The organism is Campylobacter sp. RM5063, assembly GCF_024723655.1.
GTDB classification, from domain to species: domain Bacteria; phylum Campylobacterota; class Campylobacteria; order Campylobacterales; family Campylobacteraceae; genus Campylobacter_D; species Campylobacter_D lari_D.
This window is the reverse complement of sequence record NZ_JANQDA010000002.1, coordinates 1-114,411: the sequence shown is the minus strand read 5'-3', so window position 1 is coordinate 114,411 and position 114,411 is coordinate 1. Positions and strand designations below refer to the sequence as shown.

Sequence of the window (114,411 nt, the reverse complement as noted above, 5' to 3'; positions counted from 1 at the left end):
AGTTTTTTGGATAAAATTATTACCTTTTCAACGATGAGTTTTTTTGCATTGCCTGCTTTTTCTTTATCGCTAATGCTTATTTTAGTTTTTGCTGTATTTTTTAAGCTTTTTCCAAGTTCGGCTATTGCTGATATTGGCTTTGAAGATGATATATTTAATCGTTTATGGCATTTGTTTTTACCAGTATGTGCTTTAGTGCTTTCACATTTAGCTGTTTTTGTGCGTTTTATAAGGACAAGTTTGATTGATAGTTTAAATCAGGGCTTTATAGAAAGTGCTTTTGCAAGAGGGCTTAGTAAAAAAAGAATTTATTTGCATTTTGTATTAAAAGATGCTTTTGCTTCTATACTCGCGTATTTTGGTGCTTCCTTTGTGAGTTTTTTAATGGGAACTTATATAGTAGAAAGTGTGTTTTCTTATGAGGGTGTTGGAAATTTAGTGATTAAAAGTATATTGTTTAAAGACTATCCTGTGGTGTTAGCTGTGGTAATTTTTAGCATTTTAGTGGTAGTGCTTGTAAATTTGATCGTAGAGATAATTTGCAAGATGATTAATCCAAGGTTTGCTAATGCGTAAGTTTTATGTGATGATGATTTTACTAAGTTTTATTTTAGCGCTTTTTGTACCTTTAATAAGTTCTTATGATCCTAATTTAGTGGATTTAAGCAAGGCTAAAATAGCCCCAAATTTAAGTCATATTTTTGGCACAGATTTACTTGGTAGAGATATTTTTACGCGTATTTTATATGCCTTGCGTGTTTCTTTATTTGTAGGGGTAATGGCGGCATTTTTTAGCGTGCTTTTTGCTTGTGTTTATGTGTTTTTAACAAGATTTTTTGCTTATGCTTTTTTCGCTAGAGTGCTTGATATGCTTTTGGCTTTACCTTCTTTACTTGTGATTATGTTTTTTCAAAGTTTTTTGGCAGGATCTTTGTGGAGTATGATTTTTATCATCGCTTTGGGGCATTTTGCTTTTGTGGCAAAAGTACTTGATACTCAGCTTAATAAATTTCAAAAACTTGAGTTTTATCAAAATGCTATCATTCTAGGCTCTAGTAAGATGAAAGCTTTATTTAGTGAGCTTTTACCTGCTTGTTGGAATTTGCTTTTTGTGCTTTTTGTTTTAAATATTGCTCATGCTATTACAAGTGAAGCTACTTTAAGCTTTTTTGGCTTGGGTGTAGAGCTTTGGACTCCAAGTTTAGGAAATATGTTAAATGAAGCAAGTAAGGCTGTGTTTTTAGGATTTTGGTGGATGATAGTTTTTCCAGTAGCCTTTATACTTATGCTTATCCTACCTTTGCTTGCTTTGGGTAATGACTTACAAGAAGAGATTAAAGCATGATAGAAATTGCAAATTTAAATCTTAGCTTTAAAGATAAGATCTTATTAAAAGATATAAATCTTAATTTAGAAGATGGTAAAGCTTTGACTATCATGGGTAAAAGTGGAGCGGGAAAAAGCTTGCTTTTAAAAAGCATGATTAAGCTCTTTGATAAACACTATAAGCTTAATGCACAAAAATTTAGGATAGATCAAAAAGATATTTTAATTTTAAAAGAAAAAGAATTAAATATTTTAAGAACTAAGGTAAATTTACTTTTTCAAGATGTTTATGGGAGTTTTTATCCTCTTGTTGATATAGGGAGTTATTTTAATATAGTTTTAAAAACTCATACTAATTTAAGCACAAAAGAGATTAAAGAAAAGGCCTTTTATTATTTTGAGTGTTTAGGGCTTAAAAATCATGATCTTTTATGGCATTCTTTTATATATCAGCTAAGTGGTGGTATGGCAAGACGCATTCAAATAGCTCTAGCTTTACTAAGCGAGGCTAAGTATTTATTGTGTGATGAGATTACAAGCTCACTTGATAGAGCTAATGAAGAAAAAATCATCGCTATTTTAAAAGAGTTAAAAACACAATTTAAAAATCTCATTTTCATTACTCATGATATAAATTTAGCTAAAGAGCTTTGTGATGAGGTGGCTATCATAGAAGATAAAACTTTGATTTATCAAATGCCCGTGAAAGAGTTTTTAAGCAATCCAAAAGGTGTTTTTGCTAAAGAATTGTTAAATTATTTTGAGAATGAGAATGTTTTTAGAAGTTAAAAATTTAAGCAAATCTTATAAATTTAAAAAACATTGGTATTTAAAGGAAGAGGAAATTTTTGTTTTTAAAGATGTGAGTTTTTCTTTAAATCAAAATGAAAATTTATTGCTTTGTGGGGAAAGTGGTAGCGGTAAAAGCACTTTGGCTAAAATTCTTTGTATGCTTGAACGCGCAAATACTGGAGAAGTTTTGTTTGAAAATGAAAATATATTAAATTTAGATTTTAACGCTCAAAGAAAATTACGCCAAAAAATTCAATATGTTTTCCAAGATCAAAAGCTAGCCTTAAATCCTTACAAAAGAACTAAAAGACTTTTACTTGATGTATATGAAAATTTTAAACTTAAGCCTGATTTTGAAGAGCTTTTTAAGCTTTTTGATGTTTTTGAACTTGAAAAAGATATTTTAAATTTAAAACCTTCTAAATTAAGTGGCGGTCAAAGCCAAAGATTAGGTTTGATTAGAGCTTTGCTTTTAAAACCAAAATTGCTTATTTTAGATGAAATCACAGCAGCACTTGATATACCAACTACTTGTAAAATTCTAAATTATTTATATGCTTTTCAAAAAAAATACGATATTACTTATATTTTTATTTCTCATCAGGAAAAAATCTTACAAGATATTTGTCATAAAAAAATGTATTTATAAAAAGATAAAAACTGTTTCATTTTGAAATACATAAAAATTTATTTTTTTGATAATAAGTTTTTATATAGCTAAATTGAAGTAAAATAAATTTAATTATGCTTAAATAAAAGGTTTATTATGACGCACGCAACTATGGAGCATCAATACTTTGGCATCTTTGCAATGCTTGTTATTGCAAGTGTTATATTTTTTACTTTGGTGTATATTTCTTCTAAAATAGGCTCTAAGCTAGCCTCTCATAATAGAAAAAAACTTGGACTAGGAATTTATGAGTGCGGGCCTATGGCTTCTAAACAAGCAAATAAAATCAATTCTCAATTTTTTGTTTTTGCATTGATTTTTATTTTGCTTGATATTGAAGTGGTGTTTTTATTTCCTTGGGCGGTGATTTTTAAAGATTTAACCGCAGAACTTTCAAAATATGGCTTATCTTTATTCGCCTTAGTGGAAGTGTTTGTTTTTATTTTATTACTTGCAGTAGGCTTTTTATATGCTTATAAAAAAGGAGCATTTGCATGGCAGAGTATCAAAAAATGAGTAATGCGCCAGTTGTTTTAACTACGGTTGATAAGTTAGTGCAATGGGGTAGAAGTAATTCTTTATGGGCACTATCTTATGGACTTGCCTGTTGTGCTATTGAAATGATGGCAGCAGGTGGTGCAAGATATGATTTTGATAGATTTGGAACAATTTTTAGAGCAAGTCCAAGACAATCTGAAGTAATGATTATAGCGGGTACTTTAAGTAAAAAACATGCTGAATTTACAAGAAGACTTTATGATCAAATGCCTGATCCTAAATGGGTTATTTCTATGGGTTCTTGTGCAAATACCGGCGGTATGTTTAATACCTATTCTACTGTCCAAGGAGTGGATAGGATTATTCCTGTTGATATTTATGTACCAGGCTGTGCCCCGCGTCCTGAAACTTTTCAATTTGCTTTGATGATTTTGCAAAAAAGAATTCGTAAAGAAAAAGCAAGCAGAAAAATAGCTCCAAAAAGGCTTATATGATGAGAAAATATAGCGATAAGAAAAATGCTCAACTAAAAAATTATTATGAGGATAGATTTTACCATGCACCTATAACTAAAAAATTAAGCACAGAGGGTAGTGTTTTTGAGAGTGATCATCAAATTTTAAGTCAAGAATTTGAGTTAAAAAATTCTTTTATAGAGCTTGATTTTTGGGTGATTGAGATAAACAAAGATGATAATGTTGCTATTCTTGATAAGCTTAAGAATTTAGGTTATAGCTGTTTTACTGACGCAAGTGCGATTGATTTTGTCGCTCAAAAACAGGGTTTTGAAGTATATTATCAGCTTTTAAATATGGAGAAAAATTTAAGAGTGAGAATAAAAACTTTCGTTGGTTTAAAAGAAAGGCTTCAAAGTGTTATGAGCGTTTTTAAGGGTGCTAATTGGTGTGAGAGAGAAATATATGATATGTTTGGAATTTTCATCATCAATCATCCGAACTTAAAAAGACTTTTAATGCCTGATGATTGGTATGGACATCCTTTTTTAAAAAGCTATCCTTTGCATGGTGATGAATTTGCTAAGTGGTATGAGATAGATAAAATTTTTGGAAAAGAATACCGCGAGGTTGTAGGTGAAGAAAATAGAGATCCAGGTTTTGTAGATGAAAAAGACACGCTAAACTTTAGTAGAATTTATCATGAGGTTGGTAAAGGCGAAGCTCCAAGAGAGGATAAATACCTACAAGAATATCAAGAAGAAGGTGGCGTGCCTTTTGTGAAAAAAGCCAAAAGAACGCAAGTAAAAATTTTAGATAAGAGAAGATAAAATGCAAATTTCTACTAAATTAAAACCTTATTATGAAAATATAAGCTTTGAGCGTGAAGATGGCACCATGATAGTAAATCTTGGCCCTCAACATCCAAGTGCTCATGGAAATTTACGCCTTATTTTAGAGCTTGATGGAGAAGAAATCACCAAGGCTGCTCCTTGTATAGGTTATATGCATCGTGGTATGGAAAAAATGGCTGAAAATATGATCTATCAAGAGTTTATCCCAACTACTGATAGAATGGATTATATCGCAGCTAGTGCAAATAATTATGCCTATGTAGCTACTGTGGAAAAACTTTGTGGTTTGGAAATTCCACGCAGAGCAAGTGTGATAAGGATGATTTTACTTGAGTTAAACCGTATTACTTCGCATTTGTTATGGCTTGCTACACATGCGCTTGATATTGGTGCGATGACAGTATTTTTATACTGCTTTAGAGAGCGTGAGTATGTGCTTGATCTAATAGAAAAATATTGCGGGGCAAGACTTACGCATTCATCTATGAGAATAGGTGGGGTAATGCTTGATTTACCTGAAGGTTTTTTAGATGAACTTTTGGTATTTTGTAATAAATTTCCAAATGATATAAAAGATTATGAAGCTTTGCTTGATGATAATAGAATTTGGCGTGCAAGAACTGAAAATGTAGGAGTTGTAAGCAAAGAACAAGCACTAAGTTGGGGTTGTAGTGGGGTTATGCTAAGAGGAAGTGGTATTGCTTATGATGTTAGAAAAGAAGAGCCTTATTTGCTTTATGATGAGGTAGATTTTGGCGTGCCTGTGGCCAAAATGGGTGATTCTTATGCAAGATATAAGGTTTATATGCAAGAATTTAGAGAAAGTTTAAAAATTTTAGTTCAATGTGCTAAGCTTTATCAAGATACTCCGCCTGAAATTTTATGCAATCATCCTGAGTATGTAAGTGCTTCAAAAGAGCAAATCATGACGCAAAATTATTCTCTTATGCAACATTTTGTCCTAGTAACCCAAGGTTTAAAACCACCAAAAGGAGAGGCGTATGTGCCAACTGAAAGTCCAAAAGGCGAACTTGGATTTTTTATCCACTCAGATGGTAGCGGTAGGCCATATAGATTAAGAGCTAGAACCCCAAGCTTTTTTCATTGTGCATTTTTAGAAGAAATGCTTGTTGGATCATATTTGGCTGATGCAGTGGCAATTTTAGGAAGTATTAATATAGTTTTAGGCGAGATAGACCGATGAGACGCGTGGATTTAAGAAAAAGTCAAGATTTGTTTAAGGATTTAGAGCAAATCATTCAAAATGCTTATATGGGTGAAGTTTTAGTAGTTTTATTTGAAATAGGAGATTTTTCTAGTGTAGAAAAAAGTTTTGCTTTCATAAAAGAGCAAAATTGTGAACTTTTAAATTCTTTAAAATTTAATCAAGTAGATTGGACTATAGTTTTTAAAAAGGTAGGACAATGAAATTAGCAAAATATCAAGAAGGTTTAAATGCTTTGTGTTTTGTGGATTTGCTTTCTTTAAAAAATCCTTCACTTTGCGCTAAGCTTAACAAAAGTAAAAATTATAATATTTCTTGTTTAGAGGATAAAAATTTAAAAGCAAACTTTTATAAATGTGAGATTGCAAGTGCGCCTTTTGTGCTTGCTTTGCTTTGTAAGATGAGCTTGGAGACTGAATTTAACGAATTTGATGAGGGGTATTTAAGCGCTGAATCTTGCTTTGGTGAAGAAGAAGCTTTAGAGATTTTAGAGTTTTTAAAAGAAGCAAAATGTATTATTTTTGATGAAAATTTATATCAACATAAAGATTTTGAAAATATTAAGTATTTTTTAGAAAAACTTTGTCATAAATTTAATCTTTTGCTAATTTGCTCTAATGAAAATGAAGAAAATTTATCAATACAAAATTCTTTTAGTGAGCTTTTAGAACTTGATAATTTTGATGGAACTATCATCATGCAAGCACCTTTAGGGGATAAAAATTTGCATTGTTCTTCATCTTTTGCTTTAATTGCTAAGGTTAAGGATGGGGATAAAATTAATTTAAAAATAAACACTCAAGAATTTACAACTATAGTAAAAATCAATCATGATTTGAAAGGCACGGTGGCTTTGTTTGATTATGAAAGCGCTGATTTTGCTTTTTCAAAAGCTCAAGTTAAGGTTATAAAATGAAAGTTATCATTAATGGTATAGAATGTGAGGCAAATGAGGGTGAGTATATCTTAAATGTCGCAAGAAAAAATGATATTTTCATTCCCGCAATTTGTTATTTAAATGGCTGTTCTCCAACACTTGCTTGTCGTATGTGTATGGTAGAAGCTGATGGTAAAAAGGTTTATTCTTGTAATACTAAAGTTAAAGAAGGTATGGTAGTAGAAAGTGATTTGCCAAATTTATGGGATGAGCGTAATGCTATCATGCAAGCATATTGCATTAATCATCCTTTGCAATGTGGAGTATGTGATAAATCCGGTGAATGTGAGCTTCAAAACTTTACACATAAAGCAAGAGTAAATGTGCAAAATTATTGGATCAAAGATACCCATAAAGAGCATAAAAAATGGGGTGAGATTAATTATGATCCGGCTTTATGTATCGTGTGTGAAAGATGTATCACAGTTTGTAAAGATAAAATAGGAGAAAGCGCTTTAAAAACTACTCCAAGAGGAGCAAGCGCACCTGATACAAGCTTTAAAGAAAGTATGAGTAAAGATGCGCTAGCTATTTGGACTAAATTTCAAAAGAGTTTAATTGCACCAAGTGGTGGCGATATACTTGATTGTTCTTTTTGTGGAGAATGTACAAGTGTATGCCCAACGGGAGCTTTGGTAGGTTCGGCTTTTCAATATACATCTAATGCTTGGGAGTTAAAGAAAATTCCAGCTAGTAATCCACATTCAAGTGATTGTGAGTTGATGTATTATGATATTAAACAAACTAGTATTAATAATCAAAAAGAAAAAATTTATAGAGTGAGCAATGATTTTGCTTTTGCTACGCTAAATAAAGCTGCAAGATATGGTTTTAATACTCAAAATGAAGTTCAAGGTAAAGACGAAAAAGCTTTTGAAAAATTAGTAAATATGATAAAAAATGATGAAATAAAAAATATTTTATTTAATAGTTTTATTACTAACGAAGAAGCTTTAATCTTGCAAAATTTAAGTAAAAAATTTAATCTTAATCTTATAAATCATGAAGCTAAAAAATTCCAAGATTTCCTAGCTTGTTTTTATCAAAATGCAAATGCAATGTATAATGCAAATACAGACGATATCACTCAAAGTGATTTTTTAATCATCGTAGGTTCATTTTTACGCTATGATGCGCCAACGCTAGGATATAAAGTTAATAACGCTTTGGTAATGAATAAAGGTGCAGGGCTATATTTTCACCCTATAAAAGATAAAGGTGTGGATAAATATTCTAAAAATTTCTTGCAGATTAATCATGATATTAAAGATAATGAAAGTATTTTATTATTTATCTTGCAAAAATTTGCCAAAGAGCTTCCGCAGGATTTTAAAAACACATTAGAAAATGCGTATTATCAAGATACAAAAGAAATAGAAGAAACTATTAATGAAGAAGTTACTGAAAAGATAGAAAAGCAAAATGAAAACGGCGAAACTATTATAGAAGAAGTTAAAAAACTTGTGCCTAAAAAAATTAAAAAAAGCATAGAGGTACAAAGATCAAATTATGCGAAAAATCTTGGCATAGATGAGGATATTTTAGAGACTTTACTCGCAAAAAAGCAAAAATTTACACTTATTATAGGAAGTGATTTTTATTATGATGAGCAAAGTGCCAAGCTAGCAAAACTTTGTGCTTTGGTACAAAAATATACTGAATTTAAAGTCTTTTTAAATCCAACTTGCACTAATACCTTAGGTGTGAGTTTGATTTGTGATTTAAGTCAAGATTTTCAAGTAGGAAAAACATTAGGTTATAACGAAAAAGGCGATTTTGCTTTTTCTTATGATGGGCATTTTGATCTTGCAAGTTCTAGTTTAAATCAACAAGAAGGTAGCTTTGTAAATTATGATAAAAGATTAGTTCCTACAAATGCGGCTTTAGAATTTAAAGGTTATTTTTTAAATGATTTTGCAAATGCCTTAGGTTTTGATGAAGAATTTACGATCAACTATACTAAATTTTTACCACAAAATAAAGGCTTTAGGGTAATTGACTTTGATGAGTTAGAAAATCATTATGATAATGGTGGGGTAAATCATAGAGGTTATGAGCTTGATTTTTCCCATTTTGAGTTTGAAAAAACATTAAGCATTCAAGAAGTTAAAGAGCAAAATGAAGGAAATTTAACCTTATATTATGCAAATAGCATTCATCAGTTTTCAAAGCTTAGTAATAGAGCTTTTAATGAGGTTGGAGCTTTATTTTTATCGTCTGATTTAATGCAAAAATTTGATTTAAACCAAGATGATAGTGTTATTTTAAAAAATGAAAAAACTCAAATTGCTATAAGTGTAAAATGTGATGAATCTTTAGAAAATGGTGCGTATTTAGGGGATTATGATAGTAAGATTGATTATAAATCTTTATTTGATAATACTCGATATGTAAAAGTTTGGCTTGAAAAAGCAGGAGCTAAAATATGAGTGATATTACTTTTTTTATTGTAGAAACAATTATAAAATGCGTGCTTGTTATAGCTATTTTTGCTACTTTAGCAGGCTTGGCAACTTATCTTGAAAGAAAGGCTTTGGCTTTATTTCATCGTCGTTTAGGACCTGATATGGTAGGCCCTTTTGGCTTGCTTCAAGTAGTTGCTGATATGATTAAACTTTTTACTAAAGAGGATATAGTGCCAACTTATGCTCAAAAAGTGGTATTTTTAATTGCTCCATTGATTGCAGCAATTTGTGCTTTTGTAGCAATTGCAGCTATACCTATTTTTCCTGAATTTACTTTATTTGGTAGAGTGATTCGTCCTATTATCGCTGATATTAATGTGGCCTTGCTTTTTGTTGTAGGTATGGGTGGAGTTAGTTTTTATGCGATTTTTTTAGGAGGTTTAGCAAGTAATAATAAATGGTCGTTGCTAGGCGGGGCAAGAGGGCTTGTTTCTATTATTTCTTATGAGAGCGTTGCAGGGCTTTCTTTGGTGTGTGTTGTAATGCTTGTTGGATCTTTGTCTTTAGTAGATATTAATAACTATCAAAGTGATGGCATACTTTCTTGGCTTATTTTTAAACAACCTTTAGCTTTTATTTTATTTGTGATAGCTATTTTTATAGAAACTAATAGAACTCCACTTTGTTTAAGTGAAAACGAAACCGAACTTGTTTCAGGTTATGGCACTGAATATAGCGGACTTAGATGGGGTATGTTTTTTATCGGAGAATATACAGCCATGATTACCGGAGCGATTATGATATCGCTTTTATTTTTGGGTGGATTTAATGATTTTTGGATTATACCAGGGGCTATTATGATGCTTTTGAAAGTGTCTTTTGTGTTCTTTTGGTATTTTTGGGCTAGAGGTGCTTTTCCGCAACTGCGTCCTGATCAAGTAATGAGAATGTGTTATTTGATTTTAATACCTTTAGCGGTTTTAAATTTATTAATTAGTGCTTTAGTGCTTGTGATATAGGAAAAAACAATGAAAAAAGGTTATTTTAAAGTAGATTTTGAGCGTAAAAATCCTCAAAATACTTATGAAAAATTCATACAAGTAATCAAGCGTTCTTTAAATACGGAGCTTTTTGTAGGTTTATTTGTCGTATTAAGAGAAATGTTTAAAAAAAACAATAGCGCAACGATTAAATATCCTATGGAAAAAGTTGCTTTAGATGATAGATATCGTGCAGTTCATCGTTTGATGCGTTTTATTGAAAGTGAAAATGAATGTTGTATTGGTTGTGGCTTGTGTGAAAAAATTTGCATTAGTAATTGTATAAGAATGGAAACGAGTTTAAGCGAAGATGGACGCAAAAAGGTCGAAAATTATAGTATTAATTTAGGGCGTTGTATTTATTGTGGATTTTGCGCTGATGTTTGTCCTGAACTTGCCATTGTGCATGGTAAAGAATATGAAAATGCCGCAGAGCAAAGATCTTATTTTGGTCAAAAGGAAGATTTTTTAACCCCTATCGATGAGCTTAAAAATCAAGTGGTGTTTGAAGGAAGTGGTAGTTTAAGAAAAGATGCTGATGATTTAGTAAAGAAAACTCCAAATTATTATGAGATAGATTTGCAAAGACAGCAAGATGCTCCAAAGGAAGAAAATGTTTGAAACGATAGCTTTTTGTTTATTAAGTGTTTTGGTGTTGGGATTTTTTTTAATTAGTGTTTTAAGCACTAGCGTGCTTTATGCTATCAGTTCTTTGGCTGTGGCTATGGTTTTTTTAAGTGGATTTTATTTTTTACTTAATGCTGAATTTATTGGAGCAATTCAAATAATTGTTTACAGTGGAGCTATTTTAGGTCTTTATAGTTTTGCTATGATGTTTTTTGATGCTTCTACAAAAGTAAAAGAAAGTTTAAAAGGTAAAAGAATCTTCATTTTTGCTGTGATTTTTAGTGCTGTTTTATTAGTTAGTATTATTATGGGATATGAGTTTGGTTTAAATGAAACTAGTGAAGTTTATAGTCTCGATTCTACTCAGCAAATAGGCTTTGCTCTATTTACAAAATATATGCTTGCTTTTGAATTTATGGCAATTTTACTTTTAATAGCTTTAATTTGTGCTATAGCACTTACTCAAAAAAATGTAAAAAAGGACGAACAATGATGTTAGAAAAATACTACATTGTGGCTATTTTGATGTTTATCATTGGTCTAATAGGTATCATAAAACGCCAAAATTTAATTATGCTTTTTATTTCAAGTGAAATTTTATTAAATGCTGCTAATTTGGCTTTAGTTACAGCAGGAGCTTCTCATAAAGACATAGAAGGTCAAATTTTTGCTTTATTTGTAATGGGAGTTGCAGCTTGTGAAGTAGCTGTTGGGATAGCGCTTTGTGTTTTATGGTATAGAAAAACAGGAACACTAGAGCTTAGCTCTTTAGCTGAAAAAGGAGAGATAAAATGCAAAATTTAGCTTTAATTGCACTTTTTTCTCCTTTGGCCTCAGCTGTTATTTTAGGTATTTTTGCTTTTAGTACTAAGAAAATTATTTTAGGTTATTTAGCTTCTTTATTTATGGCTTTTTCAGCTCTTGCTTCAATTGTTTTATTAAATAATGGAGTACATTTTAATTTTGAACTTGGTACTTGGATATCTTTAGTAGATGTTAGTTTTGGTTTTAAAATAGACTCTATTACTTTGATTATGATGAATGTGGTAAGTATAGTAGCGACTTTTGTGCATTTATATAGTATATTTTATATGGAGCATGATGAAGGGTTTAATCGCTATTTTAGCTATTTGGGACTTTTTGTTTTTTCTATGATGTTTTTGATTATGAGTGATAATTTCTTAGGACTTTTCATAGGTTGGGAAGGTGTTGGACTTTGCTCATGGCTTTTGATAGGTTTTTGGTATCATAATAAAAAATACACTTTTGCTGCTAATGAAGCATTTATCATGAATAGAATTGCAGATTTGGCTTTGCTTTTAGGAATTTTCTTAATTTATATAGAATTTAACTCTTTAAAATATGATGAATTTTTTACCCTTTTATCTTTAGGGCATGAAAATGATGTGATTTTGATTTTAATAGCACTTTTACTTTTTGTAGGTGCTATGGGTAAATCAGCACAATTTCCTTTCCATACTTGGCTTGCTGATGCTATGGCAGGACCTACGCCAGTTTCAGCTCTAATCCATGCTGCTACTATGGTTACTGCGGGAGTTTATTTGGTAATTCGCGCAGGGGAGCTTTATTTACAAGTTCCTGAAGTAGGGTATTTTATCGCTATACTTGGAGCTTTTGTAGCGCTTTTTGCTGCTTCTATGGCTATGGTAGCTAAAGATTTAAAAAGAATTATTGCATATTCGACGCTTTCTCAACTTGGGTATATGTTTGTAGCAGCAGGTCTTGGAGCTTATACAATAGCTTTATTTCATCTTGCAACTCATGCATTTTTTAAATCTTTATTATTCTTAGGTGCGGGTAATGTTATGCATGCTATGAATGATAAGCTTGACATTAGTAAAATGGGTGGACTTTATAAAAGTATGCGTTTTAGTGCTATTTTAATGCTTATAGGTTCTTTAGCTTTAGCAGGAATTTATCCTTTTGCAGGATTTTTCTCTAAAGATTTAATTTTAGGATTTTCTTTTATAAGCCATCATCATGGAATTTTTTTAGTACTTTTAATAGCAGCTTTTATGACAGCTTTTTATAGCTTTAGACTTTTAATGCTTGTATTTTTTACTCCAAAAAGACATGAAGAACATCCCCATGAAGCTAGTAAAATAGCTTTGCTTGCGATGAGTCCTTTGGCTTTACTTGCTATTATAGCAGGATTTTTTGAGCATAGCTTTATGGATTTTGTAAGTAAAAATTTAGCTTTTATTGATGGTCAAAATTCTTTAGTTATGATACTTGCAAGTGTTTCTGCGGTACTTGGAGTGCTTTTAGCTATCATAGCTTATTGGAAAAATTGGTTTAAACCATCACTTTCTAAAACAAGTATTTACAAACTTTTGTTTAATGAATACTACATACCAAAATTTTATCATCAATTTATTGTTAGTAAGTATGCTTTATTTTGTGAATTTTTAAGAAAAGCTGATAAAGAAATTTTAGATGCTTTGGTAGATAGTATTGCATTTTTCCTTAAAACATTTGCTAGGGTTCTTAGTATGGGTAAGGATTATTCTTTGGCTTTAAGAATTGTAGTTTTGGCTTTTGTGTGTTTATTTTGTTTAGCTTTGGCGGTGTAATATGCTTGGTTTATTAATGTTATTTCCATTTTTTGCAGCTTTTATAGCTTTATTTTTACAAAAAGAAGATAGCAAGTCCTTTGCTGTTTTAGTTAGTTTTTTGATTTTAGTTTTTAATGTTTTTTTGTTATTTAACTACGATGGTGGCATGGCTTATGAATTTAGTTTAAATTCTTTGATAGTTAATTTTCACATAGGTGTAGATGCTATAGCGCTTTATTTAATATTACTTTGTTCTATTATGATTTTTTTATCTTTTATATGTTTGGATATTCAAGATAAAAGTGTTGTAATAAGTATATTTTTATTACATTTTTGCATTGTAGGACTTTTTGCTTCATTGGATGCTTTATTGTTTTATGTATTTTGGGAGTTTTCTCTTATACCGCTTATTTATTTAATAGGTAGATATTCAGATAATTATAAGGCAGGGATTAAATTTTTCATTTATGCATTTTGCGGTTCTATGCTTATGCTTTTAGCTATTATTTATGTGGGATTTTTGTATTATCAAAGTTTTGGATATTGGAGTTTTGATTTGTTAGCTTGGTATAAGAGTGAATTTTTTATACCTGAGAATGCACAAAATCTAATATTTGTAGGATTTTTTATTGCTTTTGCGATTAAAAGTCCTTTATTTCCTTTTCATACTTGGGCTCCAAAGGTTTATACCAAAAGTCCGACTTTAGTATCTGTAATGCTTGTAAGCTTTAAAATGGCGCCTTTTGGGTTTTTAAGATTTATTTTGCCTTTAGCGCCTGATACTTTGAATCATTATTATTCTTTACTTGCTATTTTATGTATAGTTGGAATTTTATATGCAGCCTTAATTGCTTTTAAAGCCAAGGATTTAAAAGAATTAATTGCTTATAGCTCAATTTCGCATTTGGGTGTGGTAATTTTAGGTATCGTAACTTTTACTTATAATGGGGTTAGTGGTTCTGTATTTTATATGTTTGCACATGGTATAGTAACAGGTGGCTTATTTTTAGCCGCTTATATGCTTTACAAAAGATATCATACTTTTGATTTAGACTTTTATAAAAATTTAGCTAAAACAGCCCCATTATTTAGCTTTTTCTTTGCAGTATTGTTGTTTTCATCTATTTCATTACCTTTGACTATTTCCTTTGTAGGTGAGTTTTTGATCTTGCAAGGTGTGGCAAGTGTAAATTTATGGTATGCATTATTTGCAGGCGGTGTAATCGTTTTAGGAGCTATTTATATGCTAAATATTTATAGAAATATGTTTTTTACTACTTGCGAAGAAGAAGTGTGCAGTAAATTTATGCTTAAAAAAGGTGAAATTTTTGTTTTAAGTATTTTAAGTGCATTAGTGATTTATTTAGGGGTAGCTCCAAGTGCTATGCTAGATCAAATTGCTTCTAATGTAAATAGTATTCTTGAAGTTATGCAAACAAGAAATATCGCCATAGAAAATCAAAAAATCATAGATAGTATAAGAGGTTTTTAATGAGTGGTTTTAGTTTAGAAAAATTAAATTTTGTATTATTATTTCCTGTGTTGTCATTGCTTTTTTGGGCTATTGCATTACTTTTATTGAGTGCGTTTAAAAAACTTTCTAGAAATTTTTATATAGGAGCAAGTGTTATAGCTTTGCTTAGCACTTTGTGTTTTTTATTGCTTTATAATGGTTTTGTTTTAGATGATTCTCATGCTTTTTTTGGTTTATTTGTAAGCGATAATTATGCAATTTTTGCACAAATAATTATTTTGTTTTTTTCTATGCTTTATTTGCTTATAGACAAAGATGAGCAAAGAGCAGAATTTTTTTCTTTATTTTTGTTTATGGTTGCTTCCTTAATATTAATGGTTTCAAGTACTAATTTGATTGTGATTTTCCTAGCTTTAGAAGGATCTTCTTTAGCTCTTTATACATTAATAGCATTAAGAGGAACTCATAATGCTATTAGTTCTAGCATAAAATATTTTGCCTTAGCTGCAGTAGGGGCTGGATTTTTTGTTTTTGCTTGTGCTTTTGTGTATTTAAAAACAAAGTCTTTGGATTTGGATAATTTATTGCATTCTGAATATATTTCAGATCCTGTATTATTATGTGCTGGAGTGATGTTTTTGGTTATTGTTGGAGTAAAACTTTCTATCGCTCCTTTTCATTTTTGGCTAAAAGATGTATATTGTGGAGTTCATACAAATTTTATAGCTTTCATATCTATTGTTCCAAAAATTGCTATGATAATAGTAGTTTTAAGAATTTTTTCTGCTTTAGGCGGTGGAGTAAAATTTGAATATATAGTCGCATCGTTAGCAATTTTTTCTATGCTTGCTGTAAGCATAGTAGCTTTAATTCAAAAAGATGCAAAAAAAATGCTTGCATATAGCTCTATTACTCATTCTTCTTTTATATTGGCTGTTATTGTTTCTAGTATGAGTGTGAGTTCTCAAGGAGATGGGACTTCTTACCTGCTTTCAATTTTTGCCTTGTTCGTTTATTGGGTTTCTTTTGCTTTTGCAAACTATGGAATTTTTTTAATCTTAAGTTTATTTCAAAAAAGCTCATTTGAAAGTTTTTCTGGCTTATTTGATCAAAGACCCGTATTATCTATAATATTAGCTATGTTTATTTTATGTATAGCAGGAATTCCACCTTTTGGGATTTTTTGGGGTAAAATTTTAATTTTAGCTTCTATTTTAAATTCAGGCTATTATGTGCTTATATTTGCTATAGCTTTAAGTTCCATGATCATGCTTTATGCTTATTTGAAAATTTTAATTTATATCTTTTTTAAAAAAAGTCAATCTATAAAGAGTATAAATTTAGATATTAAGCAAAAGATTATTTTAAGTTTATGTTTTATCGGAAGCTTATCATGTGCGTTTTTGCTTTTGTGAAATAATATTGCTATAATCACGCTCATGATAAGGATTTTATTTTTATTATTATTAAGCATAAATTATATATTTTCTTTTGAGGTTATTGTTAATAAAGGGGAAGAACAAAATCGTCCCTTTACACTTTTGCATTTAAAAGATAATAAAGATTTTACTTGCAAGAGTATTTTTGAATTTGAAAAAACTCATTTTGAGTGTAATGTTTTGGGCGTTAGTAATATGCAATTTCAAAATAAAGAATTTGATGATTTTACAATTTATTTTGAAAAACACCAAACTTTTTTGACAATTAAAATATATCCTAAAATTTTAGCTAAAATGTTTAATTATTCTCAAGATATTTTTAATGCTAAAGAAATTCAAAGTCAAAATGGAGATACTTCTAAACATTTTGTGTTTATTTTTACTAAGGATTTAAGGTATTATAAACCTAGCGATGGACTTGATTTTGATATTTATTTTGATGATGCATTAATGCCTTATATTGGAGCATTGGATTTAAATTCTAATCCTATGGAAACTTCAAAAAGTGCAGATTTTAATGCATATTTTAATATCAAACAAGAATATGAAGCCAAAAAATACGATCAAGTTTTACGAGATGCTGTTAATGCTATTAAGCGTTATCAAGGTAGTGTATTTATGAATGAATTTGAGCTTTATAAATTAAGAGCGCAAAATAAGCTTTATACCTATGAGCTTGATAAAGATCAACAAATTTTAGAGCAAATGCTAGATGATGCTAAAAGATGGGTGAGAACTTATATTAATGATAAAGATTATACGGAAGTAATGTATATCATGATGAGAGTTTATATGGGCTTATCTCAAAGGTCTAATGTTGATTATATTATTGATACTTTAAGTACTGAGCATAAAGACGATAAATATACTATAATAGCTTTACTTGATTATGCAGATTATTTATATCATTTGGGTAAAAAAAATATAGCAAATAATATTTATCAAGATGTATATTATTCTACTCCGAATGCAGATTTAGCTAGTAGAGCTGCTTTATTTTTGTCTAAAAATTATTTAGAAGCGCAAAATACAAAAGAAGCCAAGGAGTTAGCAAGTAAAATTTTAGAGTCAAATCCTGAATTTTTTATGAGTGATTTAGAAAATTCTTTATCCTTAGCTAAGGCTTTTAGTAATCATAGAATTTATGATTTAAGTTCTAAAATTTATGAGTATATTTTTACGCATTTGACTAAAGTCGATAAAGAATATGAAAGAGTATTAAAAGATCTTTCTTTGGCTTTGTTAAATGCAAATGAGCATACTAAAGCTCAAAAGTATTTAGATCTTTACACAGAAGATTTTCCTTTGGGTGAATATGTGAGTTTAATAAAAGAAGCTCAAGATAAAAATTTCTTATATTTAAAAGATAATAATGCAAGTTTTTTGCATCAAAGATATGAAGAGATCATGCAAAAGTATGCTGGAGAAATTTCTAGTATGGCTTTATTTGATAATGTGAGATTATATTTTCAAGAAAAAAATTATGAAAAAGTTGTAAGTTATCAAAAAGACATAGAAAAATATTCCAACAAAGAAATCAAAAATCTTTTAGAACAAGCTGCTATCTTAGTTTTAGAACAAAATTTAAAAAATGATGAGTGCTTAGCTGCTGTTAAAATATATGATGATTTTAAGGTATATGATGTGGGAAATAAAATACAAAATAAAAAACAAATGCTTGAATGCTTTAAGCGTACTACTCGTATAGAAGAAGCTAAAAAATATATAGTGGAAAATGAAAATGATGATATTATTTTTTATAAACTCCAAAGTGCAGATTTGGCGCTTAAAGATAAGCGTTATCGTTTTGTTGTAAAAACAATTAATGATATTTTAAATACAAGAACTATTATTAGCGATGATGAAAAATTTGAAGCAAATTATATTAAATTTTTTGCTGAACTTAAATTGCAAGATTATAATGCTATGATAAGAACTTTGCAAAAACTAGAGCAATTTCCTATGAATTATCGTATGGTGGAATTATATTATGAGTTTTTGCGTTATTGTGAAAAAAATAATTTTCTAACAAGTATTTTAACTTATGCTCCAAAGGCTATTGATTATCAAAATTTAAAAGGAGTAAATCTTTTTAGTCCGGATTTAGAATTTATCTATATCAAAGCCTTAAAACAAAACAATCAAGCTCAACAAGCCTTAACTTTGTTTAAAGATTTGCTTGCTAATCCTTTAAAAGACGATGAGCGCGCAAGAGCTTTTTATATGCAAAGTAATATTTATGAAGATTTAAAAGATGTACAAAATCAAAAGCAAAGTTTGCAAAATTGTATAGATATTAACACAACAAGCAATTGGCAAAATTTATGTAAAGATAAATTAAATGTCTTAAACACTCAGCCTTGATGTTTTTTTAAAATATAAGCTTTTAAATTTTCATAAGCGTTTTGAAAATCTAAAATTTCTTTGTTGAATTTTTTATTAAAAGTTCTTTGTCTTTTGGCAAGTTGTCTTGTGTGAATGATGATGAGTTCTTCAAGCTCGTTTAAATTTATTTTTTTATCTAAAAAATCTTTACATTCTTTTAAGCCTATGGAATTTAGTGCTTTTAAATGATGATCATAGTTACTATATAGCATTTTAGCTTCATCTATTAAACCCTCATCAAGCATATTTTTAGTGCGTTTAATAATGCGTTTTTCCAAAAGATCTTTTTGCCAAGAAATTTCAAAAATATCAAGTTTTTTAATTAAAGCTTCTTGTTTTGTTTCTTTTAAAACTTCGCTTGGGATTTTATTAGTTTGCTCATAAATTCCAAGCCATTTTTTTAAGCGATAGGTGTCGTTTTTTTCTATTTTGGCATGTGGATCAGTTTTTATCATTAAATGATAAATTTCATCATTACCTAGCGTGCTTTGACTTTCTTTGAAATTTTCACTCAAGCCATCCATTAAAGCTTTTAAATAAAAACTAGTTCCACCTGTAATAATTAACATTTGATTGTTTTTTTGAGCAAAGGCTTTTGCTTTTTTGTATTCTTCAAAAAATAAAGCAATGTTAAAATGCTCATTGACATTTAATAAATTTATGCCAAAATAATCAAGCTCATCTAAGGTTTTTTGCTCTGTTTTGGCTGAAGCGATGTTGATTTGTTTATACACGCAAAGACTATCAAGGCTTAAAATGCTTGCATTAAATTCATAAGCTAGTTTGTTAGCAAGTTCTGTTTTGCCACTTGCAGTAGTTCCAATAAGAGCAAATTCAAAAAACATCGTAAAAATATCCTAAATTTAAAATTATTTTAGTAAAATCATAACAAAAATATACTATAAAGAGAAAAAATGCCTTTATTAAAAGAAAAATTAAAAGATATTTTGGACTTGATTGTTTTTAAGCATTCTATTTTTGCTTTACCATTTTTGTTTGTTTCTATGATTGTAGCTTCTGTTATTTTAAATGATAGCACTTGGTTTGGTTTTAAAGCTTTGTTTTTGGGTGTTATTTGCGCGGTAAGTGCAAGAAATTTTGCAATGGCAATCAATCGTTTGATGGATGAAGACATTGATAAAAACAATCCAAGATGTGCAAATAGACCTAATATCGATGGTCGTATAGGTAAAACTAGCATTTTACTTTTTATTATTTTAAATGCTATTATTTTTGTTTTGGCAAGTTATTTTATCAACAAACTAGCCTTTGCTCTTTCTTTGCCGGTATTGTTTATTTTAGCTATTTATTCAGCCTTTAAAAGATTTTCATCCCTAGCGCATTTAGTATTAGGATTTTGCTTAGGACTTGCTCCTATTGCAGGCAGTATTGTGGTTTTGGGAAGTATTGAAATTTATAGTGTTATTTTGTGTTTGGGTGTTACTTTTTGGACAGCTGGTTTTGATTTACTTTATGCTTTGCAAGATATGGAGTATGATAAAAAGACAGGCTTGCACTCTATACCTGCTAAATTTGGGCTTGAAGCAACCTTGTTCATCTCAGCATTTTGTCATGTTTTAGCAGTGCTTTTTTGGTTTTTATTTGTTTGGGTAGCTCCAACAGGAAATATTGCATTTTTAGGTGTGATTGTTAGTGCTGTTATTTTATTTTTTGAGCACCGCATTGTTAGAAAGAATTTTGCAAAAATTGACAAAGCATTTTTTACTTTAAATGGGTATTTAAGTATAGTGTTTTTTATTTTTATATGGGTTGATCTTTTATGGAGATGAAATTTTTTAAAAGCTCTTTGGAATTAGAATTTGAAGAGAGCAAAGAAAGATATGAAGAGTTTTTGCAAGAATATGTTTCAAGTAATAATTATGTCAATTTAAGCAAATGGAAAAAGCTTGCTTCAAGGGTAGAATTTAGCGAGGGCGAGCAGTTGATTTTTGATTTGCTTATGGATTTAAAGCAAGAATTGTATTTGATAAAAAATGATATTAATAAAACAAAATTATTTGTTAATTTAAAATATAAATCTTTTGTGATTGGGGTAAATTTTACACATATTCAATTTAAAGATAGGTGTTTAATGCAAGATGAAGATTATTATGCTAGATTTAATTTAAATGGTCAAAAAATTAGTATTTTTTTTAAAGCATTAAATGAGAATGAAGCAAAAATCACGCAAATAAAAGCAGAAGATGAGCTCGTGTATGATAATTTTGTAGCAAATATGCAAAGAGCAATGATTAAAATTTTAAAGGAGCAAGAAAATGGATAGTGATTTATTATTGTGGCTAGTTGTAGCTTTATTAATTTTTGCTATGTTTGCTTATATGATGATTAAAGAAAAAGAAAGTATTGTTAAGATCAATGAGCTTGGTAAAATGATAGAAGATTTAAATAAACAATATCATTATTTAAAAAAAGAAAGTTTAGATGAGCAAGAGCAAGAAAAAGAAGAAATAGACACTGAAGCCATAAGAGAAGAATTAAAAGAAGAACTTTTGCAGGTGCTAGAACAAAAAATCAATCAAAATATTATTCCTATTTTAAGTGCTTTAAAAGAAGTAGAGGAAGTAATTGAAGAATTTCAAAGTGAGCAAAAAAATCGTTTATTAAATTTAGAACAAAAAACCCAAAGTATTACAAAATTAAGCCCAAGCTATGATAATGAAGAGCAAAAAGTTATCGAACTTTTTAATCAAAAAAAATCCATAGGGCAAATTGCCAAAGATTTGCGTATAGGTATGGGCAGGGTTGAGCTTATTTTAAAATTTAATAAATTATTATAAAGGCCTTTGATGTTAGTAGATAGCTATGGAAGAGTGATTGATTATTTAAGAATTTCAGTAACACAAAGATGTAATTTTCGTTGCCTTTATTGTATGCCAAAAACTCCATTTGAATGGAGTGCTAAGGAAAATCTTTTATCTTTTGAAGAACTTTTTATGTTTGTTAAAGTTTGCATTGATGAAGGAGTTAAGAAAATTCGTATTACAGGTGGTGAGCCTTTAGTAAGAAAAGATTTGCATAAATTTATTGCTATGATTAGTGAGTATAAGCAAGATATAGATCTAGCGCTTACTACTAATGCTTCTTTATTAAAACAACAAGCAAAGGATTTAAAACAAGCGGGCTTAAAAAGAATTAACATCTCTTTGGACACTTTAAAAGAAGAAGTGGCCTTTAAATTAGCTCAAAAAAACATACTCAAAGATGTGTTAAATGGTATTAATGAGGCTTTAGAATTAGGTTTTAATATTAAATTTAACACCGTAGCTCTTAAAGGGATTAATGATAGTGAGTTTATCGATCTTTTAGAATTTGCCAAAGCACGCAAAAGCCAAATTCGCTTTATAGAATTTATGGAAAATTATCATGCTTATGGAGATTTAAAAGGCTTAAAATCAACAGAAATTTTAAATATCATTGCTCAAAAGTATTCTTTTAAACAAGGACAAAAAAGTCCAAATGCACCTGCGACTATTTATGAACTTGAAGATGGGTATGAGTTTGGCATTATTGATCCACATAGCCATGATTTTTGTGATAGTTGTAACCGTATAAGGCTTTCAGCCGAAGGGCTTTTAATACCTTGTTTATATTATGATGAGGCTTTAAGCATTAAAAAAGCTATACGCAATAAAGACATAGCAGGTGCTTGTGAAGTTTTAAAAACCGTGATAAAAAATAAATCAGAAAAAAATAGATGGGCAGAAAATGATGCCAATCAAAGTTCTACAAGAGCCTTTTATCAAACAGGTGGATAATGGAAGTTGTTGAAACTTTTTTAAGCTTGCAAGGTGAGGGAAAATATAGTGGAAATTTGGCTATATTTGTAAGATTTGCCGGGTGTAATTTTAACTGCGCAGGCTTTGGAGTAAAAAAAGAAAAAGATTCTAAAATACTTTTGGGCTGTGATACTATAAGAGCTGTTTTTACTAAAGAATTTAAAACTTGTTATAAAACATATACTTCAACAAAGCTTTTTGATGAGGTTTTGAAGCTAGCAAATTCACGCAAAGTTATAGTTGTAATTACAGGTGGTGAGCCTTTGTTAAATTATCAAAATAAAGATTTTTTGTGTTTTATTAATTTACTTTTAGAAAATGATTTTATGGTGCATTTTGAAACGAATGCAAGTATTGAAATTGATTTTGAAAAATATCCTTTGTATAAAAAATGTTATTTTGCTTTAGGAGTAAAGCTTAGCAATAGTGGTGTAAAAAAAGAAAAAAGAATTAATGAAAAAGCTTTGAAAGCTTTTAAAAATTATGCTAAGGAAAGTTTTTATAAATTTGTTTTGGATAAGGATTTTTTACAAGAAAATAAAGCCTTAAAAGAAATCAATGAAATTTTACAAGTTTGTAAAAATGATGTTTTTTGTATGCCTATGGGGTCAAATGAAGAAGAAATTTCCAAAAATGCCTTAAGTGTTGCTGAATTTTGTATAAAAAATGGATATAATTACTCCGATAGATTGCATATTAGAATTTGGGGAGATAAAGAAGGCGTATGATTATTAGAAAAATATTTGAATTTGAAAATGCTCATATTGTTAGATTTTGTAGCTCCAAGCGATGTAAAACAAGCATACATGGCCACTCTTATAAGGTAGAAATTTTACTTGAGAGTAAATACCTTGATAATGCTGGAATGGTGTATGATTTTGGTTTGTTAAAAGATGAGATAAAACAAATTATTGATAGTTTTGATCATGCTATTACGCTTTTTAAAGATGATGATAAAGCTTATTTAGAAGATATGAAAAAGCACTCGCAAAGATGGGTGAGTTTACCTGTGAATGTAAGTGCGGAAAATTTTGTACGCATATTTTTTGTACTGATTGATACTTTGCTTTTAAAGACTAAGATGGTCAATGGTGAGCAAGGTGTTAGTTTAAAAAGCATTATTGTACATGAAACAAGAACAGGTTATGCACAAGGTTTTAGAGAAGATGCTTATAGTGAATTTTTACCAAAGATTGATTTGGCAGATATTGACTTTTCGCAAGCTATAAGAGATGAATGGAAAAATAAAGATTTTTTTGAAAAACTTCAAGATGTAAATTTTGTTTTTATCAATCAAAAGGAGGTGTAATGAAAAAGATTTTATTGATTGTGCCAATATTGCTTTTTATGGCTTGTTCAAATCAAGAGAATAAAAATATAAAAAAAGAAATACAAACCGAGCAAGTTCAGATTGAACAAAGTGATTCTAATGTCATTATAGATGATGAAACACTTCCTATACCTGTTGATGATGATATACAAGATGAAAATAATACACAAGGACAATAATGGATCAAAGTTATGAATTTTTTTTAGCATTGCATGTGTATAGTTTATATACAAATGGTTTTTTAATGTTGTTTTATTTGTATTTGACTCAAAGTAACTTCTCACAAGAATTTATCTTTATAAAAAGAATTCGTCTATTTTTGCCAATTTATTATTTGTTTTTAGCAATTACGCTTTTTACTGGAAGTTTGTTATGGGCTTTAAAGCATTTTGAATTTAATTTCTATGTGCTTTCTATGTGGTTTTGTTGGATTTTGATTTTTGCTTTGGCTATTTACCAATTTGTTTTATTTAAAAAAGCAAGATTGTTTAAACGCTATGCTAAATTTAGATTTTTAAGTTTTTTTATTTTGTGTTTAGGCATATTCTTACTTTTTGTACCTTATTTACTTAAGAGGTTTTATTTTTAATGCAATTTTTATATCACCCACAAAGTGGTACTGCAAGTTTAGAGCTAGAAAATGAAGCCTTTTTACACTTAAAGGCTCGAAGAATTAAAGTGAGTGATAAAATTATATTAAAGAATTTGAAAGATTTTTATACTTACACTTATGAATGCATAGAGCTTTCTAGACGCTCTTGCATATTAAATTTACTTGATAAAAAAGAAGAAAAACAAGAATTAAAAACATATATACATTTAGCTTTGGCGGTGATTGATCCAAAGGTTATAGAAAAAACTTTACCTTTTTTAAATGAACTTGGAGTAGCAAAACTTTCTTTTGTGTATATGGAATACTCGCAAAAAAATTTTAAATTAGATTTTAAAAGAATGGAAAAAATTCTTATAGAATCATCCCAGCAATGCGGTCGTGCTTCTTTAATGGAACTTGAAAGTTTTGATGACTTTAAAAAATTTCAGCAAGCTTATGAAAATATTGTTTTGATAGATTTTGAAGGTAAAGATTTGATGAATTTTGATCCCGATAGATATGTATTTTTGGTTGGGGCTGAAGGCGGATTTTCGCAAAAAGAAAGAGAAATAAATATAAAAAGAGCAAAATTACAAGCCAACTATATACTTAAAGCACAAACAGCACTTATAGGGGTTGCTTCAAAATTTATAATTTAAAAGCATGCTTAAATTTAGCTATTTTTTATATAAAAATCTATATAATTACGCCTTAATGTTTTGAAAAAGGATAAACAATGAAGAAAGAAATTCACCCAGAATATGTAGAGTGTAAAGTTAGTTGTGCTTGTGGAAATTCTTTTACTACTAAGTCAAATAAATCAGAAATTAAAGTTGATATTTGTTCAAGCTGCCACCCATTCTTTACAGGTAGTGAAAAAATCGTAGATGCTGCGGGTCGTGTAGAGAAATTTAAGAAAAAATACGCAATGCAATAATGTTATATTTTATTCCTACGCCCATAGGAAATTTAAACGATATTTCTTTTCATTCTTTAGAAATTTTACAAAAATGCAAGCTCTTTTTATGTGAAGATACAAGAGTTTGCAAATCTTTAATTCATCTTCTTAATGAAAAATTTAATTTAGAAATAAAGCCTGATAAATATATAGCTTTACATACTCATAATGAAAAAGATTTTTTAGCAAAAATAGATGAGGATTTTTTTAAACAAGATATTGCATATTTAAGTGATGCAGGTATGCCAGGTATTAGCGATCCGGGGCAATTTTTAATCGAATATGCTATTAAAAACAATATTGACTATGAAGTCTTAACAGGATCAAATGCTGCTTTGCTTGCATTGGTTTCAAGTGCATTTTGTAAAAAAGAATTTATTTTTATGGGTTTTTTGGCCAATAAAAATCCTCAAAGACAAAAAGATATTGAAAATTTAATGCTTAATCCTTATCCTAGTATAGTTTATGAAGCACCCACTAGAATACTTAATTTAGTAGAAGAAATTAGTAAAATTGATCCTTTAAGAGAAATTTTTATCATAAAAGAAGCAACAAAGAAATTTGAAACTAAATTTAGAGCAGAAGCTTTAGAGGTTTTGGAAAAATTAAAAACAATGGATTTACGCGGTGAATGGTGTGCAGTGGTAAATGCCAAAGAAAAGCAATTTCATCAAAATACCTTGTGTGAGCAAGATATTTATGAGCTTGATTTATCTTTAAAGACAAAGGCAAAACTTCTTTCGAAAATCAATGCAAAATCTCCAAAAGAAAATTATCAAAAACTGCTTTTAAGTTGAATTTGGTTATTATTTAAAAATGATAGTTTATGGTAAGCAAGTGTTTTTTTATATCTTAGAAAAGCATGAAGAAAAAATTAAAGAAATTTATTTGGCAAAAGAATGTGAAAAAGCTGATTTTTCAAAAATAACAAGGGCATCAAAAAAAATTAAAAAACTCGATTTTAAAGCCGCACAAAGCTTGGCAAGAGGTGGAAATCATCAAGGTTTTTTAATGGAAATTGATGAATTTGAATTTAGCTCTTTTGAGAGTTTAAAAGAAAAAGATTTTATAGTTATTTTATATAATATTAGCGATGTTGGAAATATAGGTGCTATCGTGCGTAGTGCTTATGCTTTAGGTGCTGATGGGGTTATTTTGGTAGCTAAAAGCGTGGCTATGGATGGAGTTATTCGTGCAAGTAGTGGAGCAGCTTTAGATATGAAAATAGTCTTAAATGATGATATTTTAAGCATGATAAATGAGTTAAAACAAAAAGGTTTTTATATCTATGCTAGTGCAAGCGGAGGTAGTGATATACATACTATCAAGGCCAAAGATAAAAAAGTTTTGATTATGGGAAGTGAAGGTTTTGGTATAGCGCCAAAGGTACTTAAAAAATGCGATGAGTGCGTAGGTATAAAAATGCACAATGATTTTGATAGTTTAAATGTTAGTGCAGCATTTGCAATACTTTGCGATAGGATGAAAAATGGATAGTTGGAAAAAATTAGAAGATTTAAATTTGTTAGAAGTTCAAAAAAGAACACAAATAGAAATAGCTTGTCTTGAATATATCATTAAGAAAGATTTTAAGTCTTTATCCCGCTTTAATGTAAATGGCTTTATTAAAATTTTACAAAGAGAGTATGAGCTTGACTTTTCTAATTTTTTAGAAGAATATCATGTCTATTTAGAAGAAAATGGTATTGAGAAAAAAAATCATGTGCATATTTCACCTAGAATGAACTCATATACCAAAGAAAGCTCAAGTGTATGGTATATTGTGATTATAGTAGTAGTACTTTTGATAGTAGCTTTGGCCTGGGGTGTTTCAAGATTTTTTCAAAGTTCTACTTTAGATGAAAATACTACCAATGTATTAAATCAAGAGCAGGTTGTTTTAGAAGAAAAAGTTGATGAAAATGAAACACCAGTTCTTAATTTTTTTGCTGATGATGCTATGGAAAATAATGAAACAAACGCGACTATTTTAGAACCAATAAGCGAGAACAATAATACAGAAAAAACATTAGAAGATAATGCTAGCTCAAATATGCCTGAAGAAAATATCATTTTACTCAATGAAAGCATTATAAAACCAAGTGCAGAGCTTTGGCTTGGTATGGTGGATTTAAAAACTTTTAGAAAGAGCTCTTTAACTATTAAAAATGATTATGTTTTACCTTTGGATAAAGATATATTAATTACCACAGGCCACGCTGCTTTTAGCTTAAACGATGAAAATAATAATACTTTAGAGTTTAAAAACGGTGTGTCTAAATTTTTAATGATTAAAGATGGTAAAATCAAACAAATTACAAAAGCTGAATTTATCAAAGAAAATAGAGGAAAATTATGGTAAGAATTTTAATATTTTCCATTTTTTTTACTCTTAACGCTTTTGCACTAAGTGCTTTAGAAGTTGCAAAACATATTGTTAATGATAATTCTAAAGATGCAAAATTAGAGCTCTTGTTTGCAAGGAATGATTATAAAGATGAACGCGGAAATGTAGATATTTACACTATTTCTCAAATTTTAAAAACTAATTCTTTGGCAAATTTTATATTAAATGAGCCAAAAACTCTAACTTTTAGTTTTAAAGCTCAAGCTGATTCTGTTTTATTTTTTAAAACTATTAATGATACTTTAAACGAATTAGGCTATGTGTATTTTATACCAACTGAATTAACTTTAAGGGAAAATTATATTACCTATAAGTTAGCTGTAGATTCTCAATATATGCTTGATCCAGGAGTTTTCTATAAAGCCTTGTTATCAAGCTCTGTTTTTATTAAAGATATTTCTAAAATTTCAGAATTAAATTATGAGTATGAGCTAGATTTTTCAAAAGCAAAACCTAAAGTTAATACTCAAATTCCACTAAATACCATCACTCAATTAAATAAGCCTTTAAGGGAATATATTGTTGATTTACAAGGAGCAAAAAGCATAGAGCTTAGTGCGCACAATCTTGATTCTTGGTTTTGTAAAATTCAATTTTTAGATAAAAATTTAAATTTTATTCAAGGTATAGAAAACACACACAAACAAAATGAAATTAATATAAATATCCCATTGGGTGCAAAATATGCTATCATTGGCGATATGTTTAGCCTTGATAACATAAAAAGGGGTTTAAAGATTTACTTAAGACGCTAAAAAGGATGGAAAATGTTTGAAGAAATTCATTTTAATACCATAGAAAGACTTCCAAATTATGTTTTTGCTGAAGTTAATGCGATTAAAATGGCAGCAAGAAGAGCAGGGGAGGATATAATAGATTTTTCTATGGGAAATCCTGATGGTAAAACTCCTCAACACATTATAGATAAACTTTGCGAAAGTGCAAATAAAGAAAAAACTTCTGGTTATTCTGCTTCGAGTGGAATTTATAAACTAAGACTTGCAATTTGCAATTGGTATAAAAGAAAATACGATGTTGATTTAGATCCTGAAAGTGAAGTAGTTGCAACGATGGGTTCTAAAGAAGGCTTTGTAAATTTAGCAAGAGCCGTTATTAACCCAGGAGATGTAGCTATTGTACCTACACCCGCTTACCCTATACACACTCAAGCTTTTATCATAGCAGGTGGTAATGTAGCAACTATGAATTTTGATTTTAATGAAAATTATGAATTAAATGAAAATACTTTTTTTGAAAATTTACAAAAAACACTACATGAAAGTATTCCGCGTCCAAAATATGTAGTAGTAAATTTTCCGCACAATCCTACAACAGTCACTGTGGAAAGAAGTTTTTATGAGAGATTAGTTGCAATGGCAAAAAAAGAAAGATTTTATATTATTTCTGATATTGCTTATGCAGATTTGACTTTTGGTTCTTATAAAACCCCTTCTATTTTTGAAGTTGAAGGTGCTAAAGATGTAGCGGTAGAAACTTATACACTTTCAAAGTCTTACAATATGGCAGGTTGGCGTGTAGGTTTTGTAGCGGGTAATAAACGCTTAATTGCGGCTTTGAAAAAAATCAAGTCTTGGTTTGATTATGGTATGTATACTCCTATACAAGTTGCTGCTACTATAGCTTTAGATGGAGATCAAACTTGTGTTGAAGAGATTAAGGCAACTTATGCAAAAAGATTAGAAGTCTTGCTTGATTCATTTTTTCAGGCAGGATGGGAGCTGAAAAAACCTAATGCAAGTATGTTTGTTTGGGCAAAACTCCCTCAAGGTAAAGCTCACCTTGGAAGTATGGAATTTTCTAAACAGCTTTTGCAAAAAGCAAATGTAGCGGTAAGTCCTGGAGTTGGTTTTGGTGAAGCGGGTAATGAGTATGTTAGAATAGCTTTAATAGAAAATGAAAATCGCATTCGTCAAGCAGCAAGAAATATAAAAAAATATTTAAGAGAATAAAATGAAAATCGCAATTTTGGGATATGGTACGGTAGGAAGTGCTGTTGTAGAGACTTTGCTAAAAAATCAAGATTTAATTAAAGCAAGATGTGATGAAGAAATTATTCCAGTAATTGCTTTGGCAAGAAATCCAAAACCAAATGCATTAATTCCTGTGGTAAATGATATTGATGAGGTTTTAGAGCGTGAAGATATTGATGTATTTGTGGAGTTAATGGGTGGTATTGATTTACCCTTTGAGATAATTTCAAAAATTTTAAAAAGAAAAAAAGCAGTGGTAACTGCTAATAAAGCTTTGCTTGCTTATCATCGTTATGAGCTTGAAAAATTAGCACAAGATACAGCTTTTGGTTATGAGGCGAGTGTGGCGGGTGGAATTCCTATTATTAAAATTTTAAAAGAGGGCTTGAGTGCTAATAATATTGTTTCTATTAAAGGTATTTTAAATGGTACAAGCAATTATATTTTAAGTAAAATGACCGAAGATAATACCAAATTCCAAGAGGTGTTAAAAAAAGCACAAGATTTAGGATATGCTGAAGCTAATCCCACTTTTGATATAGAGGGTTTTGATGCAGCGCATAAACTTTTGATTTTAGCAAATATTGCCTATGGATTAAGAGTAAAACCTGAAGATATTTTGATTGAGGGTATTAGCAAAGTAAGTAATGAAGATATTTATTTTGCAAAAGAATTTGAATATACCATAAAACACTTGGGTATTGCTAAGATTAAAGATGAAAAAATAGAATTAAGAGTTCATCCTACCATGCTTAGCAAAGATAAAATACTAGCAAAAGTTGATGGGGTAATGAATGCTATTAGTATTGATGGAGATGTATTGGGTGAAAGTTTATATTATGGCCCAGGAGCAGGTGGCAGGGCAACTGCAAGTGCTGTTATAGCTGATTTAATCGATATAGCAAGAAAAGAAAAAAATAGTGCTATTTTTGGGTATTTAAATGATACTTCTTATAAACTTTTAAGTAAAGATGAAATTTATACAAGATATTATTTAAGATTAAAGGTATTAGATAAAATAGGAGTTTTATCAAAAATCACACAATTAATGAGCGAACATCAAATTTCAATCGATACTTTCTTGCAAAAGCCTAAAAAAGAAAAGCAAGATTATAGCACTTTATTTTTCATCACTCATCAAACTTATGAAAAAAATATACAAATTTTAACCCAAAAGCTTAGAGAACAAGAATTTGTAAAAGATGATGTTTTTATGATGAGAATAGAAGAGTAATGGCGTTATTTGAATATCTTTTTGGTAAAAAAGGAGAAGAGTTAGCGTGTGAATTTTTAAAAACACAAGGATTTGAAATTTTAAAAAGGAATTTTTATTCTAAATTTGGAGAAATTGATATTATTGCTAAAAAAGATAAAATTTTACATTTTATTGAAGTTAAAAGCACGCAAGGTGATTATGAGGTAGAATATAGATTAGATAATAAAAAATATAATAAAATTATTAAGACTATAGAATATTACTTTATGAAACATAAAAATGATGAAAATTATCAACTAGATTTACTTTGCGTATATAAAGATGATATAAAACTTTTAGAGAACATTAGTTATTAAGGGAATGTTTATTCTATTTTAATAGAATTTGAAAAACAAAGGAGAAAAAATGGGAAAATATATTGATTTAACTACAGAAAATTTTGCACAAGCAAAAGAAGGTGTAGCTTTAGTAGATTTTTGGGCTCCATGGTGCGGACCTTGCAGAATGCTTGCACCGGTAATTGATGAGCTTGCAAATGATTTTGATGGTAAAGCTAAAATTTGTAAAGTAAATACAGATGAGCAAGGTGATTTGGCTGCACAATTTGGTGTAAGATCTATCCCAACTATCATTTTCTTTAAAGATGGTGAAGTGGTTGATCAACTAGTTGGTGCTCAATCAAAACAAGCTTTAGCAGATAAACTAAACTCACTTTTATAATCTTAAGCCACTTTTTGTGGCTTTTCTTCATATTTTTTACTATTTAATAATTTTTATTATTTATAATTAAAGAAAAATTTGTATAATACTTATAAATAAAACTATAAGGAAAATATCATGTTAGATTTAGCTATTATAGGTGGTGGACCTGCAGGTTTGAGCGCAGGTTTATATGCTACAAGAGGTGGATTAAAAAATGTTGTAATGTTTGAAAAAGGTATGCCTGGTGGGCAGATTACTTCGAGTTCAGAGATAGAAAATTATCCTGGAGTTGCTCAAGTTTTAGATGGAATTTCTTTTATGGCTCCTTGGAATGAACAATGTATGCGTTTTGGTTTAAAACATGAGATGGTAGGTGTTGAGCAAATTAGTAAAAATTCTGATGGAAGTTTTAATATAAAATTGGAAGGCGGTAAAAACGAACAAGCAAAAGCAGTTATTGTTTGCACAGGTTCTACTCCGCGTCGTGCTGGTTTTAAAGGCGAGGATGAATTTTTTGGTAAAGGTGTGAGTACTTGTGCAACTTGCGATGGCTTTTTTTATAAAAATAAAGAAGTGGCTGTTTTAGGTGGGGGAGATACTGCTTTAGAAGAAGCTTTGTATCTAGCTAATATTTGTTCGAAAGTGTATTTAATCCACAGAAGAGATGAGTTTAGAGCAGCACCTTCAACAGTTGAAAAAGTAAAAAATAATGACAAAATAGAATTAATCACAAATGCGGTTGTTGATGAGGTTTGCGGTGATAATATGGGTGTTAATAAAATTAAAATAGCATTTAATGATGGTTCTAAAAGAGAGCTTGATGTGCCTGGAATCTTTACCTTTGTTGGATTAAATGTAAGAAATGAAATCTTAAAACAAGACAATGGTGAATTTTTATGTGCTATGGAAGAAGGTGGTCAAGTTAGTGTTGATCTTAAAATGCAAACTAACATAGCAGGGTTATTTGCAGCAGGTGATTTAAGAAAAGATGCTCCAAAACAAGTAATATGTGCAGCAGGTGATGGAGCGGTTGCAGCGCTTAGCGCTTTAGCTTATATTGAAAATTTACACTAGAATTTCTAGTGTAAATTGATTAACTTCCAATAACTCCGCCATCAATTTTACTTATTGCTATTATACTTGATCTTGGTGTTTTGCCATAAGGAAATTGACTGCCTTTTAATTTCTCTCCTGGATGTTGAATTCCAACAAACATAGTTTTATAATCTTGGCTAAAAGCAATTCCTGTTATTTCGCAAGCTATTGGTCCTGTTAAAAATCTTTTTATTTCCCCTGTTTTTGGATTAGCTGCTAACATACAATTATTTCCCATGCCTTCAAATTCTTCTTGATTAGAATAGTTTCCATCAGTTTGTATCCAAAGGCGACCATCTCTATCAAAACTTAATCCATCGGGGGAATTAAATTTATTATTACTTGTAATGTTGTTTGAGCCTTTATTTAAACTTGTTTGATTATCAGGGTTTCCTGCAAGTGCAAAAATTTCCCAAGTAAATTCATCATCTTTATGAGAATTTTTATGCTCCCATTTAATTATTTGTCCGTAAATATTTTTTGTTCTTGGGTTTGCTGGATTTGGGTTATTATTTTTTTTATTGTTTGTTAAGGTAGCAAATACTTCTTTTGAGCCACTTTCTTTATGGCTTGCTATCCATTCGCATCTATCCATAGGAGTTGCATTTACAATAGATCCAGCAATTCTAGCATTGATTAACACATCTGCTTGAGAGTTAAAACCATTTTCTTTATTAAGGTTATTTTTACCATATTCTAACTCAATCCATTTTCCACTCCCTCTAAAATCTCCTATTTTTCCATTAAATTGTGCTACATATAAGGTTCCTTCATCTAAAATTTTGCTAGTATCTAGACCTTTTTTATATTTATGTTTGCTTATAAATTTATAAATAAATTCATTGGCTTCATCATCTCCCATATAAATTACAACGGTTCCATCATCTTCTACAATTAATTCTGCATTTTCGTGTTTAAATCTTCCAAGAGCTGTTCTTTTTATAGGTATGCTGTTTGGATCAAATGGATCAATTTCTACAACCCATCCAAATTTATTTGCCTCGTTTGGATTTTTACTTAAATCAAATCTTTCATCAAATTTTTCCCACCCATATTGACTTTGAGCTTTAAATCCAAATCTAAGTTGCTCTTTTGAAAATTTAATTTTTTCATCTAAACTTCCAAAAAAATCATTTATATTTTCTTCGCAAGTAAGATAAGTCCCCCAAGGTGTTTTTCCATTGGCACAATTATTTAAAGTTCCATATATAAAATTTTCATTTTGAAGTACTTGTTGTTTTGCTGGACCACTAACGCTCATTTTTGTATTTGCATCGATTCTGCGATTGTATTTAGAATCAAGCACCACAGACCATTGATCTTTTTCTTTTTTTATTTCAAAAATACTCACCCCTAAATTTGCTTGTTCATATAAAATATCATCTAAGCTAAGATTTTTACCTTGATGTTTAAACATAATTTCAGGATTTATATATTCATTATTAATAGCTAGTATAGCCCTATCTTTTGAAAGAGGAAAAAAACTCATACCATCGTTATTGTCTCCAAAAGTTAATTTAGCATTTTCCACAGCTTTTTTATCGATATTTTTTTCTTCATCATAAATAGATGCTTTGTTAAAAAGAGGATCGCCCCATGAGATTAAAATATCTGCTTTATAGCCATCTGGTACGATAACTTTATCTTCTGTGCTAGCAGGTATTTCTTTAAAATTTAGCAAATCTTTATCTTTTAATAAACTCGCATTTAAATTTGAGCTAGCAAAAAATGCTACCATAGAACCTAAAGCTGAACCTTTCAAAAATGTTCTTCTTTTCATAAAACTCCTTTTAAAAATGTGTTATAAATTTAAAGTTTTTTGGAAACTTTTTGGAAACTTTTGCTCATGGTATGTAATATTGTATTAATTAACTTAGTGATACAATTTCTCACTGCAAATATAAAGGATAAATTTATGATATGTATAGGAATTCATGGGAGCAATGGTCGCATGGGTAAACAAATTGAAAATTGTTTACAAGATCAAAAAGATGCTAAAGCAAGTGCATTTTTTTATCAAGGATCAAGCTATGAAGAATTTTTTAACAAATGCGATGTAATAATTGATTTTTCTTCCCCGAAAGGTTGTGAGGATTTGTTGTTATACGCAAGAAGCAATCCTAAACCTTTAGTGATAGGTACTACAGGATTAGATGCTAAGCAAAATGAGTTAATGCAAAGTGCAAGCATTACTATGCCAATTCTTTATGCTACCAATATGTCTTTGGGTGTAGCTATTTTAAAAAAACTTTCATGTTTAGCAAGTGAAGCTTTAAGGGATTTTGATATAGAAATACTTGAAATGCACCATAATAAGAAAAAAGACGCTCCAAGTGGTACAGCTATGACTTTAGCACAAAATGTCGCTAAGGCTAGGAATTTAGATTTGGAAAAGGTTAGAGTAAGTGGTAGAGATGGGATTATTGGTCAAAGAAGTAAAGATGAAATCGCAGTGATGAGCTTAAGAGGTGGTGATATAGTGGGTTCTCATAGAGTTGGATTTTATAATGATGGTGAATTTATAGAATTAAATCATAGTGCTACTTCAAGAGCTACTTTTGCTATGGGGGCTATTAGATGTGCTAAATGGCTGGTTTCTCAAGAAAATGGCTTATATGATATAGACGATTGTTTAGGAATTTAAATGTGTGCGGTAGTTGGAGTAATTAATTCAAAAAATGCAAGCACGGTGGCTTATTATGCTTTATTTGCTATGCAACATCGTGGCCAAGAAGCAAGTGGAATTAGTGTAAGTGATGGTTTAAATATCAAAACTCATAAAGCTAAAGGTGAAGTAGGACAAATTTTTAATACTCAAATTTTAGCAGATTTAAAAGGTAGTATAGCTATAGGGCATAATCGTTATTCTACCGCCGGAAATTCTTCTTTGCATGATGCACAGCCTGTTGCAGCTACTTGTTCTTTGGGTGATATTTCTTTAGTGCATAATGGAAATTTGATTAATAAAGAAGAAGTTAGAAAAGAGTTAATTGATAATGGAGCTATTTTTCATTCTAATATGGACACGGAAAATGTTGTACATTTAATAGCAAAAAGCAAAAAAGAAACTTTAAAAGATAGATTTATAGAAAGTCTAATGCAAAGTAAGGGTGCATATTGCTTTATGTTAGCTAGTAAAAATCAACTTTTTGTGGTAAGAGATCCTTATGGGGTTAGACCTTTATCTTTGGGAAAATTAAAAGATGGTGGATATATTGTAGCGAGTGAAACTTGTGCTTTTGATTTGATAGAAGCTGAATTTATCCGCGATATAAAGCCTGGTGAAATGCTAGTTTTTACTCAAGGTAGTGATGAGTTTGAAAGCATTCAAGTTTTTGATAAAACAGATCCAAGAATTTGTGCATTTGAATATATTTATTTTGCTAGACCTGATAGTATTATAGAAGGTAAAAGTGTATATGAAGTGCGTAAAAAAATGGGTGAAGCCTTGGCTAAAAAATTTAAAGAAAAAGTAGATTTTGTAGTGCCTGTTCCTGATAGTGGAGTAAGTGCTGCTATAGGTTTTGCGCAATATTTAAAAATTCCACTTGAAATGGCTATAGTTAGAAATCACTATGTTGGAAGAACTTTCATAGAGCCAACTCAAGAAATGAGAAATTTAAAAGTAAAACTGAAATTAAATCCTATGAAGAAAGTTTTAGAAGGCAAAGATATAGTGGTGATTGATGATAGTGTAGTAAGAGGAACAACTTCTAAAAAAATCATCACACTTTTAAGACAAGCAGGTGCTAGAAAAATTCATTTGGCTATAGCTTGCCCAGAAATCAAATTTCCTGATATTTATGGTATAGACACTCCAACTTTTGAAGAGTTAATTTCAGCTAATAAGAGTATTGAAGAGGTTAGAGAATATACAGGTGCAGATAGTTTGACTTTTTTAGATATTAATGAGCTAGTTTCAAGCATAGGCAATGAAAGAAAATATTCTTTGATTAGTTTTGATGGGGATTATTTTATTAAATAATCCTTATCTGCATTTTAATTGTTTAAAAATTTTATAACTTTGAAAATGAGGTGGCAATCCTACTTCAAAAGAAAAGTCTTTGTAGGTATGACCTGATAATTGATTTGCAATGTTAATATTATACGAAACATCTCTTTGTTGTTGATTTGCTTTTTTTATGCTATCAAAATTTTGTTGATTAAAAATTTCTCCACTGATTGCATGCTTTTTATTATTATCAATAATTCTAAGTTCTAAAAAGCATTCTGAAATTTTAAAATTAGTATCGTTGGTTACTCTACCTTTTATAATAATACTTTCTGTAGCTAAGCGTCTGTAGGTTGAAAAATTACTCAAACTAGCTTTTTTTGTGTATTGATCTATAGTTAATAGTAAAGAAATAGTTAAGATTGAGGCTAATATAAAACTTATTATGCAAAAAATTATCATATATTTTTTGTTTTGTATTTTTAAATAGAATAAAATCCAAGTAAGGAAAGTTGAAGCTAGCATAATAAAAATGATAAGAATATGAAAAAAAGTAAAATATCCCATTAAAAACACTTTGAATTAATTTTAATATCAAAATCTTGACCTTCATTAAAATCGGAAAATTTGGTTTTTAGATTAATAGTTTGGTTGGGACTTATTGTTTTTTCGATAGTGGTAGATTTACTTCTTAATGGTTTTAATAAATGTATTAAATTTTTAAAAGTATTATTTTCATCGCTTTTTCTAAATACTTCTACTTTTATTTTGCAAAATTTAAAACTTTTTTTAGAAGTATTTGTCAAGCTATAATCAACACTTAAAGAATTATCATATACAAAAAATTGAGCATTATCTAAGCTAGCTATTCTGGATCTAACTTTAGTATCAATTAAAAAATATCCCAAATACGCAATACTAAGTGAACATAAAATTCCTAAAAAAATTATAATAAAAGCAAAAGTAGGTTTGTTTCTAACAATCAAAGCAATAAATAAAGTGATAATGAAAAAGAATACAACTAAAGCCATTAACAAAAAATCGATCAAGTGCAAATGAGCTGTATAAAAGATCATTTGCTCTCGGATATGTTGAACATTCATTATCACTTCTTTATTTTTAATTTGCTACTGAACTTGTTCTTTTATTATCTTTGCTATCAACCCAAATATTTGGCACAGCTCCGCCTGGTGTTAAGAAAATTTTAGCATCTTTATTGACTTTAAGTGCTTCATTAAATTGCTTTTGGGTTTCAATTTGTTTTAAATCAAGTAAAGGATTATTTAAACTTTTTGCTATTTCTCTATTTGAATATGCTTGTGCATCAGCTTCAATTTTTACGGCACTTGCTCTACCTTTAGCACTAATAATAGTTGCATTTGCCTCCCCTTCAGCTAAAGCCGCTTTTTTAAGTGCTTCTTGGTTAGCTCTTTCAACTTCATATTTAGTTCTTTCAGCTTCTTGTTTAGCAATTTGTACTCTTTCGATTTGTTCTTTTACTTTTATAGGTAAGATAATTTCTCTAAGCTGAACTGCTTGAAGCTCTGCTGGCTCATTTGGTTGGCTTTCAATAGTTTTTCTAATACCCTGATCAATTTGCACCGCTATAGTATTACGATTTGTTGGAAGCTCTTCTGCAGTGTATTGACCTACAACATTTCTTACAACATCTCTTACTACTGGATCTATGATTTTATTTTCCCAATTAAGCCCCCATGTTGCGATAGTTTGAGGAACTTGTAAAGGATTTAATCTGTATTGAACGGTTACATCAATAGATACAGGCAAGCCTCTTGAATCAAGCACTGAAATACTATTTTTATTAACAACACCTGATCCTATTTGTAAATTTTCATTTATTCCTTCGATTGAAGCATAGTTGATTTGTCTTACTCTGGTATCTACGATAGTGATTTTTTGCAGTATAGGCATAAAAAAATGAAGTCCTGGTTCAAGTGGGGTAGGGCTGTATTTACCTGTAGTGGATTTGATCCCCATTTCCCCTGAATTTACTATTGCAAAAGGTTTAAAAAGTGCAAAAACTAAAATAATTGCAATTGCACTATAAATTAATGGGGAAAATTTCCCAAAACCTTTGAAATTAAATTCTGGTGTTTTGAAGTTTAAATTTTGCTTATTGTTGTTTTGATTGTTTTTTTTATTAAAATAATCATTCAAATCAGCTGGCATTTAGTTCCTTTGTTAAATATAAGTTAGCATAGAAGCGTATTTTTCATTGCGTCCATAAACTATATCAAAATACGCATTTTGAAGCTTTGTCGTTAGCTCACCTCTTTTTCCATCTCCTATAATTCTTGCATCAATATTATTTATCGGAGTTATTTCTGCTGCAGTTCCTGTGAAAAATGCTTCATCAGCTACATAAACTTCATCTCTTGAAATTCTTTGACGCACTACACTTATGCCCAAATCATGTGCAATTTTTAAAACAGTATCTTGAGTGATACTTTTTAATGAAAAATCATTTGGCGGTGTGATTAGCTTATTATCTTTAATCATAAAAAAACACTCACCTGTTCCTTCTGCTACAAAACCTTCTTCATCGAGCATTAAGGCTTCCTCATATCCTGCTTCTATAGCTTCATATTTAGCCATTTGAGAATTTAAATAATTTGCACTTGCTTTTGCTTTACCTAAGCTAGATTTTACACTATTTCTAGCAAAAGAAGAAATTTTAACCTTAATACCTTTTTCTAAGCCTTCTTCGCCTAAATAAGCACCCCATTCCCAAGCAGCAATAGCTACCCTAACAGGAGCTTTAGCATGATAAACTCCCATAGTACCATCACCTAAAAAGATTAATGGTCGCAAATAGGTGTTATTTTGAAAATCATTTGCTCTTAAAAGTTCAACTTGTGCATTTTCAAGTTCTTCTTGAGAAAAAGGAGAATTAATTAAAGTAATTTTTGCAGACTCTAAAAGTCTTTTGGTGTGTTCTTTTAATCTAAAAATTGCTAAACCATTTTGTGTTTTATAAGCTCTTGTTCCTTCAAAAACTGCATTTGCATAATGTAATGAATGTGTTAAAACATGAATTTTTGCATCATCAAAATCAATGATTTTTCCATCCATCCAAATTTTTTTTGCCCTAATCATAACTAAGCCTTTTTGTTGAAAATAAAACTAATTTTATCAAAAATATACTAATAATTACTAGAATATAGTAAAATTATTATATTTGAAACAAGGAAAAATCATGCCAATTATAAATATCAAATTAGCTAAACCAGAATTTAGCAAAACACAAAAAGAAGAGTTAATAGCAGATATTACAGAACTTTTACATACAAAATACAACAAGCCAAAGCAAAATATAGTGATTATGTTAGAAGATATTGAGCCATATAATATTGCTTTTGGTGGCGAAAGTGTAGAAAAATTAAGATTGAAAGATAAAAAATGAAAGAATTGCAAATTGATGATAAAGCTCCTGTGTTTGAACTTTTAAATCAAGATGGAGTTAAAATTTCTTTAAGTGATTTCTTGGGTAAAAAAATTATTTTGTATTTTTATCCAAAAGATAACACCCCAGGTTGTACCACACAAGCTTGTGAATTTAGTCAAAGTTATGAGGATTTTTTAGAGCAAAATACTGTGATTATAGGTATTAGTCCAGATAGTGTTAAATCGCATGAAAATTTCATAAAAAAATATGATTTAAAACACACTTTATTAAGCGATAGTGAAAAAGAAATTTGTAAACTTTATGGTGCTTGGGGTTTAAAGAAAAATTATGGTAAAGAGTATGAGGGGCTTATAAGATCCACTTTTGTGATTGATGAAAATGGAAAAATCTCAAAAATTTATAAAAATGTAAAAGCTAAAGATCATGCTTTTAAGGTATTAAAAGAATTATGCTAGTGCATATTTGCTGTAGTGTGGATAGTCATTATTTTATACAAGAATTAAGCAAAACTTATCCTGATGAGAAAATTATAGGTTTTTTTTATGATCCAAATATTCATCCTTATAGTGAGTATGAACTTAGATTTTTAGATGTTAAGCGTAGTTGTGATAAATTGGGTATTAAGCTTTATAAAGGTGAATATGAGTATGAAAAATGGCTTGAGAGTGTAAAGGGTTATGAGGACGAGCCTGAAAAAGGCGCAAGATGTCAAATTTGTTTTGATTTTAGAATGCATAAAAGTGTTGAATTTGCTCGAAAAATTGGTGAAAAAAAACTTACAACAACCCTTTTAACATCCCCTAAAAAAGACTTAGAGCAGTTAAAATTAGCTTTACAAAAAGAATGCGATAAATTTGGTATAGAGTTTTTGGCACCTGATTTTAGAAAAAATGGAGGCACGCAAAGACAATTTGCCTTAGCTAAGCAAGATATGCTTTATCATCAAAATTATTGTGGGTGTATTTATGCACTTTCTAAACAAAAAGGCCAAAAAGCTTTTATAGATGAGCTTATGAGTCCTATAAATAAACAAATATTACCTTCAAGCATAGAAGAAAAGATAAAATTTTACAATCAAGTAAAAAATTTAGAAAAAAAAGGTGTTAAATTTGAAATTCAAAGAGAGAAATTTTTAAATTATCGCTTACTAAGAGCTTTGATAAAAGAAAACAAAAAAGCCATAAAAACTCATGTTTTATTTTATTCTCATTTTAAAAATTCTTACACTAAATTTAGTATTTTAGAAGAGGATTTAAAGTGCTATAAAAGCGTAAAGGATGAGATTAATTTATGGAGTTTTGATTATTTAAATAGTTTGTGCAAAATGCGATTTAAAAGTTTTGAAGATTTTTTACAAAATCCTTTAAAAATAGAGCAAGAAATCAAAATAAGGCAAAAGCATTTTGGCGCTTATGATCTTTCGCCGGTGATTATTGTTGAAAATATTATTAAAGGCGCTTATGAATTTATAGCAAAAAGTGAAATTTATTTTGATAGTAAAGAAAAGATTGTGAAGTTATAAAACTTAACTAGTTTGTTAATATTTTTTTTGTAAAATCTGAATTTTGAATATATTTTAAGGCTAAATTTATGATAGATGTAATGCAAATTCAAAAAATTTTACCACATAGGTATCCATTTTTACTTGTAGATAAAATCGTAGAATTAAAAAATAAAGAAATTGTTAGAGGTTATAAAAATATTAGCATAAGCGACCATGTTTTTATGGGGCATTTTCCAGATCATCCAATTTACCCGGGTGTGTTAATTTTAGAAGGTATGGCACAAACTGGAGGGGTTTTGGCATTTGAAAGTATGGATGATAAGGTAGATCCAAGCACTAAAGTAGTATATTTTACAGGCATTGATAATGCTAAATTTAGAAATCCAGTGCGTCCAGGTGATAGGCTTGATTATGAGATGAGTGTGGTAAAAAATCGTGGAAATATGTGGATTTTTCAAGGAAAAGCTTTTGTTGATGGACAATTGGTTGCAGAAGCTGAACTTAAAGCTATGATAGTAGATAAATGATGAGCAAAATTCATCCAAGTGCTGTTATAGAAGATGGAGCTATCATAGCAGATAGTGTTGTAGTAGAAGCCTATGCTTATGTTGGAAAAAATGCCAATATAGGTGCAAATACTATCATCAAACAAGGTGCAAGAATTTTACCTAATGTAAGCATAGGTGAAAATTCTAAAGTTTTTTCTTATGCCATAGTTGGAGATATTCCACAAGATATATCTTATAAAGATGAGATAAATTCAGGTGTTATTATAGGAAAAAATGCAGTTATTAGAGAATTTGTTACTATAAATTCAGGTACAGCTAAGGGTGATGGTTTTACAAGAATAGGCGATAATGCTTTTATAATGGCTTATTCTCATATTGCACATGATTGTTTGCTTGGAGATAATATTATTTTAGCAAATAATGCTACTTTAGCAGGTCATGTGGAACTTGGAGATTATACTGTGGTAGGTGGACTTACTCCAATACATCAGTTTGTTAAGGTAGGTGAGGGGTGTATGATAGCAGGTGCTAGTGCGCTTTCTCAAGATGTGGTGCCATTTTGCTTAGCTGAAGGAAATCGAGCAAGCATTAGAAGTTTAAATTTAGTAGGCATTAGAAGACGCTTTGATAAAGAAGAAGTGGATATTTTAAGCAAGGCTTTTAAATTTTTATTCAGACAAGGAAGTTTAAAAGATAATGCTTTAAGTTTGCTAGAAAATACTTCTAGTGAAAATGTGAAAAAAATGTGTAATTTTATTTTAGAAACAAAAAGAGGAATTCCTATATATAAGGAAAAAAGTCATGGTTAAAAGATGTAGTTTTTGCAATGAAATAGAAACAAGTGAAAGAAGAATTTTAGTAAATGATTATAATAATGCCTTTATATGTGAGTATTGTGCCGAAAGTGCTTGCAATATTTTCTTTGGAGAGGAAAAAGAATTAAAAAATAAAGAAGTTGATAAAGAAAATTTTAAAGATATTACTCCTAAGGAATTAAAAGCATATTTAGATAAATATGTTATCGGGCAAGATAGAGCTAAAAAAATCTTTAGTGTAGGGGTGTATAATCACTATAAAAGGCTTTTTAGATCTGACTTAGAAGATGATGATACAGAATTAGCAAAATCAAATATTTTATTAGTAGGCCCAACGGGAAGTGGAAAAACTTTACTAGCACAGACTTTAGCTAGATTTTTAGATGTTCCTATCGCAATTTGTGATGCGACTTCTTTAACTGAAGCGGGTTATGTGGGAGAAGATGTTGAAAATATCCTTACTCGTCTTTTACAAGCTGCTGATGGAGATGTGCAAAGAGCACAAAAAGGGATTATATTTATTGATGAGATAGACAAAATCGCAAGAATGGGCGAAAATCGCTCTATTACAAGAGATGTAAGTGGTGAGGGCGTGCAACAAGCCTTACTCAAAATTATTGAAGGATCTTTGGTAAATATCCCACCAAAAGGCGGTAGAAAACACCCAAATCAAGACTTCATACAAATAGATACAACTAATATTTTATTTGTGTGTGGTGGGGCTTTTGATGGTATTAGTGATATTATTAAAAGAAAATTAGGCGATAATGTCATGGGCTTTTTTACTGATGATAAAAAAGATGAAAAAGAAGCTTTACTTCAAAGACTAGAGCCTGATGATTTGGTGCATTTTGGGCTTATTCCTGAACTTATAGGAAGATTGCATGTGCTTGCTTCTTTAGAAGAGCTTGATGAGGAAAGCATGGTGCGTATTTTAACTGAGCCAAAAAATGCCATTATTAAGCAATATCAAAAACTTTTTGCTATTGACAATGTGGAATTAAAATTTGAAGATGAAGCGCTAAGAGAGATTGCTAAGCTTTCGCTAGAGCGTAAAACAGGTGCTAGAGGTTTAAGAAGTATTATTGAAGAAATGATGGTAGATTTGATGTTTGATTTGCCAGAGTATAATGGATATAGCATAGTAATTACTAAAGAAGTGATCAAAGAAGGTGCAAAACCTTTATTTATAAAAAATAAAAAAGTTAAAGGCTGAGAATGATTTTAGATCAAATAATTGGATTTTTTTCAAGTGATATGGGGATTGACTTAGGTACTGCAAATACTTTAGTTTTGGTAAAAGATAAAGGTATAGTGATTGATGAACCTTCGGTTGTTGCAGTAGAGCGTGAAAGATATGGTAGGGTTAAAATTTTAGCTGTTGGAAAAGAAGCTAAGGAAATGGTAGGAAAAACCCCAGGTAATATCGAAGCAATCCGTCCTATGAAAGATGGTGTGATTGCTGATTTTGATATGACTGAAAAAATGATCCGTTATTTTATAGAAAAAACTCATAGAAGAAAATCTTTTTTAAGACCTAGAATTATCATTTCAGTTCCTTATGGTTTAACTCAAGTTGAAAGAAAGGCAGTTAGAGAAAGTGCGTTAAGTGCGGGTGCTAGAGAAGTATTTTTGATAGAAGAACCTATGGCAGCAGCTATTGGTGCAAATTTACCAATTAGGGAGCCTCAAGGGAGCTTGGTGGTAGATATTGGCGGTGGTACTACTGAAATTGGTGTTACTTCTTTAGGCGGTCTTGTGATTTCAAAATCTATCCGAACAGCTGGTGATAAGCTTGATACTAGTATAGTAAATTATGTAAAAGAAAAATACAATCTTGTCATAGGTGAAAGAACGGGTGAGGAAATCAAAATCGCAATAGGCTCAGCAGTTCAGCTTCCAAAAGAGCTTTCTATGGTAGTTAAAGGACGCGATCAAGTAACAGGATTGTTAAATAGAATAGAGTTAACAAGTGAAGATGTAAGAGAGGCTATGCGTGAGCATTTAAAAGAAATTGCTGATGCATTAAAAATCGTTCTTGAAATGATGCCGCCTGATCTTGCAGCTGATATTGTTGAAAATGGTGTTGTTTTAACAGGAGGCGGAGCTTTAATACGCGGTCTTGATAAATATTTATCTGAAATTGTAAAACTTCCAGTATATGTAGCTGATGAGCCACTTTTAGCAGTGGCAAAAGGCACAGGTAAAGCTTTGGAAGAAATTTCTTTATTGCACCAACTAACGAATGAAGAGTAAAATTCTTAGTGTTTTAATTTTATCTTTTTTAGTGTTTGTTTCGTTTTATTATGGAGATATAATAAAACGAAATGTTTTAGATTTAAATATTGCTATTGTTAATCAGTTTTCTCAAAGCATTAATCTTTTAAAAGATAAATTTAATGAGCATTTTAATCAAGCTCAAGAAATTAAAAAATTAAGAGAAAGAAATGCTGAACTTGAAAAAAACAATATCTATATGAAAAACTTTGCCAATGAATTAAACAATATTTTAAGTGATAAAAATTCAAGTTTTTATTATCCTAATGTTAGTTTAGTTAAGGCAACTTCTTATGCTCAAATTAGCGATTATCATAAGGTTTGGCTTGATGTGGATTATAAAGGAAAAATTAAAGGCTTAATTTATAATGGCTATACAGCAGGCATAGTTATAGAAAAAAATGGTAGAGCTTTGGGACTTTTACAAGGTGATGAAGAGTGTATTTTTTCCGTATATATAGGTAAGGAACAAGCACCAGGTATAGCTCATGGTAGAAATGATTATGTTTTAGTTAAATATATTCCTAAATGGCTTGAACTTAAAATGGGTGATAAGGTTTATACAAGTGGCTTAGATGAGATTTTCTTTTCAGGAATTCCAGTGGGCGAAATTTTTAAAATAGAAGAAGAAGGCGCCTATCAAAATGCATATGTTAAACCTTATGTAAAAATGAAAGTACCAAGTTATTTTTATATGGTAGAAAATTTTTAATAAAAAGTTATTTATTTTAGTTGATATAAATTATTATTTACTATTAAATATTAGAATTATCTCCGAATTTTAAAAATTTAGGAGATTAAATGAAAAAATATATCAGTAGTTGTTTAGCTTTTTGCTGTTTAAGTGGTGCTATTTATGCAAATGAAGTGGAATATGATGCACAAAAAATAGCAGATATTTTTTATCAACTTAATGCTGATCCTAAAAATCCAAAAGCAAAAGTTAATCATGCAAAAGGCTTTTGTGCTATGGGAACTTTTGAGCCAGCTTTGTCTATCAATAAAGAAGTTGATGTGCCTTTGTTAACACAAAAAAGTTTGCCAATCCAAGTAAGATATTCTTTGGGTGGAGCTTTTAAAGATGATAAAAGCAAAACAAGAGGTATGGCTATTAGAATTACTGATCCTAAAGATTCTGCTTCTTGGATTATGGTTATGCTAAATACAGAAATAAATTTCGCAAAAAATCCTAAAGAATTCGGTCAGTTTTTTGAAATGAGACTTCCTGTAAATGGTAAAGTCGATCAAGAAAAAATAAGCAAGATGATGCAAGAGGTTGATTCTTATAGAAATTTTGCTGCATATACTGATAAAATTGGCATTAGTAAAAGTGTAGCAAATACTCCATTTTTTAGTATTCATACTTTTTATTTTAAACAAGCAAACGGAGAAAACTATTTACCAGCAAGATGGAAATTAGTTCCAAGTGAAGGTGTGGCATATTTAAATGAAGCACAAATGAAAAGTGCGAGTAGTGATTTTTTAAAAGAAGATTTCCAAAATCGTGTAAAAGCTAATAAGCCGGTTGAGTATAAAATGTATTTAGTATATGCAAATAAAAATGATATTACCAATGAAACAACGGCTTTATGGAGTGGTAAGCACAAAGAAAGTCTAGTTGGGACTTTTAAGGTTAATGCCTTGAGCGATGAAGATTGTAATTTTGATGTATATTTTCCTTCGGATGTACCTCAAGGGGTTAATCCACCACAAGATCCTTTATTTGATGTAAGAAATGAAGCTTATGCTATAACTTTTGGTAAGCGTCAATAAAATTTAGCTCTTTAAGAGCTAAATTCTTTGTTAAATTCAACTTCTAAAAAACTTATATTTGTTATAATTTGGCTAAAAATTCAGCTTAGGAAAATACATGCCAAAAAGAACAGATATAAAAAATATATTATTAATAGGCAGTGGGCCTATCATTATAGGTCAAGCTTGTGAGTTTGATTACTCAGGAACTCAAGCGGCAAAAACTTTAAAAGAGCTAGGTTATAGAGTAGTTTTGATCAATTCTAATCCGGCTACGATTATGACAGATCCTGAATTTGCTGATGCAACTTATATAGAACCAATTACCAAAGAAAGTATTCTAAGTATTATCAAAAAAGAAAAAATCGATGCGATTTTACCTACTATGGGTGGCCAAGTTGCTTTGAATGTTGCTATGGAAGTTTATGAAAGTGGCGAGCTTGCAGATGTAAAATTTTTAGGTGCAAATCCTGAAGCGATTAAAAAAGGCGAAGACAGACAAGTTTTTAAAGAATGTATGAAAAAAATCGGCATGGATTTGCCAAAATCTATGTATGCGTATAATTATGAAGAAGCTTTAAAAGCTGTTGATGAGATTGGTTTTCCTTTGATGATTAGAGCTTCTTTTACCTTAGGTGGTGCAGGAAGTGGCGTGGTGTATAATATGGATGAGTTTGCAGAACTTGCAAATACTGCTTTAGCGCTAAGCCCTATCCATGAAATTTTAATCGAAGAAAGCTTACTTGGTTGGAAAGAATACGAAATGGAGGTCATTAGAGATAAAAATGACAATTGTATTATCGTTTGCTCTATTGAAAATGTCGATCCTATGGGAGTTCATACAGGCGATTCTATTACTATAGCTCCTGCTTTAACTTTGACTGATAAAGAATACCAAGCGATGCGTAATGCTTCTTTTGCTATTTTAAGAGAAATTGGAGTAGATACAGGTGGATCAAATGTGCAATTTGCTATCAATCCAACTAATGGTAGAATGATAGTTATTGAAATGAATCCTAGGGTTTCAAGATCTTCAGCCCTAGCTAGTAAAGCTACGGGCTATCCTATAGCTAAGGTAGCTACGCTTTTAGCAGTTGGATTTAGTTTAGATGAGATTAAAAATGATATCACAGGAACTCCTGCTTCATTTGAACCGGTAATTGATTATATCGTAACTAAAATTCCTCGTTTTACTTTTGAAAAATTCCCAAATGCAAGCACAGAGCTTGGCACTGCTATGAAAAGCGTGGGTGAGGTTATGGCTATAGGGAGAACTTTTAAAGAAAGCATTCAAAAAGCACTTTGCTCACTTGAGAGAAATTTAAGTGGGTTTGATACTATAGAATGTGATAAAAATGAGCTTTTAGCAAAAATTCGCCAAGCTAATGAAAAACGCTTGCTTTATATAGCACAAGCTTTTAGAGAAGGTTTTAGCACACAAGAGCTTTTTGAGCTTTGCAAAATAGATCCTTGGTTTTTAAACCAAATCAAAGAAATAGTGGAATTTGAAAATCAAATAGATATGGATATTTTAAGTAATAAGCAACTATTAAGAAAAGCTAAAACCTTAGGTTTTGCAGATAAAAAAATTGCTAGCTTAATTAATCAAAAAGATAATCTTGAGTTAAGCCAAAATGATATTTATTATGCAAGAATTAAACACAAAATCATCGCTCAATATAGTGAAGTAGATACTTGTGCAGGAGAATTTGAAGCACTGACCCCGTATTTATACTCAAGTATTAATACAAATGAAGCTACGCAAGTAAAAGAAAGTAAAGATAAAAAAGATAAAAAAGTGATGATTATAGGTGGTGGACCAAACCGCATAGGACAAGGCATTGAGTTTGATTATGCTTGCGTGCATGCTTCTTTTGCTCTAAAAGATATGGGTGTAAAAACTATAATGTATAATTGTAACCCAGAAACGGTTTCAACAGATTATGATACAAGCGATATTTTGTATTTTGAGCCAATTGATTTTGAGCATTTAAGAGCAGTTATTGATAGAGAAAAACCCGATGGAGTGATAGTGCATTTTGGTGGTCAAACTCCGCTTAAATTTGCAAAACGCCTTAGTGCTTTTGGGGCAAAGATTATAGGAACAAGTGCAAGGGTAATAGATTTAGCTGAAGATAGAAAGAAATTTGCTAAATTTATTGAAGATCTAGGTATAAATCAACCTAAAAATGGCACAGCCATAAGTGTAGAAGAAGCCATTATAAAAGCAAATGAGATAGGTTATCCTGTGCTTGTTAGACCAAGTTATGTTTTGGGTGGTCGTGCAATGCGTGTAGTGCATGATGAGAGTGAGCTTAGACTTTATATGCAAGAAGCAGTAGATGTGAGTGATAAATCTCCGGTATTAATCGATCAGTTTTTAGATAATGCAACTGAGCTTGATGTAGATGCGATAAGTGATGGAAAAGAAGTTTATGTAGCAGGTATTATGGAGCATATTGAAGAAGCAGGAATTCACTCAGGCGATAGCGCTTGCTCTTTACCTGCTGTAAATATTGATGAAGCTATGCTTGAAATGATTGAGCAAAAAACAAAAGATATTGCTTTAAATTTAGGTGTAGTAGGACTTTTAAATATACAATTTGCTATTTATGATAATAAACTTTATATGATAGAAGTAAATCCAAGAGCTAGTAGAACCGTGCCTTTTGTGAGTAAGGCTACAGGAATTCCTTTAGCTAAGGTTGCAACACGCGTGATGTGGCAAGGAAATTTAAGAGAAAGCTTGAAATTTTATGACACCTTTAAAGTGGTAGAGGAAAAAAACGGAATTTTAAGAGCTAAAAAGCCAAAACATATTAGTGTAAAATCAGTGGTATTTCCTTTTGCTAAACTTAGCGGAAGCGATCTTGAGCTTGGACCTGAAATGCGCTCAACCGGTGAAGTTATGGGGGTAAGTAAAGACTTTGATAACTCTTATGCAAAAAGCCAACTTGCTTCTTCAAATTTCTTACCAGAAAGTGGTAATGTATTTTTATCACTAAGAGAGCAAGATAAAAAATATGCAGTAGATTTAGCTAATGAGTATATTAAGCTAGGATTTAAAATCATTGCTACGAGTGGAACTTATAAAGTTTTACAAGAAGCGGGCTTGGAGTGTGAGTTTGTGCATAAAATTTCTGAAGGACGCCCGAATGTAGAGGATAAATTAAAAAATTCTCAAATTCAACTTGCTATAAATACTAGCGATGAGCATAGTTTTAAAGGCGACACTAAAAAAATTAGAGCAAATATTTTACGCTTTAAAATCCCATATTTTACAAATCTAAGAGCAGCTTATGCGGGGATTAAAGCTATCAAAGCTATACAAAATAAATCATGTCTTGAAGTAAAGAGCTTGCAAGAATACTTAAAAACATGATTTATCTTGCTCAAACTGATACAACAGCAGGGTTTTTAAGTAAGGACTTAAAAGCCCTTAATACTTTAAAAAAAAGGCCCTTAAAGCAAGATTGTTTAATTACTACGGCTAAATTTAGTGAGCTTAAAAAACTTACAAGAGTGCCAAATTATTTTAAAAATACTATTAGAAAATCCAAAAAAACTACTTTTTTATATCCTAATTCTAAAGCAATACGCGTTGTGAAAGATTGCACTCATGAGGAATTTTTAAAAAAGTTTGATTGGCTTTATTCTACTTCTGCAAACATTCATGGAAAAAAATTTGATCTAAATTGGGCTATGCAAAATGCAGATAAAATAGTAGATGAAAAGTTTTTTGAAAGTGGAGCCTCAAAGATTTTTAAACTTCGAGGCATTAAAAAAGTTAAACTGCGTTAATTTCCAAGCGGCCAAAATACTTTTGGCTCTTCGCCGATTTTTGCTTGTCCATGATACATTCCAAGTTTATCTTTAGTCCAAGCATAACCAACTTTTCCATTTTTATCTATTGAAATAATTCCGCCTGTACCACCAAGTTTTGCAACTTGTTTGATAGTTTCTTGGGCTGCTTTTTGCACTGAAAGTTTTTTGTATTTATACAAAGACGCAACTTCATGGGCTGCAGCTACTCTTATGTAAATATCACCTGTTCCTGTGCAAGAAATTGCTACTGAGTCATTATTTGCATAATTTCCTGCTCCTATGATAGGAGAATCCCCAATGCGTCCTGTCATTTTATTTGTAGTGCCACCTGTGCTTGTACCTGCTGCTAGGTTGCCGTTTTTATCTAAAGCTATTGCACCTACTGTGCCTAAATATGGCTCGGTGCTTACACCAAGATGAGCTTTTGCCTTATCACTATCTAATAAAACTTCCTTGCTTTTTTTAGCTTCTTGAAGTTGTTTGTATCTGTGCTCTGTAAAGAAGTATTTTTGTCCTACTATTTCTAAGCCATGTTTTTTGGCTAATTTATCAGCACCCTCGCCCGCTATTAAAGTATGGGGTGTTTTTTCCATAACAAGTCTTGCTGCTTCTATAGGATTTTTAATCGTCCTAGCCATAGCAACTGCACCTGCTTTTAAATTTTTTCCATCCATTATAGATGCATCAAGCTCATTAAATCCATCAGAGGTAAAAACAGCACCTTTCCCAGCATTAAATTCAGGACTATCTTCCATTACTTTAATAGCGGCTATAACAGCATCAACCGAGCTTCCTCCTTTTTCAAGTATGCTTTGACCTGCTTTTAAAGATTCTTTCATTACCTTTTCTCTTTTGGCAAATTCTTCTTTGGTAAGTCCTAAGCCACTTGTTCCACCATGTATAACGATGATAGGTTCAAAATTTTTTGCAAAGACATTATTGCTTAGTAAAAATATTAAACTAGTTAATGTCAATAAAATTCTTTTACTACAGGTTAAAAATTTCATTATTTACTCCTTTTTTAAAATTATTTATTATATTTAATAAAAATTAAATATAACTAAAATTTAATTAATAAATGAGTATTTTTAGGACAAAAATTCTACTTTTTATTTTTATAGGTGTTATTTTTGAAAAATTTTTTAGAAATTAATTAAAATGTTTTTATATTTATTGCAAAATTAGGAGGTATTTTAATGTTTAAAACTATTGTAGCTAAGAAAATATCATTTTTCACAGCTTTGATTTTGGTTGTTGGATTTGGTATTTTTGTTGGACTAAATTATTATTCGTCTAAAACGGATATTCTTCAAAGTATTGTAAGTGGAAAGCAAGAAAGTGTTAAAAATGGAAAAAATTTTTCAGATTTATACTTCAATACCAAGATAGAGAATATTAAAAAAATCGCTGCAAATATTATTGAACATAAAAATGTAAGTGAGGAATATATTGGTTCTTTTTTAGAAAAGATGTTTGGTTTTTATTCTTTTAATGCTATTTATGTTGGGTATGAAAAAGATGGTAGCTTAATTGATGTAGATATTAATTCTAAAGGAAAACATTTTATTTTAAATCAAGAAAAAGATGGTTTTGATGCTAGAGAACGCGTGTGGTATTAAAATGCAAAAAATAAAAATAAGGTAAGCATTTCAGAACCTTTTTTAGATGTCGTAACTAAAAAAATAGCTTTGTCAGTGTCAATTCCGATTGTTATTGATGGGAAATTTTATGGAGTTTTAGCAGGTGAATTTTTTCTAGATGATATACGCAATGCTTTTGGAAGATTAAAAACTACTGCAAGTAATAATGTGTTTTTAATCAATGAAAGAAAGGAAATGATAGCTCATTCTTCTGCTAATATAGATTTTTATGAAGACAATGAAGTTAAAGAAGTGTTAAAAAATTTTGTTAATGTTGCAAGTGTAACTCCAAATGAAACTACTGATTTGATTTTGTATAAACTTAAAGGTCAAGAACGCTTAGCTGTGTGTATTATGGGAGAAAATTCTTTAACTTTGTGTTCTTCTAATGCTTTGAGTGATTATGATGAGGTTTTAAACGGACTTTTAATTACCCAAGTTATATTTGGTGTGATTTTTGTCCTTGTTATTATCGTTATTTTGGGTGGTATGATAGAGCATTTTCTTAAGAAAATTATATTTATTAAAGAAGCTTTAGAAGATTTTTTTGAAAGTTTAAACTACAAAGGCGATATGAAAGATATAGATTTAAATATCAAAGGAAATGATGAATTTGCTATTATTGGTAAAGAAATCAATAATGGTATAAAAAATATCCAAAAGAATTTAAAGCAAGACAAGAAGGCTGTGTTTGAAAGTGTTCAAAAGTTGAAAGAGATAGAACTTGGAGATTTATCTGTTAGAATTGATAATGATCCTATAAACCCTCAACTAATAGAGTTAAAAAATGTATTAAATGAATTGCTTGATATTTTAGAAGAGAAAATAGGATCAAACATCAACGAGCTTGATAGAGTGCTTGAAAGTTATAAGGCTTTAGATTTTTCAACACAGGTTGAAAATGCAAAAGGAAGTGTAGAAATAACAACAAATGTTTTAGGTTTAGAAATCAAAAAGATGTTGATTTCTTCTTCTAAATTTGCACATAAACTAACTATACAATGTGAAAAACTAGAAGAATTTATGCAAAAACTTGTTGATGGAACTTATTCTCAATCAAATTCTTTGGAAAAATCCATAAAAGCAGTAGAGCAAATAAACATTTCTATGCAAAATGTTGGAGGTAAAACTACAGAGGTTGTTTCTCAAGCTGAAAATATTAAAGAAGTAGTAAATGTGATCAAGGACATAGCAGAACAAACAAATTTATTAGCATTAAATGCTGCCATAGAAGCTGCTCGTGCGGGCGAACATGGCAGAGGTTTTGCTGTGGTTGCTGATGAGGTGCGTCATTTGGCTGAAAAGACAGAAAGAAGTTTAGGTGAGATAGAAGCTAATGTAAATATTTTAGTTCAAAGTGTTAATGATGTTTCTATATCAATGCATGAACAAACTCAAAGTATTTCACAAATCAATGATGCGATAATTCAACTAGAAGATGTCACAAAAGAAAATGTAAAAATAGCTAATTTTACTAATGAAACTACTAAAGAAGTAGGGGATATTTCTCAAGATATATTAAAAGAGGTAGAAAGTAAGAAAATTTAATACCAAGGAGCTTATTATTTTGTAATTTTGGTTATAATTTGCACTTTTAAAAAAAGGTAGATTATGATTGAAAGAACAAAAATAAGCTCTAATTTTGGTTGGTTTATGGTAATTTTAGGTGGTTTGGTTGAGTGTTTTTGGGTAAGTGGTTTAAAATACTCTACTGAAATTTGGCATTATGCTTTAACAGCCATTGGAGTTTGTATATCTTTTACATGTTTTTTGAAAGCTTGTGAAAGACTTGAAGTAAGTATTGCTTATAGTGTTTTTGTAGGTATTGGCACGGTTGGAGTGGTGCTTAATGAGATGTTTATTTTCAATGAGCCAAGCTCTATTACCAAGCTTACTTTAATAGCCATTTTGCTTTTAAGTATCATAGGCCTTAAAATCATTAGCAAGGAAGCTAAGTAATGGAATGGTTCTTTTTGTTTTTGGCGACTGCTTTTGAAATTTTTGGCGTGATTATTATGAAACAACTTGTAAGCACTAAAAATAAGCTTTATCTTTTAGCTTTGATAGTGTGTTTTGCTTTTTCATTTGGATTTTTAAGCCTTAGTATGCAAAGTATTGCTATGAGTGTGGCTTATTCTATATGGACAGGAGCTGGAACTGCAGGCGGGGTTATCATAGGGGTGCTTTTTTATAAAGAAAGCAAAAGCTTTTTAAAGCTTTTTTTGATTGCTCTTATCATTGCTTGCACCGTGGGTTTAAAAATACTTTCATAGGTTTAAAATGAAAATATACATTAGCGGTATAGACACAGATGTTGGTAAAACTTATCTAAGTGCTAGAATTTGTAAAGAATTGGGTTTTGATTATTTTAAGCTTATCCAAGCAGGCACGCCAAAAGATAGCGAGGTAGTAGCTGAGTTTAGCCCAAAAACTAAGATTTTCAAAGAAGGCGTGTTTTTACAAACTCCTGCTTCACCACACAAAGGTAGGATTTTAGAGAATTTAAATTATAAAGCTTTTGATATACAAATTCCACAAAGTGATAAACTCATCATCGAGCTAGCTGGTGGGCTTTTTTCGCCCCTTGATGATGAAAAAACAATGATTGATTATATGAGTGCGTTTAAGCACCCTACGATTTTAGTCGCAAAAGACTATCTAGGAAGTATCAATCACACGCTTTTAAGCATAGAAGCACTAAAACAAAGAGATATTAAAATCCTTGCTTTAATCTTAAAAACCCAAGATACTTTTAGCAAGGATTTTATAAGCAATTACGCTAAAATTCCTATCATAGAATTTGATGATAAAGTGTGTGAAAAACTTTCAAAAATCCTTGAAAATCTCTCTTAAAGACTGCACTATATAAGCAATTTCATCTTCATTTATAACATATGGTGGCATGAAATAAATTGTATTTCCAAGTGGTCTTAAAAGCAAGCCTTTTTCTAAGGCTCTTTGAAAGACTTCAAGTCCTGCTCTTTGATATTTGCTTTTTTGTATATCAAATGCACTTACCATGCCTAAATTTCTAAAATTTCCTAAAAAGTCAAATTCTTTTAAACTCTCCCATTGAGTTTTTATAAAAGCACTTTTGATTTTATTTTTTGCGATGATATTTTCTTTTTCAAAAATATCCAAAGTCGCATTAGCCGCTGCACAAGCTAGGGCATTACCCGTGTAAGAGTGAGAGTGTAAAAAGGCCTTTTGGCTCTCATAGCTATCATAAAATTTCTCATAAATTTCATCTTTAGTAAGCACCACTGAAAGTGGTAAATACCCACCCGTGATAGCTTTAGAAAGACATATATAATCAATACTTTGTGAGCAATAATCAAGCGCAAACATCTCCCCTGTGCGTCCAAAACCTGTGGCTATCTCATCAAATATCACTTGCACGCCATAATCTTTAGCAAGTTTAACTGCCTCATCTAAATACCCAAGCTCGTACATATGCATATTGCCCGCACATTGAAGTAAAGGCTCAAGTATAAAAGCACAAATTTCATGATGATGATTTTTTAAAATGCTTTCTAGAATTTCGAGTTCTTTTGTATAGTCTCTGCTTGTTGGCACAGGCGTTGTGATACTTTTTAAAAGTAAAGGCTCATAGGTTTTTTTATAAAGTGCTACATCGCCAATGCTTAATGCACCTAGGGTTTCTCCATGGTAAGAATTGCTAAGCGATAAAAATTTATCCTTTTTAGAGTCATTGTTTAAGTGGTATTGAAAGCTCATTTTTAAAGCCACTTCTATGGCTGAACTACCATTGTCTGCAAAAAAGCATTTATCAAAAGGTAAAAGCTTGCAAAGTCTTTGAGAAAGCTTTATGATAGGCTCATGTGAAAAGCCTGCAAGCAAGACATGCTCTAAATTTTGAAGTTGATCTTTGGTTTTTTCATTGATATATTCATTACAATGGCCAAAGATATTTACCCACCAAGAGCTAATGCAGTCTATGTAGGATTTTTCATCAAAATCATACAAATACACTCCCTTAGCCTTTTTTATAGGTATTAAAGGCAAAAACTCATGATCGCTCATTTGCGTGCAAGGGTGCCAAATGTGTTTTAAGTCTAGTTCTTTTAAATTCATTTTTACTTCTTTGATTTTTATTACTAATGATACTACAATTTTTACTCAAATTTATGCTTTAAAATGAAAAAGGATTATTTAGAAAATATTTATATAATTAGTTTTTTATCTTAAATTTGGAGATAAAGTATGAAAAAAGTTTTGATTATCTTAGCGATTTTATTTTTAAATTTTGCATACACACAAGAGGATTTGGTTGAAAAAGGAATTAAAGCCTATGAGAGTGGTGATTATATAAATGCTATGAAGTATTATAAAAAAGCCTGTGATTTAAATAGTGGAAATGGCTGTTCTAATCTTGGTTTCATGTATGCAAATGGACAAGGTATAAAAAAGGATAATTTCAAAGCAGTAGAATTATATCAAAAAGCATGTGGTTTAAATAGTAGAGATGGTTGTTTTAATCTAGGTGTTATGTATATGGATGGAAAAGGTGTAAGAAAAGATAATTTCAAAGCAGTGGAATTGTATCAAAAAGCATGTGGTTTAGAAAAAGGCTTGGGTTGTTTTAATCTTGGTGTAATGTATGAAAAAGGTTATGGTATAAGAAAAGATAATTTTAAAGCGGTAGAATTGTATCAAAAATCATGTAATTTAAATGAAGGCTCTGGTTGTTCTAATCTTGGTTTTATGTATGCAAATGGGTATGGTGTAAAAAAAGATAATTTTAAAGCAGTTGAACTTTATGTAAAAGCTTGTAATTTAAATGATGGGGTTGGTTGTTCTAATCTTGGAGTTATGTATGCACTTGGAAAAGGCGTTAGAAAAGACACTTCTAAGGCTTTAGAATATTTTGGCAAGGCTTGTGATTTAAAAAATGATTTAGGTTGTCAAGCTTACGCAAGGCTTAAACAATAATGCAAATTGCACAAATTTTAGATGAGTTAAAACAACAAGATAATTTTAGAATTCTACGCTCATTAAAACATGAGGGAAAATATGTTATTTATAATGAGCAAAAATTGCTGAATTTAGCGAGTAATGATTATCTAAATTTAAGCAATGAAAAAGCATTGAAGCAAGATTTTTTAACGCATTTAAAAGAATTTGAATTTTCTAGTTCAAGTTCAAGAAGCTTGAGTGGAAATTATGCGATTTTTGATGAATTTGAAAGCTTTTTAGAAGCTAAGCTAGGCAGAAAAATCTTGCATTTTAATAATGGCTATGCCTTAAATGTTAGCTGTTTGCAAGCTTTAGCAAGCATTAAAAATACTTTATTTTTGGCAGATAAGCAAGTACATGCAAGTATTATTGATGGTTTAAGGCTTGGCGGGGCTAAATTTATAAGATTTAAGCACAATGATATAAAGCATTTACAAAGCTTAGTGCAAAAGCATTATAAAGAATTTGAAAATATCATCATCATAAGTGAAGCGCTATTTAGTATGGATGGAGATTTTGCGCCTATAAAAGAATTCATAAATTTAAAAAAAGAGTTTAAAAATATCAAAATTTACATCGATGAAGCTCATAGCATAGGGTGTTTTAATGATGATGGTTTGGGTTATGTGAAATTTTTGGGCTTAGAAAAGGAAGTGGATTTTTTAGTTTTTACCTTTGGTAAGGCCATAGCTTCCATGGGAGCTTGTATGATAAGTAATGAAAAAGATTTTTTTATTAACAAAGCAAGGGCCTTTATATACTCAACTGCTATTGCGCCTATCAATGTAGCTTGGACTTTGCATGTTTTTAAGCATTTGCATGAATTTAGCGCTCAAAGAAAAGAACTTTTAGAGTTAAGCACTTGGTTTAAAAATGCTTTAGCAAGTAAAGGTGCAGTTCTAGGCGAGGCTTATGTGATATCTTTTATTTTAGGGCAAAATGCACTAGCTAGTCAAATTTCACAAAAGCTTTTAGAAAATGGTATTTTTGCACCTGCTATTAAAGAGCCAACCGTAGCTAAAAATACAGCTAGAATTCGCTTTTCTTTGCATACTGGTTTAGTGAAAAAAGACTTAAAAAAGGTTTTGGAGGTATTTTGAAAACTCATTTTTTACATGAAAATGCAAATTCATCTGAGTTGATTTTATTTTTTTCAGGATTTTGCTCGCATTTTAGCCATTTTACGCATTTAAAAAGTGACGTAAATGTTTTAATGGCGTATGATTATACGAGTTTTGATTGGGAAATTGATTTTAATAAATTTGAAAAAATCACTCTTGTTGGCTTTTCTATGGGAGTTTGTGTGGCGAGTAAAATTTTAAAAGATATAAAATTTGATAAAAAAATAGCCATAAATGGCACAAATTTACCTATAAATGATGAATTTGGGATTAAAAAAGCCATTTTTAAACTTACGATAAAAAGATTTGCTTTAGAGGATTTTAAAGCAAATTTGCTTGAAAAAAGAATGAGTTTAAGTGATGAATTTTACTTTGAAAAAAACGAGCATTTAAAAGCAGAACTTTTAAGTTTATATGAGTTTTGCACTAAAAACTTAAATGAAAATTTCACTTGGGATAAAGCCATAATTAGCAAAGATGATAAGATCTTTCCACCAAAACATGTTTTAAATTTTTTTAAAGAAAAGGCAATGTTTATCGATGAGCCACATTTTGCATTTTTTAAATACCACACTTGGGAAGAGCTTTGCAAACTTTCATAAGAGCAAAAGATACTTATAGCGCAAATACACCAGTGCAAAAAGACATGGTTAAAGAGCTTTGTAAAATGCTTAGTGAGAATGATTTGAGCGATTTTAAAGCGGTATTTGAGTTTGGCTGTGGAGTAGGGGTTTTTAGTAAGGCTTTGCAAGAGTGTATTAAATTTAAGCATTATTTTTTAAATGATATTTATCCTTTTGAAAATCCTTGTAAGTTTGATGAATTTGGTGTTTTTGATATGAATGAACTTAAAAATCATCATTTTTATACGAAAAAATTTGATCTTATAGCTTCAAATGCTTGTATGCAGTGGCTAAAGATAGATGAGCTTTTAGAAAATTTTGCAAATATGTTAAATAAAAATGGGATTTTGCTTTTTTCTACTTTTGGAGAAAAAAATTTCACTCAAATAAAACAAAGCACTAATTTATCACTTGAGTATTTAACTTTAGAGCAAATTAGGCAAAAGCTTTCTAAAAATTTTAAGATCATAAAAACAAAAGAAGAGTTAAAAGAGTTAAAATTTGATCATACTTTGGAACTTTTTAGGCATTTGAAATTAAGCGGAGTAAATGCTTTGAGTGATAAATTTTTTATAAGCAAGGCATTTTTAAAAAACTATGAAAAAGAATTTCAAAATACCTTGACTTATCATCCTTTATTTTTTCTAGTTAGAAAACTATAATCGCTAATGTTTTAAGTAAAATGGATAGGTAAAAAATATCAAATGGATTAAATTTAATCCATAGTGAAACAATACGCTCATCCATAAGCTTTTTGAGTGTTTATAAGCTAAGCCATAAATCACGCCTGCAACACTAGCAAATACAATCATCAAAACACCGCTTTTATAATGCACTAATCCAAAAGCTATGCTTGCGATTAATAAAGCAAGATTGGGGTGAATAAATTGTGTAAGTCTTTGTTGGAGATAACCTCTAAAAAAAGCTTCTTCTACTAAAGCAACTAACAAAAGATTTGAAAATAAAAAATATAAAATCCATGATGGTATGCTTATTTCTAGTTTGATAACACCCAAATACCAAGGCACGCACAGCAAAAGAATAGGAGATAAAAGCAATAAGCTCCATTTTATCGCTGAAGCTTTGGTGTAGTTTGTGTTTTTAAATAAAATAGGAAAAAGTATAAAAAGTATAAAAACCCCTAGTGGCTTGTCAATACTAAAGTAAAGATTAAAAGGTGCGCTATTTGTGCTTGCATAAACTTGATCTAAAACTTTGATGTTATTTACACCAGGGATAAAATGAAGAAATAAAGCTAAAGCATAGATAAATAAAGCTATTTCTAATATGAAAATTTTTTTATACTGATACAATATAGCCGTTATAAAAACTAATACATTAATCACTATAAAAGTTATATCTATAATTTTAAATACATATCCCAACAAGACTGAAAAGAGTAAAAAAATATACGAAATTTTGACTTTATCAAATGAAAGTAATATCAAAGAAATAGCCAAAAAAAGATGAGTGCTTAAAGCTAACATATAAAATCCTTGTTTATAATTGATCTAGATATAGTTTTACTACTTCTTCTCTTAGGTAAAGCTTTTTTAATCATTTACATTTATATATTTAAGACAAAAGCGTAAATTTTGTTACTTTTTATAAAACCTACAATTTGTCTATATTGTTTTAAATTCCAGTTTGTGTTTTTACTTAGCTTGATGATATTTATAATTTTTATCTTTGTAGTGAAAAATTTATTATTATCTTTTATAATACCTTTATTGAGTGTAATTAAGACATTAAAAATTTTAAAGTAGAAGCAGATAAAATGCATTTTGTTTGTTTTTTTAAAATCGTTTTATTTTCTTTTTCATGAAAAAATTTTTTAATTCTTGTTGATCTCTTATAGCAATGTTTTCTTTGATGATTTTAAATCCTGCTTTTAAAAAGAAATTTTTAGCACTAAGGCTAGCAAAAGTATAAATTTCACTATAAGGGTAGTTTTTAAGAGCAAATTCTAATAAAGCTTTACCATAACCTTGATGAGCATAGTTTGCATGAGTAAAGCAAAGATCGAGTGTTTTTTCTTCTAAATTTATACTTATAAAAGATACAATTTGGCCTTTTTCTTCATAAATAAAACCTAGTTGATTTTGAAATTTTTCTTCCCAAGCTTTTTGGTTTATATTAATCCAAGCACGAATTTGTTCTTTTGTATAATCATTTTTACAAAGAATGGATACGCTTTGCTTAAAAAGCTTGATACAAGGAGCTAAGTCTTTTATATCAAGCTTTCTTATCAAGCACTTTCCTTAAAGCCAAAGAAGCTAGAGCAAGTCCAAAAGAAGCTGTTACACCCATAAATGAGCCAAGATCTTTACAATGGGCTTCTTCATCTGAAAATACCACATCAAAATCCCCTTTAAAGCCTGATTTTCTAAGCTCATAGCGGAATTTTTTAGCTAAAGCATCGCCATGTGTTTTAAATATGCTTGTCGTTTTAATACGCGTTGGATCAAGCTTTCTAGCTCCACCGGTTGATGAGATAAAAATTTGCTTTTTCAAATCAAGTAAATTAGCCAAAGCAACCTTAGCAGGTATATCATCGATCGCATCGATGATAAGATCAAATTCACTCAAATTAAAACTTTTCAAAAACTCATCATCGATTTTACTGACTATACCTTTAGCATTGTAAATACGCTCAAAAACCTTAGCTTTTTCTTCGCCTATATTTTCACTATGAAGCTGGCGGTTTTGATTAGTAGTTTCAAATTTATCCGCATCAATTAAAGTTAGATTACTAAAGCCACTTCTAAAAAGCGCATCAACACAAATTCCACCAACTCCACCAAGCCCACAAACTAAAACTTTAGTGTTTTGAATTTTGATAAAATTTTCTTCATTAATAAGCCATTTTATACGCGTGTATCTATCCATTTTTCATCCATTTTTTGAGATTTTTCATTTGTTTATAAGCTGTTAGATCAAGCATTATAGGGGTTATTGTGGCATAGCCTTGTTTTAAAAGTGCTATGTCTGAATCTTTTTCATTTTCATGATCAAGATTAGCAGCAGCTAGCCAATAGTATTCTACACCTCTTGGGTTTGTATTAGAATGTGCTTTATAGCTATAAATTCTTTTACCTGCTTTGCAAATTTTTAAGCCTTGAAAGGCTGTTTTACTAGAAGGAAAGTTGATATTTAAAAATTCTTTTTTATCTAAAGGAAAGCCTTTTTCAAAGATATTTTTGACTATTTTTTTAGTAAGTTTTAAAGCAAGTTTATAATCAAGCTCTTTTTGATTATCTTTGTAAAATTGCGATAAAGCTATGGCAGGAATTCCATGAAGTACTGCTTCCATAGCACCTGCGCAAGTTCCTGAGTAGGTTATATCCTCGCCTACATTAGCACCTTTGTTAATTCCACTTATGACAAGATCAGGCAAACGCTTTTTATATAAAGCATGTAAAGCTAGATAAATACAATCTGCAGGCGTGCCATCATCAAGCTTGTAAAATCTTTTTCCAACCTTATGAAATCTTAAAGGCTTAGTTAGTGTTATAGAGTGTGAGCATGCTGATTTTTCACTAGCAGGAGCTACTATGGTAATTTTAGCTTTAAAATGCTTTCTTAGCATTTTTATAAGCTTTTTTAAACCCTCACTTTCATAGCCATCATCGTTTGTTATTAAAATTTCTTTCATGTTTTTTCCTTTTTTTAAATTCTAACACAAGTAATACAATATTTTTTTATTACTAAATTGTTTTTTCATTTTTTAAATATTAAAATTATAGTTTTGATTAATTTTTTAAAGGAAAGAATGATGTCAAAACTTTTACTTTTTAGTGCTTCTGGCTATAAAGATAGCGCTTATTTAAGTCATACTAGAGAATTTATAGATGATTTTTTAAAAGAAAATTCCATGAAAGATGAAGAAATTCTTTTTATACCTTATGCGGGTGTTAGAAGGACTTATGATGCTTATGAAGCTAAGGTAAAAGAAGGCTTGAAAAAAGATAATATCAAATCATTACACCATTTTGAAAATTTAAAAGAAACGATTTTAAATGCAAAAGTTTTTTTAGTAGGTGGTGGCAATAGTTTTATGCTTTTGCATAAATTATATGAAAATGATTTGCTTGAAGTGTTAAAAGAGCGTATTGAAAAAGGGGCTTGTTATATAGGTTGGAGCGCAGGCTCAAATATAGCAGGTCTTAGCATAAAAACAACTAATGATATGCCTATTGTTATGCCAAAAAGTTTTGATAGTTTAGGGGTTTTTCCTTATCAAATCAACCCACATTTTATTGGCGGGAAAATTCCTGGACACAACGGAGAAAGTAGAGAGGAGCGTTTGGAAGAGTTTTTATTAACTAATCCAAAAGACATTGTTTATGCTATACCGGAGGGTTCTGCATTAAAAGTGCAAGATGATAGCTTAAAAATCATAGGTTATCATGATGTGTTAAAGCTAAGTCATCCTTTTAATGTAGAATATTTAAAAATCAATCAAATAACTAAAATCTAAAGGAGAAAAATGCAAACTTTTTATCTTTTAGCTGCGATTTTTGGTATTGTGGCTGTGGTTTATTTGCTTATTAAAAAAGTAGAAACAAAAACAGCTTTAATTAGTGTTGGTTTTATTTTATGTTTGATTTCGCTTAAGCCCATTGAAGCTTTGAGTGCTTTTACACATGCTATGGTGCAACCTGCTTTGATTAAGGCAATTTGTGCAAGTATGGGCTTTGCTTTTGTGATGAAAGTGACTAAATGTGATAAACATTTGGTTAAATTACTTACAACACCTTTGAAAAATGTAGGATTTTTCTTAATCCCACTTGCTTTTATGGTAACTTTTTTCATCGCTATAGCTATACCTTCAGCGGCAGGATGTTCAGCTGCAGTTGGTGCGACTTTAATACCACTTTTAATGGCTTCGGGTATAAAACCTGCCATGGCAGCAGCAACAGTGCTTTGTGGAACTATAGGAGGAATTTTAAGTCCAGGTGTTTCTCATACGGCTTTGATTTCTGAAATTTCAGGGAAAAATATACAAGAAATTGTTTTAACTCAAACTCCAAATGCATTAACAGCAGGAGTGATAGTGATGATTTCTTTGATGATTATGGCAGTGATTTTTAAAGATTATCAAAAAGGGCAAGTTTTTGAAGTGGCTAATCAAAACAAGACTGAAGATAATATTGAAAAAGTAAATGTATTTTATGCGCTTATGCCTTTAGTGCCTTTGATTGTACTAATCATAGGCGCAAGTCCTTTAAATGATTATGAGTTTTTAACATGGACAAAACAAGTTGGAGTTGCTGAAGCCATGCTTTTAGGGGCGATTATAGCTTTGGTAGTAACTATGAGTAAGCCTGATAATATTTTTAAAGAGTTTTTCAATGGTATGGGAAAATCTTATGCAGAGATTATAGGGATTATCATAGCTGCTAGTGTTTTTGTTGCGGGTTTAAAAGCATGCGGTGTAATTGATATTATCATAGAATGGCTTAAAAATGAACAGCATTATGTGCGTTTTGGTGGAACTTTTATACCATTTTTAATGGCTATGATTACAGGTAGCGGTGATGCTGCTGCTATGGCATTTAACAAGGCTGTAACTATTCATGCTCAAGATCTTGGTTTTGATCAAGTTAAACTTGGTACTGCAGTGGCAATGTCAGCAGTGCTTGGAAGATACCTTTCGCCTATTTTAGGAGCTTGTATCATCGTTTCAGCTATAGCTGGGGTTAGTCCTTTAGAAATTGTTAAAAGAACTGCTTTGGGTTGTGTTGTTTCGGTGATTGTAATTGCTTTTGTGTTATTATAATTTTAAGCCTTAAAAGGTTTAAAATTATTTTGCGGCTAGGATGATGATTTCTTGTATAACTTTGCTCGCTGCTTTTAAAGATTTAACAGGTAAATACTCATAAATAGAGTGAAAATTATGTGCTCCAGTAAAGATATTTGGACAAGGTAGGCCTTTTTCTGAAAGTACCGCTCCATCGTATCCTCCACGCATAGGAATGATTTTAGTTTTGATATTTAAATTTTCATAAGCTTGTAAAGCAAGTTTAATAGGCAAAGATTTGGTTGTTTTTAGACTATTAAAGACATTTTTATAACGATCGTTAAGCTTAATGTTAATTCTTTCTTCTCCATATAGCTTTTTAAAACTATCGTTTAAATCTTGTAAAAATTGCATTCTTTGTTTGTATTTTTCATCATCAAATTCTCTAATATCTATTTTTAAAATAGTTTTAGCACTATTTCCCTTGAGTTCTTTAACCCAAAAATATCCTTCTTTATTTTCTGTGTATTCAGGTGCTTCGCCATTTGGAAGCATAGAGATAAATTTATGTGCTAAAAGTAAAGAATTAACTAATTTTCCCTTAGCACTCATAGGATGAGCAGATTTTCCTATAAATTCTACTTCACAATCTCCTGCATTCCAATTTTCATAAATAAACTCTCCTATCTCGCAACAATCTAAACAATATCCAAAATCAGCATTAATTTCTTTTATATCAAAAGCTTTTGCACCTCTTAAACCTTGTTCTTCATCAGGTAAAAAGCAAGCATAAATATCACCATGCTTAATATCAGGATTTTTAACAAAAAATTCAAGCATATCCATAATAGCTGCAATAGCTGCTTTATCATCAGCTCCAAGCAAGCTTGTGCCATCAGTGTGGATAATATCATCTCCTATGTAGTTTTTAAGCTCTTTAAATTCACTTTCTTTCAAATAAAGATCTAAGTTTTTATTTAAGCATATATCTCCACCTTGATACTTAGTGATTTGTGCTTTGGTGTCATTAGTTTGTTCCATACTTGTATCTAAATGCGCAAAAAAGGCTATTTTAGGAGCATTTGGAGTGTTTGCTGGTAAAAGAGCTGTGGTAATGGTGTTTTCTCTTCTTTTGATGTCTTTTAAACCTAGTTCTTGTAATTCTTTTTCAAGTAATTTTGCAAGCTCCATTTGATTAGGACTTGATGGCATAATGCCTTTGGCGCCATTTTCTCTACTTGTAGTAGTATTAATCTTAGTGTAATTTATAAATCTTTGTACAATATCCATAATTTTTCCTTTTTAGATTAAAATTAATAAAATTATAACAATTCATTTTTAAAATATTTGATCAATCTAAGAAGATTTTATTAAATGATATTTTCTATCAAAATTTATTTAAAATTATGATAATATATTTAAATTTATATTTTTTAAGGAGAGAATATGCAAAAACTTAGATTTATGATGATATTGAGCGTATTTATAACTTTTTTTGTTGGATGTTCTTCTAAAGAAATCAATCCTTTAGGGCGTTCTTTTGGAGAATTTAGCGATGGAGATCCTTTGAAAATAGGTAAAAATCCAACTCCACCGGCTAAACAAAAAACACCAACTTTAGTGGAAGGTAAGAAAATCCCAGCTATACCACTTGAGCCACCTCTTATGAAAGTCAATACTTTTAAAGGAGATAATGCTGTAAAAGGACCATTACCAAGGCTTACATCAAGCAATGGATTTACTTCAAATGCTTTGTATGAAAATATAGGATTTGTAAGCGATTTTGTAACTATTATGAACCCAAATGGAGCTGCATTAACGGTTTGGGCTTTAAATCCAGGCAATTGGATATGGGGGTATAATTTATTTGATAGTAAATCTTTTGGTGATGCAAGAGTGTGGCAACTCATTGAATTTCCAAATAATACTGTGATGATTAAAAATGCAAAAACTTTAACTTGCTTAAATGCTTATGGTAATGGTATAGTACATTATCCTTGCGATCAGACAAATTTTGCACAATTTTGGAGATTATATCCTATGAGCAATGGTGCTTATCAAATTCAAAATTTTGCAACACAACAATGTATACAAACGACAGTTGGAAATGTAATGGAGGAATTTTATTTTGACTATTATAGTATTTATTTGACACCTTGTTTGAAATCAAAAGAAAAAAATTTAGATAGACAATGGAGCATTAGTGCGCCTGCTTTTCAAACAAGATCGCCTTATGCTTATACGGGAGAGTGATGATGAAAAAGATAGTATTTTTGATTTTTAGTTTTAATTTATTATTTGCTGCTTTGGAAAATTATAATAGCGGTACTTGGAATTTACAAGGTGCATCAGCTTCTACTGAAAGTAAGTGGAATATTAGCATAAGACAGCTTGTAACCGGTGCCAATCCTATGGATATTTTGGCTGTTCAAGAAGCAGGAGTTTTACCAAGTACTGCTATAATGACGCCAAGACAAGTTCAACCCGTGGGAGTTGGCATTCCTATTCATGAGTATGAGTGGAATTTGGGTTCATCAAGTCGTCCAAATTCAGTTTATATATACTACTCAAGAGTTGATGTTGGGGCAAATCGCGTAAATATGGCTATTGTGAGTAGAACGCGAGCTGATGAGGTGATAGTTTTACCACCTCCAACCGTTGCTTCAAGGCCTATTATAGGAATTCGTATAGGAAATGATGCGTTTTTTAGCATACACGCTTTATCAAGAGGCGGTAATGATGCAGGGGCTATTATAAGTGCTGTGGATATGCACTTTAGGAATATGCCACAGGTTAATTGGATGATTTTAGGGGATTTTAACAGACCTCCTGGGACTATTGTAAATTTAATTGATCCGGATTTAAGATCTCGCATTAATATAGTCGCACCTCCTTCTTTTACACAAACAGGTGGCAATACAATTGATTATGCAATTACGGGAAATTCAAGCACTACATCTTTATATAGTCCGCCTAGAATTCTTGCAATCTTAGCTGTAGCAGGACTTAGGACTTTTTTAGCTTCGGATCATTTTCCTGTAAATTTTAGAAGACCTTAGGAGAAGATGATGAGAAAAATTTGTATTTTATTTTGCTTTATTTTAAGTTTTTTAAAAGCTGAAGTTTTATTTGATGATTTAGAAGATTTTACACCTATGTTCGCGATAAGATCTTTAGAAACGGGAATTTCACTTAGTCCTTTTAGATATAGCTCTGAAAAACTAGAAGAGCAAAATTGGTTTTTAAAAGAGATAATTCTTAGCGATGCGTTAAAACAAAAAGATAGATATGCCGTGCAACGCCCTTTTGGCTATGTGCAGTTTATAAACCCTAGAGGTGCTGATGTATGTTTAGCTGTCTTAAGTGAAAAATCTTTTGGAGTGAAATCTTGCAAGCAAGATTTGCAAGATGGGCAAATGCAAACGGTTTTTTCTATCATGCCTACTACAAGTTCAGCTGTGCAAATTAGATCTTTAACTCATGGCGGGGTAAAATGCATGAGTACCTTTTATGAAGCGCGCGTGCCTATAGAAAATCGTTTTGGCTTAGATGATTGCACTGTAAATCCTTCTGTGCCGATAGAGTTAAAAGAGTTATTTTTCTTTGCTCCTGCTATTGTTGAAGCAACTCCGATTTATTAAATTTAACCCGCTTTTGCGGGTTTAAACTCTAAGTTAAAATTTGTTAGAATGTCTTTAAATTTTTGTAGATAATTTTAATAGCCAAAATATAAATCCTACACAGTAGATATATTGAAGGAAAAATATGAAAGTAAAATTAAAAAATGTTGGAATGCTTGATGAGGCAGAATTTGAAGTAGGAAATATTACTCTAATTTGCGGTGAAAACAATACCGGAAAAACTTATGCTACTTATAGTTTGTATGGTTATTTAGATTTTATGAGAATTGTCAGAGAGAATTTTTTTGTTAGAAAAAGAAAACTTTATGATGAAAATTTAAGTAATGACATAAAAGATACACAAGAGCTAAAATTAACCTATATAGATATTAAAAACAAATTAGAAGATCATATAAAAAATAAAACAAAATTATATTCTCATCGCATACTTGTCAAAGTTTTAGCAGGTAAAAATGAAGATTTTGCAAATGCAGAATTTGATGTAGATATGCAAATTTCTTTAGAAAATGTTAAGCAAGCTATAAAGCAGTATTTAGAAAAATTAAATTTAAACAATAGAGCAAAAGCTAAACATATAGTTTATGATGATGGTATTGGTTTTTCTAATTTAAACAAACTTGAATTTGAAGAGTATTTAGAAATATTTTTTGATAATTTATTGAATTATATTTTTATGAAAAATTTTATTTTAAGCGTTGAAAGAACTGGTGCTTCTATTTTTCAAGAAGAATTAGATTTTATTAAAATAGCAAAATTAGAAGCTATGCAAAAAATATTAAAAGAAGAAGATGTTGATTTATTTGAATTTCACAAAAAAATAGAGGAAAAAAATCAACTTTATCCAAAACCTGTAAGAGATAATATAAATTTTATAAGAGACGTAAAACAAAAATCAAAATTAGAAAGTATGTTTAAAAAAGATAAAGATAAATATAAAAATATTTTAGATTTACTAGGAAAAGTAGTAGGTGGAAAATATAAAGCTACAGATTATGGTATTTTATATCAGCCAAAAGGCAGTAAGAAATTTTTTAATATCGAAGTAGCTTCAAGTTCTGCTAGATCTTTGTTGATGTTGTATTTTTATATTTTGCATGTTGCTCAAAAAGGTGATATTTTGATGATAGATGAACCAGAGCTTAATCTTCATCCTAAAAATCAAATTTTATTAGCAAGGCTTCTTGTTCTTTTGGCAAATGCAGGTATTAAAATTTTTATTACTACTCATAGCGATTATGTAGTTAGAGAATTAAATAATTGTATTATTTTAAACAATTTTACAAATGAAAAGATAAAAGAAAATTTTAAAGAATATGATGATAGTTATAAATTATCAAAAAAAGATGTAAATGCTTATATTGCGTTTTATGACAAAAAAAGCAAAAAAAATACATTAAAAAAGGTAGATATAAGCAGTGAAAATGGCATAGATATGGAAACATTTAATGATGTTATCGAACAAACTATAAATATAGATGAAAAAATGGCTAGTATGTTTATGAAAGATTAAAATGGATAATAGTCTTAAAACATTTAAAGAAAACATAAATCAAAATTTACTTTGTGAAAATATTAAAGAAAGAAATGATGGAAGAACTAAAATTCTAGGTGTAAATTTTACTAAAAACAATGAAGATTTTATAGTAATTAGACAAGAAAATCATCATAAAAGCCAACATACTTTGCTTAATTATTCTAATGAAGAAGATTGGTTGCATAAAACTAATTTATCTTGCGATTTTATAATAGTTTATTCTAAAAATAATAAGGTAAAAATTAGTTTTTGTGAAATAAAAAGTAGTAATACTGACTTAGAAAAAGCAAGATGTCAAATATTATATTCTAAATTATGGCTTGAATATCTTTTTAAATGCTATAGCTTTGCACATAAAGTAGATATAGATTGCTTTACTAAAGCTCTAAATGAAAGTAAATATTTTATGTTATATCCTAGAATAAATAAAGTTAATTTAAAAAAAACTATCGGAAAAGATAATAAAAGAAAATATAAAGAAACAGCAATACAAGATTGTTGTTTATCTGAAAAACATTTTAATGTAAATCCTTATAATTTTATTTAGGAATTTAAATGAAAACCTTTTTAGTTTGTGCCTTAGAGCCTTCAGCAAATTTGCATTTAAAAGAAGTTTTAAAAGCTTATAAAAATGAGTATAAAGAATTTGATTTAGTGGGAATTTATGATGAGAATTTATGTGAAGAATTTAGTCTAAATTCCAAGCCACTTTATAGCTCACATGAGTTTAGTGCTATGGGTTTTATAGAGGTTTTGCCGCTCATTTTAAAAGCCAAAAGAGCCATAAAAGAGCTAGTGAGTTTAAGTTTTGCTCAAAAAATTGATGCGATTTTATGTATAGATTCTCCTGCCTTTAACTTACCTTTTGCAAAGGCTTTAAAAAAAGCAAATTCCAAAGTAAAAAGAATTTATTATATTTTACCTCAAGTTTGGGCATGGAAAAAAGGACGCATTCCTATCATAGAAAGTCATTTTGATGTGTTAGCTTCTATTTTACCTTTTGATAGTGAGTTTTTTAGTAAAAGCACTTATGTGGGACATCCGCTTTTAGATGAGATAAAAGAAATTAAAAATCAAGAAGATATAAATTCTATACTTTCAAAAAAAGATGATGAAAAAATCATCGCTTTCTTACCGGGCTCAAGAAAAAGTGAAATAAAGCGTTTGATGCCTATTTTTAGAGAGTTAAGCACTAAATTTAAAGGTAAAAAAATCCTTTGCGTACCCGAGTTTAATTTAAAAAGATTAGAAATTTACGGAGAAATGAGTAATTTTGAAATTCAAACTAACACCCCAAAGGTGCTAAAAAATGCTGATTTTGCTTTTATTTGTAGCGGCACAGCTACACTTGAAGCAGCTTTGGTTGGTACGCCTTTTGTGCTTGCTTATAAAGCTAAAGCTATTGATGTATTTATCGCAAGATGTTTTGTAAAACTCAAACATATAGGCCTTGCAAATATCTTTTTGGATTTTGCAGGAAAAAGCGAGCTTAATCCTGAATTTTTACAAGAGCAAGTGAATGTGGAAAATTTATATCAAGCTTATCTTAAATACGATTATAAGGCATTTTTTGATAAAGTAGATTTTTTAAAAGAATATTTGCAATTTGCAAGTGCAAAAAATTTAGCTAAAATACTTTATGAAATCAAATAAGGATAAATCATGCAAAAAGAACCTATGAGTAAATACGGCTATGAGAAATTAGAAAAAGAATTAGAGCATTTAAAAAAAGTTGAACGCCCAAAAGTAGTAGAAGAAATAGACATAGCAAGAAGCCATGGAGATTTAAAAGAAAATGCAGAATATCACGCGGCTAGAGAAAAACAAGCTTTTATAGAAGGAAAGATTGCTGAACTTGGAGATTTGATCTCAAGAGCACAAATCATCGATCCATCTTCTTATGAGCATGATAGTGTGAAATTTGGCTCAACTGTTGTTGTAGAGGATTTAGAAAGTGAAAAACAAAGCACTTATACTTTGGTAGGGGTAAATGAAGGAAATTTAGAAAAAGGCTATATTTCCATTAGTTCGCCTATTGCTAAAGCAATGCTTGGTAAAAAAGAAGGGGATGATTTTAAAGTGCGTTTGCCAAAAGGCGAGAGTGAATTTGAAATCATTTCTATAGAATACAAAGCTTTGGAATTTTAATTTTTGCAAAAAATAATTATAAAAGAAAATGCTATTTTTATTGCCGATGCGCATGAAAATAAAAATAGGCGTGGTTTTTGGGAGTTTTTGCAAGCCTTAAAAAATAAAAAAATTCAAACTCCACAGCTTTTTTTAATGGGTGATATATTTGATCTTTTAATTTATGAAGTAAAGGCCACGCATGATTTTGCAAAAGCTTATATAGACTTACTTGAAGAACTTGCGTATGAAATTGAAATCATTTATTTAGAAGGCAATCATGATTTTAATTTAGCTAAATTTTTTAAAAAAGTGAAAGTTTTTAGTATAAAACAACAACCCTTGCTTTGCGAATTTCAAGATAAAACCTTAGTAAAATTAGCCCATGGGGATATTTTTTTAAAACCTTTTTTGCAGTTTTGCTTAAAAAGTTTGAGAAATCATTATTTGCTACTTTTTTTAAATTTTTTAAATGTTATTAGTAAAGAAAGAATTACTCAAAAAATTCTAAAAAATCAAAACAAAAAACAACTTATTAGAAAAATTCCCCATTTTTCTGCTTTAGTAAAAGAGCGTTTAAAGCACTATAATATAGGCTTTGTAATAGAAGGTCATTATCATCAAGATGTATTTTTAAAAAATGAAGATATAAAATATCTAAATTTAGCTACTTTTGCATACAAGGAAAGTTTTTTTATAGTAAAATATGAGCCAGAAATCAGATTTCACAAAATAGAACTTAAGGAGGCATAATGTTTGATGAGAATGTCGTTAAAACAGGTTCAAATGAAATGGAACTTGTTGATTTTCGCATCTTTAAGCAAGGCCACGATAAAGTCTATGAGGGAATTTATGGTGTAAATGTTTCTAAGGTTAGAGAAATCATTAAAATTCCTTTTTTGACTGAAATTCCAGGAGTACCTGAATATGTAGAAGGTATTTTTGATCTTCGTGGCGTGGTGATTCCTGTAATCAACCTAGCTAAATGGATGCAAATTCAAGAACCAGAAATGACAAATATAAAACCTAGAGTTATCATTACTGAATTTAGTAATGTTTTAATCGGTTTTATTGTCCATGAGGCGAAAAGAATTCGTAGAATTAATTGGAAAAATATTGAGCCAGCTACTTTTGCAACAAGTGCGGGTAGTTTAGATAAGGGTAAAATTACTGGTGTAACTAAGATCGAAGGAGATGAGGTTTTACTTATCCTAGATTTAGAAAGTATAGTGCAAGAACTTGGAATTTATACCCCACAAACTGATATTGACGATGATAAAATTCAAAAAATCGAAGGTATGGCTTTAGCACTTGATGATAGTTCAACTGCAAGAAAGCTTGTTAAAGATTTATTAAATAAAATTGGTCTTAAAGTAATTGAAGCTAAAGATGGTGTTGAAGGTTTACATAAACTAGAAGAGCTTTATAGTACTTATGGCAGCGATTTAAATAAACATTTAAAAATTATTGTAAGTGATGTTGAAATGCCACAAATGGATGGATTCCATTTTGCAGCAAAAGTTAGAGATGATGAGAGATTTAAAAATATTCCTATCGTATTTAACTCTTCTTTATCAAATGAATTTATGAGTGATAAAGGTGTTAAAGAAGCAGGTGGAGATGGGTATTTAGTTAAATTTAATGCAAGTGATTTCTTTGCTGAAATTTCTCGTATCATAGCAAAACATGAAAAAGGTGAGGAGTAAAAATGGAAGATATTCAAGAAATACTTGAGGATTTTTTAGTTGAAGCCTTTGAATTAGTCGAGCAAATTGATCATGATTTGGTTGAATTAGAAGCAAATCCTGAAGATTTAGAACTATTAAATAGAATTTTCCGCGTTGCGCATACTGTTAAAGGATCATCAAGCTTTTTAAATTTTGATGTTTTAACAAAACTTACTCATCATATGGAAGATGTTTTAAATAAAGCAAGACATAATGAGCTTAAAATTACTCCTGAAGTAATGGATGTAGTTTTAGAATCTATTGATATGATGAAAACTTTATTAAATTCTATTAGAGATAATGGAAATGATACAGCAATCGGACTTGATATAGCTCCAATTTGTGCAAGATTAACCGCAATTTCAGAAGGAGAAAGTTTAGAATCAATTACTCCGGCTAAGGCTGAAGAGCCAAAAGAAGAAGTTAAAGAAGAGCCAAAAGCTGAAGAACCTGAAGTTGATGTAAATAAACTTAGTGATGATGAAGTTGAAGCTGAAATTGAAAGACTTTTAAAAGTAAGAAAAGCTGAAGATCAAGCAAGACGCGCTGAAAAGAAAAAAACTCAAGAATCAACTCCAACTCCAAGTAAACCAGCTCCACAGGCACAAAATGCAGCAGCTGAGAAAAAGGTCCCTGCAGCAGGTGGTGGAAGCAGCGGTGCAAATATGGATCAAACAATTAGGGTTGAAGTTAAAAGACTTGATCATTTAATGAACTTAATTGGCGAGCTTGTATTAGGTAAAAACCGCTTGTTAAAAATTTATGATGATGTTGAAGAAAGATATGATGGAGAAAAATTCTTAGAAGAATTAAATCAAGTTGTTTCTCAACTTAGCATTGTCACTACAGATATTCAACTTGCGGTTATGAAAACAAGAATGCAACCTATTGCGAAAGTATTTAATAAATTCCCAAGAGTTGTGCGTGATTTAGGCCGTGAACTTGGTAAACAAATGGAGCTTGAAATTTCAGGGGAAGAAACTGAACTTGATAAGTCTATTGTAGAAGAAATTGGCGATCCTATTATGCATATGATTAGAAATTCTTGTGATCATGGTATAGAAGATCCAGCAACGCGTATAGCTAATGGTAAACCAGAAAAAGGAACGGTTAATCTTAAAGCATATAATGAAGGAAATCATATCGTTGTTGAAATTGCCGATGATGGTAAAGGTTTAGATGCTGATGTGTTAAAATCAAAAGCAATAGAGAAAAACTTAATCACAGAGCGTGAAGCTGATCAAATGAGTGATAAAGAAGCATTTGCATTGATTTTCAAACCAGGTTTTTCAACCGCTGCAAAAATCACCAATGTTTCAGGGCGTGGTGTTGGAATGGATGTTGTTAAAACTAATATTGAAAAATTAAATGGTGTAATTGAAATTGATAGTGAGCTTGGAAAAGGCACTGTGATGAAGCTTAAAATTCCACTTACTTTGGCGATTATTCAATCTTTACTTGTGGGAACTCAAGAAGAATTTTATGCTATTCCACTTGCAAGTGTTCTTGAAACAGTTAGAGTGCCAATTGATGATATTTATACTATTGAAGGTAAAAATGTACTTCGCTTAAGAGATGAGGTTTTATCTTTAGTAAGACTTTCAGATGTATTTGGCGTAAAACAAGTGCTTGAAAATACTGATCAAACTTATGTAGTTGTTATAGGTGTGGCAGAAAGTAAGCTTGGTATTATAGTAGATACTTTAGTAGGTCAAGAAGAAATTGTTATCAAGTCTATGGGTGAGTATTTGCAAAATATCCAAGGTATAGCAGGAGCAACTATCCGTGGTGATGGTAGAGTAACTTTGATTATCGATGTTGCTGCTATGATGGATATAGCTAAAGAAATTAAAGTTGATATTAAAGCACAAATTGAATCGCAATCTAAAAAAACAACTAAAGAAAAACCAAGTGATTATACAGTGCTTATAGTGGATGATTCTAAAATGGATAGAAATATCATGCAAAAATCATTAGAGCCACTAGGTGTAAGTATTATAGAAGCAACTAATGGTGTTGAAGCATTAAATACAATTAAATCAGGCGAGCATGATATTGATGCTGTGTTGATTGATATTGAAATGCCAAGAATGGATGGTTATACCTTAGCAGGTGAAATTAGAAAATATTCTAAATATAAAAACCTCCCACTTGTTGCAGTAACTTCAAGAACTAGTAAATCAGACCGCTTAAGAGGTGTGGAAGTAGGAATGACTGAGTATATTACTAAGCCTTACTCTCCAGAGTACTTAGAAAATGTAGTTAGAAAAAATTTAAAACTAGGATAAGAAGATGAATGATAAATTAAACCAGGTTTTGCAAAAACAACAAGCGCAAATTGCAGAACCTGATGTAGATAAAGAAGAGGATATTATTCAGCTTGTTGGCTTTGTGGTAGGAGATGAGGAATACGCTATTCCAATTCTTAATATCCAAGAAATTATTAAACCTATAGAATATACTAGGGTTCCAAGTGTGCCTGATTATGTTTTAGGTGTGTTTAATATGAGGGGTAATGTTATGCCTTTGATTGATCTTGCTAAAAGATTTAATCAAGGTAGTTCTAAAATGACTCCTCAAACAAGATATATTGTTTTAAAAGGTATAGCAAATGGCAATCAAACTCCTGCAGGTAATGCAGGCTTTGTGATAGATAGATTAACAGAAGCTATTAAAATTCACAGAAGTAGGATTGATCCACCACCTGAAACTTTACTAAAAGAAAAAGGTATGATTTTTGGTATAGGCAAAAGAGAAGAAAATATCTTGACTATATTAAAAGCTGAAGCTTTATTAAAGCGTGAGTTTTAATGATAAAGCTTTGTGCCTTTGACTTTGATTCTACGCTAATGGATGGGGAAACTATCGATATTTTAGCGCAAGAATATAATGTTGGTGATGCTGTAAAAGCAATCACCAACAAAGCAATGAATGGTGAGCTTGATTTTTTTGAAAGCTTAAGCGCTAGAGTAGCTTTGCTTGAAGGTATGCCTATAGAGCAGGTAAAGAAATGCTGTGAAAATTTACCTTTGATGAATGGTGCTAAAGAATTATGTGAATATTTAAAAAGTAAGAATATAAAAATAATTGTTTTTAGTGGTGGATTTCATGAAGGAATTGATTTAATACAAAATAAACTTCATTTTGATTTTGGTTTTGCTAACTTTTTACATAGTAAAAATGGTTTTTTAACAGGAAAAGTTGGCGGAGAAATTATGTTTAATAATTCAAAAGGTATTATACTACAAAGACTTAAGAAATTTTTAAATTTAAAAACAGAAGAAATTATGTGTGTAGGCGATGGAGCTAATGATATTTCTATGTTTAAAGAATGTGGATTAAAAATAGCTTTTTGTGCCAAAGAAATTTTAAAATCTCATGCAGATATTTGTATAGATAAGAAAGATTTAAAAGAAATAATAAAGGTAATACAATGAAAAAATTTTCACTATGGTGTGATTTTATAGAAAATGAATTTTTAGATCATGAATTTTTAGATTTAATTTACTCAAAAACAATCAATGGTGCTACCTCAAATCCTGCTATTTTTAAAAATGCGATTTTAAACTCAGCTATTTATAAAGAAAAAATCAAAAAATCAAATCTTAAAGATAAAAAAGCTTTATATGAGTATCTTGCGATAGAAGATATAGCTAAGGCTGCGGATAAATTAGCTATTAATTATTATGAAAATAATGATGGTTTTATTAGTATTGAAATTGACCCAAGATTAAAAGATAATACTAGCCTATCTTTGGCCGAAGCAAAAAGATTATACACGCAAATTGCAAAAGAAAATGTGATGATGAAAATTCCTGCTACAGAAGCTTCTTATGAAGTAATGCAAGAATTAATGAAAAATGGTATTAATGTTAACGCTACTTTGATTTTTGATTTTGAGCAAACTAAAAAATGCTTTGAAGCTTTAAATTTAGGTTTAAAAGAATTTAGAAAAAATAATACCGCAGCTAAAAAAGAGCCTCGAGCAGTTATTAGTATTTTTGTAAGCCGTTTTGATAGATTATTAAATAATCAAGTTTTAGATAAAAATTATATAGGAATTCTTACTGCAACAAAGGCTTATAATTATATCATTAAACAAAATGAAACAAATATTAGAGCTTTATTTGCAAGTACAGGTGTTAAGGGTGATGATTTAGAAAAAGATTATTATATTAAAGAATTACTCTATGATAAAGCTATTAATACTGCACCACTAGATGCTATTAAGGCTTTTAAAGGTAAGCAAATTATATTTAAAGAGCCTTTGAAAGATGAATGTATAGAGAAAAAATTAAATGCAAATATTTCAAAAGATGCTTTAAGTAAAGCTTGTAAAGATTTGCTTGATGATGGTTTGGAGCAATTTTGCATAGCTTATGAAGATATTTTAAAATCTTTATAAACTTATTTGGCTATAATTAGCGTTTATTTTTTTAGAAAGGAAACAGATGTTAGAAGGTATCGTTAGAGAGAGTATCGGTAGAAAAGCTGCTAAAGCTTTAAAAAGAGATGGTTATCTAATCGCAAACATCTACGGAAAAGGATTAGAAAACATCAATGCTGCTTTTAAAGTAAATGAATTTATTAAAGAAGTACGCAAAAAAACTACTTTAGCTTTTGATGTAAAAGTAGCAGATAAAGTATTAAATGTTGTGGTAGTTGATTATCAAAAAGATCCTGTAACTGCAGAATTAAAACACGTAGATTTAAAAGTAGCACAAAAAGGTGTTATTTCTAAATATATGGTTCCTGTAAAAATCGTAGGAATAGCTATGGGTCTTAAAAATAAAGGTGTTTTAATCCAATCAAAAAGAAGATTGAAAGTAAAATGTGCAGCTGAAAACTTACCAAATTATTTTGAATTAGATGTAACTAAACTTGATGTTGGTGATGCACTTTTAATCCGCGATGTAGTTGTGCCTGAGGGTGTAACTATGGTTGATGCTGATAGAGTAGCTGTAGTTGGCGTAGAAAAAGCAAGATAAAATGACCTTAGTCGTAGGACTTGGTAATATAGGAGAACAATACGCCCAAACCCGTCACAATGTAGGGTTTATGCTAATTGACTTAATTTTGAAAGATTTGCAAACAGCAAAGCTTTCAAATGCCAAATTTAAAGGAGAGCTTTTTAAAGGCTCTTCTACTCTTTTTTTAAAACCTTCCACTTATATGAATTTATCAGGAGAAAGTGTAAAAGCTGTTAGTGAATATTATAAATGTGATAGAATCATTGTAATCCATGATGATATAGATTTAAATTTGGGTGCATTGAAATTTAAAATGGGTGGATCAAGCGGTGGACATAATGGGCTTAAAAGTATAGATAATCTTTGTGGCAATGCTTATGAGAGGGTACGCATAGGAGTAGGAAAAGGACAAGATGTAATTTCTCATGTTTTGGGAAAATTTAAACAAGAAGAACAAGAAAGTTTAACTAAGGTTTTAGAACATAGCAAAAAAGCTTTACTTGAGCTTTTAAATTCTGATATAGAAAAAATCGCTTCAAAATATTCTTTAAAAAGTTAAACGATGAGTATATTTTTTCGCTATATTTCATCTTTGTATTTAAAATCATTTTTTATTTTATTTTTTTCTTTGACTTTTTTCTTCGTAGCGATTGATTTTTTACTCAATTTCAATAGACTGCCAAAAAGTGCAAATTTAGAGCTTTTGTATATATTTTTCTTAACATGTTCAGCAGCTTCTTATATACTACCTTTAGCTATAGTCCTTGCTTTGGTTTTATGTATTTTTAATATGATACGCTCGAATGAATTTGTTAGCTTGTATGCTTTGGGTTTAAGTAAAAATCAAGTGATTTTTTATCCTTTTTTATGGGCTATGTTTTTTTGTTGTGTTTATGTAGGACTTAATTTTAGCGCCTTTGCTTATGCAGATGAATATAAAAGTAATATTCTCAAGCGTGGCGTTGTAGATAGAGAGGGTGGGGAAGTTTTGATTAAATATAATGATAAATTTATTTATATACAAAAAACAAGTTCTCAAACCTTATATAATATAAAAATCTTTGATGTAAAAAATTTAGACATTCAAAGCACAATCCATGCAAAAACTGCTAAATTTGATGGAGATTCTTGGAACTTAAATGACGCTAAAGCTACTAATGTACCACAAAATTTGATTGTTTCAAAAGAGGGTTTAAGCGTAGAAGAATTTAAAAATATCAAAGGCTTAGAAGACTTTTCTCCAAAAATCTTAGAAAGAATTTCTTTAGTAGAGAGCAATCCTTCTTATTCTATTTTAGACGCGCTAGAAAGTATGGCAATTTTTGCAAAACAAAATATTTCTACTAATACACTTAGAACAAGTTTATATTCTTTAGTTCTTACACCATTTTTTGCGCCATTTTTAATGCTTATTGTGTATTATTATTTTCCTTTAACAGCAAGATTTTTTAATCTCGCACTTTTAGCTTTTGTGTTTTTTGTGTGCATACTTTTAGTTTGGGGTTTGTTGTTTTTATTAACAAGATTGAGTGAAAATGAAATTTTACTTCCAGAGCTTGGTATAATGCTACCAGTATTTATTTTAATAAGTATAGGAAGTTTTTATTATTTTAAACACAAATAACTACAAGTGAGGTTTTTATGGATTATTTAAAACTAGCAAAAGAATACAACACACCATTTTATATTTATGATTTTGATAAAATTAAAGAGCGTTTTACAATGTTAAAAGATGCTTTTAAGGCAAGAAAATCACAAATTTTTTATGCAGTCAAAGCAAATTCTAATTTAAGCGTTTTAAAGCTTTTAGCTTCTTTGGATAGTGGGTTTGATTGTGTTAGTGCAGGTGAGATTTATAGAGCTTTAAAAGCAGGAGCTAAAAATTATAAAATTATTTTTAGCGGGGTAGGTAAAAGTGCTGATGAATTAAAATATGCTTTAGAGCAAAACATACTTTATGTAAATTTAGAAAGTTATGAAGAAATGCTTCTTTTGGAGCAAATTGCTAAAGAAAGTCAAAAGATAGCTCGTATAAGCATAAGGGTAAATCCAAATGTAGATGCTAAAACACATCCTTATATTTCTACAGGTTTGCATGAAAATAAATTTGGTGTAGATATAGAAAGTGCTAAAAAAATGTATCTTTATGCTAAAAACTCACAATTTTTAGAGCCAGTTGGAGTGCATTTTCACATAGGTTCACAAATTCTTGATATAAGTAGTATCCATGAGGCCTCAGCGATTGTTGCAAAATTAGTAAAAGAACTTTTAGCTTTGAAAATTAATATTAAATTCTTTGATATAGGCGGGGGTTTAGGAGTTTGTTATAAAGATGAACAAGAGCCAAATTTATATGATTATGCTCAAGGAATTTTAGCAAGTTTGCAAGGTCTTGATGTGTGTATAGGTATGGAACCTGGCAGGTTTTTGGTAGCAAATGCAGGCGAGTTTGTTACTAAAGTTTTATATGAAAAATTTAATGATAAAAAGCGTTTTGTGATTATTGATGGAGCGATGAATGATTTATTGCGTCCAAGTTTATATAGTGCTTATCATGAAATCAAGCTTTTGAGTGAAAATAAAGAAGAAAGCCTTTGTGATATTGTTGGTGGGGTTTGTGAGAGTGGAGATTTTTTAGCTAAAGATAGAAAACTAGCTAAAACAAAAGCAGGAGATTTGATCATAGTTAAAAGCGCAGGTGCATATGGTTTTAGTATGAGTAGTAATTACAATACTCGTAATAGAGTATGTGAGCTAGCTTGTGAAAATGGCATAGTAAGAATGATTAGAAAAAGAGAAAGTTATGAGGATCAAATTGCTTTAGAGCTTGATTTTTTAAAGGATTGAAATGTTGTTTTTAGATGTGCAAGGAACTTTGATTTCAGATTATGATAAAAGTCCTATAAATGGTGCTTTAGAACTCATTAAATCTTTAAATAAAGAAAAAATTCCTTATGCAATTATTACTAATAATACCAAAAAATTAGATTTTTTAAATTATTTGCAAAATTTGGGTTTTGAAATTAATGAAAAAGTTTATATTGATCCTTTTTGTGTTTTAAAAGATCATTTAAAGCCTTGTAAAATAGCAGCTTTTGGAGCAAAAGAATTTTTAGATTCACTTCAAGAGTTAGGTTATGAGCTTGATTATAAAAACCCAAAAGCATTTTTACTAGCAAGTTATGATGATTTTAAATTTCAAGATTTTGCTAATATGATAGAGTATGTTAAAGATGGCGTGCAAGCTATAGCAATGCATGAGGGTAGTATTTATAAGAAAAACTCAAGGCTTTATCCAGGCGTTGGAAGTATCATGTCTATGCTTAAAAATGCATGCGAGTTTGATTATAAAGTGATAGGAAAACCTAGTAAGGCTTTTTATGAAAGTGCTTTAAATTTATTAAAACAGCAAGATTGTAATGTGAGTTTTAAAAAAACTTTAATTATTAGTGATGATTTTAAAGGCGATTTGCTTGGTGCTTATGAGCTTGGTATGCAAACAGGCTTAGTTTTAAGTGGTAAAATTTCTAACACTCAAGGTCTTGATACAACTAAACTTAATTTTGTATATGATAGTATTAAGGATTACTACATATCGAGGTTTAAATGAAAGATATAGAAAAATTACGCAATAAAATCGATACTATCGATGATAAAATTTTGGCTTTACTTAATGAAAGAATGCTTCATGTTAAAGATATAGGAGTTATTAAGCAAAATTTAGGTGGGAGTATTTATAGACCTGAGCGCGAAAGGGCTATTATAAATAGACTTAAAAATTATAATCATGGTTTATTAGATCAAAATGCAATCGAAGCAATTTATCAAGAAATCTTTGCTGTATCAAGAAATTTAGAAATGCCCCAAAGCATAGCTTATTTAGGACCTGAGGGAAGCTATACACATCAAGTAGCAAGAACGCGTTTTGGTGCTATGAGTCGTTATACTCCACTTGCAAATATAGAAGATGTTTTCAAAGAATTAGCTCACAAAGAAGCAAAATATGGAGTAGTGCCTATAGAAAATAATACAGCAGGTGCAGTGGGTGTGACGCTTGATTGTCTTGGAAAATATGAAGATGTAAAAATTTTTGCTGAAATTTATATGGATATTCATCATTCTTTTGTAAGTATGAGTGAAAATTTAAAAGATATTAAACGCATATATTCTCATCCACAAGGTTATAATCAATGTAGAAATTTTTTAGAAAGTCATGATTTAAGTGAAGTAGAATTTGTAGCAAGCAAATCCACAGCTCATGCAGCTTACTTAGCTTCGCAAGATGTTACTTCAGCCGCGATTTGCTCTAAAATTGCAGCAAAACTTTATAATGTACCTATATTATTTGAAACGATTGAGGATAATTTGGCAAATCGTACTAGATTTTTGATTTTAAGTGATATAAAAATACCTCAAATGCCTCATTGTAAAACTTCTATCTTAGCACTTGCTGCACACAAACCAGGTGGGCTTAGTGACTTGTTATATGAGTTTAAAAAAGAGGGGATAAATTTAACAAAACTTGAATCACGCCCTATAAAAACAAGAGAATTTGTGCATAGTTTTTATATAGATTTTGAAGGACATATTGATGATGAAAATGTCCAAAGAGTATTAAAAAAAGCTGAGCATATAAAATGGCTTGGATCATATTTATCAGGAGAAAGCAATGAAATTTAATCCTTTTTTAGAGGCTATTAAAACTTATGAAAGTGGCAAGGATATGGATTTAATTGCTAAAGAATATGGTTTAAAAGAAGTTATTAAACTAGCAAGTAATGAAAATCCTTATGGCACAAGTAAAAAAGCTAAAGAAGCCATCATAAATAATGCACATTTAGCTCATTTATATCCTGATGATACTATGAGTGAATTAAAACAAGCTCTAGCACAAAAATATGATATTTTAAAAGAAAATCTCATCATAGGTAGTGGGAGTGATCAAATCATAGAATATATAGTACATGCAAAACTTGATCATTCTAAGGCTTATTTGCAATGCGGGGTTAGTTTTGCTATGTATGAAATTTATGCAAAACAACTAGGAGTTAAGGTTTATAAAACTCCAAGCTTAACCCATGATTTAAATGAGTTATATGAGTTATATCAAAAGCATAAAAATGAAATTAAAGTAATCTTTTTATGCTTGCCAAATAATCCTTTGGGCGAGTGTTTAGACGCAAGTGAGGTTTTTGAGTTTTTAGAGAAAATTGATGAGGATTGTTTGGTAGCCATTGATGGAGCTTATAATGAATTTGCTTCATTTAAAGATAGCAAAAAACATATTAATCCTAAAGAATTAATCCATAAATTTCAAAATGCAGTATATCTAGGAACCTTTTCTAAGCTTTATGGTTTGGGCGGTATGAGAGTGGGTTATGGTATAGCTTGCAAGGAAATTATCAATGCATTTTATAAATTACGAGCACCTTTTAATGTGACTAATTTGAGTTTAAAAGCTGCTGTTGCTGCATTAGATGATGATGAGTTTGTGCAAAAAACCTTAGAAAATAATTTTTCACAAATGAAACTTTATGAAGATTTTGCTAAAAATTATAAAATTCGATACATTCCAAGCTATACAAATTTTATTACTTATTTTTTTGATGAAAAAAATAGCACAGATTTATCTGAAAAACTGCTTAAAAACGGTATAATAATAAGAAATTTACAAAGTTATGGTTTAAATGCTGTGCGTATAAGTATAGGTACAGAGTATGAAAATTCAAGGTTTTTTGAAGAGTTTTCTAAAAATTTTTAGTTTGTAGGAAATAAATGGATTATAAAACTATACTGCACCAAGTAGGTCAGCTTTATCAAAATTTAAGTTTAAGACAGCGTATTATTATTGCTGCTTCTATTGTTGTTGTAGTTGGATTTTTAGTATTTTTAACCCTTTTTAGAAGTGGCTCTACAGTAGCTAGCGAAGCTGGATATTCAGTATTATTTGAAAATGCTAATACTAGTGATTCGGCGATGATAGTAACTCAACTTGAAAAAAGTGGAGTTCCTTATATTTTGCGTAATGAAGGAACGATTTTAGTTCCTAATGAACAAGTATATAAACAGCGTTTAGCTATTGCTTCTGCAGGATTATTGCCAAAAGATAATAAAGTAGGCTTTGAGCTTTTTGATAAACAAGAATTTGGAGCCACAGAAGCTGAGCAAAAGGTAAAATACCAAAGAGCATTAGAAGGTGAGCTTGCTAGAACGATTGAAAGTTTAGAGCCTATTCATAGTGCTACGGTTCATATTGCTTTTGCTAAAGATACACTTTTTACCCAACAACAAGTTCCACCAACTGCTTCAGTAGCTTTGACTATAAAAGAAGGTTTAAAGCTTAATAAAAAGCAAATTATGGGGATTAAAAACCTAATCGCTTCTTCAGTAACAAAACTTACTCCAGAAAATGTAAAAATCATGGATCAAAAAGGTATTCCTTTAGATGATGAGGGTGCTTTTGAAAGTGATTTAATTGCTGCTCAAATTAAATATAAAAGAGATCAAGAATATGAATTAGAGCAAAAAATTGTTGCTTCTATTGCTCCATTTGCAGGTGGCTATGATAGGGTAGTAGCAAAGGTTAGTATTGATTATGATTTTTCTAAAGAAGAATCACAAAGTGAAGTATATGATCCAAATACCGTTGTGCGTAGTGAGCAAACCTTGGAAGAGCATAGAGAAGGCTATAAAGATAAAGAAATTCAAGGTGTACCAGGTGCTGTTTCAAACATCGGTCCTGTGGAAGGTTTGGATGATAAAGGTGCGCGCGAGGTTTATACTAAAAATCAAACTACAACCAATAATGAAATTTCTAAAAAAATTACCAACACCACTAAGCAATTTGCAACCATTAAAAGAATTTCTGCAGCTGTTGTGGTAGATGGAAAGTATAAAGTAATTACTGATGATCAGGGAAATATTACTAATGAATATATTCCTTTGAGTGATAAAGAAATTAAAGCGATTGAAAATCTTACTAAAGGTGCCATAGGATTTAATCTTGCTAGAGGTGATGCGGTTGAAGTAAATAATTTGGAATTTCATAGAACAGCTAAAGTTGAAAATAAGGTTCAAACTTTTTATTCAAGATTTGTTGAGCCTTTTATTCCACCTGTTAAGTATGTATTTGCCGCGATTTTGCTTTTTATCTTTTACAAAAAAGTTATTGTGCCATTTTCTCAAAAAATGCTTGCAGATATTAGACTTGAAGAAGAGATGGAAGGTAAGGATGGGCAGATTATTGATGAGGCTGAAGATGCTATTGAAAAATTCAATGCTGCTCGTAGAAAAGTTGAAGAACAGCTTGGTTTTGGAGATAGTTTTGATGAGGATGCATTACAATATGATGTTTTACTTGAAAAATTAAGAGCAGTAGCTAATGAAAAAGGCGAAGAGGTGGCATTATTGTTGCAAAAACTTGTTGAAAATGAAGCCGAATTTGGTGAGAAGGATATCTAATGATAAAGCTTAGCGAAGAACAAAAAATGGTCTATGATGACCTTTCTATGCCAGAAAAGGTCGCCATATTTTTAATCCAACTTGGAGAAGATGTAACGACAGTTTTATTTTCTCATATGGATATTAATGTCATCACTGAAATTTCTCGCTATATTGCTTTAGCAAAAAATGTTGATAAGCCAGTTGCTACTGCAGTACTTGAGGAATTTTATACTTTACTGCAATCAAATCAATACTTAAAAAGTGGTGGTTTGGAATATGCAAAAGAAATTTTATTTAGAACTTTTGGCCCTGAAATTGCCAATAAAATTTTGGAAAAACTTACCAAAAGTATGGAAAATAATCAAAATTTTGCTTATCTTTCACAAATTAAACCACAACAACTTGCAGACTTTATCATCAAAGAACACCCGCAAACTATAGCTTTGATTTTAGCTCATATGGATACTACTCAAGCTGCTGAAACTTTGGAATATTTTAGCGATGAATTAAGAGCTGAAGTTGTAATAAGAATGGCAAATCTTGGAGATATATCTCCTTCAATTATCAAAAGAGTATCTGCTGTGCTTGAAAGTAAGCTTGAAAGTCTTACTTCTTATAAAGTTGAAGTGGGTGGTCCAAGAGCAGTTGCTGAAGTGCTTAATCGCTTGGGTCAAAAAGCCTCTAAAACAACACTTTCTTATATTGAGCAAAGTGATGAAAAACTTGCTACAACCATTAAAGATTTAATGTTTACCTTTGATGATATTTCTCAACTTAGTACTAATGCGATTAGAGAAGTTTTAAAAGCTGCTGACAAGCGTGATTTGATGATAGGTTTAAAGGGCGCAAGCGAGGATTTAAAACAAAAATTTATGTCCAATATGTCTACGCGCGCTGCTGAAGCTTTTGTAGAAGAAATGGGCTTTTTGGGTGCTGTGCGTGTTAAAGATGTAGAAGAAGCACAAAGAAAAGTTGTAGAAGTGGTGCAAAAACTTGCAGAACAAGGTCTTATCCAAGTGGGTGAGGCTGATGAGATGATAGAGTAAGATTATGGCAAAATTAACCAATGTAATTTCACCTGAAAATATTTCTGCTCATGTAGTTGAGGGTTATCATTTTAAAGTTATGAGTGAAATGCCCTCTAGTGAAGAACAAAAACAAGAAGAAATTCAAACTATCAATCAAGTCTCTCCTGTCCAAAACACACAACAAGCAGTAGAAAATCAAACAATAGAAGCTACTCCACAAGCCTCACAACCACAAATTCAACCTGATTTTGTTGAAGATTTACTTAAAAAAACTGATGAAATGTCAGGAAATATCATTAAGTTGCAAATGCAGATAGAAAGCCAAGAGGCTGAATTTAACAATCGTTTAAACACAGAATTAGAACATGCAAAGGAAAAATTTACTAAAGAAGGTTATGAACAAGCACAAAAGAATTTTGAAAGTGAATTAGAAGCCTTGAAGGAAAAATACTTAAAAAGCGTAGAAAAGCTTGAAAATACAGTGCAAAATTTAAATGAGTTTTTATCTAAAAATGAAAAAGAATTAGCCGATACAGCTGTAATTATTGCAAAAGAAGTGATTGCAAAAGAGCTCGAAGAAAATTCATCACTTATAGCATTAAATTTAGCAAAAGAACTTATGAGTGAACTTAAAAATGCTACTAAGATAGAATTAAAGTTAAGTCCTGATGATTTTGAATATGTAAAAACACACTTGCAAGAACAAAGCAATATTAAATTTAGTCTTGATGATGCGATTAATAAGGGAAGTATTTTAATATTAAGTGATGCGGGTAATATAGAGTCAAACCTTAACAATCGTTTGCAAAAAATCAAAAACATGGTTAATGAATGATAGATTTAAATAACTTAAATATTAAAAATATGCAAATTAAAGAACTGGAAAATTTAGCTAGTAATTTGCGTGAAGTTATCATAGATACAGTGAGTAAAAATGGTGGACATTTAAGCTCAAATTTAGGTGTAGTTGAGCTTAGTATAGGAATGCATTATGTTTTTGATGTGCGAAAAGATCCTTTTATTTTTGATGTTTCACACCAATCTTATCCACATAAGCTTTTAAGTGGTAAGATAGATAATTTTCATACTTTAAGACAATTTAATGGCTTGAGTGGATATACAAAGCCTGATGAGGGGGATTATTTTGTAGCAGGACATTCAAGTACTTCTATATCTTTAGCAGTTGGAGCTTGTAAGGCTATAAGATTAAAAAAAGAAGATCGCTTACCTGTTGTATTAATAGGTGATGGAGCGTTAAGTGCAGGTATGGCTTATGAAGCTTTAAACGAGCTTGGTGATAGAGAATATCCTTGTGTGATTATTTTAAATGATAATGAAATGAGTATTTCAAGGCCAATTGGAGCTATTTCAAAATACCTTTCTCAAGCAATGGCAACGCAGTTTTATCAAAAGTTTAAAAAACGCATAGAAAATCTTTTAGAGTATTTTCCTCAAGGCGCATCTTATATGGCAAAGCGTTTCGAAGAGGGTTTAAGACTTATTACACCTGGACTCTTATTTGAAGAATTAGGACTTGAATATATAGGGCCTATTGATGGACATAATTTAAATGAAGTTATTAATGCGTTAAATCAAGCTAAAGCTATGAATAAACCTTGTGTAGTGCATGCGCAAACTATCAAAGGCAAAGGTTATACATTAGCTGAAGGTAAAAATGCTAAATGGCATGGAGTAGGTGCTTTTGATAGAAGTAGCGGAGAGAGTTTAAAGGCTAATATGAACAAAAAAAGTGCGACAGAAATTTTTTCAAATACACTTTTAAATTTAGCTCAAAAATATGAAAATATAGTAGGTGTAACTGCTGCTATGCCAAGTGGAACTGGAATAGATAAGCTAATGGAAAAATATCCTGAGCGTTTTTGGGATGTAGCAATTGCAGAACAACATGCAGTTACTTCTATGGCAGCTATGGCTAAAGAAGGTTTTAAGCCTTTTATAGCAATTTATAGCACTTTCATGCAAAGAGCTTATGATCAAGTTATCCATGATTGTGCTATTATGAATTTAAATGTAGTTATTGCTATGGATAGAGCTGGCATAGTAGGAGAAGATGGAGAAACTCATCAAGGTGCTTTTGATGTTAGTTTTTTAAGTGCTATACCAAATATTACTTTAGCGGCTCCAAGAGATGAGGCTATGATGGAAAAAATTATGGAGTATGCTTATTTTCATCAAGGTGTTTTTGCTTTTCGTTATCCTAGAGGTAATTTTTTATTAGATGAAAATTTTAATCTATGTGAGATAAAACTTGCAAAAGCTCAAATTTTATCTAAAGTGCAAAGCGATAAAGTATTTTTAGGTTTTGGTCAGGGTGTGGCTAAGGCAAAACTAGTTTTAGATAAACTTGGTTTAGATTATGCAAGCTTAATAGATTTGATTTTTGCAAAACCTTTAGATGAAGAGCTTTTAAAAGAATTGGCAAAAGATACAAAAACTTGGTTTGTTTTTTCAGATAGTGCTAAGATAGGTGGAGTGGGAAGTTTAATTGCAACTTTCTTGCAAAAAGAAAATCTTTATCATATAAAACTAGTAAGTTTTGAATTTGAAGATCAATTTATAACCCATGGTAAAACAAATGAAGTAGAAAAATTTCTAGAAATTGATGTTGAATCTTTGTGTAAAAAGATTAAAATTTATTAAAAGATAAAAAATATCCTTTAATATAATCATTTTTTTATAAAAAAAGCGTTATACTATATAAAAAATATCGGAGAATTAATAATGGAACTTATTCAATTGCTTAAAAATTGTGATTTAAAAGCTACTCCTCAAAGACTTTGTATTTTAAAAATTTTAAAACGCCATGAACATCCTAATATAGAATCTTTATACGAAAGCATTAAGGAAGAATATCCTTCTATCTCTTTAGCTACAGTGTATAAAAATTTAAATACTTTAAAAGAACAAGGTTTGGTTGTAGAAATCAACACTCCAAATCAAAAAACTTGTTATGATATTTATGAATATCCTCATATACATGTAATTTGTAGCAAATGCAATCATATAGAAGATGTATGTTATGAAGATAGTGGGATAAATAAATACCAAGAAGATCTTGAGAAAAAAATTGGCAATATCATTGATTATCTTGGCGTATTTGCTTATGTGAATGGTTGTAAAGCTTGTAAAAAATAAAATGGTTTGTGAAGTCCAAAGACGCTTTTTACTCAAAAATGATGACTTTATAAAAATTTTAAAAGAAGAAAAAATTATATATTCTAAGGATAAAATACGCGTTTTCTTTACGCGTATAAGTCCTTTTTGTGATGTTAAATATAAAAAATTTAATAAAAATTATTATCGATTTTCACTTTATAAACTGCATGATATTTTAGATAAAAAAAATCATAAACTTTCTAAAAAAGAATTTAAACAGCAAAGTAAAAAACTTATAGGAAGTGTTATTAAGAAAACTAGAATTAGTTTTGAGATTAATAGTGCTCGATTTTTACTTTATAAGTTTAAAAATAATCTACAAGATTTGGTCATTTTGAAAGTTGTTTTTCCTACTTTTGAAAAAGCAAAGCAATTTAATTTACCTCACTTTTTTAAAAGCTATAAAGAGATTTCAGATGATGAAAATTTCTACAGCAAAAATTTAGCATTATATGGAGATTTTTCTAAAATTTTTGATAGTGCTAGATGTATTAAAATTTTAGATAAGCAAGAAGATATTAGCTTACATTTTCCAAATCAAATTCAAAGTTTTGAAGCGGGTAAAATCTTACTTTTTGTACTTTTAAAAAGATTAAAAAATGACAGATTGAATTTTTTACAAAAATTAAATTTTGAAAGTTTTGAGCAATTTTTTGTAAGTCTTAGGCAAATATGCATTTTCTTTGAGCTTTTTAGCACTCTTTTTGAAAAGAGTATTCAAAATAAACTTCAAGATTATATTTTGAATTTGGAAAAACAAATTTGTAATGATAAAATTTGTAAATTTGAATTAGAAAAATATATTTTTATTTTAAGTGATGAAAAAATCAATGATATTTTTCTTGATATGGATTTTATTTTAAAGAATGATTGTAGTTTTTATCAAGGAGAGAAAAATCAAATTTTAAAGTCTTTAGTGGCTTTTAAACTAAGAAAAGAATTAGTTTTTTTAAAGAAAAAAATTGTAAAATCTCAAACAAATCATGAAGAAGAATTAGAAAGAATAAAATTTTTATTATGCTATTTTGCAACTATGTTTGAAGAAAAAAGTATTGAAAAACTAAAAAATTATTTTGAACATAATCATTTAGAACAAATTTCATATGATGAAAATACAATAAAACAAATTGAAAAAAGCATTAAAAAATTAAAAATATATAGTTAGGAAAAACATGCAAAAACAAGAAAAAATAGTCAAAATGTTTGATGATATAGCACCAACTTATGATAAGGCTAATAGAATTTTAAGTTTTGGAAGTGATGTGAGTTGGAGAAAAAAAGCTTGTTTAGATGTTTTTAAATTTTCTAACAATGAACTTGATATTATCGATGTGGCTTGTGGTACAGGCGATATGATTATAGAATGGCAAAATCAAGCCTTAAGGACAAATAAAAATATCATTAGTATAAAAGGGGTTGATCCAAGTGCGGGCATGCTTGAAGTGGCTAAGAAAAAAATTCCTGATGCGACTTTTGTGCAAGCAAAAGCACAAGAACTTCCACTTGAAAGTGAAAGTGCAAATATCATAAGTATAAGTTATGGCATACGCAATGTGGTAGATAGGAAAGAAGCTATAAAAGAATTTGCAAGAGTGTTGAAAAAGGATGGGATTTTACTTGTGCTTGAATTTACTAAAAGAGAGCAGGGTGGTTTTATAGCTGCTTGTAGAGATTTTTACTTAAAAAATATTTTACCAAAAGTGGGTGGATTTATCAGTAAAAATTATAGTGCTTATGAGTATTTACCAAATTCGATAGAAGATTTTTTAAGCAAAGAAGAATTTATTAAAGAATTGAGTGAGTATTTTGAAATGCTAGAGTATAAAAGCTTTAGTTTTGGTGTTTGTTCTATGTTTATTGCAAGAAAAAAATGAAAGTTTCAGAACTTAATTTAAAAGCTAAAAGTTTATTAGAATTTCATCTTGATGATATAGAGCTTAGTGGAGAAATTTCTAAAATTACCATTCATAGTTCAGGACATTGGTATTTTGACTTAAAAGATGAAAAATCAAGCATAGCTTGTGTGATGTTTAAAGGCTTTAATCAATTTGTCCAAGCTAAACCTAAAGTTGGCGATATGCTTGAACTTAGAGGTTATGTGAGTTTATATGAAGCAAGTGGCAGGTATCAATTTATCGCCAAAAGTATGCAAAAAACAAGTCTTGGAGATTTAGAAGCTAAATTTTTAGCTCTAAAAGAAAAGCTTGAAAAAGAAGGTTTGTTTGATACAAATGTTAAAAAAAGCATTATTAAATTTCCTAAAAAAATAGGCATAGTTACTTCTTTTACTTCAGCTGCTTTGCAAGATATGTTAAAGCTAATTTCACAAAAAGAATACAATCTTTGCAAAATAACTATTTTTAATGCCCTTACCCAAGGACAAAGTGCCCCAAATTCTTTAATAAATGCTTTAAAAAAAGCCAATGAGTATAATTTAGATGCGATTATTTTGGCAAGAGGTGGTGGAAGCAGAGAAGATTTGTTTTGTTTTAACGATGAAGAACTTGCAAGATGTATTTTTTCTCTAAAAACGCCTATTGTTTCTGCTATTGGACATGAGATTGATTATGTTATTAGTGATTTTGTAGCAGATTTAAGAGCACCAACTCCAAGTGCAGCTATTGATATGATTTTTCCAAATAAACTAAGCTTAGAACAAGGACTTGATGAGCTTGCTATGCGTTTTAAAAACCAAATGTTAAATCATCTTAAGTTTTATCAAAACAAAATCGATCACTTGCAAAATTTAGCCAAAGCTAAGTCTTTAGAAAATGCTTTTTTTCTTAGAAAACAAAAGCTTGATTTTTTACAAAGCCAACTAAAGAGTGTTTTAAATTTAAAATTATTAAATTATGAAAATAAGCTTGATAATTTTGAGGAACTTTTAACTCAGCATAAAAATTTCTTTGATAAAAGTAAAAATTTGATAAATTTACAAAAAGATGGCAAAAATATCTCTCTTGAAAAGCTAAAAAAAGGAGATATTATAAAGCTTTGCTCAATAAATGAGAGTAAAGAAGCTCAAATACTATAAAAAGGAGATAAAATGAGAGTGATGAATTTTAGTGCAGGTCCTTCAAACCTGCCTGATGAGGTTTTAAAAGAAGCTAGGGAGCATTTGTTTGATTATTATGGTAAAGGCTTTTCTATTATGGAAGTTTCTCATCGTGGAAAGGTTTTTGAAGAAGTGCATTTTGAAGCTATCAAAATGGCAAAAGAACTTTATGGTGTAAATGATGATTATGAAGTGCTTTTAATGCAAGGTGGGGCTAGTTTGCAATTTGCTATGATACCTATGAATTTATATATGGGTGGAGTTTGTGAATTTGTTAATACGGGAGTTTGGACTAAAAAGGCTATTAAAGAAGCTGAAATTTTAGGAGTAAATACAAAAATAGTAGCAAGTAGCCAAGAAAGTGAGTTTGATCATATCCCACAATTTGAATTTAGCGATAATGCAGATTATGCTTATATATGCTCTAATAATACCATTTATGGAACTCAATATAAAAGCTATCCAAAGACTAAAAGTCCTTTGATAATTGATGCTTCTAGTGATTTTTTCTCTAAAAAGATAGATTTTTCTAATATTGCTATGCTTTTTGGTGGGGTGCAAAAAAATGCAGGAATTTCAGGGCTTGCTTGTGCTTTTGTGCGTAAAGATATGATAGAGCGTAGTAAAAACAAAAATATACCTAGTATGTTAAAATATAGCGTTTATGCTGAAAATAATTCTTTATTTAATACTCCAGCAACCTTTGCTATATATATGTTTAATCTTGAAATGAAATGGCTTTTAAATCAAGGTGGATTAGACAAAATCAATGAGCAAAATATACAAAAAGCCAAAATTTTATACGATGTGATTGATGAGAGTAATGGTTTTTATAAAGGTCATGCCAAAAAAGAGGATAGATCATTAATGAATGTTAGTTTTAATATAGCTTATGATAAAAACTTAGAGCCAGTTTTTGTAAAAGAAGCTGAAGAAAATGGTATGATAGGGCTTAAAGGACATAAAATTTTAGGTGGAATTCGTGCTAGTATTTATAATTCTATCAGCATTGAAAAGGTTCAAAAGTTAAGTGAATTTATGAAAGCTTTTGCAAAAAAACATGCTTGATTTTTGGTGATTTTCACCAAAAATCATTTGTATAGTAAAAACTTTACTCTTTAATATTTATCAGCATTTTACTAAGCCACTATTGTATTTTTTTTCAAGAAAATCTTTGAAAAATTCTTTTCTACTTTTACAAGGTGCTTTAGGATGTTTTTCTCTCATATGTTCAAGATATTTATCATAACTTGCAACTCCAACTAAGGGATGAAAAAACCTTTCGGATTTTTCATACCATAATTTAAGTTTTTTTATCATGTTTTTTCCTTTTTTAATGCTATATAAGGGCTTTCTTTTAAAGGAATGTTTAATTTTTTGATAAAAATTCCAAAGCAAGAAAGTACAACAAGCAAAGTGGTAATCATGAAAAACACACATAAAATTGCATTTATTAAATTAGAATTTTTAGCTTGAGATGCTAATTTTATATCTTTTTTGATTTGCTCGATTATTGCTTCATCTTGTGTTTGAGAAAGTTTTAAATTAAATTCTTGTATTTTTTGCGTATTTATTTGTACAGCAGCAACATGACTTATAGCATTATGGATTGGATCTCCTTCTTTGTAAGGAAGAATTTTTTGAATACCTCCATAAAGTGTTGCGATTAAAACAAAACAAGCAGGTATGAGAGTAATCCAAGTATATCTTGCCTTCCCCATTTTAAATAAAATCGCACTTGCTAAAAGCAATGCCATACCAGCAAGCATTTGATTACTCACTCCAAAAAGTGGCCATAATGAGTAAATTCCGCCTTTTGGATCTATCGCTCCTTGATAGAGAAAATACCCCCATCCACCAACACTTAAAGCTGTTGCAAAAATTCCTGCTAAGGTATTATTGATATTTCCTAAAGGTTTATAAACATTACCCAATATATCTTGAGCCATAAATCTACAAGCTCTTGTCCCAGCATCAACTGCAGTTAAAATAAACAAGGCTTCAAATAAAATAGCAAAGTGATACCAAAAGCCCATTAAATTCACTCCACCAAATAATTCATGTAAAATTAAAGCAACACCTACAGCAAATGTTGGTGCCCCACCAGTTCTTGATAATATGCTTTGTTCGCCTATATTTGTAGTTAAAGTAGTGATTTCTTCAGGAGTTATTTTAAAACCCCAGCTAGAAATAGCAGCAGCTGCATTTGCAACATCTACACCTATAGTAGCAGCAGGCGCATTGATGGCAAAGTAAAGACCAGGGTGTAAAATACAAGCACAAATTAAAGCCATGATAGCCACAGCACTTTCCATAAGCATAGAGCCATATCCAACAGCTAATGCATGAGTTTCATTTTCAAGCATTTTAGGAGTTGTGCCACTTGAAATTAATGCATGAAAACCACTAATAGCTCCGCATGCAATGGTAATAAATAAAAATGGAAAAATTGCTCCAGCAAATACAGGCCCACTTCCATCTAAATATTGAGAATTAATTTTTGGCATTTGAAGATCAGGCGCTACAAATACAATAGCTAAAGCCATAACCACAATAACACCGATTTTTAAAAAAGTTGATAAATAATCTCTTGGAGCAAGTAAAAACCAAACAGGTAAAATTGCAGCTATAAAACCATAAGCCATCATAATAAGTGCTAAAGTTGGTGCATCAAAGGTAAATATTTTCGCCCAATAAGGATCAGCAGCTATTTCACTTCCATAATGTATGGCTAATATGAGCAATATAAAACCTATAATAGAAGCTTCACCAACCCTACCAGGTCTTAAAAATCTCATATAAATTCCCATAAAAACAGCAATAGGAATGGTCATTGCGATGGTAAATAATCCCCATGGAGATTCTGCTAAAGCTTTTACAACAACCATAGCTAAAATCGCAATAATTATAAGCATAATTCCAAATATAGCAATCATTGCTATTGCGCCGATAAATTGTCCTAATTCATCTTTTATCATCTCTCCTAAAGATTTTCCATTACGACGCGTAGATATAAATAAAACTACAAAATCATGTACCGCACCTGCTAAAACACCGCCTATTAATATCCAAAGCATAGAGGGTAAATAACCCATTTGTGCAGCAAGTATAGGACCTACCAAAGGACCAGCTCCTGCGATAGCGGCAAAATGATGTCCAAAAAGTACAATTTTATTTGTAGGGACAAAATCACATCCGTCATTTTTAACTACAGCAGGAGTTGCTCTGTTTTTATCTAGCTCTAGCACCTTATAGGCAATATATCTACCATAAAATCTATACCCTATGATATAAATACATAAAGCAGCAATAACAAGATAAATCGCTGAAATACTTTCGCCATTTTGGAGTGCTAATATGCCAAAACAAACAGCACCGACAATGGCAACAAAAAACCATAATATTTTGTTAGTAATATTCATTTAATTCCTTTGCTTTAGTGAATTTATTTAGTGTATCGTAGAATTATATTTTATTGCTATATAGGATAAATAAAAAATTAATATATTACAAAATGTAACATATTTCTTAGTCAATTAAAAATTAATTTTATTGACTAAGAATTTGAAATTATTTAGATTTAAAACTTAGTGTCGCTGTCAATTGTAAAGTATCGCCATATCTGTCTAGATTGTATGGTAGTTTGATGTTTGCAGCTATTATTTGTAAACCATCTTTTGGTTTTGTGAGTGTGATTGTTGCTATACCTTTTTCATTTGTTGCTATGTTGTCGATATCATCATTTTGATCTTCAAATTCAACTCCTTTTACGGGTCTTCCATCTAGTAAAACTTGGAGTTTTAATTTATCTCCTTCATGTAGTGTTAAAGGATTTTGTAAAGGAACTATTTCAAATTTTAATCCTAATGGTTTTTTTGAACCTTCATCCCAAGAAAAAATGCTTTTTCCCATTTTGAAAATTTTTCTTGTTTGAGTGACTTCATTTGCACCAGTAATATCTGTAATATCAGATCTTTTTTGTGCATAATGTTTTCCATCTTTTGTAAATGTGTAATATCCAAAATCATAATTAACACTTGCAACAGCAGGTTTTCCCTCAATAAATATTTTGTTATTTTCGTAGTCATAGCCAGCTTTTAAATTTTTTCCTTGAGAATCTTTTGCACTTATACCAAAAACCCTATCAGGTTGATATTGTCCCCAGTGATCATCAGCTCAAAAACCTACTTCATATCCATTGCTAGTTTGCATAGGAAAGAATTGATGAGCTAAAGCAGAACTTGCTATAAAAAAACTCAAAAACACCATTTTTGAAAATTTCATTTTTTCTCCTTTAAAATAATTTTGATAATCATTATATATATTTTTATTTATATAAAACTTAAGAATGTATTTTAATTTTTCCTTTATAAAAAAGAAAAATATTTTAATTTTTCTTATGTTAAAATCATAAATTTATTTTTAAATATTTAGGAAAAGTTATGAATGATACTATTAATATAATTGGTGCTAAAGAGAATAATCTTAAAAATATCAACCTAGAAATTCCTAAAAATAAGCTTATAGTTTTTACAGGACTTAGTGGAAGTGGTAAATCCACTTTAGCTTTTGGTACACTTTATGCAGAAGGACAACGCCGCTATATTGAGAGTTTAAGTGCTTATGCAAGGCAGTTTTTAGATAAAGTGGGTAAGCCAAATGTTGATAAAATAGAAGGTTTAACTCCTGCTATTGCTATTGATCAAAAAACAACTTCTAAAAATCCTCGATCAACTGTTGGAACGATTACTGAAATTTATGATTATCTAAGACTTTTGTATGCAAGGATTGGCTCACAACATTGTCATCAATGTGGTCAAAAAATCTCATCTATGAGTGCAGCAGATATCGTAGGTGAAATCTTAAAGCTTCCAAAAGGAGCTAAAATCATCATTTATGCTCCTTTGATCAAAGAAAAGAAGGGAACTTTTGCAGATCTTTTGGAAAATTTAGTCGCAAAAGGCTATGTTAGAGCACAAATTGATGGGGTTTTAACACGTCTTGATGAGGATATTGAGCTTGCTAAAACCAAAAAACATACAATAAAACTTGTGATAGATAGACTCCAAGTGCAAGATGATATGTTAGCAAGACTTGCAAGCGATATAGAAAAAGGTCTTAGTGAGAGCTTTGGTGAAGTGGAAATTGAAGTTTTAAATAATGAAGAATTAAACATAGCAAAACATTTTCATTATAGTGAGCATAATGCTTGTTTTGATTGTAAAATTTCTTTTCCTTTGCTTGAGCCTTTGAGTTTTTCTTTTAATTCTCCAAAAGGCGCTTGTCCAAGTTGTGATGGTCTTGGTATAAGATATACGCTAGATATGAAAAAGCTTATCAATGAAGAATTAAGCTTAGAAGCAGGAGCTATAAAGCTTTTATATGGGTTTAATAAAAGTTATTATTATAAGTTTTTAATGGCTTTTTGTGAGCAAAATGATATCAGGGTAAAAATTCCATATAATGAGTTAAGTGAAGAAGAAAAGCGTCTAGTACTTTATGGTAATGCCAAGGAAATTAACTTTTTATGGAAAAGACATCGTTTAAATCGCAAATTTGAAGGTGCGGTTAAATATGCCTATGAAATGCTAAAAGATGAAAAAGATTTAAGCGAGTATATGAGCGAAAAAACTTGTAAAGATTGCAATGGTCATCGTTTAAGAGCTGAGAGTTTAGCTGTAAAAGTAGCTGAGAAAAATTTGGGTGAAATTTTAGATATGAGTATAGAAAATACCACTGCATTTTTTTCAAAAGAAGCTAATTTTGCGTATTTGAGTGAACAAGAAAGATTGATAGCTAAACCTATTTTTAAAGAAATTAATGAAAGATTATTTTTTCTTTATGATGTAGGACTTGGGTATTTATCTTTAGGGCGTGATGCAAGAACCATTAGTGGGGGTGAGGCTCAAAGAATTCGTATAGCATCTCAAATTGGTAGTGGTTTAAGTGGAGTAATGTATGTTTTAGATGAGCCTAGCATTGGTTTGCATGAGCGAGATACGGCAAAACTCATTAAAACTTTAAGAAATCTTCAGCAAAAGGGTAATACTTTAATCGTGGTTGAGCATGATAAAATGACCATAGAAGAAGCAGATTTTATCGTAGATATTGGTCCAAATGCTGGTAAATTTGGCGGTGAGGTAGTATTTAGTGGAACTTATAAAGAATTATTAAAAAGCAAAAGTCAAACCGCCCTTTATATGAGTGGCAAAAAGCAAATTGCTCATCAAAAAAATAGAGAACAAAAAGATTTTATTAGTTTAAAAGATGTGAGTATTAATAATATTCAAAATTTAAGTGTAGATTTTCCATTACACAATCTTGTAGCAATTACAGGTGTTTCAGGAAGTGGTAAAAGCTCATTAATTTTACAAACTTTGCTTCCATTTGCAAAAGAAGAGCTTAACCGTGCTAAAAAAGTTAAAAAACTAAGTGGAGCTAAAATAGAAGGTTTAGAAAAACTTGATAAGGTGATTTATCTTGATCAAAGTCCTATAGGTCGCACCCCACGTTCAAATCCTGCTACTTATACAGGTGCTATGGATGAAATTCGTAATCTTTTTGCAGCTACTAAAGAAGCTAAAATGCGAGGTTATAAAGCAGGGCGTTTTTCTTTTAATGTTAAAGGTGGAAGATGTGAAAAGTGTAGTGGCGATGGTGAAATTAAAATCGAAATGCACTTTTTGCCTGATGTGATGGTAACTTGTGATGTTTGTAATGGTAAAAGATATAATGATGCAACTTTAGAGATCAAATATAAAGGTAAAAGCATAGCTGATGTTTTAAATATGAGTATTATTGAAGCAAGTGAGTTTTTTACTTCTGTGCCAAAGATAAAGCAAAAGCTTGATACTTTGGTAAAAGTTGGGCTTGATTATCTTACCTTAGGACAAAATGCAACTACTTTAAGTGGTGGGGAGGCTCAGCGTATTAAGCTAGCCAAAGAATTAAGCAGAAGTGATACGGGAAAAACTCTTTATATTTTAGATGAGCCTACAACTGGACTTCATTTTGAAGATGTTAATAAGCTTATTTTGGTTTTGCAACATTTAGTCGATCTTGGAAATAGTGTGTTTGTGATAGAGCATAATTTAGATGTGATTAAAAATGCTGATTATATCATTGATATGGGACCTGAAGGTGGGGTTAAAGGTGGTAAGGTTATAGCTAAAGGTAGCGTTGAAGAGCTTGCTAAAAATCATGAAAAAAGTGGTTCTTATACGGGGTATTATCTAAATTTAGAGTTAAAAAACACAAAAAAATAAATTGGTTGAAGTTATCCTTCAACCATAAATTTCACCTTTTTTATACTCATAAATACTTTGCATATCTTTATCGCCTCTTCCTGAAAGATTTACAACTATCACACTTTTTTTCTTTAAAGTCGGACAAAGTTTTTCTAGATAAGCTAATGCATGTGAGCTTTCAATAGCGGGTATAATACCTTCTTCTTTACATAATAATTTTAAAGCATTAATACACTCATCATCACTAATAGCATGATAACTTGCTCTTTTACTTTCTTGTAAATATGCGTGCAAAGGACCTATGCCAGGGTAATCAAGCCCAGCAGAGATGCTAAAAGTATGAGCAATGTTTCCTTTATCATCTTGTAAAACCTTAGTTTTCATACCATGGATAATACCTTCTTTACCTTTAGTAAGTGTGGCTGCATGATAAGGTGTATCTTTTCCTAAACCTGCTGCCTCAACGCCTATGAGTTTAACTTTTTCATCTTTTAAAAATGCATGAAAAATTCCAGCAGCATTGCTACCACCTCCAGCTGCTGCTATGATGTAATCAACTTTTTTATTTAATTTTCTAAGTTGCATTTTACATTCTTTACCTATAATACTTTGAAAATGCGTAACAATTTGCGGATAAGGATAAGGCCCCACTGCACTTCCTACTACATAAAATACTTCTTTGGTATTTTTAACCCAAAAATTTAAAGCCTCATCTACTGCATCGCTTAAAGTTTTACTTCCACTTTCTACCGCATGAACTTTTGCTCCTAAAAGCTCCATTTTATAGACATTTAAGGCTTGTCTTTTTACATCAATAGCTCCCATAAATATCTCACATTCAAGTCCCAAAAGTGCTGCTGCAGTAGCTGTTGCAAGCCCGTGTTGTCCTGCTCCGGTTTCTGCAATAATTTTTTTCTTATTCATTTTCTTTGCCATTAAGGCTTGAGCTATGGCATTGTTGATCTTATGAGCTCCTGTGTGAGTTAAGTCTTCTCTTTTTAAATAAATTTCATGATTATAAAGCTTGCTTAAATTTTTAGCATGGTATAAAGGCGTAGGTCTTCCCACATAATTAGCTAAGAGTTCTTTTAATTCTGTGTTAAAATCTTTATCTTTTTTGAGTTTTAAAAAAGCTTTTTCTACTTCATCTAATGCTATTTTTACTTCATTTGGCACAAATTGCCCACCAAATTTTCCATAATATTTTTTCATAGTATTTCCTTAAAATGATTAATAATTTAAAATCAAAAAATGATCAACTAAAACTAAAAATGTAAAATAAAAATGATTGAAAATATAGTAGCAGGCTTAACGCCAAGAAAAAGAAGCTTTGTTAAATGAGTATTCTAAATTTAGTTTAGAAAATTTTTTCCTTTCCATAGTTTTTCCTTTTAAAAAATTGCCAAATGACTTTACATTCTAAGATAATTATTATTAAAAATTCTTTAAAATGATAGTTTATAAAATAAATACTAAGAAAATTTATAATGTTTGATTTTTTATATAATGATATAAGCTATATAGGGCTTTTTATAGTATGTTTTCTCTCTAGCACGCTTTTACCTATGGCAAGTGAGGCTTTTGTGCTTGTTTTTGTGAAATTAGATTTTAATGCTTATATGGTTTTATTTATAGCAAGCTTGGGGAATACTTTGGGTAGTTTAAGTACCTATGCGTTAGCTTATTTTGGAGAGAGTCAAATTTTGGAAAAATATTTTAAAAACTCTTTATGTAAATTAGAAAAAATCAATGCAAACTTTAAAAAATTTGGCTCTTTGTATGCTTTTTTTACTTTTTTACCCATAGTGGGAGATCTTTTTGCACTAGGGCTTGGATTTGCTAAGTATTCTTTTTTAAAAGCAAGTATTTTTATAGCCTTGGGTAAATTAAGTCGTTATGCTTTTGTAATTTTCATAGCAAATTCCATTTAAAAGCCTTGATTTTAAAAGATTTAAAAGTCTAGCATTATCAACATCTTTTAAAACTTTTATGGTGTTTTTTAATTCATGATTTTTCATAGGCATTTTTGCATCTTTAAAACACCTTATCGTGCTTCCTCTAGCAAAAGTACTATCACAAATGACATCTACTAAATACTCATCAAAATTTGCTAAATTTGGATCAAGCATATAAGCAATAGTTAATGCATCGTGTATCCATGTGCCATTTGTGCCTCTTGTTTTGCTTGCATAATCAATCCAAACTCTTAAAGTCTGCACTAAAAAATCACAAAGTGGATTTTGATTTTCTAAAGTATTTAAATCTTCATGCGTGAGCATAGTTTGCATTGTTGCATTATAAGGAACAAGTGTGATTTTAGCTCTTGAGTTTAAAACTATACTAGCAGCTTCAGGATCAAAGCCAAAATTTGTATCTTTGATATGATAAGGCATATCAAAACTTCCACCCATGATAAAAATTTCTTTTACATTTTTATCAAAGTCTTTAAAAAGCTTCATAGCTATGGCTATATTTGTTAAAGGCCCTATAGCGCAAATTGAAATTTCACCTGGGTTTTGCATAATAAGCTCACCCATTTTCATACAAGCATTTGGGTTTATGTTTTCTAAGATTTTTATAGGTTTTATATGATCCCAAAGATGAGTAAGCTTAAACTCTTCTACGCCTTTATCTAGTCTTTGTCTCCAAAAATGACTATCTTCACATAAAGCTTCATGAGCACCTAAATACAAAGGTATATCTAGATTAAGCTTATTTAATAAATCTTTAGCAACACTATAAGCGGTTAAAGCTTGCACATTACCACTTAAAGTGCTAATCATTTCAAGTTTGATTTCTTTGGAGGCTAAAATAAGTCCAAGGGCTAAACCATCATCAGTATTAGCCCCTGCTATTCCATTGCCTATATCAGTATCTAAAATAAGGCGTATCATATCGCATCTTCTATTAAATTTAAATCCCTGCCTCTAGTTTCTGGTGCAAAGAAAGTTGTGATAAAACCAATTCCTGCGGTGATAACAAAATACAAGGCTATTGGCCACCAAGTACCATAATAAGCAAGCAAAGCTGAAGCTATCATAGGAGCGGTTCCTCCTGAAAGTATAGAGCCAAATTCTTTTGCTAGTGCCATTTTGGTATAGCGATTTTTTGCTCCAAAAAGCTCCACACCCCACGCAGCTTGCACGCCAAAAATTCCTAAAGATGCTAAAGACATACCTACGATGATAGTTAAAATTACAATAATTTCATTTTTACTATCAAGTAGCATAAAAGCAGGGAAAGCATAAAGCATTAAAAGCAAGCAAAAGGTTCTATAAGTAATACGCCTTCCAAATTTATCACTTAAATATCCTGCTAAAGGTATAACCAAAAATCCCACCAAAGAAGCGATAACAACAGCAGTTGTGGCTACTGATTTATCAAGAAGTAAAATTTTAGTTACATAACCTACTATAAAGCCTTGTGCAAGATAAGATGGTCCATTTTCTCCTATTCTTATGCCCACCATAGTCCAAAATGCACGACTTTTCTGCCAAAAAGTTCTTTCATCTTTTTTCATATGTGCTTCATTTTCATGACGAATTTTTAGCATTAATTCTTTTTGTTTTTCAAAAACAGGAGTTTCTTTTACATTTAAACGCATATAAACAGCAAAAAGTGCTATAAAAATACTTCCTATAAAAGGAATTCTCCATCCCCATTCTTTAAAACTAGCATCATCCATACTTGTAACTAAAAGCCACACGAAAGCTGCAAGCAAGGTTCCACTGTTTGATCCAAGTGCTATAACAGAAGAGATTAAACCTCTATGTTTGCTAGGAGCATATTCTCCAAGCATGACAGTCCCACCTGAAAGTTCAGCACCTGCTCCAAAGCCTTGCATAAAACGCAAAATAACCAAACATATAGGAGCCCAAATTCCAATTACTGCATAACTTGGTATAAAACCAATTAAAGTAGTTGAAATACCCATTAATGCAATGGTGCTCATTAATACATTTTTTCTTCCGTATTTATCTCCTAAATATCCAAAAAATAAAGCTCCAATAGGTCTAGCAATAAAACCTATACCATAAGTAACAAAACTAAGCAATAATGCTATAACAGGAGTTTGTTCAGGAAAGAAAACTTCTGAAAAAACAGTAGCTGCAGCTAAGCCATAAAGTGCAAAATCTGCATATTCCATGGCAGTTCCTAGCCAGCATGAAAACACAGCCTTTTTAAATGCCTTTTTTCCTTGTGGAGTTTGAAAATTTTCATCCGCGATTGATTTTGTTTGCAAGATTAAACCTTTGTTTTAAATTTAAAATATAATTGTAACTAAAATGCTTAAAATGGAAATTTAATACTTTTTACCGACTTTTAAATAATTTTGGGCGATAATTATTATTATTTTTTAATATAGGAAAAAAATGAAAACTTTAACAATAATTGATACTTTTGGCTTTTTCTTTAGACTTTTTTATGCTTTAAAGGGGTTGAAAAATTCAAAAGGTGAGCCTAGTAATATGATTAGTGGTTTTGCTAATTTTATTTATAGTTTGAAAAATGAACATCCTAGTGATATGATTATTTTTGCTCTTGATAGTAAAGGAAAAACTTTTAGAAGTGAAATTGATCCAAATTATAAAATCAACCGCACTCCACCTCCGCCTGATTTATTAGCTCAAATTCCAATTTGCATTCAAATGATAGAAAAAATGGGTTTTTCAAGTTTTTCTTGCGAAGGATATGAGGCTGATGATATCATCGCATCTTTAGTTAAAGAGTGTGAAAGTAAGGATATTTTTATAAGAATTATCACTCAAGATAAAGATTTGTATCAACTTATAAAAGATGATAAAGTTAGTATTTATAGCCCTATTTCAAAAAATGATTATAATGAAGCAGGGTGTTTGGAAAAATATGGGGTAAAACCTAGCCAAATAAGAGATTTTTTAGCTCTATGTGGAGATAGTTCAGATAATATCCCAGGGGTAAAAGGAATTGGTGCTAAGGGTGCTAAGAATTTACTTGATGAGTTTGAAAGTATTGAGGGAATTTATGAAAACTTAACACTAGTGCGTAATGAGAGAAGTCGTAATTTGTTGCTTGAAGGCAAAGAAAATGCTTTTTTAAGCAAAAAACTTGCTTCTTTGTATGAAAATTTAGATGTAAAAGATATGCTTTTAAATTGTGAGTATCCAAAAGATGAGCCTTTGCTTAAGATTATGGATATTTTAGAGCATTATGAATTAAATGCTTTGTTAAAAAAACTACGCACTAATCCTACTAATAAAGATAAAAATTTAGGATTTAATGCAAGATTAATTTTAGATGAGAAAGAATTATTTGAAATTTTAGAAAAAATTGATGATCAAAGTATTGTTGCTTTTGACACCGAAACTACAGGCTTAGATACTAAAGAAGCTAAGATAGTAGGGTTTAGTTTTTGTTTTCATGAAAGTGAAGCTTTTTATGTGCCACTTACACATGATTATTTAGGAGTTTGTAAGCAAATTTCTATGCAAGTGGCTAAAAAGGGTATAGAAAAAATATATCAAAGTACGGTTATAGGCCATAATCTTAAATATGATTTTGAAATCATAAAAAATAATTTTAATTTACTTCCTCCAAAAAACTATGCTGATACTATGATACTTGCATGGCTTAAAGAGCCAAGTTTGCGTGTAAATATGGATGATTTGGCAAAAAGATTGTTTGCTTATGAGACTTTACATTTTGAAGACTTGGTAAAAAAAGGAGAAAACTTTGCAGGAGTGGATGTAGAAAAAGCTTGTAAATATGCTGCTGAAGATGCTTATATTACTTTAAGATTTTATTTGTATTTTTTAAAAAATTTAGAAAAGCCTTTATTTGAACTTGCACAAAAAAGTGAGTTTGAATTTATCAAAGTGCTTATTATGATGGAAAATAATGGCATTAAACTTGACACTCGAAAGCTTGAAAACTTAATGCAAAGTTTTAATCAAGATATTAAAATACTAAGTGAAAAAATATATGATTTAGCGGGTGAAAAATTTAATATTAACTCTCCTAAACAAGTAGGGGATATTTTATTTGAAAAATTAAAATTACCAAGTGGTAAAAAAGGTAAGACAGGTTATTCTACTGATGAAAAGGTTTTAAATACTATTTTAGATAACCATCTGATTGTGAAAGAAATTTTAACTTACAGAGAGCTTGCAAAATTAGTTTCTACTTATTGTGAACCTTTGTTAAAATTAGCTAAAAAAGATGAAAATTCAAGAATTTATTCAAGTTTTTTGCAAACAGGAACAGCTACTGGACGCCTTTCATCAAAAGATCCAAATTTGCAAAATATCCCTGCACATGGTCAATATGCTAAAGATTATAAATCTTGCTTTATTGCAAAAGAAGGATTTAGTTTTATCTCACTTGATTATTCACAAATTGAGCTTAGAATGCTAGCACATTTTAGTGAAGATGAGAAATTATTAGAAGCGTTTTCAAACGATGAGGATATTCATGCAAAAACTGCTATTATGATTTTTGGCCATAGTGATTATGAGACAAGAAGTATTGCTAAAAGTATAAATTTTGGTCTTATTTATGGTATGGGTTATAAGACTTTGAGCCAAAATTTAAAAATAGAAGCAAAGTTGGCTAAAGAATATATTGAAAAATATTTTGAGAATTTTACTAGTATTAAAACTTATTTTGAAAAGGTAAAAAATGAAGCTAAGCAAAATGGCTTTATAAGTACTTTGCTAGGTCGTAAGCGTTATTTTGATTTTGAAAATGCAAAGCCTATGCAAATTGCAATGCATGAAAGAGAGAGTATTAACTCTATACTTCAAGGTTCAGCTGCCGATATAATAAAATTGGCAATGATAGAAATAAGTAGAAATTTGGATGAAAATAAACGCTTAATTTTACAAATTCATGATGAGCTTATTTTTGAAGTAAAAGATGAACTTTGTGAGGATTTTGCAAAAAAAGCTAGTGATATTATGGAAAATATTGTAAAATTAAAAGTTAAATTAAAAACTTCATCAAGTATTGCCAAAAATTGGGGTATATTAAAATAAGGAGAATGTTTAATGGATCTTTCAACCATACTTGGGATGGTATTAGCTGTTGTTAGTATTTCTGTAGGGGATATTTTAGAGGGTGGTAACCCTTTGCATGTTTTACACTTAGCGTCTTTTATTATCGTGGTGCCTACAGCAGCTTTTTGCGCAATGACTTCTACACATAAAAAAATTGTTAAAGGTGCATATAAGGAATTAAAGGTAGTTTTTAAAGGTTCGGGGGTAAATTTAAGTCAAAGAATAGCTGAGCTTGTAGAATACTCTGTTATAGCAAGAAGAGATGGACTTTTGGCTTTAGAGTCAAAAACTAATGAAATTGACAATGAGTTCTTAAAAGAAGCTATGATGATGATGGTAGATGGTAAGAGCGTAGAAGAAATTAAAGAAAGTATGGAAATTCAAGTAGAAGAAATGGAAGAATATTATAAAGAATGTGCAGAATATTGGATACGCTTTGGTGAAACTTGTCCTACTATGGGGCTTGTTGGCGCTGTTTTTGGATTGATTTTGGCACTTAAACTACTCGATGATCCACAGGCTATGGCAGCGGGTATTTCAGGAGCTTTTACAGCAACTGTTACGGGAATTTTTGGAGCTTATGCTTTATTTGGGCCTTGGGGTAATAAAATGAAAGCTAATTCACATGATTTAATTAAGGAAAGAATAGTTATTTCTCACGCTATTGTAAGTATTGCAGAAGGAGCTAATCCAAGAGATTTGGAGGCAAAGTTATTTAACTATTTAAGTCATGATGAGCCTAGAATTTCTCAATTTGATAAATAAGAGTTAAAAATGGGAAAAAAACATAAATGTCCAGAATGTCCAGCAGGTGAAAAATGGGCAGTGCCTTATGCAGACTTTTTAAGTTTGCTTTTGGCACTTTTTATTGCTCTTTGGGCGATTTCTGAAAGTAATCCTGCAAAAACTGAAGCCTTGAAAACTGAATTTGTTAAAATTTTTGAATTCACTGCTTCTAGTCCTTTAGAAAAAGAAAGTGAAGTGTATAATAAATATAGCGCACCTTCAAATGCAAATGTAGAAGAGCTTGAAAAACTTAAGAAATTAAGTATTACTCAACAAGAAAATATAGAAAAATTAAAAGCAGCATTAGATCAAAGAGAAAATAATATAGTTTTAAATTTACCAGCTAGAGTTGAATTTGCTAGGGGTAGTATTCAGATTGATTCTGCTGATGTACAAGATTTTTTAAAGCGTATTAGTGAAGTGCTTAAGAAAATGCCAAAGCAAGCTCAAATAGAACTTAGAGGTTATACTGATGCAAGCGATAGGGATCCTAAGAGAAATTTTGATTTAGCTAGTAAAAGATCTCAAGTTGTAGCCGATTATTTAATAGCTAAAGGAATCGATCCAACTCAACTTATAATTGTAAGTTTTGGTGATAATTACCCTTTAAGTGCAAATAAAGAAGATGAAATAAATAATAGGGTAGAGTTTTATATTCGTGTAGATTCTTCAGACAATCAAGTTAGAAAGTCAGTATTAGATCAAATAGAAACTTTTAAATAACAAATAAGCTTTATAAACTTATTTGTTATTTTCTCCGCCAAAACGAAGCAATGCTGAACCCCAAGTAAATCCACCACCAAAAGCATCAAGCAATATTAGTGAGCCTTGTTTTAAACGACCTTGTTCATAAGCATCATTCATTGCCATAGGTATTGAGGCTGCTGAAGTATTGCCGTATTTTTGCACTGTAACTACGCATTGTTCATCTGTAAAATTTAATTTTTCTTGCACGGCTTTAATAATTCTTAAATTAGCCTGATGAGGTATAAAAAGATCAATTTCTTCACTTTTTATATTATTTTTTGCAAGAATATCAACAACATCATTACTTAGAGTATTTACTGCAATTTTAAATACTTCGTTTCCTTTCATTTGCATAGAAAGAGGAGAGCAAATGCTACTTTTTTGAGATCTTTGAGTTATTAATAAATCTCCAAACTCCCCATCACTTGCTGTATGAGTATCTATAATCGGATAATTATCATCTAAAGATACAATTCCAGCACCAGCTCCATCGCCAAATAAAACACAAATACTTCTATCTGTATAGTCTATAATAGAGCTAATTTTTTCAGCTCCAATAATTAAAACATTTTTCTTTGTTTTGCTTTCAACCATAGATTTAGCAAGTTCTAAAAGATAAATAAACCCTGAACATGCTGCAGAAATGTCAAAAGCAGTGATGTCTTTTAATCCAAGATTATGAGCAATTTTACATGCAGTTGATGGCATAGTAAAGCAATCAGGACTTAAAGTAGCAACAATAATAGCATCTATGTCTTGAGGTTTTAAATTCGCTCTTTGTATAGCTTTGATAGCTGCTTTAGTACCAAGATCGCTCGTGTTTTCATCATCATTTGCTATGCGTCTTTGCTCTATTCCTGTTCTTCTTAATATCCACTCATCACTAGTTTGCACCATAGATTCTAATTCTTTATTGTTAAGTATTTTTTCGGGGATGTAAGAAGCTATACTTTTTAATGAAGCTTTAGTTGATTTCATAATTGGCAAGTTCTTTTTCTATAGTTTGATTTATATTTGATTGTGTAAAATTTAATGCTTGAAAAATAGCATTTTTAATAGCTTTTGGACCGCTTTTACCATGACTTATAATGACACATTCTTTCACACCTAGAAGTGGAGCCCCTCCATATTCTTCATAATCAATGTGGGTTTTTAATTCATTAAAAGCAGGTTTTGCTAAAAGATAGCCAAGTTTTGATAAAAAAGATTTTTGAATTTCTTGTTTTAAAAGTTTTGTAATAACACTTGCTACGCCTTCGCCGGTTTTAAGTAAGATATTTCCATTAAAACCATCGCATACTAATACATCTATCGTGCCATTAAATATATCTCTTCCCTCAGCATTTCCGACAAAATTTGGAAGTTGCTTTAAAAGTTGATGGGTTTCTTTAGTAAGCTCATTTCCTTTGCATTCTTCTTCACCATTTGAAAGCAAAGCAACTCTAGGCTTAGCAATTTTTAAAATTTCTTTAGCATAGGCTTTACCCATAATGGCAAATTGAAACAAATGTTCACTTTTGCAATCAACATTTGCACCAACATCTAGCACTAATGTTCTTGAATGGATATTTGGCATTAAAGTGGCTATTGCAGGTCTAGCGATATTGGCTAATCTTCCAAGTCTTAAAGTAGCCAAACTCATAGTAGCTCCACTATGTCCAGCTGACACAACAGCTTTTGCTTTTTGATTTCTTACTAAATCTATGGCTTTGTAGATTGTACTATCTTTTCGTTTTAATGCATCTGTAGAATTTTCTTCCATAGCAAACACATCAAAAGCCTCTTCATATTCTATATATGAGTTTAATTCTTGAGGGATTAAGGTTTTAAGCTTTTGAGGATCTCCTACTAAGATGGCTTTAAATTTTCGCTCTTTTAGAGCTTGAATTACACCTTCTATAATAGGCTTTTCCCCAAAATCACCACCCATTGCATCAATAGCAATGCTCGTCATTGTTCTTAATATTCCTTAGTTACAGGATTTACACGATGAGGCATTTTGTAGCTACCATCTTTATCCTTAATAGGCATAGGTAGGGTAACTTTGTAATGAGTTCTGCGTTTTGCTGCGCGAGTTTTGCTCACTCTTCTCTTAGGTACTGCCATTTTTTACTCCTTTATTAATTTAAACATTTATTACAATAAAAATAATCACTTAAGTAAGATTGTAATTCACTTGTAGCAAGCTCTATTAAGTCAATATGAGAGTCAAAAAACTCCATAGTATCACTTAAAGTATTATTTTCATCTTTAAAAATTCCATCGCTTGCAAAAAGCTCTATATTTTGATCGATTTCAAGTTCCATTTCATCACCACATCGATCGCAATTTCTATAAGTAAATCCTTTAAAATTAGCTGTTATTTTAGCTAATTTTAGATTAACTTTTGTAATAGTTCCTTCAAAAACTATATTATCAAGATCTAGTTTAAAAGGATAAGCTACAGAGCTAAGTTTTGCAAAGGCAATTTTCATTATAAAATTTCAGTTTTTGAAAAGAAAAATTCTATTTCAATTTTTGCATTTTCTAAGCTATCGCTTCCATGAACCGCGTTTGCATCAATACTATCTGCAAAATCTGCTCTGATAGTACCAGGAGCCGCTTCTTTTGGATTTGTAGCACCCATTAATTCTCTGTTTTTTAACACAGCATTTTCGCCTTCTAAAACAGAAACCACAACTGGACCACTGATCATAAATTCAACTAAGTCTTTAAAAAATGGTCTATCTTTGTGTACAGCATAAAATTCTTGTGCTTCTTTTTCTGAAAGCTGTATTTTTTTTGTAGCCGCTATTCTTAGACCATTGCTTTCAAAGCGTGTTAAAATTTGACCAATAACGCCTTTTTTTACTGCATCAGGTTTAATAATAGAAAGTGTTTTTTCCAAAATCGTCCCCTTAATTTAGATAAGTTTTATGTTTATAAAAGAGCTAATTATATCAAAAAATGCTTTAAAATTATATAAAAATTGTAATTTTGAGTTATAAAATGAAGAAGCTACAAGCATCTTAAATACTAGAAAGATGCTTGTATTGGGTACTAATTAAGCAAATACCGGAGTTGAGCCATCTCTTAAATCGCTTCCGATATTATCACGACTTGGTTGACCACTAACTACATCGCTCCATACAATACAGCCATCAGTTGGACATGCACTTGCACATGCTGGCTGATCATTATGTCCTACACATTCAACACATTTATCAGCATAAACATAATATCTATCTTCGCCCTCAGGGTTATTTGCATCATCTACGATTGCACTTACTGGGCATTCATCTATACAAGAACCACATGCTATACAAATATCAGTAATTTTAACTGCCATTTTTTACTCCTTAAATATTAAAAGTTTAATATAAGATTATCAAAATTGTCTTAATTTTATTCTTAAAATCTTTTAATTTTGATAATAAAATTAATTTACATACAAATTTACACAATTAATAAATTTTTAAATTTACAAATGATATTATTTTGTTACAAATAAAATTTATTAATTAGGAGATAAACGATGATAGTAACTAAAAAAGCTATTGATTTTACAGCACCTGCTGTATTAGGTAATAATGAAATAGTTGGAGATTTTAATCTTTATAAAAATATAGGACCAAAAGGTGCAGTAGTATTTTTCTATCCAAAAGATTTTACTTTTGTTTGCCCTTCTGAAATTATTGCTTTTGATAAAAGATATCAAGATTTTAAAGATAGAGGTATTGAAGTAATTGGTGTATCTTGCGATAACGAATTCTCTCACTTTGCTTGGAAAAATATGCCGGTAAATCAAGGTGGTATAGGTCAAGTTAAATTTCCTTTAGTAGCTGACTTAACAAAACAAATTGCCAGAAATTTTGATGTTTTATTTGAAGAAGCAGTTGCTTTAAGAGGTTCTTTCTTGCTTGATGCTGATGGAACAATCCGCCATGCAGTTATAAATGACTTACCACTTGGAAGAAACATTGATGAAATGATTAGAATGGTTGATACTATGCTATTTACTAATGAACATGGTGAAGTTTGCCCAGCTGGTTGGAATAAAGGCGATGAAGGTATGAAGGCTGACCCTAAAGGTGTTGCTGATTATCTAAGTAAAAACGAAAATAAATTATAATTTTTTAAGCTGAAAGTTTTTCTTTCAGCTTAGCATAAATTGTGTTATAAAGTTACAATACTCTCAAAATATACTGATTAATATACATTTTTGATAAATGCTTTTAAAATATTATAACTAGGACATCATATAATAAATAATTTACTTTTTATTTTATATATTTATTATTTTGTTGTTATTTTATTGTATTAATAGCATGATAATCGTTGTATAAAAATTTACTACAAAATTTTAAGGAGCTGTTATGGTTTTTTCATTTTCTAAGAGCTTATCTTCAAAGCTTATATGGATAATGTGTGTAGGTGTAGTTTCTATTGTAATACTGATTAACTTAGTCAGTTATTTTAATTCAAAAAATAGTACTTTTGATTTACTAACAGAAATACAAGTAAACAATATGGTGGATACAAATGCTCTGTATGATTTTTATGGAAAAACTAAAAGATTAGCTATAGAATCTTTAGCAGAGCAATTTTCTAGTAATTTAAATATGCCTTCAGAACAAATTATGCAAATTCTCAAACTAGCTGCAAAAACTTCTGGGTTTGAGCTAGTTTATGTTGGTTTTGAAGATAGTGGCAAAAATTATCAATCAGATGGTCAAGTACTTGATTTATCAAAGGGTTATGATACTAAAAATAGAGGTTGGTATAAAGAAGCTAAAGCAGCTGGAAAATTTATAACAACTGATCCATATAAGTCTGTAACAACAGGAGAAATAGGAATTACTTATGCCATTCCTGTTTATGCTAACGGAAAACTCTTAGCGGTAGTGGGAGGTGACTATAATTTACATACTTTTTCTAAAGATGTTTTAGCTATAGGGCA

At 30.3% G+C, this 114,411-nt stretch carries 123 protein-coding genes and 2 pseudogenes (1 of these 125 only partly in view); 99 read left to right on the top strand and 26 right to left on the bottom strand.

The annotated features are described in order from the left end of the window. From CAMP5063_RS01530 to CAMP5063_RS01440, 19 genes are all read left to right on the top strand, one after another. A protein-coding gene (locus CAMP5063_RS01530) for an ABC transporter permease (RefSeq protein WP_337194679.1) crosses the window boundary here: on the top strand, positions 1–576 show its 3' portion. The gene continues 363 nt to the left of window position 1, outside the view; the window shows 576 of its 939 coding nt (coding positions 364–939); its start codon lies beyond the left edge, outside the window; its stop codon occupies positions 574–576. After that, on the top strand, positions 569–1,345 hold the full coding sequence (locus CAMP5063_RS01525; RefSeq protein ID WP_263661959.1) for an ABC transporter permease: 777 nt from the start codon (positions 569–571) through the stop codon (positions 1,343–1,345). The genes CAMP5063_RS01530 and CAMP5063_RS01525 overlap by 8 nt, the downstream gene beginning before the upstream one ends. Further along, on the top strand, positions 1,342–2,115 hold the full coding sequence (locus CAMP5063_RS01520; protein ID WP_337194672.1) for an ATP-binding cassette domain-containing protein: 774 nt from the start codon (positions 1,342–1,344) through the stop codon (positions 2,113–2,115). The genes CAMP5063_RS01525 and CAMP5063_RS01520 overlap by 4 nt, the downstream gene beginning before the upstream one ends. Beyond that, positions 2,099–2,767, top strand: coding sequence for an ATP-binding cassette domain-containing protein (locus CAMP5063_RS01515; RefSeq protein ID WP_337194671.1), 669 nt, complete (start codon positions 2,099–2,101; stop codon positions 2,765–2,767). The genes CAMP5063_RS01520 and CAMP5063_RS01515 overlap by 17 nt, the downstream gene beginning before the upstream one ends. Before the next feature lie 117 nt (positions 2,768–2,884). Beyond that, positions 2,885–3,304: an NAD(P)H-quinone oxidoreductase subunit 3 gene (locus CAMP5063_RS01510; protein WP_337194670.1), complete on the top strand. Its 420-nt coding sequence runs from the start codon at positions 2,885–2,887 to the stop codon at positions 3,302–3,304. Then, positions 3,283–3,780, top strand: coding sequence for a NuoB/complex I 20 kDa subunit family protein (locus CAMP5063_RS01505; protein WP_039619352.1), 498 nt, complete (start codon positions 3,283–3,285; stop codon positions 3,778–3,780). The genes CAMP5063_RS01510 and CAMP5063_RS01505 overlap by 22 nt, the downstream gene beginning before the upstream one ends. Continuing rightward, positions 3,780–4,571, top strand: a complete 792-nt coding sequence (locus CAMP5063_RS01500) for an NADH-quinone oxidoreductase subunit C (RefSeq protein WP_263728670.1) — start codon at positions 3,780–3,782, stop codon at positions 4,569–4,571. Before CAMP5063_RS01505 ends, CAMP5063_RS01500 begins: the two co-directional genes overlap by 1 nt. A 1-nt stretch (position 4,572) precedes the next feature. Next, a complete protein-coding gene (nuoD, locus tag CAMP5063_RS01495) occupies positions 4,573–5,799 on the top strand; it encodes an NADH dehydrogenase (quinone) subunit D (RefSeq protein WP_337194669.1) in 1,227 nt (408 codons plus the stop codon). Beyond that, on the top strand, positions 5,796–6,023 hold the full coding sequence (locus CAMP5063_RS01490; RefSeq protein WP_263661514.1) for an NADH-ubiquinone oxidoreductase subunit E family protein: 228 nt from the start codon (positions 5,796–5,798) through the stop codon (positions 6,021–6,023). The genes nuoD and CAMP5063_RS01490 overlap by 4 nt, the downstream gene beginning before the upstream one ends. Next, positions 6,020–6,736: a hypothetical protein gene (locus tag CAMP5063_RS01485; RefSeq protein WP_337194668.1), complete on the top strand. Its 717-nt coding sequence runs from the start codon at positions 6,020–6,022 to the stop codon at positions 6,734–6,736. The genes CAMP5063_RS01490 and CAMP5063_RS01485 overlap by 4 nt, the downstream gene beginning before the upstream one ends. Next, a complete protein-coding gene (locus CAMP5063_RS01480) occupies positions 6,733–9,186 on the top strand; it encodes an NADH-quinone oxidoreductase subunit G (protein WP_337194667.1) in 2,454 nt (817 codons plus the stop codon). The genes CAMP5063_RS01485 and CAMP5063_RS01480 overlap by 4 nt, the downstream gene beginning before the upstream one ends. After that, positions 9,183–10,181 (top strand): NADH-quinone oxidoreductase subunit NuoH, encoded by a 999-nt coding sequence (gene nuoH / locus CAMP5063_RS01475; RefSeq protein WP_133319476.1) that lies wholly within the window; start codon positions 9,183–9,185, stop codon positions 10,179–10,181. Before CAMP5063_RS01480 ends, nuoH begins: the two co-directional genes overlap by 4 nt. 9 nt (positions 10,182–10,190) lie before the next feature. Beyond that, positions 10,191–10,823: an NADH-quinone oxidoreductase subunit NuoI gene (nuoI, locus tag CAMP5063_RS01470; RefSeq protein WP_133319477.1), complete on the top strand. Its 633-nt coding sequence runs from the start codon at positions 10,191–10,193 to the stop codon at positions 10,821–10,823. After that, a complete protein-coding gene (locus CAMP5063_RS01465) occupies positions 10,816–11,322 on the top strand; it encodes an NADH-quinone oxidoreductase subunit J (protein ID WP_337194666.1) in 507 nt (168 codons plus the stop codon). Before nuoI ends, CAMP5063_RS01465 begins: the two co-directional genes overlap by 8 nt. Beyond that, positions 11,322–11,633, top strand: coding sequence for an NADH-quinone oxidoreductase subunit NuoK (gene nuoK, locus CAMP5063_RS01460; protein WP_087699810.1), 312 nt, complete (start codon positions 11,322–11,324; stop codon positions 11,631–11,633). Before CAMP5063_RS01465 ends, nuoK begins: the two co-directional genes overlap by 1 nt. Further along, complete coding sequence (gene nuoL / locus CAMP5063_RS01455; RefSeq protein ID WP_337194665.1) at positions 11,621–13,423, top strand: NADH-quinone oxidoreductase subunit L; 1,803 nt, start codon at positions 11,621–11,623, stop codon at positions 13,421–13,423. Before nuoK ends, nuoL begins: the two co-directional genes overlap by 13 nt. Before the next feature lies 1 nt (position 13,424). Further along, positions 13,425–14,897 carry a complex I subunit 4 family protein gene (locus CAMP5063_RS01450; protein ID WP_337194664.1) on the top strand — a complete coding sequence of 491 codons (1,473 nt, stop codon included), beginning with the start codon at positions 13,425–13,427 and terminating at the stop codon, positions 14,895–14,897. Beyond that, a complete protein-coding gene (locus CAMP5063_RS01445; protein WP_337194663.1) occupies positions 14,897–16,294 on the top strand; it encodes an NADH-quinone oxidoreductase subunit N in 1,398 nt (465 codons plus the stop codon). Before CAMP5063_RS01450 ends, CAMP5063_RS01445 begins: the two co-directional genes overlap by 1 nt. Before the next feature lie 24 nt (positions 16,295–16,318). Then, complete coding sequence (locus CAMP5063_RS01440; RefSeq protein ID WP_220566538.1) at positions 16,319–18,682, top strand: tetratricopeptide repeat protein; 2,364 nt, start codon at positions 16,319–16,321, stop codon at positions 18,680–18,682. Here CAMP5063_RS01440 and miaA read toward each other — a convergent pair. Next, complete coding sequence (miaA, locus tag CAMP5063_RS01435) at positions 18,673–19,548, bottom strand: tRNA (adenosine(37)-N6)-dimethylallyltransferase MiaA (RefSeq protein WP_337194662.1); 876 nt, start codon at positions 19,546–19,548, stop codon at positions 18,673–18,675. The two genes, CAMP5063_RS01440 and miaA, sit on opposite strands and share 10 nt — an antisense overlap. Positions 19,549–19,617: 69 nt before the next feature. On the opposite strand from miaA, the gene mqnP reads away from it, so the two are divergent. The 19 genes from mqnP to trxB all read left to right on the top strand — a co-directional run bounded on the left by mqnP (position 19,618) and on the right by trxB (position 32,770). Further along, entirely contained in the window at positions 19,618–20,493 is an 876-nt protein-coding gene (mqnP, locus tag CAMP5063_RS01430) for a menaquinone biosynthesis prenyltransferase MqnP (RefSeq protein WP_263660452.1), read from the top strand. Beyond that, positions 20,490–20,987, top strand: a complete 498-nt coding sequence (locus CAMP5063_RS01425; protein ID WP_263659526.1) for a hypothetical protein — start codon at positions 20,490–20,492, stop codon at positions 20,985–20,987. Before mqnP ends, CAMP5063_RS01425 begins: the two co-directional genes overlap by 4 nt. Further along, entirely contained in the window at positions 20,980–21,501 is a 522-nt protein-coding gene (locus tag CAMP5063_RS01420; RefSeq protein WP_337194661.1) for a DUF6115 domain-containing protein, read from the top strand. The genes CAMP5063_RS01425 and CAMP5063_RS01420 overlap by 8 nt, the downstream gene beginning before the upstream one ends. Before the next feature lie 9 nt (positions 21,502–21,510). After that, complete coding sequence (gene moaA, locus CAMP5063_RS01415; protein WP_133319487.1) at positions 21,511–22,479, top strand: GTP 3',8-cyclase MoaA; 969 nt, start codon at positions 21,511–21,513, stop codon at positions 22,477–22,479. Then, a complete protein-coding gene (locus CAMP5063_RS01410; protein WP_263665503.1) occupies positions 22,479–23,228 on the top strand; it encodes a 7-carboxy-7-deazaguanine synthase QueE in 750 nt (249 codons plus the stop codon). The genes moaA and CAMP5063_RS01410 overlap by 1 nt, the downstream gene beginning before the upstream one ends. Beyond that, positions 23,225–23,809 (top strand): 6-pyruvoyl trahydropterin synthase family protein, encoded by a 585-nt coding sequence (locus tag CAMP5063_RS01405; protein WP_133319489.1) that lies wholly within the window; start codon positions 23,225–23,227, stop codon positions 23,807–23,809. The genes CAMP5063_RS01410 and CAMP5063_RS01405 overlap by 4 nt, the downstream gene beginning before the upstream one ends. Further along, the gene (locus CAMP5063_RS01400; protein ID WP_133319490.1) at positions 23,809–24,009 is read left to right on the top strand and encodes a cytochrome C; all 201 of its coding nucleotides are present in this window, start codon (positions 23,809–23,811) and stop codon (positions 24,007–24,009) included. Before CAMP5063_RS01405 ends, CAMP5063_RS01400 begins: the two co-directional genes overlap by 1 nt. Beyond that, positions 24,009–24,419, top strand: coding sequence for a hypothetical protein (locus CAMP5063_RS01395; protein ID WP_220566545.1), 411 nt, complete (start codon positions 24,009–24,011; stop codon positions 24,417–24,419). The genes CAMP5063_RS01400 and CAMP5063_RS01395 overlap by 1 nt, the downstream gene beginning before the upstream one ends. Beyond that, positions 24,419–25,081 (top strand): 16S rRNA (uracil(1498)-N(3))-methyltransferase, encoded by a 663-nt coding sequence (locus CAMP5063_RS01390; RefSeq protein WP_337194660.1) that lies wholly within the window; start codon positions 24,419–24,421, stop codon positions 25,079–25,081. Before CAMP5063_RS01395 ends, CAMP5063_RS01390 begins: the two co-directional genes overlap by 1 nt. 77 nt (positions 25,082–25,158) lie before the next feature. Beyond that, positions 25,159–25,359 (top strand): 50S ribosomal protein L31, encoded by a 201-nt coding sequence (gene rpmE / locus CAMP5063_RS01385; protein ID WP_039664588.1) that lies wholly within the window; start codon positions 25,159–25,161, stop codon positions 25,357–25,359. Further along, a complete protein-coding gene (rsmI, locus tag CAMP5063_RS01380) occupies positions 25,359–26,177 on the top strand; it encodes a 16S rRNA (cytidine(1402)-2'-O)-methyltransferase (protein WP_133319493.1) in 819 nt (272 codons plus the stop codon). The genes rpmE and rsmI overlap by 1 nt, the downstream gene beginning before the upstream one ends. A gap of 19 nt (positions 26,178–26,196) precedes the next feature. Then, the gene (rlmB, locus tag CAMP5063_RS01375) at positions 26,197–26,877 is read left to right on the top strand and encodes a 23S rRNA (guanosine(2251)-2'-O)-methyltransferase RlmB (RefSeq protein ID WP_133319494.1); all 681 of its coding nucleotides are present in this window, start codon (positions 26,197–26,199) and stop codon (positions 26,875–26,877) included. Continuing rightward, positions 26,870–27,742, top strand: coding sequence for a hypothetical protein (locus CAMP5063_RS01370; RefSeq protein ID WP_337194659.1), 873 nt, complete (start codon positions 26,870–26,872; stop codon positions 27,740–27,742). The genes rlmB and CAMP5063_RS01370 overlap by 8 nt, the downstream gene beginning before the upstream one ends. Then, a complete protein-coding gene (locus CAMP5063_RS01365) occupies positions 27,736–28,542 on the top strand; it encodes a hypothetical protein (RefSeq protein WP_263659525.1) in 807 nt (268 codons plus the stop codon). Before CAMP5063_RS01370 ends, CAMP5063_RS01365 begins: the two co-directional genes overlap by 7 nt. A gap of 12 nt (positions 28,543–28,554) precedes the next feature. Further along, entirely contained in the window at positions 28,555–29,757 is a 1,203-nt protein-coding gene (locus CAMP5063_RS01360; RefSeq protein ID WP_337194658.1) for an LL-diaminopimelate aminotransferase, read from the top strand. Between the two features lies 1 nt (position 29,758). Further along, positions 29,759–31,012 carry a homoserine dehydrogenase gene (locus CAMP5063_RS01355; RefSeq protein WP_133319498.1) on the top strand — a complete coding sequence of 418 codons (1,254 nt, stop codon included), beginning with the start codon at positions 29,759–29,761 and terminating at the stop codon, positions 31,010–31,012. Beyond that, on the top strand, positions 31,012–31,350 hold the full coding sequence (locus CAMP5063_RS01350; protein WP_133319499.1) for a YraN family protein: 339 nt from the start codon (positions 31,012–31,014) through the stop codon (positions 31,348–31,350). Before CAMP5063_RS01355 ends, CAMP5063_RS01350 begins: the two co-directional genes overlap by 1 nt. A gap of 49 nt (positions 31,351–31,399) precedes the next feature. Continuing rightward, positions 31,400–31,714, top strand: a complete 315-nt coding sequence (trxA, locus tag CAMP5063_RS01345; protein ID WP_039619298.1) for a thioredoxin — start codon at positions 31,400–31,402, stop codon at positions 31,712–31,714. A gap of 117 nt (positions 31,715–31,831) precedes the next feature. Beyond that, entirely contained in the window at positions 31,832–32,770 is a 939-nt protein-coding gene (trxB, locus tag CAMP5063_RS01340) for a thioredoxin-disulfide reductase (RefSeq protein WP_258107683.1), read from the top strand. Between the two features lie 19 nt (positions 32,771–32,789). Here trxB and CAMP5063_RS01335 read toward each other — a convergent pair whose 3' ends face one another. After that, positions 32,790–34,571: a PhoX family protein gene (locus CAMP5063_RS01335; protein WP_337194657.1), complete on the bottom strand. Its 1,782-nt coding sequence runs from the start codon at positions 34,569–34,571 to the stop codon at positions 32,790–32,792. A 135-nt stretch (positions 34,572–34,706) separates the two neighbouring features. Here CAMP5063_RS01335 and dapB point away from each other — a divergent pair, with 135 nt between their 5' ends. Next, positions 34,707–35,435 (top strand): 4-hydroxy-tetrahydrodipicolinate reductase, encoded by a 729-nt coding sequence (gene dapB, locus CAMP5063_RS01330; protein ID WP_133319502.1) that lies wholly within the window; start codon positions 34,707–34,709, stop codon positions 35,433–35,435. Then, positions 35,436–36,776 carry an amidophosphoribosyltransferase gene (purF, locus tag CAMP5063_RS01325; RefSeq protein ID WP_220566553.1) on the top strand — a complete coding sequence of 447 codons (1,341 nt, stop codon included), beginning with the start codon at positions 35,436–35,438 and terminating at the stop codon, positions 36,774–36,776. Between the two features lie 3 nt (positions 36,777–36,779). On the opposite strand, the gene CAMP5063_RS01320 is transcribed toward purF, so the two are convergent. From CAMP5063_RS01320 to ilvE, 4 genes are read right to left on the bottom strand one after another with little or no spacing between them, the layout of a single operon-like run. Continuing rightward, complete coding sequence (locus tag CAMP5063_RS01320; RefSeq protein WP_263661996.1) at positions 36,780–37,268, bottom strand: DUF2393 domain-containing protein; 489 nt, start codon at positions 37,266–37,268, stop codon at positions 36,780–36,782. Positions 37,269–37,309: 41 nt separating this feature from the next. After that, positions 37,310–37,846 carry a DUF2393 family protein gene (locus CAMP5063_RS01315; protein WP_133319505.1) on the bottom strand — a complete coding sequence of 179 codons (537 nt, stop codon included), beginning with the start codon at positions 37,844–37,846 and terminating at the stop codon, positions 37,310–37,312. A gap of 16 nt (positions 37,847–37,862) precedes the next feature. Further along, a complete protein-coding gene (locus CAMP5063_RS01310; protein WP_133319506.1) occupies positions 37,863–38,933 on the bottom strand; it encodes a prohibitin family protein in 1,071 nt (356 codons plus the stop codon). 12 nt (positions 38,934–38,945) lie between these two features. Beyond that, entirely contained in the window at positions 38,946–39,860 is a 915-nt protein-coding gene (ilvE, locus tag CAMP5063_RS01305) for a branched-chain-amino-acid transaminase (protein ID WP_133319507.1), read from the bottom strand. A gap of 100 nt (positions 39,861–39,960) precedes the next feature. Here ilvE and CAMP5063_RS01300 point away from each other — a divergent pair, with 100 nt between their 5' ends. The 11 genes from CAMP5063_RS01300 to CAMP5063_RS01250 all read left to right on the top strand — a co-directional run bounded on the left by CAMP5063_RS01300 (position 39,961) and on the right by CAMP5063_RS01250 (position 50,828). After that, positions 39,961–40,167, top strand: coding sequence for a tautomerase family protein (locus tag CAMP5063_RS01300; protein ID WP_133319508.1), 207 nt, complete (start codon positions 39,961–39,963; stop codon positions 40,165–40,167). After that, positions 40,164–40,625: a thioredoxin-dependent thiol peroxidase gene (gene bcp, locus CAMP5063_RS01295; protein WP_263728653.1), complete on the top strand. Its 462-nt coding sequence runs from the start codon at positions 40,164–40,166 to the stop codon at positions 40,623–40,625. The genes CAMP5063_RS01300 and bcp overlap by 4 nt, the downstream gene beginning before the upstream one ends. Beyond that, a complete protein-coding gene (locus CAMP5063_RS01290; RefSeq protein ID WP_263728651.1) occupies positions 40,619–41,692 on the top strand; it encodes an epoxyqueuosine reductase QueH in 1,074 nt (357 codons plus the stop codon). The genes bcp and CAMP5063_RS01290 overlap by 7 nt, the downstream gene beginning before the upstream one ends. A 68-nt stretch (positions 41,693–41,760) precedes the next feature. Next, positions 41,761–42,201: a 3-hydroxyacyl-ACP dehydratase FabZ gene (gene fabZ, locus CAMP5063_RS01285; RefSeq protein WP_263728649.1), complete on the top strand. Its 441-nt coding sequence runs from the start codon at positions 41,761–41,763 to the stop codon at positions 42,199–42,201. Then, entirely contained in the window at positions 42,201–42,992 is a 792-nt protein-coding gene (gene lpxA, locus CAMP5063_RS01280) for an acyl-ACP--UDP-N-acetylglucosamine O-acyltransferase (RefSeq protein ID WP_263665531.1), read from the top strand. Before fabZ ends, lpxA begins: the two co-directional genes overlap by 1 nt. After that, positions 42,985–44,214 carry an ATP-dependent Clp protease ATP-binding subunit ClpX gene (gene clpX / locus CAMP5063_RS01275; protein ID WP_039619273.1) on the top strand — a complete coding sequence of 410 codons (1,230 nt, stop codon included), beginning with the start codon at positions 42,985–42,987 and terminating at the stop codon, positions 44,212–44,214. The genes lpxA and clpX overlap by 8 nt, the downstream gene beginning before the upstream one ends. A gap of 2 nt (positions 44,215–44,216) precedes the next feature. Continuing rightward, entirely contained in the window at positions 44,217–45,254 is a 1,038-nt protein-coding gene (locus CAMP5063_RS01270; protein ID WP_012662095.1) for a rod shape-determining protein, read from the top strand. After that, the gene (gene mreC, locus CAMP5063_RS01265) at positions 45,244–45,987 is read left to right on the top strand and encodes a rod shape-determining protein MreC (RefSeq protein ID WP_133319511.1); all 744 of its coding nucleotides are present in this window, start codon (positions 45,244–45,246) and stop codon (positions 45,985–45,987) included. The genes CAMP5063_RS01270 and mreC overlap by 11 nt, the downstream gene beginning before the upstream one ends. 89 nt (positions 45,988–46,076) lie before the next feature. Continuing rightward, complete coding sequence (locus CAMP5063_RS01260; RefSeq protein WP_337194656.1) at positions 46,077–47,048, top strand: catalase; 972 nt, start codon at positions 46,077–46,079, stop codon at positions 47,046–47,048. Between the two features lie 97 nt (positions 47,049–47,145). Then, positions 47,146–50,409 carry a carbamoyl-phosphate synthase large subunit gene (gene carB, locus CAMP5063_RS01255; protein ID WP_337194655.1) on the top strand — a complete coding sequence of 1,088 codons (3,264 nt, stop codon included), beginning with the start codon at positions 47,146–47,148 and terminating at the stop codon, positions 50,407–50,409. Next, positions 50,406–50,828, top strand: a complete 423-nt coding sequence (locus tag CAMP5063_RS01250; RefSeq protein ID WP_133319514.1) for a Sua5 YciO YrdC YwlC family protein — start codon at positions 50,406–50,408, stop codon at positions 50,826–50,828. Before carB ends, CAMP5063_RS01250 begins: the two co-directional genes overlap by 4 nt. Here CAMP5063_RS01250 and CAMP5063_RS01245 read toward each other — a convergent pair. Continuing rightward, positions 50,825–51,859 (bottom strand): isoaspartyl peptidase/L-asparaginase family protein, encoded by a 1,035-nt coding sequence (locus CAMP5063_RS01245; protein WP_263661971.1) that lies wholly within the window; start codon positions 51,857–51,859, stop codon positions 50,825–50,827. The genes CAMP5063_RS01250 and CAMP5063_RS01245 overlap by 4 nt on opposite strands. 189 nt (positions 51,860–52,048) lie before the next feature. On the opposite strand from CAMP5063_RS01245, the gene CAMP5063_RS01240 reads away from it, so the two are divergent. The 6 genes and pseudogenes from CAMP5063_RS01240 (at position 52,049) to bioD (ending at position 55,345) form a co-directional block, all read left to right on the top strand. Next, positions 52,049–52,471, top strand: coding sequence for a hypothetical protein (locus CAMP5063_RS01240; protein ID WP_337194654.1), 423 nt, complete (start codon positions 52,049–52,051; stop codon positions 52,469–52,471). Between the two features lie 18 nt (positions 52,472–52,489). Then, positions 52,490–52,825: pseudogene (locus CAMP5063_RS01235) on the top strand (cache domain-containing protein); the annotation flags it as partial. A gap of 21 nt (positions 52,826–52,846) precedes the next feature. After that, positions 52,847–54,040: a methyl-accepting chemotaxis protein gene (locus tag CAMP5063_RS01230; RefSeq protein WP_442863205.1), complete on the top strand. Its 1,194-nt coding sequence runs from the start codon at positions 52,847–52,849 to the stop codon at positions 54,038–54,040. 63 nt (positions 54,041–54,103) lie between these two features. Then, positions 54,104–54,451 (top strand): DMT family transporter, encoded by a 348-nt coding sequence (locus CAMP5063_RS01225; RefSeq protein WP_087699708.1) that lies wholly within the window; start codon positions 54,104–54,106, stop codon positions 54,449–54,451. Beyond that, positions 54,451–54,765: a DMT family transporter gene (locus CAMP5063_RS01220; protein WP_087699706.1), complete on the top strand. Its 315-nt coding sequence runs from the start codon at positions 54,451–54,453 to the stop codon at positions 54,763–54,765. The genes CAMP5063_RS01225 and CAMP5063_RS01220 overlap by 1 nt, the downstream gene beginning before the upstream one ends. Positions 54,766–54,772: 7 nt before the next feature. Beyond that, positions 54,773–55,345 carry a dethiobiotin synthase gene (bioD, locus tag CAMP5063_RS01215; protein ID WP_133319517.1) on the top strand — a complete coding sequence of 191 codons (573 nt, stop codon included), beginning with the start codon at positions 54,773–54,775 and terminating at the stop codon, positions 55,343–55,345. Here the strand turns inward: bioD and CAMP5063_RS01210 are convergent. Continuing rightward, positions 55,319–56,587 (bottom strand): adenosylmethionine--8-amino-7-oxononanoate transaminase, encoded by a 1,269-nt coding sequence (locus tag CAMP5063_RS01210; RefSeq protein ID WP_337194653.1) that lies wholly within the window; start codon positions 56,585–56,587, stop codon positions 55,319–55,321. The two genes, bioD and CAMP5063_RS01210, sit on opposite strands and share 27 nt — an antisense overlap. Before the next feature lie 129 nt (positions 56,588–56,716). Here CAMP5063_RS01210 and CAMP5063_RS01205 point away from each other — a divergent pair, with 129 nt between their 5' ends. The 4 genes from CAMP5063_RS01205 to CAMP5063_RS01190 are packed head-to-tail and all read left to right on the top strand — an operon-like array spanning position 56,717 to position 59,875. Then, positions 56,717–57,445, top strand: a complete 729-nt coding sequence (locus CAMP5063_RS01205) for a tetratricopeptide repeat protein (RefSeq protein ID WP_337194652.1) — start codon at positions 56,717–56,719, stop codon at positions 57,443–57,445. Beyond that, the gene (locus tag CAMP5063_RS01200; RefSeq protein ID WP_337194651.1) at positions 57,445–58,569 is read left to right on the top strand and encodes an aminotransferase class I/II-fold pyridoxal phosphate-dependent enzyme; all 1,125 of its coding nucleotides are present in this window, start codon (positions 57,445–57,447) and stop codon (positions 58,567–58,569) included. Before CAMP5063_RS01205 ends, CAMP5063_RS01200 begins: the two co-directional genes overlap by 1 nt. After that, positions 58,566–59,192 (top strand): pimeloyl-ACP methyl esterase BioG family protein, encoded by a 627-nt coding sequence (locus tag CAMP5063_RS01195; protein WP_337194650.1) that lies wholly within the window; start codon positions 58,566–58,568, stop codon positions 59,190–59,192. The genes CAMP5063_RS01200 and CAMP5063_RS01195 overlap by 4 nt, the downstream gene beginning before the upstream one ends. After that, complete coding sequence (locus tag CAMP5063_RS01190; protein ID WP_337194649.1) at positions 59,177–59,875, top strand: methyltransferase domain-containing protein; 699 nt, start codon at positions 59,177–59,179, stop codon at positions 59,873–59,875. Before CAMP5063_RS01195 ends, CAMP5063_RS01190 begins: the two co-directional genes overlap by 16 nt. Before the next feature lie 3 nt (positions 59,876–59,878). Here CAMP5063_RS01190 and CAMP5063_RS01185 read toward each other — a convergent pair whose 3' ends face one another. From CAMP5063_RS01185 to surE, 5 genes and pseudogenes are all read right to left on the bottom strand, one after another. After that, positions 59,879–60,700 (bottom strand): CPBP family intramembrane glutamic endopeptidase, encoded by an 822-nt coding sequence (locus tag CAMP5063_RS01185; RefSeq protein ID WP_263664577.1) that lies wholly within the window; start codon positions 60,698–60,700, stop codon positions 59,879–59,881. Between the two features lie 13 nt (positions 60,701–60,713). Next, a pseudogene (locus CAMP5063_RS01180) lies at positions 60,714–61,020 on the bottom strand (hypothetical protein); the annotation flags it as partial. Beyond that, positions 61,010–61,465 carry a GNAT family N-acetyltransferase gene (locus CAMP5063_RS01175; RefSeq protein WP_263661491.1) on the bottom strand — a complete coding sequence of 152 codons (456 nt, stop codon included), beginning with the start codon at positions 61,463–61,465 and terminating at the stop codon, positions 61,010–61,012. The pseudogene CAMP5063_RS01180 and the gene CAMP5063_RS01175, both read right to left, overlap by 11 nt. After that, on the bottom strand, positions 61,449–62,102 hold the full coding sequence (locus CAMP5063_RS01170) for a ThiF family adenylyltransferase (RefSeq protein WP_220566570.1): 654 nt from the start codon (positions 62,100–62,102) through the stop codon (positions 61,449–61,451). The genes CAMP5063_RS01175 and CAMP5063_RS01170 overlap by 17 nt, the downstream gene beginning before the upstream one ends. Continuing rightward, positions 62,095–62,868, bottom strand: coding sequence for a 5'/3'-nucleotidase SurE (gene surE, locus CAMP5063_RS01165; RefSeq protein ID WP_133319525.1), 774 nt, complete (start codon positions 62,866–62,868; stop codon positions 62,095–62,097). The genes CAMP5063_RS01170 and surE overlap by 8 nt, the downstream gene beginning before the upstream one ends. Before the next feature lie 120 nt (positions 62,869–62,988). Between surE and pepE the strand changes: the two genes are divergently transcribed. Together pepE and dcuC are read left to right on the top strand one after the other, a co-directional pair. Further along, positions 62,989–63,693: a dipeptidase PepE gene (gene pepE, locus CAMP5063_RS01160; protein WP_337194648.1), complete on the top strand. Its 705-nt coding sequence runs from the start codon at positions 62,989–62,991 to the stop codon at positions 63,691–63,693. A gap of 9 nt (positions 63,694–63,702) precedes the next feature. After that, positions 63,703–64,995 (top strand): C4-dicarboxylate transporter DcuC, encoded by a 1,293-nt coding sequence (gene dcuC / locus CAMP5063_RS01155; protein ID WP_337194647.1) that lies wholly within the window; start codon positions 63,703–63,705, stop codon positions 64,993–64,995. 24 nt (positions 64,996–65,019) lie between these two features. On the opposite strand, the gene pepT is transcribed toward dcuC, so the two are convergent. After that, complete coding sequence (pepT, locus tag CAMP5063_RS01150) at positions 65,020–66,246, bottom strand: peptidase T (protein ID WP_133319528.1); 1,227 nt, start codon at positions 66,244–66,246, stop codon at positions 65,020–65,022. Positions 66,247–66,402: 156 nt separating this feature from the next. Here pepT and CAMP5063_RS01145 point away from each other — a divergent pair, with 156 nt between their 5' ends. From CAMP5063_RS01145 to serC, 29 genes are all read left to right on the top strand, one after another. Continuing rightward, complete coding sequence (locus CAMP5063_RS01145; RefSeq protein ID WP_133319529.1) at positions 66,403–67,209, top strand: cytolethal distending toxin subunit A/C; 807 nt, start codon at positions 66,403–66,405, stop codon at positions 67,207–67,209. Between the two features lie 2 nt (positions 67,210–67,211). Continuing rightward, positions 67,212–68,015, top strand: coding sequence for a cytolethal distending toxin subunit B family protein (locus CAMP5063_RS01140; RefSeq protein WP_133319572.1), 804 nt, complete (start codon positions 67,212–67,214; stop codon positions 68,013–68,015). Between the two features lie 9 nt (positions 68,016–68,024). Further along, on the top strand, positions 68,025–68,597 hold the full coding sequence (locus CAMP5063_RS01135) for a cytolethal distending toxin subunit A (RefSeq protein ID WP_133319530.1): 573 nt from the start codon (positions 68,025–68,027) through the stop codon (positions 68,595–68,597). Positions 68,598–68,721: 124 nt separating this feature from the next. Beyond that, positions 68,722–70,107: an AAA family ATPase gene (locus CAMP5063_RS01130; protein ID WP_133319531.1), complete on the top strand. Its 1,386-nt coding sequence runs from the start codon at positions 68,722–68,724 to the stop codon at positions 70,105–70,107. 1 nt (position 70,108) lies between these two features. Further along, a complete protein-coding gene (locus CAMP5063_RS01125) occupies positions 70,109–70,678 on the top strand; it encodes a hypothetical protein (RefSeq protein WP_133319532.1) in 570 nt (189 codons plus the stop codon). A gap of 8 nt (positions 70,679–70,686) precedes the next feature. After that, positions 70,687–71,784, top strand: a complete 1,098-nt coding sequence (gene lpxB / locus CAMP5063_RS01120) for a lipid-A-disaccharide synthase (RefSeq protein ID WP_337194646.1) — start codon at positions 70,687–70,689, stop codon at positions 71,782–71,784. 9 nt (positions 71,785–71,793) lie between these two features. Then, positions 71,794–72,279 (top strand): transcription elongation factor GreA, encoded by a 486-nt coding sequence (gene greA / locus CAMP5063_RS01115; RefSeq protein ID WP_039619215.1) that lies wholly within the window; start codon positions 71,794–71,796, stop codon positions 72,277–72,279. 3 nt (positions 72,280–72,282) lie between these two features. After that, complete coding sequence (locus CAMP5063_RS01110) at positions 72,283–73,011, top strand: UDP-2,3-diacylglucosamine diphosphatase (protein WP_220566581.1); 729 nt, start codon at positions 72,283–72,285, stop codon at positions 73,009–73,011. After that, positions 73,011–73,964: a chemotaxis protein gene (locus CAMP5063_RS01105; protein WP_133319535.1), complete on the top strand. Its 954-nt coding sequence runs from the start codon at positions 73,011–73,013 to the stop codon at positions 73,962–73,964. Before CAMP5063_RS01110 ends, CAMP5063_RS01105 begins: the two co-directional genes overlap by 1 nt. Positions 73,965–73,966: 2 nt before the next feature. After that, the gene (locus CAMP5063_RS01100) at positions 73,967–76,273 is read left to right on the top strand and encodes a hybrid sensor histidine kinase/response regulator (protein WP_220566582.1); all 2,307 of its coding nucleotides are present in this window, start codon (positions 73,967–73,969) and stop codon (positions 76,271–76,273) included. 4 nt (positions 76,274–76,277) lie between these two features. Continuing rightward, a complete protein-coding gene (locus CAMP5063_RS01095) occupies positions 76,278–76,796 on the top strand; it encodes a chemotaxis protein CheW (protein WP_133319537.1) in 519 nt (172 codons plus the stop codon). Next, positions 76,796–77,422 (top strand): phosphoserine phosphatase SerB, encoded by a 627-nt coding sequence (serB, locus tag CAMP5063_RS01090; protein WP_133319538.1) that lies wholly within the window; start codon positions 76,796–76,798, stop codon positions 77,420–77,422. Before CAMP5063_RS01095 ends, serB begins: the two co-directional genes overlap by 1 nt. Beyond that, on the top strand, positions 77,419–78,390 hold the full coding sequence (locus CAMP5063_RS01085) for a transaldolase (protein WP_337194645.1): 972 nt from the start codon (positions 77,419–77,421) through the stop codon (positions 78,388–78,390). Before serB ends, CAMP5063_RS01085 begins: the two co-directional genes overlap by 4 nt. A gap of 46 nt (positions 78,391–78,436) precedes the next feature. Next, complete coding sequence (locus tag CAMP5063_RS01080; RefSeq protein WP_263728627.1) at positions 78,437–78,973, top strand: 50S ribosomal protein L25/general stress protein Ctc; 537 nt, start codon at positions 78,437–78,439, stop codon at positions 78,971–78,973. 1 nt (position 78,974) lies between these two features. Then, positions 78,975–79,514: an aminoacyl-tRNA hydrolase gene (gene pth / locus CAMP5063_RS01075; protein ID WP_263659767.1), complete on the top strand. Its 540-nt coding sequence runs from the start codon at positions 78,975–78,977 to the stop codon at positions 79,512–79,514. 3 nt (positions 79,515–79,517) lie between these two features. After that, on the top strand, positions 79,518–80,579 hold the full coding sequence (locus CAMP5063_RS01070) for an LptF/LptG family permease (protein ID WP_220566586.1): 1,062 nt from the start codon (positions 79,518–79,520) through the stop codon (positions 80,577–80,579). Positions 80,580–80,596: 17 nt separating this feature from the next. Continuing rightward, complete coding sequence (lysA, locus tag CAMP5063_RS01065; RefSeq protein WP_337194644.1) at positions 80,597–81,802, top strand: diaminopimelate decarboxylase; 1,206 nt, start codon at positions 80,597–80,599, stop codon at positions 81,800–81,802. A 1-nt stretch (position 81,803) separates the two neighbouring features. After that, positions 81,804–82,565, top strand: a complete 762-nt coding sequence (locus CAMP5063_RS01060; RefSeq protein WP_337194643.1) for an HAD-IIA family hydrolase — start codon at positions 81,804–81,806, stop codon at positions 82,563–82,565. After that, positions 82,562–83,635, top strand: coding sequence for a prephenate dehydratase (pheA, locus tag CAMP5063_RS01055; protein WP_263659771.1), 1,074 nt, complete (start codon positions 82,562–82,564; stop codon positions 83,633–83,635). Before CAMP5063_RS01060 ends, pheA begins: the two co-directional genes overlap by 4 nt. After that, on the top strand, positions 83,625–84,716 hold the full coding sequence (gene hisC, locus CAMP5063_RS01050; protein WP_263659772.1) for a histidinol-phosphate transaminase: 1,092 nt from the start codon (positions 83,625–83,627) through the stop codon (positions 84,714–84,716). The genes pheA and hisC overlap by 11 nt, the downstream gene beginning before the upstream one ends. 14 nt (positions 84,717–84,730) lie before the next feature. Continuing rightward, entirely contained in the window at positions 84,731–86,416 is a 1,686-nt protein-coding gene (fliF, locus tag CAMP5063_RS01045; protein ID WP_133319547.1) for a flagellar basal-body MS-ring/collar protein FliF, read from the top strand. After that, a complete protein-coding gene (fliG, locus tag CAMP5063_RS01040) occupies positions 86,416–87,444 on the top strand; it encodes a flagellar motor switch protein FliG (protein ID WP_039619192.1) in 1,029 nt (342 codons plus the stop codon). The genes fliF and fliG overlap by 1 nt, the downstream gene beginning before the upstream one ends. Before the next feature lie 4 nt (positions 87,445–87,448). After that, positions 87,449–88,261 (top strand): flagellar assembly protein FliH, encoded by an 813-nt coding sequence (fliH, locus tag CAMP5063_RS01035; RefSeq protein WP_337194642.1) that lies wholly within the window; start codon positions 87,449–87,451, stop codon positions 88,259–88,261. Further along, entirely contained in the window at positions 88,258–90,087 is a 1,830-nt protein-coding gene (gene dxs / locus CAMP5063_RS01030; RefSeq protein ID WP_337194641.1) for a 1-deoxy-D-xylulose-5-phosphate synthase, read from the top strand. Before fliH ends, dxs begins: the two co-directional genes overlap by 4 nt. An 81-nt stretch (positions 90,088–90,168) precedes the next feature. Continuing rightward, positions 90,169–90,582, top strand: a complete 414-nt coding sequence (gene perR, locus CAMP5063_RS01025; RefSeq protein WP_133319550.1) for a peroxide-responsive transcriptional repressor PerR — start codon at positions 90,169–90,171, stop codon at positions 90,580–90,582. Position 90,583: 1 nt separating this feature from the next. Continuing rightward, positions 90,584–91,768, top strand: coding sequence for a hypothetical protein (locus tag CAMP5063_RS01020; RefSeq protein WP_263664594.1), 1,185 nt, complete (start codon positions 90,584–90,586; stop codon positions 91,766–91,768). 7 nt (positions 91,769–91,775) lie between these two features. Continuing rightward, the gene (ubiE, locus tag CAMP5063_RS01015; RefSeq protein ID WP_133319552.1) at positions 91,776–92,477 is read left to right on the top strand and encodes a bifunctional demethylmenaquinone methyltransferase/2-methoxy-6-polyprenyl-1,4-benzoquinol methylase UbiE; all 702 of its coding nucleotides are present in this window, start codon (positions 91,776–91,778) and stop codon (positions 92,475–92,477) included. Further along, on the top strand, positions 92,474–93,637 hold the full coding sequence (gene xseA, locus CAMP5063_RS01010; RefSeq protein WP_263725825.1) for an exodeoxyribonuclease VII large subunit: 1,164 nt from the start codon (positions 92,474–92,476) through the stop codon (positions 93,635–93,637). Before ubiE ends, xseA begins: the two co-directional genes overlap by 4 nt. 12 nt (positions 93,638–93,649) lie before the next feature. After that, the gene (serC, locus tag CAMP5063_RS01005; RefSeq protein ID WP_337194640.1) at positions 93,650–94,726 is read left to right on the top strand and encodes a phosphoserine transaminase; all 1,077 of its coding nucleotides are present in this window, start codon (positions 93,650–93,652) and stop codon (positions 94,724–94,726) included. Positions 94,727–94,786: 60 nt separating this feature from the next. Here the strand turns inward: serC and kcuS are convergent, their stop codons facing one another. The 3 genes from kcuS to CAMP5063_RS00990 form a co-directional block, all read right to left on the bottom strand. Continuing rightward, positions 94,787–94,978 (bottom strand): KCU-star family selenoprotein, encoded by a 192-nt coding sequence (kcuS, locus tag CAMP5063_RS01000; RefSeq protein ID WP_337194639.1) that lies wholly within the window; start codon positions 94,976–94,978, stop codon positions 94,787–94,789. Then, entirely contained in the window at positions 94,975–97,080 is a 2,106-nt protein-coding gene (locus tag CAMP5063_RS00995) for a carbon starvation CstA family protein (RefSeq protein ID WP_337194638.1), read from the bottom strand. Before CAMP5063_RS00995 ends, kcuS begins: the two co-directional genes overlap by 4 nt. A 148-nt stretch (positions 97,081–97,228) precedes the next feature. Continuing rightward, the gene (locus CAMP5063_RS00990; RefSeq protein ID WP_337194678.1) at positions 97,229–97,720 is read right to left on the bottom strand and encodes a DUF4198 domain-containing protein; all 492 of its coding nucleotides are present in this window, start codon (positions 97,718–97,720) and stop codon (positions 97,229–97,231) included. Positions 97,721–98,100: 380 nt separating this feature from the next. On the opposite strand from CAMP5063_RS00990, the gene uvrA reads away from it, so the two are divergent. Then, complete coding sequence (gene uvrA, locus CAMP5063_RS00985) at positions 98,101–100,923, top strand: excinuclease ABC subunit UvrA (protein ID WP_337194637.1); 2,823 nt, start codon at positions 98,101–98,103, stop codon at positions 100,921–100,923. A gap of 18 nt (positions 100,924–100,941) precedes the next feature. Here uvrA and trpB read toward each other — a convergent pair whose 3' ends face one another. Then, positions 100,942–102,117, bottom strand: coding sequence for a tryptophan synthase subunit beta (trpB, locus tag CAMP5063_RS00980; RefSeq protein WP_214125263.1), 1,176 nt, complete (start codon positions 102,115–102,117; stop codon positions 100,942–100,944). 275 nt (positions 102,118–102,392) lie between these two features. Between trpB and CAMP5063_RS00975 the strand changes: the two genes are divergently transcribed. Beyond that, positions 102,393–102,836 (top strand): YqaA family protein, encoded by a 444-nt coding sequence (locus CAMP5063_RS00975; protein ID WP_263671238.1) that lies wholly within the window; start codon positions 102,393–102,395, stop codon positions 102,834–102,836. On the opposite strand, the gene CAMP5063_RS00970 is transcribed toward CAMP5063_RS00975, so the two are convergent. Both CAMP5063_RS00970 and CAMP5063_RS00965 read right to left on the bottom strand, forming a co-directional pair. Then, positions 102,792–103,796 (bottom strand): nucleoside hydrolase, encoded by a 1,005-nt coding sequence (locus CAMP5063_RS00970; protein ID WP_263660492.1) that lies wholly within the window; start codon positions 103,794–103,796, stop codon positions 102,792–102,794. The genes CAMP5063_RS00975 and CAMP5063_RS00970 overlap by 45 nt on opposite strands. Beyond that, positions 103,796–105,151, bottom strand: coding sequence for an MFS transporter (locus CAMP5063_RS00965; RefSeq protein ID WP_087685416.1), 1,356 nt, complete (start codon positions 105,149–105,151; stop codon positions 103,796–103,798). The genes CAMP5063_RS00970 and CAMP5063_RS00965 overlap by 1 nt, the downstream gene beginning before the upstream one ends. 127 nt (positions 105,152–105,278) lie before the next feature. Here CAMP5063_RS00965 and polA point away from each other — a divergent pair, with 127 nt between their 5' ends. The 3 genes from polA to motB are packed head-to-tail and all read left to right on the top strand — an operon-like array spanning position 105,279 to position 109,448. Further along, entirely contained in the window at positions 105,279–107,918 is a 2,640-nt protein-coding gene (polA, locus tag CAMP5063_RS00960) for a DNA polymerase I (RefSeq protein ID WP_337194636.1), read from the top strand. Positions 107,919–107,930: 12 nt separating this feature from the next. Beyond that, positions 107,931–108,704: a flagellar motor stator protein MotA gene (motA, locus tag CAMP5063_RS00955; protein WP_133319563.1), complete on the top strand. Its 774-nt coding sequence runs from the start codon at positions 107,931–107,933 to the stop codon at positions 108,702–108,704. 9 nt (positions 108,705–108,713) lie between these two features. Then, entirely contained in the window at positions 108,714–109,448 is a 735-nt protein-coding gene (gene motB, locus CAMP5063_RS00950; protein ID WP_337194635.1) for a flagellar motor protein MotB, read from the top strand. 18 nt (positions 109,449–109,466) lie between these two features. Here motB and CAMP5063_RS00945 read toward each other — a convergent pair whose 3' ends face one another. The 6 genes from CAMP5063_RS00945 to CAMP5063_RS00920 form a co-directional block, all read right to left on the bottom strand. After that, entirely contained in the window at positions 109,467–110,450 is a 984-nt protein-coding gene (locus tag CAMP5063_RS00945) for a beta-ketoacyl-ACP synthase III (RefSeq protein WP_337194634.1), read from the bottom strand. Continuing rightward, complete coding sequence (plsX, locus tag CAMP5063_RS00940; RefSeq protein WP_337194633.1) at positions 110,437–111,426, bottom strand: phosphate acyltransferase PlsX; 990 nt, start codon at positions 111,424–111,426, stop codon at positions 110,437–110,439. Before plsX ends, CAMP5063_RS00945 begins: the two co-directional genes overlap by 14 nt. Before the next feature lie 5 nt (positions 111,427–111,431). Next, entirely contained in the window at positions 111,432–111,578 is a 147-nt protein-coding gene (gene rpmF, locus CAMP5063_RS00935) for a 50S ribosomal protein L32 (RefSeq protein ID WP_012662034.1), read from the bottom strand. Between the two features lie 14 nt (positions 111,579–111,592). Further along, positions 111,593–111,946, bottom strand: coding sequence for a hypothetical protein (locus tag CAMP5063_RS00930; RefSeq protein WP_337194632.1), 354 nt, complete (start codon positions 111,944–111,946; stop codon positions 111,593–111,595). Continuing rightward, positions 111,946–112,359, bottom strand: coding sequence for a nucleoside-diphosphate kinase (ndk, locus tag CAMP5063_RS00925; protein ID WP_039642239.1), 414 nt, complete (start codon positions 112,357–112,359; stop codon positions 111,946–111,948). The genes CAMP5063_RS00930 and ndk overlap by 1 nt, the downstream gene beginning before the upstream one ends. A 156-nt stretch (positions 112,360–112,515) precedes the next feature. Beyond that, the gene (locus tag CAMP5063_RS00920) at positions 112,516–112,800 is read right to left on the bottom strand and encodes a ferredoxin, 4Fe-4S (RefSeq protein WP_039619165.1); all 285 of its coding nucleotides are present in this window, start codon (positions 112,798–112,800) and stop codon (positions 112,516–112,518) included. Between the two features lie 186 nt (positions 112,801–112,986). Here CAMP5063_RS00920 and CAMP5063_RS00915 point away from each other — a divergent pair, with 186 nt between their 5' ends. Together CAMP5063_RS00915 and CAMP5063_RS00910 are read left to right on the top strand one after the other, a co-directional pair. Beyond that, positions 112,987–113,583 (top strand): peroxiredoxin, encoded by a 597-nt coding sequence (locus CAMP5063_RS00915; RefSeq protein WP_133319569.1) that lies wholly within the window; start codon positions 112,987–112,989, stop codon positions 113,581–113,583. 244 nt (positions 113,584–113,827) lie between these two features. Beyond that, a partial coding sequence (locus tag CAMP5063_RS00910) for a cache domain-containing protein (protein ID WP_337194631.1) occupies positions 113,828–114,411 on the top strand: 584 nt, incomplete at its 3' end.

Excerpts from the sequence above, each read along its gene's own strand:
- rpmE (WP_039664588.1), top strand. The coding sequence starts at position 25,159 with ATGAAGAAAGAAATTCACCCAGAATATGTAGAGTGTAAAGTTAGTTGT.
- moaA (WP_133319487.1), top strand. The coding sequence starts at position 21,511 with ATGTTAGTAGATAGCTATGGAAGAGTGATTGATTATTTAAGAATTTCA.
- fliG (WP_039619192.1), top strand. The coding sequence starts at position 86,416 with ATGATAAAGCTTAGCGAAGAACAAAAAATGGTCTATGATGACCTTTCT.
- CAMP5063_RS01510 (WP_337194670.1), top strand. The coding sequence starts at position 2,885 with ATGACGCACGCAACTATGGAGCATCAATACTTTGGCATCTTTGCAATG.
- lpxB (WP_337194646.1), top strand. The coding sequence starts at position 70,687 with ATGAAAACCTTTTTAGTTTGTGCCTTAGAGCCTTCAGCAAATTTGCAT.
- CAMP5063_RS01485 (WP_337194668.1), top strand. The coding sequence starts at position 6,020 with ATGAAATTAGCAAAATATCAAGAAGGTTTAAATGCTTTGTGTTTTGTG.
- CAMP5063_RS01020 (WP_263664594.1), top strand. The coding sequence starts at position 90,584 with ATGGTTTGTGAAGTCCAAAGACGCTTTTTACTCAAAAATGATGACTTT.
- trpB (WP_214125263.1), bottom strand. The coding sequence starts at position 102,117 with ATGAAAAAATATTATGGAAAATTTGGTGGGCAATTTGTGCCAAATGAA.
- purF (WP_220566553.1), top strand. The coding sequence starts at position 35,436 with ATGTGTGCGGTAGTTGGAGTAATTAATTCAAAAAATGCAAGCACGGTG.
- CAMP5063_RS00995 (WP_337194638.1), bottom strand. The coding sequence starts at position 97,080 with ATGAATATTACTAACAAAATATTATGGTTTTTTGTTGCCATTGTCGGT.
- CAMP5063_RS01320 (WP_263661996.1), bottom strand. The coding sequence starts at position 37,268 with ATGCTAGCTTCAACTTTCCTTACTTGGATTTTATTCTATTTAAAAATA.
- CAMP5063_RS01360 (WP_337194658.1), top strand. The coding sequence starts at position 28,555 with ATGTTTGAAGAAATTCATTTTAATACCATAGAAAGACTTCCAAATTAT.
- pheA (WP_263659771.1), top strand. The coding sequence starts at position 82,562 with ATGAAAGATATAGAAAAATTACGCAATAAAATCGATACTATCGATGAT.
- CAMP5063_RS01240 (WP_337194654.1), top strand. The coding sequence starts at position 52,049 with ATGTTTAAAACTATTGTAGCTAAGAAAATATCATTTTTCACAGCTTTG.
- CAMP5063_RS01370 (WP_337194659.1), top strand. The coding sequence starts at position 26,870 with ATGGATAGTTGGAAAAAATTAGAAGATTTAAATTTGTTAGAAGTTCAA.
- CAMP5063_RS01525 (WP_263661959.1), top strand. The coding sequence starts at position 569 with ATGCGTAAGTTTTATGTGATGATGATTTTACTAAGTTTTATTTTAGCG.
- kcuS (WP_337194639.1), bottom strand. The coding sequence starts at position 94,978 with ATGATAAAAAAACTTAAATTATGGTATGAAAAATCCGAAAGGTTTTTT.
- CAMP5063_RS00930 (WP_337194632.1), bottom strand. The coding sequence starts at position 111,946 with ATGAAAATTGCCTTTGCAAAACTTAGCTCTGTAGCTTATCCTTTTAAA.
- trxA (WP_039619298.1), top strand. The coding sequence starts at position 31,400 with ATGGGAAAATATATTGATTTAACTACAGAAAATTTTGCACAAGCAAAA.
- CAMP5063_RS00915 (WP_133319569.1), top strand. The coding sequence starts at position 112,987 with ATGATAGTAACTAAAAAAGCTATTGATTTTACAGCACCTGCTGTATTA.
- CAMP5063_RS01100 (WP_220566582.1), top strand. The coding sequence starts at position 73,967 with ATGGAAGATATTCAAGAAATACTTGAGGATTTTTTAGTTGAAGCCTTT.
- CAMP5063_RS01140 (WP_133319572.1), top strand. The coding sequence starts at position 67,212 with ATGAAAAAGATAGTATTTTTGATTTTTAGTTTTAATTTATTATTTGCT.
- pth (WP_263659767.1), top strand. The coding sequence starts at position 78,975 with ATGACCTTAGTCGTAGGACTTGGTAATATAGGAGAACAATACGCCCAA.
- CAMP5063_RS01185 (WP_263664577.1), bottom strand. The coding sequence starts at position 60,700 with ATGTTAGCTTTAAGCACTCATCTTTTTTTGGCTATTTCTTTGATATTA.
- nuoL (WP_337194665.1), top strand. The coding sequence starts at position 11,621 with ATGCAAAATTTAGCTTTAATTGCACTTTTTTCTCCTTTGGCCTCAGCT.
- dxs (WP_337194641.1), top strand. The coding sequence starts at position 88,258 with ATGATAGATTTAAATAACTTAAATATTAAAAATATGCAAATTAAAGAA.
- CAMP5063_RS01125 (WP_133319532.1), top strand. The coding sequence starts at position 70,109 with ATGGATAATAGTCTTAAAACATTTAAAGAAAACATAAATCAAAATTTA.
- rpmF (WP_012662034.1), bottom strand. The coding sequence starts at position 111,578 with ATGGCAGTACCTAAGAGAAGAGTGAGCAAAACTCGCGCAGCAAAACGC.
- CAMP5063_RS01490 (WP_263661514.1), top strand. The coding sequence starts at position 5,796 with ATGAGACGCGTGGATTTAAGAAAAAGTCAAGATTTGTTTAAGGATTTA.
- clpX (WP_039619273.1), top strand. The coding sequence starts at position 42,985 with ATGGTTAAAAGATGTAGTTTTTGCAATGAAATAGAAACAAGTGAAAGA.
- CAMP5063_RS01095 (WP_133319537.1), top strand. The coding sequence starts at position 76,278 with ATGAATGATAAATTAAACCAGGTTTTGCAAAAACAACAAGCGCAAATT.
- nuoI (WP_133319477.1), top strand. The coding sequence starts at position 10,191 with ATGAAAAAAGGTTATTTTAAAGTAGATTTTGAGCGTAAAAATCCTCAA.
- perR (WP_133319550.1), top strand. The coding sequence starts at position 90,169 with ATGGAACTTATTCAATTGCTTAAAAATTGTGATTTAAAAGCTACTCCT.
- CAMP5063_RS01465 (WP_337194666.1), top strand. The coding sequence starts at position 10,816 with ATGTTTGAAACGATAGCTTTTTGTTTATTAAGTGTTTTGGTGTTGGGA.
- CAMP5063_RS01450 (WP_337194664.1), top strand. The coding sequence starts at position 13,425 with ATGCTTGGTTTATTAATGTTATTTCCATTTTTTGCAGCTTTTATAGCT.
- CAMP5063_RS01205 (WP_337194652.1), top strand. The coding sequence starts at position 56,717 with ATGAAAAAAGTTTTGATTATCTTAGCGATTTTATTTTTAAATTTTGCA.
- CAMP5063_RS01520 (WP_337194672.1), top strand. The coding sequence starts at position 1,342 with ATGATAGAAATTGCAAATTTAAATCTTAGCTTTAAAGATAAGATCTTA.
- CAMP5063_RS01350 (WP_133319499.1), top strand. The coding sequence starts at position 31,012 with ATGGCGTTATTTGAATATCTTTTTGGTAAAAAAGGAGAAGAGTTAGCG.
- CAMP5063_RS01300 (WP_133319508.1), top strand. The coding sequence starts at position 39,961 with ATGCCAATTATAAATATCAAATTAGCTAAACCAGAATTTAGCAAAACA.
- mqnP (WP_263660452.1), top strand. The coding sequence starts at position 19,618 with ATGCCTTTATTAAAAGAAAAATTAAAAGATATTTTGGACTTGATTGTT.
- CAMP5063_RS01270 (WP_012662095.1), top strand. The coding sequence starts at position 44,217 with ATGATTTTAGATCAAATAATTGGATTTTTTTCAAGTGATATGGGGATT.
- CAMP5063_RS01145 (WP_133319529.1), top strand. The coding sequence starts at position 66,403 with ATGCAAAAACTTAGATTTATGATGATATTGAGCGTATTTATAACTTTT.
- CAMP5063_RS01365 (WP_263659525.1), top strand. The coding sequence starts at position 27,736 with ATGGTAAGAATTTTAATATTTTCCATTTTTTTTACTCTTAACGCTTTT.
- CAMP5063_RS01105 (WP_133319535.1), top strand. The coding sequence starts at position 73,011 with ATGTTTGATGAGAATGTCGTTAAAACAGGTTCAAATGAAATGGAACTT.
- fliH (WP_337194642.1), top strand. The coding sequence starts at position 87,449 with ATGGCAAAATTAACCAATGTAATTTCACCTGAAAATATTTCTGCTCAT.
- CAMP5063_RS01260 (WP_337194656.1), top strand. The coding sequence starts at position 46,077 with ATGAAAAAATATATCAGTAGTTGTTTAGCTTTTTGCTGTTTAAGTGGT.
- plsX (WP_337194633.1), bottom strand. The coding sequence starts at position 111,426 with ATGACGAGCATTGCTATTGATGCAATGGGTGGTGATTTTGGGGAAAAG.
- hisC (WP_263659772.1), top strand. The coding sequence starts at position 83,625 with ATGAAATTTAATCCTTTTTTAGAGGCTATTAAAACTTATGAAAGTGGC.
- motB (WP_337194635.1), top strand. The coding sequence starts at position 108,714 with ATGGGAAAAAAACATAAATGTCCAGAATGTCCAGCAGGTGAAAAATGG.
- dcuC (WP_337194647.1), top strand. The coding sequence starts at position 63,703 with ATGCAAACTTTTTATCTTTTAGCTGCGATTTTTGGTATTGTGGCTGTG.
- lpxA (WP_263665531.1), top strand. The coding sequence starts at position 42,201 with ATGAGCAAAATTCATCCAAGTGCTGTTATAGAAGATGGAGCTATCATA.
- surE (WP_133319525.1), bottom strand. The coding sequence starts at position 62,868 with ATGAAAGAAATTTTAATAACAAACGATGATGGCTATGAAAGTGAGGGT.
- CAMP5063_RS01310 (WP_133319506.1), bottom strand. The coding sequence starts at position 38,933 with ATGCCAGCTGATTTGAATGATTATTTTAATAAAAAAAACAATCAAAAC.
- nuoK (WP_087699810.1), top strand. The coding sequence starts at position 11,322 with ATGTTAGAAAAATACTACATTGTGGCTATTTTGATGTTTATCATTGGT.
- serB (WP_133319538.1), top strand. The coding sequence starts at position 76,796 with ATGATAAAGCTTTGTGCCTTTGACTTTGATTCTACGCTAATGGATGGG.
- carB (WP_337194655.1), top strand. The coding sequence starts at position 47,146 with ATGCCAAAAAGAACAGATATAAAAAATATATTATTAATAGGCAGTGGG.
- bioD (WP_133319517.1), top strand. The coding sequence starts at position 54,773 with ATGAAAATATACATTAGCGGTATAGACACAGATGTTGGTAAAACTTAT.
- CAMP5063_RS01170 (WP_220566570.1), bottom strand. The coding sequence starts at position 62,102 with ATGGATAGATACACGCGTATAAAATGGCTTATTAATGAAGAAAATTTT.
- CAMP5063_RS01085 (WP_337194645.1), top strand. The coding sequence starts at position 77,419 with ATGAAAAAATTTTCACTATGGTGTGATTTTATAGAAAATGAATTTTTA.
- CAMP5063_RS01245 (WP_263661971.1), bottom strand. The coding sequence starts at position 51,859 with ATGAAATTTTTAACCTGTAGTAAAAGAATTTTATTGACATTAACTAGT.
- CAMP5063_RS00975 (WP_263671238.1), top strand. The coding sequence starts at position 102,393 with ATGTTTGATTTTTTATATAATGATATAAGCTATATAGGGCTTTTTATA.
- miaA (WP_337194662.1), bottom strand. The coding sequence starts at position 19,548 with ATGTTTTTTGAATTTGCTCTTATTGGAACTACTGCAAGTGGCAAAACA.
- pepE (WP_337194648.1), top strand. The coding sequence starts at position 62,989 with ATGTCAAAACTTTTACTTTTTAGTGCTTCTGGCTATAAAGATAGCGCT.
- pepT (WP_133319528.1), bottom strand. The coding sequence starts at position 66,246 with ATGGATATTGTACAAAGATTTATAAATTACACTAAGATTAATACTACT.
- CAMP5063_RS00920 (WP_039619165.1), bottom strand. The coding sequence starts at position 112,800 with ATGGCAGTTAAAATTACTGATATTTGTATAGCATGTGGTTCTTGTATA.
- greA (WP_039619215.1), top strand. The coding sequence starts at position 71,794 with ATGCAAAAAGAACCTATGAGTAAATACGGCTATGAGAAATTAGAAAAA.
- polA (WP_337194636.1), top strand. The coding sequence starts at position 105,279 with ATGAAAACTTTAACAATAATTGATACTTTTGGCTTTTTCTTTAGACTT.
- lysA (WP_337194644.1), top strand. The coding sequence starts at position 80,597 with ATGGATTATTTAAAACTAGCAAAAGAATACAACACACCATTTTATATT.
- CAMP5063_RS01220 (WP_087699706.1), top strand. The coding sequence starts at position 54,451 with ATGGAATGGTTCTTTTTGTTTTTGGCGACTGCTTTTGAAATTTTTGGC.
- fliF (WP_133319547.1), top strand. The coding sequence starts at position 84,731 with ATGGATTATAAAACTATACTGCACCAAGTAGGTCAGCTTTATCAAAAT.
- CAMP5063_RS01070 (WP_220566586.1), top strand. The coding sequence starts at position 79,518 with ATGAGTATATTTTTTCGCTATATTTCATCTTTGTATTTAAAATCATTT.
- CAMP5063_RS01130 (WP_133319531.1), top strand. The coding sequence starts at position 68,722 with ATGAAAGTAAAATTAAAAAATGTTGGAATGCTTGATGAGGCAGAATTT.
- CAMP5063_RS01445 (WP_337194663.1), top strand. The coding sequence starts at position 14,897 with ATGAGTGGTTTTAGTTTAGAAAAATTAAATTTTGTATTATTATTTCCT.
- CAMP5063_RS01250 (WP_133319514.1), top strand. The coding sequence starts at position 50,406 with ATGATTTATCTTGCTCAAACTGATACAACAGCAGGGTTTTTAAGTAAG.
- CAMP5063_RS01080 (WP_263728627.1), top strand. The coding sequence starts at position 78,437 with ATGTTAGAAGGTATCGTTAGAGAGAGTATCGGTAGAAAAGCTGCTAAA.
- CAMP5063_RS01395 (WP_220566545.1), top strand. The coding sequence starts at position 24,009 with ATGGATCAAAGTTATGAATTTTTTTTAGCATTGCATGTGTATAGTTTA.
- serC (WP_337194640.1), top strand. The coding sequence starts at position 93,650 with ATGAGAGTGATGAATTTTAGTGCAGGTCCTTCAAACCTGCCTGATGAG.
- CAMP5063_RS01405 (WP_133319489.1), top strand. The coding sequence starts at position 23,225 with ATGATTATTAGAAAAATATTTGAATTTGAAAATGCTCATATTGTTAGA.
- CAMP5063_RS01425 (WP_263659526.1), top strand. The coding sequence starts at position 20,490 with ATGAAATTTTTTAAAAGCTCTTTGGAATTAGAATTTGAAGAGAGCAAA.
- CAMP5063_RS01355 (WP_133319498.1), top strand. The coding sequence starts at position 29,759 with ATGAAAATCGCAATTTTGGGATATGGTACGGTAGGAAGTGCTGTTGTA.
- rlmB (WP_133319494.1), top strand. The coding sequence starts at position 26,197 with ATGATAGTTTATGGTAAGCAAGTGTTTTTTTATATCTTAGAAAAGCAT.
- CAMP5063_RS01505 (WP_039619352.1), top strand. The coding sequence starts at position 3,283 with ATGGCAGAGTATCAAAAAATGAGTAATGCGCCAGTTGTTTTAACTACG.
- CAMP5063_RS01200 (WP_337194651.1), top strand. The coding sequence starts at position 57,445 with ATGCAAATTGCACAAATTTTAGATGAGTTAAAACAACAAGATAATTTT.
- CAMP5063_RS00945 (WP_337194634.1), bottom strand. The coding sequence starts at position 110,450 with ATGAAATCAACTAAAGCTTCATTAAAAAGTATAGCTTCTTACATCCCC.
- fabZ (WP_263728649.1), top strand. The coding sequence starts at position 41,761 with ATGATAGATGTAATGCAAATTCAAAAAATTTTACCACATAGGTATCCA.
- CAMP5063_RS01420 (WP_337194661.1), top strand. The coding sequence starts at position 20,980 with ATGGATAGTGATTTATTATTGTGGCTAGTTGTAGCTTTATTAATTTTT.
- xseA (WP_263725825.1), top strand. The coding sequence starts at position 92,474 with ATGAAAGTTTCAGAACTTAATTTAAAAGCTAAAAGTTTATTAGAATTT.
- CAMP5063_RS01135 (WP_133319530.1), top strand. The coding sequence starts at position 68,025 with ATGAGAAAAATTTGTATTTTATTTTGCTTTATTTTAAGTTTTTTAAAA.
- nuoD (WP_337194669.1), top strand. The coding sequence starts at position 4,573 with ATGCAAATTTCTACTAAATTAAAACCTTATTATGAAAATATAAGCTTT.
- CAMP5063_RS01410 (WP_263665503.1), top strand. The coding sequence starts at position 22,479 with ATGGAAGTTGTTGAAACTTTTTTAAGCTTGCAAGGTGAGGGAAAATAT.
- CAMP5063_RS01210 (WP_337194653.1), bottom strand. The coding sequence starts at position 56,587 with ATGAATTTAAAAGAACTAGACTTAAAACACATTTGGCACCCTTGCACG.
- nuoH (WP_133319476.1), top strand. The coding sequence starts at position 9,183 with ATGAGTGATATTACTTTTTTTATTGTAGAAACAATTATAAAATGCGTG.
- trxB (WP_258107683.1), top strand. The coding sequence starts at position 31,832 with ATGTTAGATTTAGCTATTATAGGTGGTGGACCTGCAGGTTTGAGCGCA.
- CAMP5063_RS01335 (WP_337194657.1), bottom strand. The coding sequence starts at position 34,571 with ATGAAAAGAAGAACATTTTTGAAAGGTTCAGCTTTAGGTTCTATGGTA.
- CAMP5063_RS01390 (WP_337194660.1), top strand. The coding sequence starts at position 24,419 with ATGCAATTTTTATATCACCCACAAAGTGGTACTGCAAGTTTAGAGCTA.
- uvrA (WP_337194637.1), top strand. The coding sequence starts at position 98,101 with ATGAATGATACTATTAATATAATTGGTGCTAAAGAGAATAATCTTAAA.
- CAMP5063_RS01225 (WP_087699708.1), top strand. The coding sequence starts at position 54,104 with ATGATTGAAAGAACAAAAATAAGCTCTAATTTTGGTTGGTTTATGGTA.
- dapB (WP_133319502.1), top strand. The coding sequence starts at position 34,707 with ATGATATGTATAGGAATTCATGGGAGCAATGGTCGCATGGGTAAACAA.
- CAMP5063_RS01440 (WP_220566538.1), top strand. The coding sequence starts at position 16,319 with ATGATAAGGATTTTATTTTTATTATTATTAAGCATAAATTATATATTT.
- CAMP5063_RS01400 (WP_133319490.1), top strand. The coding sequence starts at position 23,809 with ATGAAAAAGATTTTATTGATTGTGCCAATATTGCTTTTTATGGCTTGT.
- CAMP5063_RS01500 (WP_263728670.1), top strand. The coding sequence starts at position 3,780 with ATGAGAAAATATAGCGATAAGAAAAATGCTCAACTAAAAAATTATTAT.
- CAMP5063_RS01480 (WP_337194667.1), top strand. The coding sequence starts at position 6,733 with ATGAAAGTTATCATTAATGGTATAGAATGTGAGGCAAATGAGGGTGAG.
- CAMP5063_RS01315 (WP_133319505.1), bottom strand. The coding sequence starts at position 37,846 with ATGAATGTTCAACATATCCGAGAGCAAATGATCTTTTATACAGCTCAT.
- ilvE (WP_133319507.1), bottom strand. The coding sequence starts at position 39,860 with ATGATTAGGGCAAAAAAAATTTGGATGGATGGAAAAATCATTGATTTT.
- ubiE (WP_133319552.1), top strand. The coding sequence starts at position 91,776 with ATGCAAAAACAAGAAAAAATAGTCAAAATGTTTGATGATATAGCACCA.
- motA (WP_133319563.1), top strand. The coding sequence starts at position 107,931 with ATGGATCTTTCAACCATACTTGGGATGGTATTAGCTGTTGTTAGTATT.
- CAMP5063_RS01515 (WP_337194671.1), top strand. The coding sequence starts at position 2,099 with ATGTTTTTAGAAGTTAAAAATTTAAGCAAATCTTATAAATTTAAAAAA.
- bcp (WP_263728653.1), top strand. The coding sequence starts at position 40,164 with ATGAAAGAATTGCAAATTGATGATAAAGCTCCTGTGTTTGAACTTTTA.
- mreC (WP_133319511.1), top strand. The coding sequence starts at position 45,244 with ATGAAGAGTAAAATTCTTAGTGTTTTAATTTTATCTTTTTTAGTGTTT.
- CAMP5063_RS01230 (WP_442863205.1), top strand. The coding sequence starts at position 52,847 with ATGGGAGAAAATTCTTTAACTTTGTGTTCTTCTAATGCTTTGAGTGAT.
- rsmI (WP_133319493.1), top strand. The coding sequence starts at position 25,359 with ATGTTATATTTTATTCCTACGCCCATAGGAAATTTAAACGATATTTCT.
- CAMP5063_RS01290 (WP_263728651.1), top strand. The coding sequence starts at position 40,619 with ATGCTAGTGCATATTTGCTGTAGTGTGGATAGTCATTATTTTATACAA.
- CAMP5063_RS01060 (WP_337194643.1), top strand. The coding sequence starts at position 81,804 with ATGTTGTTTTTAGATGTGCAAGGAACTTTGATTTCAGATTATGATAAA.